The following is a 94,944-nucleotide window of genomic DNA, read 5'->3' as shown; positions in this document are numbered from 1 at the left end:
ATCTTTCTACTAGGGGTCACCTCATCGAGGTGGCCCCTAGTTGTATTTCCGGGACAGATATAGAGCCCCGGCCGAAGCCGGGGCGCATCAAACTCAGTCGCGGACCTGGACGGCGTCGCGTATCTGGCGCATCAGGCCGGCCGCCTCGTCCGCGGAGCGCGACGGGAACAGCGCCATTCCAGTGGCGCCGTGGTCGGCCCAGCCGCACACCGCCATGTTCCCGCCGCCGTCGACCGACGTGGTCCCGCACTTCATCACGCCACCGAGATCGCCCGCGGGCACCTCGTGCACACCGTCGACCGCGCCCGACTCGTCGCCGACCAGCCCGAAGAGCGTGTCCAGGTCCTTCGCCGGTGACCACAGCAGCGCCGTACCCCCGAAGAAGAGGACGCTGCGTTCGGCCGCCGCCGGGTCCGTGTAGACCGCGCCCACCGAATCCTTCAGGTCGATCCCGGCGGCGAACGCCGCCTTGAGGTCGTCGGCCGTCGCGGCCGCGTCGGCGCTGCTGTTGAGCTGGAGGCCGGCGACGGACGCCGGCGTCGACATCGTGGTGTCCTGCTGCGAGATAATCCGGCCGCCCCAGATGCCGACCGCGGCCAGGCCGGCCAGGCCGACCACGGCGACCGAGCCAAGCACGATCTTCCGCCGCCGCGACAGGGGCGGGCGCGGGCCCTCCTCCTCGTCGGGCGCATCCGGCGACGCCGCCCAGACCGGTGGGGTGACGTCGATCGGCTCGTCGTGCGGGGCGGCCTCGCTCTGGCCTTGGAAACGGTCGTACGACATGCACGCCACCGTAACGGAACACCCGGTGGTCGCATGCGGGGTCGCCCGGAACGCTCCGTAGACTTCACGGGTGACCGAGACTCCGGAGCCCAGCGTGCTCGCCAACCCGACCCTGCCGGCGCAATACACGCCGGCGGACGTAGAGAGTCGGCGTTACGAGGCGTGGGTAGCCGAGGGTGTCTTCGCCGCCGACGTGACGAGCGACAAGCCGCCGTTCACGATCGTGATCCCGCCGCCCAACGTGACCGGCTCCCTGCACATGGGGCACGCGTTCGAGCACACACTGATGGACGCGCTGGTCCGCCGCCGGCGGATGCAGGGCTACGAAGCGCTGTGGCTGCCCGGCATGGACCACGCCGGCATCGCCACCCAGAACCTCGTCGAGCGCCAGCTCGGCCTGGAGGGACTGTCCCGCCACGACCTGGGCCGCGAGCGGTTCGTCGAGCGTGTCTGGCAGTGGAAGGCGGAGTCCGGCGGCGCGATCCTCGGCCAGATGCGCCGGCTCGGCGACTCGGTCGACTGGAGCCGCGAGCGCTTCACCATGGACGAGGGCCTGTCCCGGGCCGTGCAGACCATGTTCAAGAAGCTGTACGACGACGGCCTGATCTACCGCGCCAACCGAATCATCAACTGGTGCCCGCGCTGCCTCACCGCGCTCAGTGACATCGAGGTCGTGCACACCGACGACGAGGGCGAGCTCGTCTCGATCCGCTACAGCGACGAGATCGTCGTCGCCACCACGCGGGCGGAGACCATGCTCGGCGACACCGCCGTGGCGGTGCACCCCGACGACGAGCGCTACAAGCACCTGATCGGCACCGAGGTCGAGCTGCCGTTGACCGGCCGGCGCATCCCGGTGGTCGGCGACGAGCACGTCGACCCGACATTCGGCACCGGAGCGGTCAAGGTGACCCCCGCGCACGACCCCAACGACTTCGAGATCGGCCAGCGGCACGGCCTGCCGAGCATCACGATGATGGACGAGCGCGGCGTGATCACCGTGCCCGGCCCGTTCGAGGGGCTCGACCGGTTCGAGGCACGGCCGGCGGTCGTGGCCGCGCTGCGCGAGCAGGGGCGGATCGTCGCCGAGAAGCGGCCCTACCTGCACGCGGTCGGGCACTGCTCCCGCTGCCGCACCACCGTCGAGCCGCGGCTGTCGCTGCAGTGGTTCGTCAACACCGGGCCGCTGGCCAAGGCGGCCGGCGACGCGGTGCGCGACGGCCGGGTGCGGATCGACCCCGAGGACATGTCGAAGCGGTACTTCGCCTGGGTCGACAACATGCACGACTGGTGCATCTCGCGCCAGCTCTGGTGGGGGCACCGGATCCCGGTCTGGTACGGCCCCGACGGCGAGGTGCGCTGCGTCGGCCCCGACGAGGAGCCGCCGGGCGACGGCTGGCAGCAGGACACCGACGTCCTCGACACCTGGTTCTCCAGCGGCCTGTGGCCGTTCTCCACTCTCGGCTGGCCCGAGCAGACCGCCGACCTCGCGCGCTTCTATCCGACCAGCGTGCTGGTCACCGGGTACGACATCCTGTTCTTCTGGGTCGCCCGGATGATGATGTTCGGCCTGTACGCGATGGACGGCAAGCAGCCGTTCGACGTGATCGCGCTGCACGGCATGGTCCGCGACGAGCACGGCAAGAAGATGTCGAAGTCGTTCGGCAACGTCGTCGACCCGCTCGACTGGATGGACCGCTTCGGCGCCGACGCGACCCGGTTCACGCTGGCCCGCGGCGCCAACCCCGGCCAGGATGTGCCGGTCAGCGAGGAGTGGTGCCAGGGCTCCCGCAACTTCTGCAACAAGCTCTGGAACGCCACCCGGTTCGCGCTGATGAACGGCGCCCACGTCGACGGCCCGCTGCCGACCGAGCTGTCCACCACCGACCGGTGGATCCTGTCGCGGCTGCAGCACGTGGTCGACGAGGTCGACGAGCAGTTCGAGCGCTTCGAGTTCGCCAAGATCTGTGACCTGCTCTACCACTTCGCCTGGGACGACGTCTGCGACTGGTACGTCGAGCTGAGCAAGCCGGCGCTGGCCGCCGGCGGCCCCGCCGCCGACGCCACGCGGCGGGTGCTCGGGCACGTGCTCGACCAGTTGCTGCGGCTGCTGCACCCGGTCATCCCGTTCGTCACCGACGAGCTGTGGATCGCGCTCAACGGCGCCGGCACCGTGTCCCGGGCCGCCTGGCCGCAGCTCGACAAGGCGCTGGTCGACGACGGCGCCGAGGCCGAGGTCGACGCGCTGCAGCGGGTGGTCACCGAAATCCGCCGGTTCCGCTCCGACCAGGGACTGCGCCCGGCGCAGCGGGTCGCCGCGCGGCTCGACGGGCTCGGCGTGGTCGCGCCGCACGAATGGCTGATCCGGTCGCTCGCTCGGCTCGACGAGGAGGGCACCGACTTCGCCGCGTCCGCGACGCTGTCCGTCGCCGGCGGGGTGCGGGTCGGGCTCGACACCCGCGGCGCGATCGACGTCGCGGCCGAGCGGGCCCGGCTCGAGAAGGACCGCGCCGCCGCCGAGAAGGAGGCCGCACAGTGCCGGGCCAAGCTCGGCAACGCGGCGTTCGTCGGCAAGGCACCCGAGCCCGTCGTCAACAAGATCAAGGAACGGCTGGCCACCGCCGAGGCCGACCTGGCCCGGATCGGCGCGGCCCTGGAGGCGCTTTCCGCATGACCGACTCCGCCGACTTCCGTGAGGTGGACGCCGCCCTGGAGGCGCGCGGCAACATCCGCATGGTGTTCGACCTCAGCAAGATCGAGGAGCTGCTCGACCTGCTGGGTTCGCCGCAGCGTGCGTACCCCTCGATCCATCTGACCGGGACCAACGGCAAGACCTCGACCGCCCGGATGATCGACTCCCTGCTGCGGGCTTTCGGCATCCACACCGGGCGCTACACGAGCCCGCACCTGGAGACGGTGCGCGAGCGGATCACCCTCGACGGCGAGCCGGTCTCCGAGGAGCGGTTCGTGTCGGTGTACCGCGAGGTCGAGCCGCTGGCCGCGCTCGTCGACGAGCGGCACGACGAGCCGCTGACCTACTTCGACCTGACCACGGCGCTGGCGTTCGCGACGTTCGCCGACGCGCCGGTCGAGGTGGCGGTCGTCGAGGTCGGGCTCGGCGGCGCCGACGACTCGACCAACGTGATCCAGGCCGGCGTCTGCGTGATCACGCCGATCGGCCTCGACCACACCGAGTGGCTCGGCGACACGATCGAGGAGATCGCCTGGGCCAAGGCCGGGATCATCCACAAGGGCGCGACGGTGATCACCGCGACGCAGCCGGAGGAGGCCGCCCGGCCGCTGCTCGAGCGCTGCGCCGAGGTCGGCGCCACGATCGCCCGGGAGGGCGGCGAGTTCGGCGTGCTGCGCCGCTCGCTCGCCGTCGGCGGCCAGGTGCTGACCCTGCAGGGGCTGGGCGGCGAGTACGACGAGGTGTTCCTGCCGCTGCACGGCGCGCACCAGGCGCAGAACGCGGCGCTGGCGCTGGCCGCGGTCGAGGCGTTCCTGGGCGCGGGCGCCGACCGGCAGCTCAACGTGGAGACGGTCCGCGAGGGCTTCGCCGCCACGTCCTCGCCGGGCCGGCTGGAGCGGGTCCGCAACGCGCCGACGATCCTGCTCGACGGTGCGCACAACCCGCACGGCATGGCCGCGACGGTGACCGCGCTGCAGGAGGAGTTCGCGTTCAGCAAGCTGGTCGCGGTCGTCGCGGTGCTGGCCGACAAGGACGTGACCGGCATCCTGGACCTGCTGGAACCGGTGGTCGACGCGGTGGTGGTCACCCGCAACAGTTCGCCGCGGGCCATGCCGGTGGACGAGTTGGCGGCGCTGGCGGCCGAGGTCTTCGGCCCGGAGCGGGTCGAGACGGCGGCCACGATGCCCGACGCGATCGAGGCGGCGGTGGTGCTGGCCGAGAGCGACGTCGAGGGGGAGCTGAGCGGGGTGGGTGTGCTGGTGACAGGTTCGGTCATCACGGTGGCCGAGGCACGGACGTTGTTGAAGCGATGACGGACAGCACAAGCCGGGAGCCCGGCACGCCGGCGCAGGGCGGCGCCGACGGTGATGAGTTGCCCCCCGGCTACAAGCGGTCAGGGTTGCGGAACCCGGCTGGCGCGGTCCGAGGCATGGGTGCGGCCGCGCTGGGTTTGCAGGGTGTCGTGCTGCTGCTGGCGATCCAGCCGATCCGCGTCCTCGGCGACGGCGCCGGCGCGGCGGCCATCTGGGTGCTGGTCGCGCTGACCGTGGTCTGCTTCGCGCTGTGCGGGATGATGCGCCGGCGGTGGGCGTGGACGGCGGGCACGGTCGTGCAGGGCGTCCTGGTGCTGAGCGGCTTCCTGCACTGGACGCTGTTCGCGCTCGGCGTGATCTTCACGCTGGTCTGGTTGTACGTGCTCTACGTCCGGCGGTCGATCCTCGGCTAGGGATGCGGCTCGCCGGGGCTGCGGAGCAGGCAGAACTCGTTGCCTTCCGGGTCGGCGAAGACCACCCAGCCACCGTCCTCGCCCGGCCGGGGAGTGCGGCGGTCGTCGACGATGGTCGCGCCGAGGTCGAGCAGGCGGGTGACCTCCTCGTCGCGCAGGACGTCGGGGCGCAGGCAGATGTGGACCCGGTTCTTCACGGTCTTCGGTTCTGGCACCACCTGGAAGTACAGCTGGAGGCCGGTGGGCAGGACGATGCTGGCCACGGGGTCGCCGGGGAAGTCGTCATCGGCCAGCGGCGCCTGCATGACCTTGCTCCAGAAGCTGGCCAGGGCGTACGGGTCGGCCGCGTCGAACGCGACGTTGAGGACCGTGGGCGGCATCCGGGCAGACTACCGGCTGCGCCACTGGGTGATCGCGATGCCGTGACCGTCGGGGTCACGGAAGGCGGCGGCCCAGAGCTCCAGCTTCGCGCCGCGGTTGACCACCCGGGGCGGGTAGGTGAAGCGGACTCCCTTGGCGCGCAGGTCCTCGTACACGGACATCACGTCGCCGACCTCGAGGTTGAGGTGGACGAGGCGCCGACTGACCGGCGAGGCGTCCTTGATCTCGCGAAGCACCATACGGGTGTCACCGGACGCCAGCACGGCGTTGTGCTCGCCGCTGTCGATCTCCTGGAAGCCGAGCATGTCGCGGTAGAAGGCGATTGAGGTCGCCAGGTCGCGCACCAGGAACGTGAGCCCGACGCCGTGGATGGTCGCGCCGGTGGCACCGGGGCGGGCGCTCGGGTAGGCGGTGAACAGGTCGGCGAACACGTCGTCGTCCTCGCTGTCACCCGTGGCGCCGTTGCGTGGTTTCCGCGCCGGGGTCTCGGCGGCTGCCGGAGCCGCCGCGGCCGCCGCGCGCTCGGCCTCGTCGGCAGCGGTTTCGCTATCAACCGTGCCGGAATCACCGGCATCCGCCGCCGGCGGTGCATCAGTGCCGGCAACCGATCCCCCGGCCACGGAGCCGGCGGCCCCGGCTTCGGACCTGAGCCCAGCCTCGGACCTGGCACCGGCCTCGGCCTCGGACCTGCGCTCGGGCTCGGAAGCGTCCCCGACGTCGGACTTGCGCCCAGCGTCGGCCGTGGCCCCGGATGCGGCCGCGGCCTCAGCGTCGGTCCTGGCTTCGGCCTCGGACCTGCGTCCGGCGTCGGGCGTGACTCCGGCCGCGGACCTGGCATCGGTCTCAGCGTCCTCACCCTCGACGTCGTCGGCTTCCGCAGCAGCCGCTGCGGCCTCTGCCGCGGCTTCCCGGGCCTCGGCCTCCGCGTCGGCCGAACCGCGGCTCGCCGAAGGTCGGCTCATGCGCCGCTCGGTGTACAGGGGCTCCGCCCACTCCGCGTCCTGGTCGAAGACGTCGTCCGGGCGGTCGGTGTTCGGGCCGGCGGCACCACGCTGCGCGGGCATCTCGGGCGCGGGCGGGGGTGCCGTAGCGGTCGCCGTACCCCCGGATGCTGCTCTTTCCGCCCTGCTCTTGCGCGGACTCGGCCGAGGCGCCCGGCGGGTCAGTGGCGGTTGGTCCGGTGGGTCCACCAGCGTGCCCTCGACGACGATCGGGCCGCCCGGGGTCTGGTGCACCACGACCGGCTCGGCCGGCTCGCGCAGGCCGCTCAGCTCGTCGGTGAGGTCGGCCGTGGTGGTCTCGATGGTCTCGACCGGCGGCGTGGCCGTGTAGCCGTTGGCCGGACGCGGCCGCACCTCCGTGTCGTCGTCGTACGGACCCAGGTCGGCGTCGTGGGCGGCGGCCGCCTCGGCGTGGGTGAGCACCTCGTCCCACCTGATGCGGATGTGGCGCGGGTCGTCGATCGCCACCGTGATCGGCAGGCTGGCGCCGATGTCGGGCCATTTGGCGACGGGTACGCGCGGGTCGCGCATCCGGACCAGCCGGCCCGGCACGCCCGGCGCGTCGATCAGGACCTGCAGCTCGCACCGCCCGAACACCGCCGACGCCGGCGGCTCGGAGACGCTGTGCACGTGCGCGGTGCCCGCGACCCAGGCCCGCTCGCCGCCGCGGATCGCGTTGACCAGCACGAGCCCGACGGACAGCACGAGCAGCGCGATGCCGAGCGCGACGATCGCCAGGCTCTGCATCCCGATCCCGAACAGAACCACGAACAGCGCGCAGGTGCCCAGCACCGCGGCGAACAGCTTCCGGACCGGTGCTAGCGGGCGGCGGTTGCCGTTCGCCACAGTGGACCTCCCCTGAGTCACCAAGAAGGCTAGGCCCCGCGCGCCCGCGTAGGGAAGAGCCGGCCGGAGGCGGGTGATCGTCCATCGGTAGGCTGAACCCTCCAGCGTCAGGAGGGTGTTCAACGTGTCCAGCAGCCCGGTCGAGCGCACGCTCGTGCTGATCAAGCCCGATGCGGTCCGCCGCGGCCTCGTCGGCGAGATCCTCAGCCGCTTCGAGCGCAAGGGCCTGACCATCGAAACGATGGTCAAGCGCGAGATGGACGCGGAGCTGGCCGACGCGCACTACGCGGAGCACGTCGAGAAGCCGTTCTACCCGCCGCTGAAGGAGTTCATGACCGGCGGCCCGCTGGTCGCCCTGATCATCAGCGGCGACACCGCGATCGACGTCGTCCGCACGCTGGTCGGCGCCACGGACGCCCGCAAGGCCGCCGCCGGCACCATCCGCGGCGACCTCGCCAACTCCAACCGCGAGAACCTCGTCCACGCCTCAGACTCGCCCGACAGCGCGAAGCGCGAGATCGCCCTCTGGTTCCCCGGGGCATAACCCGCGAGATCGGCTTCTGGTTGTTCAGGGCGTAAGCCCTTAGATCCTTGCCCGGGCCCGTCGGGGGCGCGACCGTCGCTCCCGCCGGGCGCCGCTCGCTGCCGCTTCGCTGCCAGGTCCGCGCCCGACCAGGGCTCGCGGCGGTCGCCGCCCGCGGCGGCACCGGCGATCTCCGCGCACAGCCGGTCAGGCCTGGGGTTGCCCTTGGCGGATGGCTCGGACCCGCCGGGGCGCAACCGTTGCTCCCGCCGGGTACTGCTCGCTGCTGCTTCGCTGCCAGGTCCGCGCCCGACGAGGGCTCGGGGTGGTCGCCGCCCGCGGCGGCCTGGCCCACGACGGTCGTCAGGCGTTGCGGCGATGTCGGGCTGGCTTTCATCGTCAGATGTGTCTTGCGTGGGAGCGGCGTCGCGGTAAGGTGAACGAAACCGTTTCGTTCATCTGGGAGAGGCGATGGCATCGGGGGAGGCGCGCGAGGAGGCCATCCTTGCGGCGACGTTGGAGTTGTTGGCCGAGGTTGGGTATGACCGGATCCGGATGGATGCGGTCGCTGTTCGGGCCAGGGCCAGTAAGGCGACCATCTACCGGCGGTGGCCGGGGAAGGCCGAGCTGGTGGTGACCGCGATCCAGCGGCGGGCCGGTCAGTCGGCGACCGAGGAGCCCGATCCGGGCAACCTGCGCGACGACCTGCTCGGCCGGATGCGGGCGATGCGCGCCTCGCTGACCGGCCAGGACGCGGGCCTGCTGCTCGGCCTGCTGACCGCGATGCACCACGACGACGAGCTGGCCGGCGTCGTGCGGGCTCGCATGATCGATGACAAACGGCGGGCCTTCGACCCCGCCATCGACCGCGCGGTGGCCCGGGGTGAGTTGCCCTCCGGCGTCGACCGTGCGCTGCTCGCCGAGGTCGGCTCCGCGATGCTGTTCTCCCGGGCCTTTGTTACCGGTGAGCCGCTCGACGACACGTTCCTCACCGACCTGGTCGACGGGGTGCTGCTCCCGCTGCTGCACGCGCGGGCGGTGACCGCATGATCGCGACCACCGCCCTGCTCGCGTTCCTGGCCGGCTTCTGGGGCGGCAACGGCCTGCCGTACTTCGTCGCCGGCAGCACCGGCGACGGCCGCAACCCGGGCCCCTTCGCCGACTCACCCGCCGGGAACGTCCTGGTCGGCTGGGTCATGCTGGTCGGCGCGGCTCTGTTGTGGCACTACGCCCACGTCCCGAGCGACCCGCTGGTCGGCTGGTCCGCCGCCGCCCTGGGCGTCCTCGCGGTCGGCCTGATCCACTCCCGCACCTGGCGCCACAACCCGTGGCCCTGGCGCAAGGCTCGGACCCGCTGACCGCCTACCTCGCCTTCGCCGCCACTGTCCTGGTCGGCGCGGTTCTGTTCTGGCAAGGCATTGCGAACTCGTCCCGAGCCACCCGCTGGTCCGCCGCCACTCCCGCACCTGGCGCCACAGCCCGTGGCCTTGGCGCAGGTCCCGAACCGACTGACCGGTACCAGGCCCCGCAGCGCCAATGTCCTGGTCGGCTTGGCCCTGTCTCGAGCCCTCCCCTCGGCGGGCTGGTCCTGGACTGGTTCTCGCGGTCGGCTGGTCGGGCGGCGTGGATCGGCGCTCTAAGGGGAGCTCGGCCGATGGACGGCCTCGCCGACTTTCGCTACCCGCACTCCACGCGGGCCGAGCTGCTGCGCCGGCTCGGCCCCACCGACAAGGCGCGCGGTGAATACCGGCGTGCGCGGGACCTCACCGACGACGGTGCCGAGCCGCGTTTCTCGGGCGCCGGCTGACCGAGCTCACTCGGCCTGAGGCGTGTTGACCCGCAGCATCGGGGCGTAGCGCGGGACGTACTCCTGGCCGGTCAGCTCCTGGATCGCCGACATCACCTCGTCGGTGATCGCGCGGAGGGACGAGCTGTCGCTGTCGCGGCCCGTGACCTCGATCGGTTTGCCGAACTTGACCGTGGCCGTGCCGCGCTCGAACCGCGGCACCCGGTGCCCGATCGGCTGCAGCTTCTCGGTGCCGATGAAACCCACCGGGATGATCGGCACCCCGGCCGCCAGGGCGAGCCGGGCGACCCCGGTGCGCCCCCGGTAGAGCCGGCCGTCCGGTGAGCGCGTGCCCTCCGGGTAGATCGCCACGATGTCGCCGGCCTTCAGCACCGGGATGCCCGCGTCGAAGGCGCTCAGTGCGGCCCGGCCGCCCGCGCGTTCCACCTTGATCGCGCCGATGCCCGTCATCACCGAGCGGCTGAACCAGCCCTTGAGTCCCGTACCCGTGAAGTATTCCGCTTTTGCCCAGAACGCGATGTGGCGCGGGATCACCGAGCCCAGCAGCAGTTCGTCGGCCACGGACAAGTGGTTGCCGGCGACGACCGCGCCGCCGGTCGGAGGCACGTTCTCGAGTCCCTCGACCTTCGGCGCCCAGCCCCGCCGCATGGCAGTGCCCACGGTGTAGTAGCCGATCGTGTAGAGCAGGGGCACGGGTCCTCCGGGTCCTCGCGGCGTGGGCGGTGTCACCGTAACCGACACCGCCCGCCGCCGCGAGTGGCAGAAAATCCCTAACTGCGCGTAACCGTCACCCGTACGGTTTCGCCGTCGCCGACCTCGCCCGCGAAGCCGCCGGCGGCCGAGCCGAAGGTGATCGCGTCCGCCAGGACCTCCCGGGCCACGAAGTCCCGGTGGGTCTCGACGGCGGCCGCGACGGCAGAGGACCCGTCCAGCGACACCCGGATCCGGTCGGAGACCGACAGGTCGGCGTCCCGGCGGGCCTGCTGCACCACCCGCACCACGTCCCGCGCGACGCCCTCCGCCGCCAGCGCCGGTGTGACCGTGCTGTCCAGCACGACCACGCCCTCGCCGCCCGGCAGTGTGGCCGAATTGTCCGGATCGGCCGCGACCAGCTTCAGGTCGTACTCACCCTCCTGCAGAGTGACCCCGGCGGCGACCGGCTGGCCCGAGACGAGCGACCACTCCCCGGCCTTGACCGCCTTGATCACCTGCTGGACGGCACCACCGACCCGCGGCCCGAGCGCCCGCGGCACCACCGTGAGCACCCGCTCGCAGTGCGCGGCCACGTCATCGGTGAACGACACCGACTTCACGTTGACCTCGTCGGTCACCAGGTCGGCGAACGGCCGCAGCACCTCGGCGTCCGGCGTCGCCACCGTCAGCGACGGCAGCGGCAGCCGCACCCGCAGCCCCTTGGCCTTGCGCACCGACAGGGCCGACGACACCAGCTCACGCACGGCGTCCATGGCCGCGACCAGCGAGTGGTCCGCCGGGAACTCGTCGGCCGACGGCCAGTCGGTCAGGTGCACCGACCGCTCGCCGGTCAGCCCGCGCCACACCTCCTCGGCCGTCAGCGGCGCCAGCGGCGCCATCACCCGGGTCAGCGTCTCCAGCACCGTGTAGAGCGTGTCGAACGCGTCCCGGTCGCCCGCCCAGAACCGGTCGCGCGACCGGCGCACGTACCAGTTGGTCAGCGCGTCCAGGAACGTCCGCACGGTCACGCACGCGCCGGAGATGTCGTAGGCGTCCATCTGCCGGGTGACCGTCTCGACCAGCTCCCGCGTCTTCGCCAGCGCGTAGCGGTCGAGCAGGTGCGTCGAGTCGGTCCGGCGCACCGCCGAGTAGCCGTCGGCGTTGGCGTACAGCGAGAAGAAGTACCAGACGTTCCACAGTGGAAGCAGCACCTGCCGCACCGTGTCCCGGATCGCCGGCTCCGTGACCGGCATGTCGCCGCCGCGCAGCACGGGCGACGACATCAGCATCCAGCGCATCGCGTCGGAGCCGTACTCGTCGAACACGTAGTAGACGTCCGGGTAGTTCTGCAGGCTCTTGCTCATCTTGCGCCCGTCGGACCCTTGCAGGATCCCGTGGCTCACACACGCGCGGAACGCCGGCCGGTCGAACAACGCGGTCGCCAGCACGTGCATGGTGTAGAACCAGCCGCGGGTCTGCGCGATGTATTCGACGATGAAGTCACCCGGATAGTGGTGCTCGAACCAGTCCGCGTTCTCGAACGGGTAGTGCACCTGGGCGAACGGCATCGACCCGGACTCGAACCAGCAGTCCAGCACCTCCGGAACCCGCCGCATCATGGAGCGACCCGTGGGATCGGAAGGGTTCGGCCGGGTCAGCTCGTCGACGAAAGGCCGGTGCAGGTCGGTGACCTGCACGCCGAAGTCCCGCTCCAACTCCTCCAGCGAGCCGTAGATGTCAACGCGGGGATACGAAGGGTCGTCCGACTTCCACACCGGGATCGGCGAGCCCCAGAACCGGTTGCGGCTGATCGACCAGTCGCGGGCGTTGGCCAGCCACTTGCCGAACGAGCCGTCCTTGACGTGCCCGGGCGTCCAGTCGATCTGCTGGTTGAGCTCGACCATCCGGTCCTTGAACTTGGTGACCTGGACGAACCACGACGACACGGCCTTGTAGACCAGCGGCGTGTCGCACCGCCAGCAGTGCGGGTAGGCGTGCGTGTAGGTCTCCTGCCGCACCACCACGCCGCGCTCCTTGAGGTCGCGGGTCACCGGCTTGTTGGCTTCGAAGACCTGCATTCCCTCGTACGGGGGAACGAGCGCCGTGAACCGGGTGTGGTCGTCGACCGTCACGACGGTCGGGATGCCGGCCGAGTTGCAGGCGTTCTGGTCCTCCTCACCGAACGCGGGCGCCATGTGCACGGCACCGGTGCCGTCCTCGGTCGTGACGAACTCACCGCCGAGCACCTGGTAGGCATTTGGGCCGGCCCGGTCGACCAGGAAGTCGAACAGCGGCGTGTAGCGCTTGCCGACCAGCTCGGTGCCCAACCGGGTGCCGGTGCGGGTGAGCCCCTCCAACTCCCGGGCGTAGTAGTCGGTGCGCGCGGCACCCACCAGGTAGACCTGGCCGGCGTCGTCGGTGAACTCCGCGTACTCGATGTCGGGCCCGACCGCCACCGCCAGGTTCGACGGCAGCGTCCACGGCGTGGTCGTCCAGACCGCGATCTTCTCGCCGCTGTCGAGCGTGAACCAGACGGTCAGCGACGGGTCGTGCCGATCGCGGTAGACGTCGTCCATCCGGGTCTCGGTGTTGGACAGCGGGGTCTCACAGCGCCAGCAGTAGGCCAGCACCTTGAAGCCCTCGTAGACCAGGCCCTTGTCGTGCAGGCTCTTGAACGCCCACATGACGCTCTCCATGTAGGACAGGTCGAGCGTCTTGTAGTCGTTGGTGAAGTCGACCCACCGGGCCTGGCGGGTGACATAGCGCTCCCAGTCCTGCGTGTATTGCAGGACCGACGTGCGGCAGACGTCGTTGAACCGCTCCACGCCCAGGTCGACGATCTCGGCCTTGGTGGTGATCCCGAGCTGCTTCTCGGCGACGACCTCGGCGGGCAGGCCGTGGGTGTCCCACCCGAACCGGCGCTCGACCCGTTTGCCGCGCATCGTCTGATAGCGGGGCACGACGTCCTTCACGTAACCGGTGAAGAGGTGCCCGTAGTGGGGGAGGCCGTTGGCGAAGGGGGGACCGTCGTAGAAGACGAACTCGTTGTCGCCGTTGACGCCCGCGTCACGCAGCTCGACCGACGCCTCGAAGGTCTTGTCGGCCGTCCAGTGGTCCAGCACACGCCGCTCGACCGCGGGCAGGTCGGGGCTCGCCGGGACGCCCGGCTTGCTCTCGTGCTTGGGATAGGCCATCGGTGGTCAATCTCCTCGAACAGCTCACACACGTCGTGGACTGCGAGGACGACCCAAAGGCCGCGGTACCACCCCGCTTGGTGGTCAAACAACGACCACCCGCTCGTTGGCCGGCTGTAACGGGCCGAACCCGTCCGGTTCTAATGAGATCCGAAGATCCGTTCTTCCGGAGGCTCACCGGTGATGGCCGGATCATCGCCTATTGCACACAAGGCTACCTGACCACCAACAACGACCGCGCGCGACTTATTCTCCACTCGTGATCCGGATCGAGCTCGACGCGCCCACGCTCGATCGCACCCGGATCGCGATCAGCCCGCTCTGGGAGACCGTGGTCGGGCTCTATCTGATCGAGCGCAACCCCCACGAGGTGCCCTGGCCGTACGCCGGGTGGGCCGCGCGGGCCCGGGACGTGCTGCGGGACCTGCCCGCCGCCGCCCCGATCCGGCTCTACCTGAGTGCCCTGCCCCGTTCGCCGGACTTCCTCACGCCGATCCCGCCCGGGGCCGCGCCCACCCTCGACGAGGAGTTGCACGGGCTCTGCAACACGCCACAAGCCGTGGTCGAGGAGCAGCTCGACAGCTACTACGGCGGCGACCCGCCCGACTGGATCCGGCCGTTCCGGGACGACCCGGAACGGGCGTTCGCCCAGGTCGCCGATGCTCTCGCCGCTTACTGGGAAGCCGCGATGGCACCTTATTGGCCGGTGATGCGGGCCGCCCTCGACGAGGAGGTGCTGCACCGGGCGCGGGCGCTGGCCGCCGACGGGCCCGACGCGCTGCTCACCGGCCTGCACCAGCGGGTGACCTGGGAGCGCCCGGTGTTGACCCTGGTCAAGCACCTGGACTATTCGTTCAACGCCGTCGACCGGCGCCTGCTGCTGATCCCGCTGATCTTCTCGGCCGGCGCGCTGATGTGCTCGACCGACCACCCCGAGGTCATCGCCGTCTCCTACCAGGCGCGCGGTGCTGCCGTCCTGGCCGAGGGCCGGCCGCAGCCCGCGCCGGACCGCCTGGCCATCCTGCTCGGGCGCGGGCGGGCCGCCGTACTCGACGCGCTCTCCCGGCCGTCGACCACCGTGGGCCTGGCGGCGACCCTCGGCCTCGCGCCCAGCACGGTCTCGGAGCACCTGGCCGCCCTCACCGCGGCCGGGGTCGTCAACCGGCGCCGGGCCGGCCGGCGGGTGCTCTACTCCCTGGAGCCGGCCGGGACCGCGCTGCTCAACCTGTTGGGAGACGGACGCCGCGAGCATTCGGCCTAGGCCGAATTCGTATCCGCGACGGCGGGCGCGACCTAGCGTCCCCGGCATGGCTCTCGCGATCGAGGCGCGCGACTTGCGCCGCACCTACCGCACCCGCACCGGGTGGCTCAACCCCCGCCGGGTGGCGATCGACGCCGTCCGCGGCGTGGACCTCGACGTCCGCCGGGGCGAGCTGTTCGGCCTGCTCGGGCCCAACGGCGCCGGCAAGACCACCACGATCAAGATGCTCAACACCCTGCTGATCCCGACCTCGGGCACCGCGCGGGTGTGCGGCTTCGACGTGGTGTCGCAGACCCGGGAGGTACGCAAGCGGATCGGGTACGTCTTCGGCGGCGACCGCGGGCTCTACGACCGACTGTCCGGACTGGACAACCTGCGCTACTTCGCGGAGCTCTACGGGGTGCCGGCGGCCCGGCAGAAGCGGCGGATCGCCGAACTGCTGGAGCTGGTCGGCCTCGCCGGGCGGGAGCGGGACCGGGTCGAGGGCTACTCGCGGGGCATGCGGCAGCGCCTGCACATCGCCCGCGGGCTGCTGCACGAGCCGGAGGTCCTGTTCCTCGACGAGCCGTCGATCGGTGTCGACCCGGTCGCCGCCCGGGAGTTGCGCAGCACGGTCGCCGGCTTGGCCGCGACGGGGACGACCGTGCTGCTCACCACCCACTACATGGCCGAGGCCGAGGAGCTGTGCGACCGGATCGCGGTGATCGCGGGCGGGGAGATCCAGGCGCTGGGCACCGCCGACGAGCTCAAGCACTACGCGCAGGGTCGCCGGGTGCTGGAGGTGCAGGCCTTCGGCGTCACCGACGCGCAGGTCAAAGGCATCGACCTGCTGCCAGGTGTACGCGAGGCGAGCGTCGAGGTGCTCGGCACCAGCCAGGTGCTGACCGTGCAGTCCGACGCCGCGGTCGACGTGCAGGCCGACGTGCTGCGGGCGCTCGACGGGGTGCGGCTCGGCCGGGTCACCGCCCGGCAGCCGACGCTCGAGGACGCGTACGTCACGATCGTCAACGGGGTCGACCGCACGCCCGCGACGGTGACCGCGTGAGGGTCGTGCGGCTGGTCGCCCTCGGCACGCTGCTGCACGTCAAGCAGTTCAGCCGGTCACAGTTCGAGATCGCCACCGCGCTGATCATCCCGCTGGTGCAGGCGACGCTGGCGGTCTACCTGTTCCGCGCCGGGACCGAGCCGCACCGGATGCTGGAGGCGGCGATCGGCGCCGGGATGATGGCGGTCTGGAGCTCGGTCCTGTTCGGCTCCGGCGGCGCGATCCAGACCCAGCGGTGGCAGGGCACGCTGGAGATGCTGATGCTCTCGCCGCGGCCGCCCGCGCTGCTGATCTTCCCGATCACGCTGGCGACCGCGGTCACCGGCACGTACGCGATGGTCGCCACCCTGCTCTGGGGCGGCCTGGTCTACCGGATCCCGCTGGACATCGCGCATCCGCTGGCGTTCGCCGTCGCCGTGCCCGCGGCGATCCTCGGGTTGGGCATGTTCGGCCTGCTGCTGGCGTCGACGTTCGTGCTGGTGCCCAACGCCAACGCGGTGAACAACGCCCTCGAGTATCCGGTCTGGCTGGTCTCCGGGATGCTCGTGCCGGTCACCGTGCTGCCCGGCTGGACCGGCCCGATCGGCGCGGCGCTGCCGACCACCTGGGCCGCCCGCGCGGTCCGCGAGTCGGTCACCGGCGCCGGCCCGGTCTGGCCGTCGCTCGGCACCTGCCTCGCGATCAGCGCGGTGTGCCTGGTCGCCGGCGCCGCCGTCATGTCCTACGTGGAGCGTCGCGCCCGCGCGAACGCGACCCTCGCCCTAGCCTGAGGAGTTCCGTGCGCCTGCTCACCGTCGGGGGCGTGATCGCCTACCGCGCCCTGTTCAACTGGGCGACGCCGTCGATGTTCGTCGGCACCCTGCTCGTCGCGCCGCTGTTCCAGTTGCTGTTCTTCGCCTATCTCGGCCGCCAGCTCGGCGTCGCCGACGACACCTTCTACATCGTCGGCAACGCGGTGCTCTCCGCCACGCTCGCCTGCGTGTTCGGCGGCACGATCGCGATCGCGAACGAGCGCCGCTGGGGCACGCTCGGCCACGTGCTGCTCTCGCCCCGGTCGCGCACGCTGATCTTCCTGGGCCGGGCCCTCCCGTACGCCGGTAACGGGTTGTTGATCGCCGTGTTCACGCTGACCGTCGGGTCGCTCCTGCTCGGCCTGCGGATTCCCGCCTCGGCCGTGCCGGGCCTGGCGGTGACGTTCGCGGTGGGTTCGTTGTCGTGCGCGTGCTTCGGGCTGACCCTGGGCGCACTCGGGCTGCGGTTCCGTGACGTGTGGCTGATCTCCAACGTGTCGCTGGCGCTGATGCTGCTGCTGACCGGGGTCAACGTGCCGGCCGAGCACCTGCCGGAGTGGATGCGGGTCGTGGGCGGCTGGCTGCCGATCACGCACGCGGCGTCGGCGGCCCGCCTGCTCGTCGCCGGGGAGGGCTTCGGCGCGGCGCTGCCGTCGCTGTGGCGCGAGGCCCTGGTCGGGCTCGTATACGCCGTGGTGGCAGCCGTCCTGCTCACCCTCTTCGAGGCGGAGTCCCGACGCCGGGCGTCGCTCGACACTTTGTAATCGGTGCCCACCGACTACGATTTGCGCGAGCGTCCATTGATGTTCTGGTGAATCGGGTGGTACGTGGGCGATCGGCGCAGGCGCAGAGGATTGACCGCTGCCGTGTCAGCACTGCTCGCTGTTGTGGTCTCGCTGCTCACCAACCTGGTGACATCGAGCGCTACGGGCCCGGTGGTGGTTGGCTTCGTCATCTTTGTTCTCGCCTTGCTGGTATGGGACGTCTTCCATGCCAGCAAAGGAAAATCCGATGAGGACGATACGACGTCACTGTCGAGCTATGTGGATCGCCTCATTCGTGACTATTCGCACTGGGCACGGAACTACGTCGCTTTGAATCTTGTCCGGGTGCCGACAGCCCGCGTCTCGGCGCCCGGCGAGAGCGCCGGGTCGACTCTTCCACCGGCTGAGGAGTTGATGAGGCATGCGTTGTTCACCGACGACACGCCGGGCGAACGGCGGCACGACGATACGCCCGTGGAGGCGCTTACCTGTCTGATTCGGCGTGGCTCCCGTCGGACGCTGCTTGTCGGCGGGCCCGGTGCGGGTAAGACCACCGTGTTGGAACGGGTCCTCTACGAGCAGGTGGGGTTGCACCAGGCGAAGCGGGGTCAACCGATCCCGGTGCTGCTGCGTCTGCGCCATCTGGAGACCTCTGCGTGGGATTTGTTACGGGACACCCTGCACAGTCAGGGACTTCCGTTGAGCTCCGAGGACCTACGCGAACGACTCGAGCGGGACAAGTTCCTACTGCTTCTCGACGGCCTGAACGAACTCCCGTCGGCATCGGCGCGCACCAGCCTCCAGAACTTCCTGCTCACGTTCGACGTCCCGGTGATCGCCACCACGCGCGACCTCACCGATCAGAACCTTCTCCCGGACGCGGACGTCTACGCCCTGCTCGACTTCGACCGGGCGGCGGCGACGACATTCACGCGGGCGCGGCTCGGGGCGGCTGAAAACGACGCGTTCTGGAATGCGGCGACGACCACGGTGGACGCCCTCTCGCGGATCCCGTTGTTCCTGTCGATGCTGTGCGTCATCTACCGTGACCGCAAGGAGGTGCCAGCCCAGCTGAGCACTACGTTGCGCTCGTTCGGCTCCGTCTACGAGCTGCAGATGAAAGCCGACCTGCACATCGCCGACCCCGTGCGGCAATGGTGGTCCCAGGCGTTGGCCGCGCTGGCCCATGCGATGACCTGGAACGGCGGGAGCCTCGACGGCCGACTGACCATTCAGCTCGATGACGCCGAGGAGGTGGTCCGCGGCTACCTATCGGGCCGCGCGCCCGCCCCAGACGCATTGGCGATCCAGTGCATCGGGGCGTTGCACAAACACCACCTGCTGACGAAGAACGGTTCCGAGCTGCAGTTTCCGCATCAGGTGATCCAGGACTACTACGCAGCGGAGCACTTGTTGCGGTCGCTGTCAGATCTGAACGACGACCTTCTGTGTGCGGACTATCTGAATCTCGTGAAATGGAGCGAGACACTGCTGTTCATGGCCGGGATCGCCGATGACGAAACCACTCTTCGGCTGGCGACGTTGGCCTTCGATCGGGTGGATCCGATGTTGGCGGCCAGGATCGCCGCCGTGAGCGGCGACGCGACCCGCCGCCGCGTCGTTGAGCTGATCTCCGCCATCCCGGTGGAGCCGGACACCCAAGAGTTCCTGAACGACGGCGACGGCGGCGTTCTGTGGCTGTCGGACGGTGCCTACAAAGGCAAGCTCACGCTCCTCGTCGCCACCCGTTCGTCGGACGCCATCCCGTTCATTCTCGAGGCGGCCGATGCCAGAAACCTCCGGAGCATGTTCTAGCCATGATCGGAAATCATGTCGTCCGGCTCATCGCCGAACTCGGTCCGGCCGGCGATCCAGGACTGGTGCTGTGTCTGACACATCCCAATCGGCACGTCCGCGAGCAAGGGGCGTGGACGCTCGTGGGGATCCTCCAGCATCGCAGGCTCGAGGCTGACGATGTGCTGCCGATCGCGCTGCGCATGCTGCGAACGGAAACAGGCAACGCCAGGCGCCAGGCGATCCGGTTGGTCGGCGAGTTGGCCGACCCAGGCGTGTTCCCTCAACTCGACGAGCTGGGGGCGAATACCGATGACGGACTCGCTGACGTCATCGAAGCGGCACGCCGGCGGATATCTGCGCGCGCCGGCGAACTCCCCTCTGCTCCCGCAGAACAGATCAGGCATGGCGCAGCCGACGTTGGAGACGGGCCGCAGACCACGCCGGCGGACGCCGCCGATTACGCGTGGTGGTCCACCGAGGCCCAGCAAGCGCATGACCGCGCGGGGGCGGTCGCCAAGGCCCAGGATCTGCCCGAACTGCTCTCGGCCCTGCGGTCCGGCGACGCGTACGCCCGCAGCGCGAGCGCCCGGGCGCTCGCAGGTTGGCCCACGACGGACGTGGTTGATGCGCTGATCGCCGTCGTCGACGACGACGCGGAGGCGCGTTGGTCGGCGGCCGCGACTCTCGTCGGCATCGGCACACAGCATGTGGTGAGACGGCTCGCGGCGCGATTGCGGTCGCTGGATCCGGCAGTTTTGGCCGTCAGCGCCTACAGCCTCGGCGAGATCGGCGGCCAAGCGGCACAAGACGCCTTATTGGAGCGTTTCCCCGATGCGGAGCAGGCCATCCGGCCCGGACGATGGGGTGTCGCGGGCGAGGCGGCCGTCATCGCACTCGCCCCGTTGTGTGCCAGCGACGACGACCGAACCCGGTACAACGTGGCATTCGCCCTGGGTGACGTCAGGAGCGTGAGCGGACTCGGTCTGTTGGTCACGCTCACCGAGGACGCGGACATCGCTGTCGCCTGGCGAGCTGATGATTCGATCGGCGAGATCATGACCGGCTACCAGGGCTCGCCGGATGTTGCCGACGCGGTTGACATCGCGGGGCTGCTCCAGAGGCGCGCCAACCTGCTGGAAACGAGCATCGGGTTTTCCTTTCACGAGTCGTCGGGTGTGCGGAGCTTGATCGCTGCCGCGGCTGCCGTCGACGCCAAGATCGTGGACGAGCTTCTCGGCTACCTGTCGTCATCGAAAGGGTCGGTCGCAGAGTTCGCCGCTGACACGTTGCGTCTCGTCGCCGGTCCGCAACTGCTTCCGCGGCTCGTTCCACTGCTGCGGCGGCATCCCGGCAACGTCGAGCCGGCGGCGAAAGTGATCGCCGCGATCGGCGGCGAACCGGCAACCGCGGCGCTGATCGCCGCGCTGGATGAGACAACGAAGCGGGGTGAGGCGAACGTGCTGTTGAAGGCGCTCGCCGAGGTCTCAACTCCCGACGCGTTGCGGGTGCTCAGATCGCGGCTGAGGGTGGACCTGTTGCCGGCCGTCCAAGCGCGCCTCAAGGTATACAACCCGGACCTCTTGGTCGAGCGAACACCAGGCGGCCCCGAGGCTTGACCTTGACGCTGCGTCAACCCTCCATGCTGGCGGGCATGAGCATTCCCCCGACGCCCGGGCCCGCGATCCACGTGCGGGGTCTGGAGAAGGCGTACAAGGAGCTGCGCGTGCTGCGCGGCGTGGATCTCGCGGTGGCGCCAGGCAGCATCTTCGCGTTGCTCGGCTCCAACGGGGCCGGCAAGACCACCCTGGTGAACATCCTGGCCACCCTGCTCAAGTCCGACGCCGGGACCGCGCGGGTCAACGGGTTCGACGTGGCGACGCAGGCGGGCGACGTGCGGGAGTCGATCAGTCTCACCGGGCAGTTCGCGGCGGTCGACGAGATCCTCAGCGGGCGGGAGAACCTCGTCCTGGTCGCCAGGTTGCGCCGCCTGAAGGATCCGGGCGGGATCGCGGACCGGCTGCTGAGCCGGTTCTCGTTGACCGACGCGGGTGCCCGGCGGGCGGCGACCTACTCCGGTGGCATGCGGCGCCGGCTGGACATCGCGATGAGCCTCGTCGGGGACCCGCCGGTGATCTTCCTCGACGAGCCGACGGCCGGGCTGGACCCGCAGGCGCGGGTCGAGGTGTGGCAGGCCGTCAAGGAGCTCGCGGAGGGCGGCACGACGGTCCTGCTCACCACCCAGTACCTGGAGGAGGCCGAACAGCTCGCCGACCGGATCGCGATCCTGCACGAGGGCCGGATCATCGTCGACGGCACCCTGGCCGAGCTCAAGGCGCTGCTGCCGCCGGCCAAGGTCGAGTACGTCGAGAAGCAGCCCTCGCTCGAGGACGTCTTCTTCGCCGTCGTCGGCGCGGGTAGGTGACGACCATGGCCAGCCATTTCTGGAGCAACACCACCGTCCTCACCGGACGGACGATGCGGCACGTCACGCGCAGCCTCGACACCATCATCACGACCGCGATCACGCCGATCGCGATGATGCTGCTGTTCGTGTACGTGTTCGGCGGCGCGATCGACACAGGGACGGTCACGTACGTGAACTACATGCTGCCCGGCATCCTGCTCATCACCATCGCGTCGGGCATCGCGTACACCGCGTTCCGGCTCTTCAGCGACATGCAGGGCGGGATCTTCGCGCGGTTCCAGTCGATGCCGATCGCCCGGTCGGGGCTGCTCTGGGCGCACGTGCTGACCTCGCTGGTCGCCAACGCGATCTCGCTCGTGGTCGTCGTCGGCGTCGCCCTCGTGATGGGCTTCCGGTCGGGCGCCGGTGTGCTCGCCTGGCTCGCCGTCGCCGGCATCCTGTTGCTGTTCACGTTGGCGTTGACCTGGATCGCGGTGATCCCCGGGCTCACCGCGAAGAGCGTCGACGGTGCGAGCGCGTTCTCGTACCCGCTGATCTTCCTGCCGTTCATCAGCTCGGCGTTCGTGCCCACGGAGACCATGCCCGGGCCGGTGCGGGCGTTCGCCGAGAACCAGCCGGTGACCTCGATCGTCAACGCGGTCCGGAACCTGTTCACCGAGCAGCCGGTCGGCACCGACCTGTGGGTCGCCCTCGCCTGGTGCGTGGGCATCCTCGTCGTCGCGTACGCGTTCGCCAACCTCACCTATCGTCGCCGGACCTCCTGAGCGGGCAGGATCGGCACATGCTGACGATCGGCCAACTGGCGTCGTACGCCGGAGTCACGGTCCGGGCGGTGCGGCACTACCACCACGTCGGGCTCCTGCCCGAGCCCGAGCGGGACGCCTCTGGTTACCGGCGGTACGGCGCCAAGGCCGTGATCGCCCTGATCAAGATCCGCACCCTGGCCAACGCCGGTGTGCCGCTGTCGCGGATCGGCCAGATGCTCGACGCCGACCCGCGCGGCTTCGCCGAGGAGGTCGAGCGGATCGACGGTGACCTGCGCGACGAGATCGACCGGCTGGAGACCAGCCGCAAGCAGATCGCGCAGCTCACCGCCGGTGACAGCCTGGCGCTCCCGCCGGAGGTGACCGCCTATCTCGATCGGCTCCGGGAGATCGGGGCGTCGGAACGGATGGTGGCCGCCGAGCGGGAAGGGTGGATCCTGGTCGCGGCCCGCTGGCCCGACTCGATCGGCGATGTGATCGCCTCGAAACTGGTGCAGATCGAGGACCCGCGACTGGTACGGCTGTACCGGATCCTGTCCGAGCTCCTGGAGGACGACGCGACCGAGGACGACCCACGGCTGGTGGAGGCCGCCGACATCATGGCGAGCCTGGCGCAGCAGGCGTACGCCGCCGGTGAGCTCAACCTCGACGAGATGGCCAACGACGACCTGGCCGTCGACCTGCTGGACGCGCTTCCCCTCGAGTCCGACCCACGGGCGCAGCGACTGCTGGACATGCTGCGCGAACGCGGCTGGGGCGGCTGGACGCGGCTGGAGCGTCTGCCGGAACCCTGACCCAGCCTCAGCGGTCGCAGCCGCCGTCCTTGTCGGGGCGTACGTATGCCCGGGTGATGTCGGCCGTCCCTTTGTAGGCGTACGGGTCCTCGCCCGCGACCAGGACCACGTCGCGGAAGTCCCAGCGGGCCGGCGGCTCGTCCGCCGGGACCCGCCACTGCAGCGGCGACTCCGCGCTCATGTAGTGGTTGGCGAGCGCCCGGCGGTAGCCGTGCCGGCCCGAGTTCGGCAGCGAGCGGTGCAGCAGGTAGCCGTTGAAGACGACCGCCGCGCCGGCCGGGACCTCCACCGGGACCGCGTCCTCGTCCCGGTACGGGAAGTCGTGCGCCTCGATCGAGCAGTCGAACCGCGGGTCGTCCTGGTCCCGGTCGGGGTAGAGCACGCCGCGGCGGTGCGAGCCGGGCAGCACCCACAGGCAGCCGTTCTCGATCGTGGCGTCGTCCAGCGCGATCCACACCGCGGTCAGCGACCGGTCGCGGGTCGGGATGAAGTACTCGTCCTGGTGCCACGGCTGGCCCGGCCGGCCCTCCGCCTTGATGAACAGCATCGACTGCATGGCCTTGACGTTGGGGCCGATCACCCGCGTGAGCACGTCGACCACCCGGTGGTGGGCGAGCGCCCTGGCGATCACCGAGGACAGCTTGTGGGGGTGGTGGACGCACAGGTACCGGCGCAGCACGTCGGCGTCGGACTCGCCGTCGCCGGCCACGCTGCCCCGCGTGATCTCGCCCAGTTCGCCCCGGCACAGCCGGACCGCCTCGGCGTTGATCGCCGCCACCTCGTCGGCGGTCAGCGCGTCGGGCAAAACCCCGTAGCCGTCGACCCGGACCTGCTCGATCAGTGCATCGGACGTCATGCCACCTACCTCGCTTCGTTTCGCCGATCTGCCTCATCAGTCTGATGGTGGACGGCCCGGCGGCCCATGCCCGCTAGGCGCGACTAACCTGTCTGTTCATGACATCCACGGGCATCGGGGTACGGGTCCGCAACGGTCCCGCCGTGGCCCACTACCCGCGCGGCGCCACGCTCGGCCCGCGCGTGCTCCCGTGCTTCGAGTTCGTCTGGATGCTCACCGGGCGGGCCACCTGGCGGCTCACCGGCGCGGAACCGCACGAGCTGCGGCCCGGCCAGCTACTGCTAACCCGGCCCGGGTTCAGCGAGCACTACGCCTGGGACACCGAGCAGCCCTGCACCCATGGCTACGTGACGTTCTACGTCGACGACCTCGGCCCGCTCGGGCCACCCGACACCTGGCCGCTGATCCGGCCCGCGACGGATCCGCTGCCCGCGCTGTGCCGGTATCTGCTCCGCGCCGGCGAGCCGCGGACCACCCAGGTGCTGGCATGGCTGCTCGACCTGTTCGTCGCCGGCCCGCTCGGTGCGGACGACGACGACCTGAGCGGGCACGTGAGCCGCGTCGTCGACCACGTCCGCGCCGCCTGGGCGGCCGGTGTCGCACGCCCGCTCGACCTCGACGAGCTCGCCACCGCCGCCCGCGTGTCACCCGGCCACCTCGCGAGGCTGTTTCGGGAACGCTACGGCCGGGGCCCGGTCGGCGCGGTCGAGCTGATCCGCCTGGCCCACGCCGCGGTGCTCCTGGAGCGCAGCAACCTCACCGTCGCCGCGGTGTCCGACGCCTGCGGCTTCGTCAACCCGTTCCACTTCTCGCGCCGCTTCCGCAACGCCTACGGCGCCGCTCCGCGCGACTACCGCACGGGCCGCCCGAGCGACCCGCTGGACCCGGTGCGCCGCGCCGGTCTACTCCCGCTGGCCCGGCGCCTGCTCGACTAGCTCCCGCAGCGCGGCGATCTCCGCCGCCGTGGCCGGCTCGAAGGGGGCGACGGCGTGCGGCGGGCAGAGCCCGAGCAGGTGCAGCGCCGACTTCATCATCACGATCCCGCTCGTGCCGGGCCGCACCGCGAAGATCCGGGTCAGCCGGTCGACCCGCTCCTGCAGCACCGCCGCGCCGTCGTGGTCGCCGTGCGCCGCCCGGGCGACCAGGTCGACACAGAGGGCCGGCGCGAGCATTCCGACGCCGGGCACCGTGCCGGCCGCTCCCGCCCGCAGCCCGCTCGCGAGCTGGCCCTCCGCGCCCTGCGCCACCCCGAACTCGGGGCTTGCGAGCGCGCAGAGCTCCGCGAACAATGCCGCGTCCCCAGAGCTGTCCTTGAGACCGACGATGCCGGGCACCGACCGCAGCCGCTCGACCAGCGCTGCCGTGAGCGGGTTGCCCGTGTAGCCGGGGCTGTTGTAGACGACGATCGGCCGGCCCCGCCCCGCAGCAGCCTGGAAATGGGCTTCCAGCTCCCGCGGCGTGTGCCGGAAGTAGAACGGCGCCAGCACGACCACTGCGTCCAGGTCGACGCCGTCGAGCAGGTCGATCCGCTCGAGGGTGTCCCGCCTCCCGGCCCCCGGTGCGGTGGCCAGCACCGTCGCCTCCGGCCCGACCAGCGACCGCCACATCGCGCCGACCTCGACTGCGTACGAGCGGACGGCCGCACCCGACAGCAGCGGACCCTCACCGTTGGTGCCGGCGAGCATCAGCGCGGTCACGCCGCCGGCCGCGAGGTGGGCGAGCAGCGGCCCCGCGGCGGCGGGGTCGGGCCGCCCGCGCTCGTCGAGCACGGTGACGAGCGGGATGGTGACGCCGGCGATCGGATGCCCCGCGGACATCGCACCTCCTAGGGGTCGGGCACCGGGACGCTACCCCGTCCAGCCAACGGCGCGCTAGCTGCTAATGGCCATTAGCTGATTTCATGCCCGCCGCCACGACAGTCCAACCAGGAGCAGCGAAAACTCGCCCTTGACATGGCTCGGAAACGCGAACGAAACTCTACGACCAACCCGTTAAGCGCATTAGCAAGGAGGTGGGCATGGCGCGCAGCGTCCCCAAACGGCCGACCCAGGCCGACATCGCGCGCCTCGCCGGCGTCAGCCAGGCCACGGTGTCGTTGGTGCTCAACGAGCGCGACTCCGGAGCGCGGATCAGCCCCGAGACCCGTGACCGGGTGCTGGCCGCGATGCGCGAGTGGGGATACGTGGCCAACGCGTCCGCCCGCTCGCTGGCCGGCGGCCGCAACCGCATCATCGGTGTCTACACCTTCGAGCCGGTCTTCCCGACGACCGGGGTCGACTTCTACTTCCCGTTCCTGCTCGGCATGGAGCAGGAGGCCGCCGAGCTCGGGCACGACCTGCTGCTGTTCACGAGCGCGGGCGGCGACCGGCAGATCTTCCGCGACGGCTCGACCAGGCTTGCCCTGGCCGACGGCGCGCTGCTGCTCGGCCGCAACCCCAACGTCGACGAGATCGAGCGGCTGCGCGACTCCGGCTACCCGTTCGTCTACGTGGGGCACCGCGAGGTCACCGGCGCGCCGGTCTCCTACGTCGCCGCCGACTACACCGCGGCCACCCAGGAGCTCACCCGGCAGCTCTTCGCCCGGGGACACGAGCGCGTCGCGTACGCCCGGATCGGTGAAGGCGAAGCGCAGCCGAGCCGCGACCGTGAGAAGGGCTTCCGGCAGGCGTTCCGCGCGGACGGCCGGCTGATCGGCCCGGTTTGGACCCTGGAGTCCGCGCAGGACGTCACCGGCCTGGTCGACGAGATCGTCGCCGCCGGCATCACCGGGTTGGTCGCGGAGCAGCAGCTGCTCGCCGAGGAGGTGCGCGCCGCCGCGGCCCGGCGCGGTCTGGACATCCCGGCCGACCTCAGCGTCGTCGTGCTCGGCGACCCGACCGGCGCCCGCCGGGACGACGTCGCCTGGACCGGCTTCGAGGTGCCGCGGCAGGAGATGGGCCGCGCCGCGACCCGCCTGCTGGTCCGTTCGCTCGACGCCGAAGAACGAGCTGCGGTACGGGAGAGCGTCGGCTGCCCCATCGTGGCCGGCACGACTCTGGCGCGCAGGCGATGACCGGCGTCGTCCTGCGCCGCCTGGCGATCGGCGTCTTCGTGCTCTGGGGCGCCGGCACGATGATGTTCGCGCTGCTGCGCCTGGCGCCCGGTGACCCGGCCACCCTCCTGCTCGGGCCCGACGCGAGCCCGGCCGACGTGGCCGCGCTCAGCGAGCGCCTCGGACTCGACCGGCCGATCGTCGTGCAGTACCTGACCTTCCTGAAGGACGCCGCCCGCCTCGACTTCGGCGACTCGTTCCGGTTCGGCCAACCGGCGATGGACGTGGTGCTCGGCCGCCTCCAGGCGACCGTCGAACTGACGCTGACGGCGACGGTCATCGCGGTCGTCGTCGGGCTCGCCCTGGGCATGCTGGCCGGCCGCCGCCCGGACGGTCCCGTCGACCGCGTGGTCTCCGGGCTGACGATCCTGCTGCAGGGCATGCCGACGTTCTGGGTCGGCATCATGCTCGTCCTGCTGTTCACCGCCACGCTCGGCCTGCTGCCCAGTTCCGGCACGGGCACACCGGCGCACATCGTGCTGCCCGCGGTCACGCTGTCGCTGCCGTTCACCGCGATCGTCGCCCGGATCACCCGCACGAGCGTCGTCGCGTCGATGCGCGAGCCGTACGTGCGGACCGCGCGCTCCAAGGGCCTGACGGAGTCGCAGATCCTCACCGGGCACGCGCTGCGCAACTCGCTCGTACCCGTGGTGACCATCGTGGGTCTCCAGATGGGCGCCCTGCTCGGCGGTGCGGTCGTCGTGGAGAACGTCTTCGCCTGGCCCGGCCTCGGTTCGCTGGTGGTGGAGTCGGTGAGCAACCGCGACTACGCGGTCGTGCAGGCCGCCGCGCTGCTGATCGCGGCGATCATCGTGGTGCTCAACCTCGTCGCCGACCTGTCGTACTCGCTGCTGGACCCGCGCGTCCGGACGGGAGCGCACCGATGACCGGGGCGATCACGGACCTGGCCGAGACGCCGCCGGTCGTCCGCCGCCGCTGGTGGGGGTTCCTGCGCTGGTGGCCCGCCGCCGTCGTCGGCCTCTACGTCCTGGTGGCGCTCGTCGGTCCGCTGCTGGTCGACTACGACCCGGTCGCGACCGGGCTCACCGACCGGCTGCTGCCACCCGGCGCCACCACCCACGACGGCGGCGTGGCCCTGCTCGGCACCGACCCGCTCGGTCGTGACATCTTCGGCCAGGTCGTCTACGGCGCCCGCACGTCGGTCACGATCGGCGCGCTGACCGTGGCCCTGTCGGCCCTGGTCGGGGTGACGGTCGGCGTCGTCGCGGGCTATTTCGGGCGGGCCGTCGACGCCACGCTGAGCCGGTCGGTCGACATCCTGCTCGCGTTCCCCGGCATCGTGCTGGCGATCATCGTCGCCGGCCTGTTCGACCGCAGCATCACGGTCGTGGTGATCGCGCTGGCGCTCACAGGGTGGATCCCGTTCGCCCGCATGACCCGGGCGATGGCGTTGACCGTACGCGACCGCGAATGGGTGGCCGCGGCCCGCGTGATGGGCGTGCCCCGGCGCACGATCGTCACCCGGCACGTCCTGCCGTTCGTCCTCGGCCCGGTGGTGGCGCTGGCGGCCACCGACTTCGGGCTCGTGGTGCTGGCCGAGGCGGGCCTCAGCTTCCTCGGCATCGGCCTGCCGCCGACGTCCGTCTCATGGGGACAGACGATCGCGACCGGCAAGGAGTACCTGTCCACCGCCTGGTGGATCTCCGCGTTCCCCGGACTCGTCCTCGCCCTGCTCGTGGTGCACGTCGGCCTGCTGGGCGACCAGTTCAACTCCTATTTCCACCGCACCGGGCGCCGCGGCGCCCGGAGCACATCTCGCCGTGGCAGCACCGGCCGCGGCGTCGAAGGGAGCCCCTGATGCGCGCCATCCCTGTAGCAAGAATGACCCTTGCCCTCGCCGTCGTGGCCGCCACCGCCGCGTGCTCGACCACCAGCGGCGGTGACGCCGCCGAGGGCGGCAAGGCCGGCGGCACGTTGACCGTCGCCAGCCCGTACCCGACGCAGAGCCTCGACCCGCACGGCGCGGCGGGAGCCGCCACCGGCACCCAGATCGCCGGCCAGGCCATCTTCAGCCGGCTGGTCCGGGCCAAGCCCGACGGCGAGATGATCGGCGACTTCGCGACCAAGTGGGACGTCGACCCGCAGGCAACCACCTGGACGTTCACGTTGCGCGACGGCGTGACGTTCTCCGACGGCTCGGCGGCCGACTCGGCCGACGTGGTCGCGTCGATCAAGCGGGTCGTCGACCTGAAGGGCCCGAACGCGGCGAACTTCACGGGCATCGACGCCAAGGCCGACGGTCCGGGGAAGGTCGTGCTGAGCACGGCGAAGCCCGACCCCGCGCTGCTCGGCAAGCTCACGCTGCTCTTCATCACGCCGAGCGACGTCACGGAGCAGTCGTTCACGAAGCCGGTCGGCTCGGGGCCGTTCCGGGTCGATTCGTTCACGCCGGGCCAGACCCTCGAACTGCTGCCGAACCCCGACTACTACGGTGGTGCGCCCAAGCTCGACAAGCTGGTCATGCGGGTGATCCCCGAGGTCTCGGCCCGGATGACCGCGCTGAAGACCGGCGAGATCCAGGCCACCTGGGGCATCCCGGACGACCAGGTCGCGCAGCTCCAGGGCGACGACGGGCTGACCGTCCAAAGTGTCCCGGCCACCTCGGTCTACACGATGTGGTTCAACTCGGGCGTGCCCGCGCTGGCCAAACCCGAGGTGCGGCGGGCGCTGTGGCAGGCGGTCGACTTCGACACGATCGTCACCTCGTTGTACCCGCAGACCGGCGAGGTGTCGAAGTCGGTGCTCGCGCCGGCCGTGCTGGGCTACAGCGCGCTCGAACCACCGAAGTACGACGCCGCGGCGGCCAAGGCGGCGCTGCAGGCGGCGGGCTTCGACTTCTCGACGAAGCTGCGCCTCCAGTTCAGCGGCGCCGACTACCGCCAGTTCATCCAGGCCGTCGTCGCCGACCTCAACAAGATCGGCGTGAAGGCCGAGGCGGCCGAGAAGGAGTCGGCGGTCTTCCTGGAGGACCTGCTGGCGATGCGCTGGGACATCAACTTCCAGTCGCTTTCGACGCCGACGTTCGACGCGGCCACGAACCTCGGGCGGCTCTACACCTGCGCGGCCAAGCGCAACGGCTACTGCAACCCGCAGCTCGACACGGTCCTCAACGAGGCCGGCTCGATCAGCGACGCCAACAAGCGCAAGGAGTTGTACGCGCAGGCGAGCCAGATCATCTGGTCCGACGCGGTCGGCATGTACCCGATGTCGCTGAAGATCGCCTACGCCTGGCGCTCCGAGGTGCACGGCCTCGAGCCCAACCCGAGCTACCTGCCGGACTTCTCGACGGTGACCCTGTCGTGACAGCGCCGCTGACGGACCCGCCGCTGCTGCGGGTGGAGCACCTGAGCGTGCGGCTGGCCGGGCCGGCGGGCACGACTCCCGTGCTCGACGACGTGAGCCTCGCCGTGCGCGCGGGCCGCACCACCGGCGTCATCGGCGAGTCCGGCAGCGGCAAGAGCATGCTGGCCATGGCGATCATCGGGCTGCTTCCCGAGGACGCCAGCACCACCGGCCGGATCCTGCTGCGCGAGGAGAACCTGCTCGGCGCCGACGCCAGGCGGCGCCGGCAGGTCCGCGGGCGGGAGATCTCGATGATCTTCCAGGACCCGCTGTCCGCGCTGAACCCGAGCCAGCGGATCGGCCGCCAGGTGGGCGAGATCCTGCGCCGCAACGGCAGCGGCCGGGCCGCCGCGGCGCGGGCGGCGGTCGACCTGATGACCCAGGTCGGCATCCCCGACCCGGCCGTGCGGGCGCACGACTATCCGCACCAGTTCTCCGGCGGCATGCGGCAGCGGGCGATGATCGCGCTGGCCGTGGCCGGCGACCCGGCGCTGGTGCTGGCCGACGAGCCGACCACGGCACTCGATGTCACCGTCCAGGCGCGGATCCTGCGGCTGCTGCGCTCGCTGCAGGAGGAGCGGCACATGTCGATGCTGATGGTGAGCCACGACCTGCGGGTCATGTCGCACGTCGCACACGACCTCGTGGTGCTCTACGCCGGCCGGGTCTGCGAGCGCGGCCCGACCCGGCAGGTGCTGCGAGCGCCGCGGCACCCGTACACGAAGGCGCTGGCGGCCAGCGTGCCCGCTGTCCGCACCAAGTCGGACCTGGTCGCACCGCTGCCCGGCGCGCCCGCGAGCCCGCTGGCCCGGCCGTCGGGCTGTCCGTTCCACCCGCGTTGTGCGCTGGCCCGGCCCCGCTGCGCCACCGAGGTGCCGGCCCTGCGGGAGGTCGCGCCCGACCGGTGGACCGCCTGCCACTTCGCCGAGGAGTTGGCATGAGCGGGCTGCTGCAGGTCAGCGATCTGCGGGTGACGTACGGCAAGCCGCGCCGGCCGTGGCGGCCACGCGGCGGCCGGGTCGAGGCGGTCGCCGGGGTCGACCTCGCGGTCGGGCAGCGCGAGACCGTGGCCCTGGTCGGCGAGTCCGGTTCCGGCAAGACCACCGTGGCCCGCTGCGTGGTCGGGCTGGCCCGGCCGACCGCCGGCGCCATCACGTTCGACGGGGTCCCGCTGGAGGCGCAGCGGCCGCCGACGCTGCGCCGGTCGATCCAGATGGTCTTCCAGGACCCGCGCACGTCACTGAACCCGCGGATGACGGTGCGCCGGATCGTCGCCGAAGGCTGGACCGTCCACACCGCGGTGGCGCCGTCCGGCGACCGCACGGCGGCCGTGCTTTCCCTGCTCGACCAGGTCGGCCTCGACGCCACCGTGCTCGACCGCCGGCCCGACGAGCTGTCCGGCGGCCAGTGCCAGCGAGTCAGCCTCGCGCGGGCGCTGGCGCTGCGGCCCCGGCTGCTCGTCTGCGACGAGGCGGTGTCCGCATTGGACGTCTCGGTGCAGGCGCAGGTGCTGCGGCTGCTGGCGGACCTGCGGGAGCGCCACGAACTGTCGATCCTGTTCATCACGCACGACCTCGGCGTGGTCCGGCAGATCGCCGACCGGGTCGCGGTGATGCGCCGCGGCGAGATCGTCGAGACCGCCGGTGTGGACCGGATCTTCGACGCGCCGGGGCACGCGTACACCCGTGAACTGCTCGACGCGGCGCTGGACATCGAGGTCGCCGACCCTGCCGAGGTGGAACGATGAGCACGCCCGCGCCGCGCGGCTGGAACACGTGGGACGTCCAGTTCCACACCGGATGGAACCACCTGCCCGGTGGGCTGCGCTTGCGGTTCGCCTTGCGCGACAACGACGGCACGCTGTTCGACGGGTTCACCTGGCGCCACGGTCTGGTACGGCTCGGCCACCACACGGTGGACGGGCGGTTCGCCTCGGTCGAGGTGGCCGCCTTCGACACCGGGCTGAAGCTGACGGCGAGCGGCGGTCCCGACGACCTCGTCGTGCGGGCTGAAACGGCCGGCCGCGCCGCGCCCGTGCTGCTCGTCGACGAGGCGACCGGCTTCGGGGGACTCCCGGTCGACGTCGCGCCGGACGGTGTGGTCACGCACGGCTCGGAGACGTGGCTGCTGGAATGCGAGCCGTCGCCGCTGGAGCAGGACGGCGCCATGCTGGTCCTCGCCCCGGACACGACGGTGCGGGTCCGGCCGGCGGGGGCGCCTCGGGTCGACGCCCGCCTCGAGCCCGGCCCACGGCTGCGCACCGGTGGGTGGCTCGGCGACAGCGGTGACGCGATGAGCCGGGCCCTGACCTGGAACACGATCTACGCGCCCGATCTGGGCCGGGTGCTCACGCCGACCTCGCGCGACTTCGTCTGCGCGGAGCGCGAGGGCTTCTACGGCCGGTGGGCGCTGCACACCTGGGACACCTTCTTCACCGGGCTGGTCGCCGGCTGGGTCGACCCGGCGTACGCGGAAGGCATCTTCGCCCAGATCCTCGACCAGGCGGACGCCCGCGGGATGCTGCCCAACCGGGTCAGCGACGACAAGGGCCGCACCGACGACCGCTCCCAGCCGCCGGTCGGCGCGTACACGGTGCTCAAGGCGTACCTGGGAAGCGGCCTGTCGGCGCGGACCCGGCGGGATTCCCTGCTGCGCCGCGCCTTCCCGACGCTGCGCGCGTGGCACGCGTGGTGGCTGGCCGCCCGGGTCGGCCCGCACGACCTGCTGGCCTGGGGCTCCGACCCGATGCCGGGTGACGCCGAGTCGGCGACCGTCGACCGCGCGCGGCGCGAGTCCGGCCTCGACGACTCACCGATGTACGACGACGTGGCGCTCGACCCGGCCACGCACACGATGAACCTGGCCGACGTCGGCCTCAACGCGCTGCAGGTCGTCGACGCGGAGGCCCTGGCGGTGATGGCCGCGCTGCTGGACGAACCCGCCGAATCCTATGTGGAGTACGCGACGGCCGCCGGAGCCCGGATCGACGCGCTCCTGTGGGACGGCGACCGCTACTGCAACCGCTGGGCCGGCGGGCAGTTCTCCGCGCACAGCTCGCCGACGCTGCTCTACCCGCTGCTCGCCGGCGTGCCGTCGCCCGAGCGCGCCCGGGCCGTGGCCGACGCGCTGCTCGCGCCCGAAGCGCTCGGCGGCTACCCGCCGCTACCCAGCACCGCCCGCGACGACCCCGGCTTCAGCACCCGCTACTGGCGCGGCCGGGTCTGGGCGCCCATGGCGTTCCTCGCCGTCGAGGGCGTCCGCCGGTACGGCCTCGACGCGCACAGCGGCCCGATCGTCGACGCGCTGCTGCGGCTGTTCCTAGGGGAGTGGACCGCGCACAGCCACGTCCGGGAGAACTACCCGGTCGTGCCGGGGGAGGACGTGCGGCCGCTGGCGGCCCGCTCGGACGGGCTGATGGGCTGGGGCGGCCTGCTCGGCTACCTGGCCATCCAGGAGCTCGCGGACCCGCGTCCCGACGGCTGGCGGTTCGCGCATCCCGGTCGCACCGCGTCCGTCGAAGGGCTGGCGCTGACCGAGGGACACCTGTCGGTGCGGGCCGCCGACCGGCTGGTCGTCGCGCTGGACGGGCGCCCGCTGCTCGACCTGCCGGCAGAGGTGCTGGTCACCGGTTACGAACGCGACGAGACCGTGGTCCGGCTGCGGGTCTCCGGCGGCGCCGGCGACATCGCGGTCGCCGTCCCGCCCGCGGCCGACGGCCGGTCCGAGGTGGCCGTGCGGATCGGCGACGAGGCCGGAACGCGCCCGGTCGAGGCCGGCGTCGTGCGGATCGCGGTGCCCGATGCCGCGGACGTCGTGGTGGAGATCCTATGAACCGAGAGAGTGGTACGGCGTGACAGGTGTCGACGTGTTGGTCGTCGGTGGTGGGCTGGGCGGAGTCGCGGCGGCGTTGGCCGCGTTGCGGCGCGGGCGCAGCGTGCTGCTGACCGAGGAGACCGACTGGCTGGGCGGCCAGCTGACCAGCCAGGGTGTGCCGCCGGACGAGCATCCGTGGATCGAGCAGTTCGGCGCCACGCGGTCCTACCGGGCGCTGCGCGAGGCGATCCGCGACCACTACCGCACCTGGTACCCGCTGACCCGGGCCGCCCGGCTGACCCCCGACCTCAACCCCGGCCAGGGCCGGGTCAGCCGGCTCTGCCACGAGCCGCGGGTGGCCGCGTCGGTGATCGCCGCGCTCGTGGGCCCGTACCAGGCCGCCGGCCGCCTGACCGTCTGGTACGGTCACCGGCCCGTCGCCGCTGACGTGGCCGGCGACCGGATCCGCTCGGTGCTGTTCGAGGGGCCGGACGGCCGGCGGGTCGAGGCGTCCGCCCCGTACGTGCTGGACGCGACCGAGCTGGGCGACCTGCTGCCGCTGGCTGGCGTCGAGCACGTCACCGGCGCGGAGGCCCGCTCCGAGACCGGCGAGCCGAGCGCGCCCGAGCAGGCGCAGCCGGGCAACCAGCAGGCGTTCTCCTGGGTCTTCGCCGTCGAGCACCGCGCCGGCGAGGACCACACGATCGACCGGCCGGACCAGTACGGGTTCTGGCGCGACTACCAGCCGCAGTTCTGGCCGGACCGCCTCCTCAGCCTCGTCGCGCCAGACCCGCGCACCCTCGAGCCGGTCGGCCGGAGCTTCGTGCCGAATGCGTCGAGCGGGCCGGTCGTCGCCGACCAGAGCCGCGACCCGGGCGACAAGGATCTGTGGGCGTTCCGCCGGATCGTGGCCCGGGACATGTTCGAACCGGGCTTCGCCGACAGCGACGTCACGATCGTCAACTGGCCGATGATCGACTATCTGCCGGGGCCGTTGATCGGGGTCTCCGACGACGAGCGCGACAAGCATCTCGACGGCGCACGGCAGCTCTCGCTCAGCATGCTCTACTGGCTGCAGACGCAGGCACCGCGGCCCGACGGCGGCACGGGATGGCCAGGGCTGCGGCTGCGGCCCGACGTGATGGGCAGCGCCGACGGCCTGGCCAAGGCGCCGTACATCCGGGAGTCGCGACGCATCCGGGCGCGCCGCACGGTGGTCGAGCAGGACCTGTCGTACGCGGTGCGCGGCGAGCTGGGCGCCGTGGCCTACCCGGACACCGTCGGCGTCGGCATGTACCGGATCGACCTGCACCCGTCGACCGGCGGCGACACCTACATCGATGTCGCAAGCTGCCCGTTCCAGTTGCCGCTGGGCGCGTTGCTGCCCGTCCGGGTCGGCAACCTGCTCGCGGCCGGCAAGAACATCGGCACGACGCACATCACCAACGGCTGCTACCGCCTGCACCCGGTCGAGTGGAACGCGGGCGAGGCCGCCGGCGCGCTCGCCGCGCACTGCCTGGCGAACGGCCTCGCGCCCGCTCAGGTGCACGACGACCCCACCCTGCTCGAACGGTTCCAGGCGGAGCTCGTGGCCGACGGCTTCGAGCTCGCCTGGCCACAGGTCCGCGGCTATTGACCCACCCCAACCGGTAAGGAGCAGCATGGCGCAATCACGGATCGGACGTCGACAGTTCACGATGGGTCTCGCGGCCGTCGCCGGCGGTCTGCCGGTGCTGGCCGGCGGCACCGCGGCCGCGGCCGCCGCCCAGCCGACCGGCCCGTTCTTCACCGAGACGACGCTCTGGGACTCCGAGGTCGACCCGCTGGAGAACTACCACGTGCACGGCCTGGCCGTGCTGCCCAACGACACGATCCTGGCCGCCACCGAGGGCCGCTACGAGGTCTGCGACGCCGGACCCCGGGACATCCTGCTGCGCCGCAGCACCGACGGCGGCGTGACGTGGAGCGCGACCCAGACCGTGGTGCCGTCCGTCGACGGCCAGTCCTGGGGCAACCCGGCGTTCCTCGTCGACCGTCGCACCGGTGAGGTGTTCCTCTTCTACATGCTCTCGCTGCGGCTGCCGGAGAACACGTCGTGCTCGGGCGACAGCGGCGACCTCTACGTCGTGTCGAGCCGCGACGACGGCGCCACCTGGAGTGCGCCGCGCAGCCTCTCCGGGCTGTTCGACCATTTCCCGTACGAGTGGGCGCTGCACGGACCGGGCCCGGGCCACGGCATCCAGCTCGACGACGGCCGGCTGCTGCTCAACGTGCTGCACCGCCGGGTGATCGTCGGCAACACCGTGGCACAGCGCTTCTACGGCGTGGCCGGGCTCTACAGCGACGACCACGGCCGCACCTGGCAGGCGACCGGCGAGGTGCCGGTCTCGGTGGACTACCCGATCAACGAGGCCCGGGTCGTGCAGCGGCGCGACGGCGCGGTCCTGGTCAACGGCCGGGCGGCGTCGGGCGGCAACCGGCAGCGGATCGTGTCGATCAGCCAGGACCGCGGCCTGACCTGGTCACCGGCCAAACTGGACGGTTCGACCGGGGTCTTCAACGCTGTCGACGCGGGGCTGGCCCGCTACACCGGCGGCCCGCACAGCCGCGAGGTGGACCGGGTCCTGTTCAGCCGGCCCGACTCGCCGATGCGGTGGAACATGACGGTGTCGGTGAGCTACGACGAGGGCTACTCGTTCCGCTACAGCCGGGTGGTGAACCCGAACCGGTCCTACTACTCCGACCTGGCGCGGCTCTCCGACGGCACGATCGTCCTGCTGTACGGCTGCGACGGCGACATTCCCAGCGCGCCGCGGCGGGTGGCGGTGTGCCGGTTCAACCTCGAGTGGCTGACGCGGGGCCGGGACAGTCTGGCCGCCGGGCCGGGGCTGCGCGAGCGCGCCTACGACCTCGGTGCGGCCGTCAAGGGCGCGCACCGCTCGGCCGGGACGGTCGCCGTGGTCCGGGAGCCGACCGCGCGCGGCGGGGCCCGGTCGGTCTGGACCCCGACGGCGGTCGGCGACTACATCGAGTTCCCGATCACCGTGGGGCGCGGCGGCGAGCAGGAGGCGGCGCTGCGCTACTACCGCCCGCTCGACGGCGGCGTCGTCACCGTGACCGTCGACGGCGTCGCGCCGCGCCGGTCGACGTTCGACGGCACGGCGGAGAGCTCCGAGGGGTACGACGTGCTGAACCTCGGCACCGTGCGGCTGCGGCCGGGGCGGGCCAAGGTGCGCTTCACGCTCGTCTCGCCGGGGCGCGGCGGCGGCACGTCGGTGAGCCTCGACGAACTGACCCTGACCGAGGGGCCGGAGTCGGACGTCCGGGAGGACGTGACGATCGACAACGGGGAGAAGGGCTTCGAGACGGTCGCCGGCAGTTGGTCGGCGGGCACGGGGGTCGCGGGCTACTACGGCTCGAACTACCTGTCGCGGGCGGCCGGCACGGGCGCCAACGTGGTGCGCTGGCGACCGTCGCTGCCGGGTGACGGCGCCTACGAGGTGCTGGTCTCGTTCGCGGCCGCGTCGAACCGAGCGACGGACGCGCCGTACACCGTGGTGCACGCGGGTGGCACCGATGTCGTGCGGGTGAACCAGACGGTCCGGGGCGTGCCAGAGCCCCGCGGCGGGGAGTGGGTCTCGCTCGGCGAGTTCCGCTTCACGGCGGGCATCGCCGGTTCGGTCTCGCTGAGCGACACCTCGAGCGGGTTCGTCATCGCCGACGCGGTGCGTTTCGTGCGCCGCTGACTCCGTCGATACAGTGGCGCCCGGTCGGTGATCCGTTTCGGCGAGGTGGGGAATCCATGACCAGGCGCCTTCGTACCGAGTTGGGTGACCGTCTCGGTCTCGACGCACCGATCGTCCAGGCGCCGGTCGGCTCGGCGGCGGGACCCGAACTGGCCGCGGCGGTCTCCGGAGCCGGCGGGCTGGGCATGCTCGCCCTGACCTGGTGCGGTCCCGACGCGGCCCGCGATCGGATCCGTGAGGTGCGCCGGCGCACCTCACGGCCGTTCGGTGTCAACCTCGTGCTGGACTTCCCTGTCGGCGAGACCCTCGCGGCCTGTCTGGACGAGGGCGTCCCGGTCGTGTCGACGTTCTGGGGCGACCCGGCGCCGGTCAGCGACGTGATCCGGCAGGCCGGCGCCTTGCACATGCACACCGTGGGCGGCGTCGCGGAGGCCCGGCACGCGGCCGACTCCGGTGTCGACGTCGTGGTGGCGCAGGGCTGGGAAGCCGGCGGCCACGTGCGCGGCACGACCACGACCATGGTGCTGGTGCCGGCCGTCGTCGACGCGGTCGGGCCGCTCCCGGTCATGGCGGCCGGCGGCATCAGCGACGGCCGCGGTGTCGCCGCCGCGCTCGCGCTGGGCGCGCAGGGTGCGTGGCTGGGCACCCGGTTCCTGGCCACCACGCAGGCGGACACCCATCAGCGCTATCGGGACCGGCTCGTCGAGGCGGGCGCCGAGGACACCGTCCACACCCGGTGTTTCGACGGAGGCTGGCCCGACGCGCCACACCGCGCCCTCCGCAACGAGACGGTGCGGCGGTGGGAGGCGGCCGGGTCGCCGCCCGCGCCGGACCGTCCGGGCGAGGGCGACGTCGTGGCGGTACACGGCGCCCGACCCCATCTCCGTTACGAGGACCTGATCCCGTTGCCCGGCATGACCGGCGACCTGGACGAGATGGCTCTCTACTCGGGCCAGTCGGTCGAGCTGGTCCGCGACGTCCAGCCGGCGGACGCGCTGGTTCGTGCCCTGACCGCGCAGACGATCGACGTCATCGACCGGATGTCGCGCGCTTCAGCGTGATTCGGGGTCCTGGCCCTGGGCGGCGCGGCCGCCGTCGACGGGGATGACCGTGCCCGTGATCAGGCTGGCGCCGGGGGAGAGCAGGAAGGCGACCGCTTCGGCCACCTCGTCGGCGCGGCCCACGCGGCCGATCGGGTGCAGGCGGGACATCTGCTCGGCCACCTGGGTCACCGCGACCGGTGACAGGCCCGCCAGGTAGTCCGCGTAGCGTTCCGTGTCGATCGAGCCCAGGGCCACCGCGTTGGCGCGGATGCCGGACGGGCCGTGGTCCACGGCGAGCGCCCGGGTCAGCCCCTCGACCGCGGCCTTCGCCGTCGCGTAGGGCAGGGCGCCGCGGACCGCGCGTTGGGCCTGGTGCGACGACACGTTGACGATCGCGCCGGGGGTGCCCGCGGCGAGGAAGCGGCGGACCGCGACGGCGCTGCCGACCACCGCCGGTGCCAGGTTGAGCGTGATCAGCGCGACCACCTCCGCCGCCGGTGTGGTGTCCAGCGGGAGGTCGCGGAAGACGGCCGCGTTGTTGACCCAACCGGCCAGCGGCGCGGCGGCCTCCGCCTGGTCGGCCGCGGTCGAGGCGGCGCCCTCGTCGGTCGCGTCGCCGGTCACCGCCAGCAGGCGCGGGTGTGACCAGGTCACCGGCGCCAGGTCCAGGACCACCACCGTCGTGCCGTCCACCGACAGGAGGCGTTCCGCGATCGCGCGACCCACACCGCCGGCGGCGCCGGTCACCACGTACGACGCGGTCACGGTGCCTCGTCTCCTCGGTCGCGTTCCTGAGCGCGGACCGCGGGCAGGTCGTCGATCCGGTCCAGTTGGCGCATCGCCTGGCCCAGGCGGGCATTGCCGCGCAGGCGGCCGCGGTTGCGATCGAGAAAGGCCCAATAGCCGGCCGTGTACGGGCACGCGTTGAGGCCCAGGCGCGATCTCGGGTCGTAGCGGCAGCCGCGGCAGTAGTCGCTCATCCGGTTGATGTAGGCACCGCCCGCCGCGTACGGCTTGGTAGTCATCGCGCCCAGGTCCGCGTACTGGCTCATGCCCACCACATTTGCCGTCATCACCCACTCGTAACCGTCGACGAACGACCGGTGGAACCAGTCGACCAGGTCGGCGGGCCGCCAGCCGCGCTGCAGCGCGTAGTTGCCCAGGACCATCAGGCGCGGGATGTGGTGCACCCAGCCGCGGTCGCGGACGCCGGCCAGCACGTCCGACAGGCAGCGGGCCTCGACGGCGTCCGCGTCCAACGCGCGGAACCACGACGGGACCGGGCGGGTCGCGCGCAGGCCGTCCGCCGCGCCGTAGTCCGCGCCGAAATACCAGTACAGGTGCCAGATGTAGTCGCGCCAGCCGATCAACTGGCGGACGAAGCCCTCCACCGAGGACAGCGGCGCCGCACCCGAGCGGTACGCCGCCTCGGCGCGGTGCACCGCGTCCAGCGGGTCGATCAGGCCCAGGTTGAGCGGGGCGGAGAGCAGGCTGTGTGCCATCCAGGGGTCACCGGCCAGCATCGCGTCCTCGTACGGGCCGAAGGCCGGTAATCGGTGTTCCACGAAGTGCCGCAGCCGGGCCAGGGCCTCGCGGCGCGTCGCCGGGAACAGGCGCGGGCCGTCGCGGCCGACGAACTCGATGCCCTCGGACTCCCAGCGGTCGAGGTCCGCGCGTACGCCCTCGTCGATCTCGTCCTCCACCGGCATCGGCGGCGCCGGCACCGGCATGCCGGACGACGGCGGCGGTTGGCGGTTCTCCGCGTCCAGGTTCCAGGTGCCGCCCGCCGGTGCGTCACCGTCCATCAGCACGTCGAGGCGGCGCCGGGCGTCGCGGTAGAAGTCCTCCATCCGCAGCCGTCCGTGCCGGCCGTCGGCCCACGCGACGAAGTCGCCGGGAGACGTGGTGAACCCGCGCGGCGGCAGCACGGTGACACCGTCGTGGCCGCGCACGAACTCGCGGGCCCGGCGAGAGGTCGGATGGCACACGTCCAGTGGCTCGCCGCTGACCTTGCGTAGCGCCTCGCCGTACGTGTCGGTGCGCAGGAAGATGGCTTGGTCGCCCAACTCGGCCGCGCGGTGCCGCAGCGCGGAGAGCACGAGGTGAGCCTTCTGCCGGTGGAACGCCCGGCGCCGGAACACGGACTTCGACTCGATCAGCAGCACGGGTTGCCGGGGCGCGTCGAGGAAGTGTGGCCCCAATTGGTCGGCGAACAACCAACGGCGGATCATCCGATCATTGTGCCCCTCCGAGGAGGGATTCAACCGTCCGATCGACGCGTCACGATCGTGTCGCGGAGTTGGCTGAGCCGTCCGTTGCTCTCGTCGACGTCGAGCCGGGTGAACACGCCCGTGCCGAGGCTGCCGTAGTCGACCCACGAACAGACCACGACGTCGGTGCCGTTGTCGGTGCCGATCCCGCACCGCCGGCTCTCGCCGCGCTCGGTGGCGGCCACCGTCGTGATGCTGCGCAGTTGGTAGGTCCCGGTCACCCGGTTGATCTCGGCGGTCACGTCGTCGTCGGGGGAGAGGTGCAGGCCCGTCGTGCCGAACACGGTGGCGCGCTTGCCGTCGCCGTCGACGAAGACGCCGGCGAACGGCGAGCTGATGACGTAGGTCCGGCGCAGGTCGGTCTTCAACTGCTCGGCCGTCCGCTTGCTCTGCTGGTCGTCCCGCAGTGTCAGGTTGCCGACCGTGGCCGGCACGACGGCGTCCGCGGGGAACTGGGCGTACAGCGGCTGGCCGAACCAGGCCGGGCAGCCGCAGCAGCAGAGCAGGGAGAGCAGCGCGAACCAGGGCCAGCGGCGGCGCCGGCGCACCGGGACCGCGACATAGCCGGGCGGGGGCCGCCAGCCCGGCGGCGGCCCGGCCGGCTCGGGCCGCTTGGCCTTCGACTTCTTGACGGGCAGGGGTGCCGGGGGCGGCGGGGTCGGAGGCGGCGGTGGTGGTCCGATTTGTTCCAGCCGCGTCGGGGGATAGGTCACGTCCATCGGGTACGCCGGCAGCGGGTCGGCGTCGGCCCACGGGTCGACCGGGGTGTCGGGCTCGAACGCCCGCCCGGTGGGCAGGTCCAGCGTCGGGTCGCGGGGCGGCGACGCGGGCGGCGGCGGTGGCGGCGGGAACATCGACTCGTCCTCGAGCCAGCGCCGGCGCTTGGGCGCGGGCGGCGGCACGGGCGCGGCACCGCTCCACTTAGGTTCGCGCGGCGCTTCGCCCGACCCCGCGTCGACCGGCGTGACCGGCTCGGTCACGCCGCCCTGGCGCTCCCGTTCCTCCTCCGCCATCAGCGGCGCTCCTCTCCCAGCCCGACGCCGAGGTTAGACGAGTCGAGCTAGTCTTCCGCACCATGCACATCGAACTAGCCGCGATCGTCGTCGACGACTACGACGAGGCCATCGGGTTCTTCGTCGACGCGCTCGGGTTCGACCTCGTCGAGGACAGCCCGTCGGTCACCAACGACGGCCGGCCCAAGCGCTGGGTCGTGGTCCGCCCGCCGGGCGCGGCAACCGGCCTGCTGCTCGCCCAGGCCGATGGTGACGATCAGGCCAAGGTTGTCGGCAACCAGCTCGCCGGGCGTGTCGGGTTCTTCCTGCGGGTCGACGACTTCGCGGCGGCGTACGACCGGATGCGCGAAGCCGGCGTCACCTTCCACGGCGAGCCGCGGCACGAGGTCTACGGCAGCGTCGTGGTCTTCGAGGACGTCGCGGGCAACAGGTGGGACCTGCTGGGCCCACGACCTTAAGGAACGGTCCGTTATTAACGCTATGCGTTAATAACGGACCGTTCCTTAACCGCTAGCGCACCGCGACCCAGACGGCCCAGGCGGCCAGGCCGATGATCAGCAGGCCGCCGGCGCGGCGCGTGTGGATGAAGGCCAGCGGTGCCCACCACAGTGGCCAGACCGGGTTGTTCGGCGGCGGGTCCACCGGCTTCGGCTCGCGGAAGCGCCGCCACACCCAGACCAGCGTCGGCACGCCACCGAGGGTGAGCAGCGCCGGCCAGGGCAGCTCGCCGACCGAGACGAGCACGACGACGCCCACGTAGTAGAGGACCATCATCCCGATCGTCGCCGCCTTGGCGGCCGGCTCGCCGAGCACCACCGGCAGGGTCCGGGTGCTGCTGCGGGCGTCGTACGGCAGCTTGTCGATGTGTTTGCCCATCAGCACCGTGGTCGGCAGCAGCGCGTAGACCAGCGCGGTGACCACGACCGCCCAGGGCAGCGTCCCCGTGCCGGCGTAGTAGACCCCGCCCACCATCAGTGGACCCCAGGTGACCAGCACGTCCGCCTCGCCGAGCCCGATCTTCTTCAGCCGCAGCGGCGGCGCGGTGTAGGCCCACGACAGGAACAGCCCGCCGAGCGCGAAGGCGGCGATCCACCAGTTCTGCCGGACGATCAGCGTGATCATGATGGCCAGGTCGACCACCTGGCAGAGCAGGATGCCGGCGACGAGCTGCCGGCGGGTGACCAGGCCGGCCAGGATCGGGTGCGGCGCGTAGAGCGCCCGCGGGTAGTCGGCGGTGTCGTTGCCGACGTCGGTGTCCGTGAGGTCGTTCATCAGGTTGTTGGCCAGGTGCGCGACCACGATGCCGAGCACGGCGAGGGTGACGTTGAGCCAGTCCACGTGCACGACCGCCACGGCCGCGAGCAGGACGGCGATCAGACCCGACGTGAACGTCATCGGCAGTACGCCGGCGCGGGTGACGACCAGCCAGCGGGTGACCGGATCGACGACGCCCTGTGCGGGCGGGTTGGTGGTGGCGAACGCGTATCGCCAGGCCGACAGCCGGTCGGCAACGCTCAGGCTGCTCACGACATCGATGCTACGCCCGTCTTGAACCTGTTCAAGACCTGTGTGGGCGCGCGGATGGGCGCCCTGACGCGCCGCGTACCCTGGTTGGTTGGGAATTAAGGAGGGGTCGATGACCGTCGCAACCGTGTGGCCGCGGCTCGAGGAGCTGCTGCCGCGGGTCAGCAAGCCGATCCAGTACGTCGGCGGCGAGCTGGGCGGGGTGCGCAAGGAGTGGGACGCCACCACCGTGCGCTGGGCCCTGATGTACCCGGACGCCTACGAGGTGGGCCTGCCCAACCAGGGCGTGCAGATCCTCTACGAGGTGCTCAACGAGCAGCCCGACGTGCTGGCCGAGCGCACGTACGCCGTCTGGCCCGACCTCGAGGCGCTGATGCGCGAGCACGGCGTGCCGCAGTTCACCGTCGACGCGCACCGCCCGGTCCGGGCCTTCGACCTGCTCGGCCTGTCGTTCGCCACCGAGCTCGGCTACACCAACATGCTCACGGCGCTCGACCTGGCCGGCATCCCGCTGCTGGCGAAGGACCGCACAGACGAGGACCCGATCGTGCTCGCCGGCGGGCACGCCGCGTTCAACCCCGAGCCGATCGCCGACTTCCTCGACGCGGCCGTGCTGGGCGACGGCGAGGAGGCCGTCCTCGAGGTCACCGCGCTCGTCCGCGCCTGGAAGGAAGAGGGCTCCCCGGGCGGTCGCGACGAGCTGCTGCTGCGCCTGGCCAAGACCGAGAGCGTCTACGTGCCGCGCTTCTACGACGTCGACTACCTGCCCGACGGGCGGATCCAGCGGGTCGTGCCCAACCGGGCCGGCGTGCCGTTCCGCGTGCACAAGCGCACGACGATGGACCTCGACCAGTGGCCGTACCCGAAGAAGCCTCTCGTGCCGCTGGCCGAGACCGTGCACGAGCGGTACGCCGTCGAGATCTTCCGGGGCTGCACGCGCGGCTGCCGGTTCTGCCAGGCGGGCATGATCACCCGGCCGGTGCGCGAGCGCTCGATCACCACGGTCGGCCAGATGGTCAAGGAGGGCCTGGAGTTCTCCGGCTTCTCCGAGGTCGGCCTGCTCTCGCTGTCGAGCGCCGACCACTCCGAGATCGGTGACATCTGCTCGGGCCTGGCCGACCAGTACGAGGGCACCAACGTCTCGCTTTCGCTGCCGTCCACCCGGGTCGACGCGTTCAACATCGACCTGGCACAGGAGCTGTCCCGCAACGGGCGGCGCACCGGCCTGACCTTCGCGCCCGAGGGCGGCTCCGAGCGGATCCGCCGGGTGATCAACAAGATGGTGTCGGAGGAAGACCTCATCCGCACCGTGGTCACCGCCTACACCAACGGCTGGCGCCAGGTGAAGCTCTACTTCATGTGCGGCCTGCCCACCGAGACCGACGAGGACGTGCTGCAGATCGCCCGCCTCGCGCACGAGGTGATCAAGGCCGGTCGCGCCGCCACGGGCTCCAAGGACATCCGCTGCACGGTCTCGATCGGTGGGTTCGTGCCCAAGCCGCACACGCCGTTCCAATGGGCCTCGATGCAGTCGCCCGAGGTGATCGACAACCGGCTCAAGCTGCTCAAGCAGGCGATCAACAGCGACCGCTCGCTGGGCCGGGCGATCGGCTACCGCTACCACGACGGCCAGCCGTCGCTGATCGAAGGCCTGCTGTCGCGCGGCGACCGCCGCGTCGGCGCGGTGATCCGGCGGGTCTGGGAGGACGGCGGGCGGTTCGACGGCTGGTCGGAGCACTTCTCCTACGAGCGCTGGGTTTCCGCGGCCGCGGCTGTTCTGCCCGGGTTCGGGGTCGATCTTGACTGGTTCACCACGCGCGAGCGCGACGAGCTAGAGGTGCTGCCCTGGGACCACCTCGACTCCGGGCTCGACAAGGACTGGCTCTGGCAGGACTGGCAGGACTCGACGAACGAGTACGAGCAGGACGACTGCCGGTGGACACCGTGCTTCGACTGCGGCGTCTGCCCGTCCATGGACACCGAGATCCAGATCGGCCCGACCGGCCGGAAGCTGCTGCCGCTGACCCCGGTCGGCGGCAATGGCTGACCTGCGGTTCGCCGCGCCGGTCGACGACACCACGCTCGACCTCTGGCGGTCGATCCACAACACGATCCTGCCGCCCTTCCCGCTCTCGCTCTCCGACGTGCGTGAGCGGGCCGGGCGTCACGTTCTGGAGATCGCCTACGACGGCGAGGTCGCGGTCGGCAACTCGACCGTGCGCCCGCCCGATGCCGACGGCGTGTCGGTGGTCATCGCCCGGGTGCTGCCGGAGCACCGGGGCCACGGCTTCGGCACGCTGATCCACGCGCGGGCGTTGGCCGCGGCCCGATCCCTGGGCCCGGCCGCGATCGAGACCGTGGTGCTGCTGACCAACGCCGACGGGCTGCGGTTCGCTTCGCGTCACGGGTACGACGAGGTCGAGCGCTACACCGTCCACGGCGCTCAGGAAGTCAGGCTGCGCCTGCGGTAGGCGGCGAGCGCGAGTGGGGCGAACACCGCGACGAACCCGGCCATCCAGAGCAGGGTGATCAGCACCGGCCGGGCCACCGGGCCGCCGAGCATCAGGCCGCGCAGCGCGTCCATCAGGTGTCGCACGGGGTTGACCTCGACGAACGCCGCCAGCCAGCCGGGCATCGTGTCCGTCGGCACGAAGATGTTGCTGGCGAACGAGAGCGGAAAGATGATCACCGCGCCGAGGCCCTGCACGGCCTGTGCGTTGGGCAGCGCGAGGCCGAGCAGCACCCAGACCCAGGACAGGGCGAGCGCGAAGCCGAGCGCGAGGGCGCAGGCCGCCAACACCGGCAGGGGACCGGTGGTGAACCGGAAGCCGAGCGCGAGGCCGAAGCCGAGCAGCGCGACGATGGCGACGACCTGGCGCACGACGTCGCCGCCGATCGCGCCGACCAGCGGTGCGATCCGCAGGGTGGGCAGGCTGCGGATGCGGTCGAAGACGCCCTTCTCGATGTCCTGGTTGAGCGCGACGCCGACGCCCATAGTGGCCAGCAGGGTCATCAGGCCGAGCATGCCGGGCAGCACGAACTGCAGGTAGTCCCGGGTGCTGCCGGAGATCGCGCCGCCGAACACGTAGACGAACAGCACCAGGAAGATGGCCGGGCCGAACACCACGTCGGCGAGCGCGGCGGGGTGCCGGCGCAGCTTCACGATGCCGCGCCAGGTCAGGGTCAGGCACTGGTTGACGCCATTCATGCTGGTGCCTCCTCCTTCGTCGTCGTCAGGGCCCGGAACACGTCGTCGAGGCTGGGCAGGTGCAGCGCCAACTCCGCGATCTCGACGCCCGCGTCGTCGAGCCGGCGCACGACGGCCGGCATCATGGCGCCGTCGGCGACGGGCGCGCTCAGCCGTTCGCCGAGCCGCGCCGGCAGCTGACCGACCACCGTGGCGACCAGGGCCGCCGCGTCGTCGAGCCGGGCCGGGTCGGCCAGCCGCAGGTCGAGCGTCTGGGTGCCGAGCCGGCGCTTGAGCTGGGTCGGCGTGCCGCGCGCGGCGACCCGGCCGTGGTCGAACAGCACGATGTCGTCGGCCAGGGCGTCGGCCTCCTCGAGGTACTGAGTGGTGAGCAGCACCGTGGTGCCCTCGGCGACCAGCGCCCGGATGCGGTCCCAGAGCGCGCCGCGGGCGACCGGGTCGAGCCCGGTCGTGGGTTCGTCGAGGAACACCACCCGGGGGCGGTTGACCAGGCTCGCGGCCAGGTCGAGCCGGCGCCGCATGCCGCCGGAGTACGTCTTCACCGGCCGGTCGGCGGCGACGGTGAGGCCGAACTCGGCGAGCAACTCGGCGGCCCGGGCCGCGGTGTCCCGGCGGGAGAGCCCGAGGAGGCGGCCGACCATGGTCAGGTTGTGCCGGCCCGTCAGGTCCTCGTCGACCGATGCGTGCTGCCCGGCGAGGCCGATGAGCTGCCGCACCTGGTGGCCGGCGTGGATCACGTCGTGCCCGAGCACCGCCGCCGAGCCCGCGTCGGGGCGCAGCAGCGTGGCCAGGATCCGCACTGCCGTCGTCTTGCCGGCGCCGTTGGGGCCGAGGACGCCGATCACCGTGCCGGCCTCGACCGCGAGGTCGACCCCGTCCAGCGCGGTGACCTCGCCATAGCGCTTGACCAGTCCGTACGCTTCGATCGCCAATTTTCGCATCACGACTGTAATGTAAAACGCGCCGACGACTCCGTCAATACGACCGCAATGTGAAACCATGGCCGTATGCCGAAGCGGGTCGACCCCACCGAGCGGCGCACGCTGATCGCCGACGCGCTGATGCGGGTCGCGGCGCAGCGCGGGCTCGAGGCGGTGAGCCTGCGCCACGTGGCCGCCGAGGCCGGCGCGACCACGGGCCTGGTGCAGCACTACTTCGGCACCAAGGACGAGATGATGCTGTTCGCGCTCGACGTGGTCAGCGGCCACATCGGGGAACGCATGTCGTCGGCGGTCAACGCTCTAGGCCCGGAGCCGGCGCCGCGCGACCTGCTCCGTGCGATGGCCACCCAGCTCCTGCCGCTCGACGAGGCACGGCGGGCCGACGGCCGGGTCGGGCTGGCCTTCTTCGCGTACGCGGCCACCCGGCCCGACGTCGCCGAGGTGCAGCGGCGCGGCTCGGTCGGGCTGCGCGACTTCTTCGCGACGCTGATGCCGCTGCCCGCGGCCACCACGCTGCTGGCCCTGGTCGAGGGACTGGCGCTCTACATGCTCACCGACACCTACCCGGCGCAGACCGCCCTGGCGGTGCTCGACGAGTTCCTGGACTCGGTGTTCAGCCCGGCCGCCGGGCGACCGTGAGGCGCATCGGCGTCTCGCTCAGGTAGCCGCCGCCGGGGTGGCGGAGGTGCTTGTCGAGCACCTCGGTGATCGCCGCGCGGGCCGCCGGCACCCGGTGCGGTGGCACGCGTTCGAGCTGGCGGCGGGCACCGACCGAGAGCCACCAGGCCCAGTAGGCGTCCGCGGACGGGTAGTGCGAGCGCACGGTCAGCTCCGTCATCGTCACGCCGGTCAGGTCGGCCCGGTCGAACCAGCCCCGCACCCGGTCCCGCTGCGCGTCGTGCTCTTCCCTGGCGTCGCCGGCCAGCGCCTGTTCGGGTCGCTGGAACGGCGCGAGCGCGGCGGCGCGGTCCGCGTAGAACGTCGTGCCCGCCGTCATCGACTCGGCGAACGTGCTGATCGCCAGCCGGCCGCCGGGGCGCAGCAGGCCGGCCCAGCGAGCCACGGCGGCCGCCGGGTCGGGCATGAAGAAGATCATGAAGCCGGCGGTGACCACGTCGAAGGAGCACGGCGGGAAGTCCGGGTACTCCGCGTCGCCGGCTGTCACGCGTACCCACGGAAGGTCCTTCGCGGCCTCCGTGGTGAGCCGGCGCATGACCGGCGCGAAGTCGACGCCGACCACCGTGCCGGTCGGGCCGACCGCGGCCGCGGCCGGGAAGAACACGTTGCCCCGGCCACAGCCGAGGTCGAGCACCCGTTCACCGGTGGTGATCCCGGCGTGGGCGACCAGCGCGCGTCCCGGCGGGCCATAGAACTCGACCCCGGTCTGCTCGTACGTGGGCGCGGCGCGATCGAAAACACCCGCGATGCGCGCCTTGGGGTCGACGTCCCTCATGACGTGAGGCTAGGTGGTGGGAGGATGGATGCGAACGGTCCGAACTTGCGAGGAGCACGCGATCAGCAGGAAGCCACAGCCGGAGGGCGGGCAGGCGCCCGTCGTCCAGCGCATCCGGATCCGGTACGCCAAACGCGGGCCGTTGCGGTTCACCTCACACCGTGACTTCGCCCGCGCCTTCGAGCGGGCGGTCAAGCGGGCCGGTGTGCCAATCGCGTTCTCGCAGGGCTTCACCCCGCACCCCAAGATTTCGTACGCGAGTGCGGCGCCGACCGGCACGGCGAGCGAGGCGGAATACCTGGAGATCGGCCTGCAGCGTGAGGTCGACCCGGCGTGGGTGCGCGGTGCGCTGGACGCGGCGCTCTCGCCGGGGTTGGACGTGCTCGACGCGGTGGTCGCGTCGGGGTCGGGCCTGGCCGATCGCATCGACGCGTCGCGGTGGCAGGTGGAGTTGCCGGGGCTGTCGACGGCCACTGTGTCGGCGGCGGTCGCCACGTTTCGGGAGTCGTCGGAGGTCCTGGTCGAGCGGCAGACCAAGCAGGGGCGCCGCACGTTCGACACGCGGGCGGCGGTCGCTTCCATCGAGGTGATCGATTCCGGTCCGGCGGCTTCCGGAGCCCCCGCGGCACCGTGTGCGATACTCGACGTAGTCGTGCGGCAGGTCACCCCGTCCGTACGACCCGATGACGTCCTTGCCGGCCTCCGCGTGGTGGCCGACCTGGAGCCGCCGGTCCCGCCACGGGCGACCCGGCTGGCGCAGGGCAGGCTGACCGCGCAGGGGGCGATCGCGGATCCGTTGGAGGCGGACCGCGACGGGGCTGTTGTCGGTGAACGCTGACCGCGGCGACGCGATCGGCGTTTAGCCCGCCAGACTTCGGTCTGTTCGCCGCTCCCTTGTGGCGCGCAGCACCGGAAACACTTTGCGGCGACCCTGCGTGGCAGCGCTCACCCGCGCCCGGGGTTGTCAGAACTGGAGAACGTCCATGCTCGAGAACGAGCCAACGGGCGGCGAGGTCCAGGGCAACGAGCCCGCCGCCGAGACCGACGCGCCTGCGACACCTGTCAAGCGCACCCGTGCCCGGAAGACGACCGCGGCTGCTGCCTCTGCTGCTTCTTCCGCTGCTCCCGAAGAGGCGCCGCCGGCGACGCGTCGCCGGCGCAAGGCGACAACTGCCGCCAAAGCCGACACCGAGGGCGATTCCCCGGCAGAGGGTGCGAATGACGCGCCGGTGAAGCGGACCCGGCGCCGCAAGGCCGCCACCGAGGACGCCGCCCCCGCGGGTCGCGCCGTCGACGCGGTGGTCGCGGCGGAGTCCGACGACCCCGCGGCCGACCCGGCCGCCGGAGTCGGTGACGTCGAGCCCGCTCCCGGGCGCGGGCGGTCCGCCCGCGCGGCCATCGCGGAAGAGTTCGCCGACCCCGCCGCCGAGCCGGTCGCCGGTGTCGGTGACGTCGAGCCTGGCGCCGCGGTCGCCGGGGCGCCCGACGCCGACCCGGAGTTGGCCGACAGCGAGGGGGCCGAGGAGCCCGGCGCCGAGGACGAAGCCGAAGAGGCGACCACCGAGCCGCTCGAGGTGATCGAGGAGCCGGCACCGAGCCGGCGCCGGCGCACCGCCGCGCCTCTGCTGTTCATGGCGCCCGAGCCCGACGAGGAGCAGGCGCCGACCCGGCGGGTGCGGCGCACCCGGGCTGGTGCCGCCTCGGCCGCCTCGCCCGCCTCGCCCGCTGAGCCCACCGAGACCGCTGAGCCGACCGAGCCGGCCGAGACCTCGGAGGCTTCGACCACCGAGACCGGCGAGACCACCGCCAGCCGTCGCCGTCGCCGTGGGCGGCGCACCGGCGAGGAGGCGGCACCCGTCGAGGCCGAGGAGGTCGCGGAGGTCACCGCGGCCGACGAGGCCGACGCCGAGGTCGACGAGGATGACGAGGACGAGAGCGGTCGCCGGCGGCGCCGCCGTGGCCGCCGTGGCCGAGGGCGCGGCAAGGGCCCGGCCGACGAGGCCGACGAGATCGAGGAGCCCGCGGCCGCGGCGGCCGACGAGGCCGACCAGGACGAGGACGGCGACGGGGTCACCCGCCGGCGCCGGCGGCGCCGCCGCAAGGGCGACGCCGACACGGGCGGCGACGACGGCGTGCACACCGTGGTCCGGATCCGCGAGCCCCGCAGCACCTCCGACGAGGTGCAGGGCGTCTCCGGCTCGACCCGGCTCGAGGCCAAGCGCCAGCGCCGGCGCGACGGCCGCGAGCAGCGCCGCACCCGGCCGCCGATCCTGAGCGAGTCGGAGTTCCTGGCCCGCCGCGAGGCCGTCGACCGGGTGATGGTGGTCCGGCAGCGCGCCGACCGCACCCAGATCGGTGTGCTCGAAGACGGCGTGCTGGTCGAGCACTACGTGACCCGCGCGTCGTCGGGCGCGATGGCCGGCAACGTCTACCTCGGCAAGGTGCAGAACGTGCTGCCCTCGATGGAGGCGGCGTTCGTCGACGTCGGCCGGGGCCGCAACGCGGTGCTCTACGCCGGCGAGGTCAACTGGGACGCCTCCGGCCTGGAGGGCCGGGCCCGCTCGATCGAGCAGGCGCTCAAGTCCGGCGACTCGGTGCTGGTGCAGGTCACCAAGGACCCGATCGGCCACAAGGGCGCCCGGCTGACCAGCCACATCGCGCTCTCCGGCCGGCACCTGGTCTACGTGCCGGGCGGCAACGCGTCCGGGATCAGCCGCAAGCTGCCCGACACCGAGCGCAAGCGGCTCCGCGACGTGCTCAAGAAGCTGGTGCCCGAGGGCGCCGGCGTGATCGTCCGGACCGCGGCCGAGGGCGCGTCCGAGGACGAATTGGCCCGCGACGTGAAGCGGCTGCAGGCGCAGTGGGAGGACATCCAGGAGAAGGCGGCGGCCGGCGGTGCGCCGACGCTCCTCTACGAGGAGCCCGACCTGCTGATCCGGGTCGTCCGCGACCTGTTCAACGAGGACTTCCGCGAGATCGTCGTGCAGGGCGACGAGGCGTACGAGATGGTCGACACCTACCTCGGCCACGTCTCGCCGGACCTGGTGCCGCGGCTGCACCGGCACACGTCGACCGTCGACGTGTTCGCCGAGAAGCGGATCGACGAGCAGATCCTCAAGGGTCTCGACCGCAAGGTCTTCCTGCCGTCGGGCGGCCACCTGGTGATCGACCGCACCGAGGCGATGACGGTGGTCGACGTCAACACGGGCAAGTACACCGGTGCCGGCGGCAACCTCGAGGAGACGGTCACCCGCAACAACCTCGAGGCGGCCGAGGAGATCGTCCGCCAGCTCCGCCTGCGCGACCTCGGCGGCATCGTGGTCATCGACTTCATCGACATGGTGCTGGAGAGCAACCGCGAGCTGGTGCTGCGGCGGCTGACCGAGTGCCTGGGCCGGGACCGCACCAAGCACCAGGTCACCGAGATCACCTCGCTTGGTCTGGTGCAGATGACGCGGAAGCGGATCGGCGCCGGTCTGCTGGAGGCGTTCTCGGAGACGTGCGAGGTCTGCAAGGGCCGCGGCCTGATCATCCACACGGAGCCGGTGCCGGTGAAGGGTGCCCCGTCGGGCTCGTCGGCCCACAGCCACGGCGCCAACGGTGCGGGCTCCGCCGACAAGGTCAAGGCCGTCGCGGCCGCGCCCGCTGCCACCGCCGCGTCCGCGTCGTCCTCTTCTTCGCGGCGTCGGGGTCGGAAGGCGGCGGCGCCGCAGTCGTCGGCGCCGGACACCGTCGAGCCCGCGGTGGTCAACGACGAGGACGACACGATGGGGTACGACCTGTCCCGCTACGACGACGTCGTCCTGGACCCGGTCGACGAGGTCGAGGCACCGGACGTCGCACCGGCGAGCAACGGCCGGTTGGCCGGCACGGACGACCCGGACGCGGCCGGCGACGACGAGGACGGCGAGCTGGCCGAGGCCAGCACAACCCGCCGCCGAGGCCGCCGCGGCGGCGCCCGCCGCCGCACCCGTCCCTAGCTAGATCGCTTTCGCTGGCCGGCCACCTCCCTGGGGGTGGCCGGCCAGCGGCATATCCGGGGTCAAGCCGCGGCGGGCCTGGGTGGCGGCGTTTCGCTGGCTGGCCGGTGGCGTGTCTGGGGGTTGGGTTGCGGCGGGCCTGGGTGGCGGTGATTTGTTGGCTGGCCGGTGGCGTGTCTGGGGGTTGGGTTGCGGCGGGCCTAGGTGGCGGCGATTTGCTGGCCGGCCGGCGGCGTGTGCGGGGTCGGACGAGCAGGGCTCATGAATGCGCGTTAGGGTCGCGGCATCGTTCCGCCGCCACCCCCGGAGGACACACCCCGATGCGCCTGCGTCGCTTGCTCGTCGTATCCGTCGCCCTGTTCCTTGTCGCCGGTTGCTCCGCGGACGTGGAGGGCCGCGGTGACGCGAGCGCCACCCCCGGCGGGAGCGCGGCGCCGTCTTCGTCCCCTGGTGCGACCCCGTCGGGCGCCGCCCCGTTGGGCACCGCGGCGCCGAAGATCTCGCTGGGCCCGGAGCCGACCGCGAAGGCGGGCGGCAACGCGACGCAGATCTGCGCCGACGTGCTCAAGGCGAGCGAGACCGGCACGACGGCATTCGTCCAGCAACTCACGGCGGTGCTGGAGGCGCAGGGCAAGAACGACAAGACCGCCGAGGCGGCCGCAGAGAAGAAGCTGGGCACCACGCTCGACACCTGGGCGGCCGACCTCCGCAAGGCCTCGACGACGGCGACGGACGCCCAGCTCAAGACCACGCTGTCGCAGCTGGCGGTCCAGGTCGACTCGATGACGTCCAATGTGGCAACCATCGACGACGCCACCCTGGGCGCGATCCAGGACCGCCTGGACACCCTCTGCCCTAACTGACCGCACCGCGCACGCTCCACCTTCTTCGGCAGGCGTCGCTTACGCGGCATCCGGCGGGAGTGTCCTGTCAAGCCCGGCTGCTGTTCTTCGCTGGCCCGGCACGCTTCGCGAGCCTCCGGGCGCGGCAGCTCCCATCGGTAGACCCGGGGGATGTGGCGCGCGCGGCGGACGTTGGTAATCCATTGCTGCGGTAGCAGCAACCGATTACCAAGATTTGCCAATGCGGGCCTGGCAGCGGAGCGAAGCGGAGCGGTGTCCGGCGGGAGCGGCGGTCGTGCCCACGGCGGGCCCGGGAGAAATGGTCCTAATTGGTGGTGCGGGGGGTGACCGCGCCGTCGACCGTGCGGACCAGGAGGTCCAGGACTTCGTGGCGGGAGGCGTTGTGTTGGGTGATGTAGCTCCAGCCCGCGTAGAGCTGCGACCACATCAGGCTGGACAGCCACGGCGCGGGTAGGCCTGTGTCGATCGTGCCGTCGCGGTGGCCGCGGTTGATCATCGTGGTGAAGCGGTCGTCGCAGCCGTCGTCGACGATCGGGGTCGCGTCGCTCATGCAGTCCGGGTCCGTGAAGATCAGGGAGAGCAGGCTGCCCAGGTCGAAGTACTCGCGGCACAGGCGGAGGAGGGCCTCGCAGCCGGTGCCTTCCTCCAGGCGTGCGCTGGCCGTGGCCCGGTCCAGGCGGGCGGAGCCTTCGGCGGCGACGGCCCGGAGCAGGTCCGAGCGCTCAGGGAAGTAGCGGTGCAGCGTCGTGCGGCCTACCTCCGCCGCCGCGGCGATGTCGCTCAGGGCCGCGTTCGGGTTTTGCCCAAGCACCTCGATCGCGGCAGACAGGATCGCCTGCCTTGTGCGGGCCCGCGCACCACGTTCGTTCTCTGGCACAGCGCTGACGTTAGCAGTCTCAGATCGGATACGCGCTTGACTCTTGTGGAACAGCTTTGTTCCACTAGAGCGCATGACTGTGCCGCCTCCTCGTTTTCAACGGCTCCGCACTCTCGTCTCGTTCGTCACACCGCACCGGCGGGTGTTGGTCGCCGGTTTTCTGCTGGGGCTGCTGGGCAGCGCCGTCGGGCTTGCCACTCCGATGGTCACCAAGTGGGTGATCGACACGTTGGGGCAGTCCGACACGTCGCTCTGGCGGCCCGTCGGCGTGTTGCTCGGGCTCGTGGTGGTCGGCGCCGCGATCTCGATGTGGCAGTGGGTGATCATGGGCACCGTCTCGGAGAAGGTGGTGTTGGACGCCCGGGTGTCGATGATCCGGCGCTACTTCGTCGCTCGCGTGCGCGAGATCACCGGGCGGCCCAGCGGCGAGTTGGTCACCCGGGTCACCTCCGACGCCGGGCTGCTGCACAACGCCTCCGCCAGCATCGTCGGGCTGCTCAACAGCTCGCTCGCGCTGGTGGCGACGCTGATCCTGATGGGCGTGCTGGACCGTGTGCTGCTGGGCCTGACCCTCGCCTCGGTGCTGGTGGTCGGCGCCGTCATGACCGCGCTGATGCCGGCGATCGCCAAGGCGCAGGAGGCGGCGCAGGAGTCGGTCGGCCGGCTCGGCGGCGCGCTCGAAGGCGCGCTGCGCGCGATTCGCACGGTCAAGGCCAGCCGGGCCGAGGAACGCCAGACCGAACGGATCGTGGCGGACGCGCGTGACTCCGCGGCGCACGCGATCCGCGCCGCGCGGCGCACGGCCACGGTCTGGACGATCTCGTGGACCGGCATCCAACTCGCGATCATCGTGATCCTCGGCATCGGTGCCTGGCGCGCGGACCGCGGGCTGCTGGAGGTGTCGAGTCTGATCGCATTCCTGTTGTACGCGTTCCAGCTCATGGGTCCGGTCACCGAGCTCACCCAGAACGTCACGAACCTGCAGGCGGGGATGGCGGCGGCCGCGCGGATCCGGCAGGTCGACGCGATGGAGGTCGAGCCGGGGTCGCCGATCGACGCCGGGGTGGCGCGGGTCGCGGCGGGCTCCGGCGAGGTGCCGATCCTCGAGTTCCGGTCCGTGACCGCCCGATATGCGCCAGGCACCGAGCCGGCGGTACGTGGCATCGACCTCGCCGTGCCGAGCCGGGGGCACACCGCGATCGTCGGGCCGTCGGGTGCGGGCAAGACCACCCTGTTCTCGCTGATCCTGCGGTTCCTCGAGCCGGAGAGCGGCGAGGTGCTGCTCGACGGGCGGCCTTACCGGTCCTACACGCACGACGAGGTGCGGGCGCGCCTGGCGTACGTCGAGCAGGAGACCCCTGTCGTGCCCGGCACCATTCGCGACAACCTGCTGTTCACCCACCCTGACGCCACGGAGGCGGAGGTGATGGCGGTGCTGCGGGCGGTACGGCTGGACGACAAGATCGACTCGCTGGCCGAGGGGCTCGACACGTCGTTGACCGAGAACGAGGTCAGCGGCGGGCAACGGCAGCGGATCGCGCTGGCCCGGGCGATCCTGCGCACACCGGACGTGCTGCTGCTCGACGAGGCCACCGCCCAGGTGGACGGGCTGACCGAGGCCGCCCTGCACGAGTGCATCCGCGAACGGGCCGCCGCCGGTGCCGTCGTCACGATCGCCCACCGACTGTCGACGGTGCTCGACGCCGACACGATCATCGTGCTGGAGGAGGGGCGCATCCGGGCCCGCGGGACGCACGCCGAGTTGCTGGCGGCCGACTCGCTCTATCGGAAGCTGGTCGAGGCCCTCCGGATCGCCGAGGCGCGCCCCGAGCCGGTGGGTGCGGCCTGACTCCCGGGGTGGTTTGCCCCGTTGGGTCGTTCAAGCTCCTGTCCGGTTGGGGTCGGTGGGAGCCGCGTGGCCTGCGGTGGGTCGCCCCGGCCGAGGATCCCCAGTTTGGGGAGCGGGGCGGGCATGCCGTACGCTTGCCTGTGGCGCACCCCCGTGCGCCGCGTTCACGTGTGCCCGCCGATCGTGCTTCTCGCACGCAGGCGCCGCGGCGAACGCCGAAAGACCACCGCCACGCTACGACAGGAGTCCGCGTCCCATGTACGCGATCGTCAAGACCGGCGGCAAGCAGTACAAGGTCGCCGAGGGTGACGTGATCGAGGTCGAGAAGCTCATCGGCGAGCCCGGTGACGCGGTCAAGCTCGCCGCGGTGCTCCTCGTTGACGGTGACGACCTGGTGACCGACGCGGCGCAGCTTGCCAAGGTCTCGGTGTCCGGCGAGATCGCCGCGCACACCAAGGGACCCAAGATCCGGATCCACAAGTTCAAGAACAAGACCGGCTACCACAAGCGCCAGGGTCACCGCCAGAAGCTGACCCAGGTCAAGGTCACCGGCATCTCCAGCGGGAAGTAGGCGTTTAGGCGATGGCTCACAAAAAGGGTGCGTCCAGCTCGCGCAACGGTCGCGACTCCGCGGCTCAGCGCCTGGGCGTCAAGCGTTTCGGTGGCCAGGTGGTCAGCGCCGGCGAGATCCTGATCCGCCAGCGCGGCACCAAGTTCCACCCGGGCGACCTGGTCGGCCGCGGCGGCGACGACACGCTGTTCGCGCTGGCCGCGGGCGCGGTCCAGTTCGGCACCAAGCGGGGCCGCAAGACCGTCAGCATCGTGCCGAGCGAGCACTGAGGCGGGGGCTTCCCCACACCAGCGTTTAGCCGAAGCGGGCCGTGGACCAGGTGTCCCGGCCCGCTTCGCGTTTGCCGGCGCGGGCTGACCAAGGTCACGACCGCGCCGTTCGTTGCGGGCCGACATCGCGGTCACAATGGAAACTGATCGGTGGCCCGAGCAGTGAGTTCGATGGAAATGAGGAACCGTGGCTACGTTCGTTGACCGGGTCGTCCTGCACCTGCGGGCCGGCGACGGTGGGCACGGCTGCGTGTCGATCCATCGTGAGAAGTTCAAGCCGCTCGGCGGGCCCGACGGCGGCAACGGCGGGCACGGCGGCAGCGTCTCGTTCACCGTCGACCCGCAGGTGCACACGCTGCTCGACTTCCACTTCCGGCCGCACGTGAAGGCGTCCAACGGCGCCGGCGGTGCCGGCTCCAACCGGGACGGCGCCACCGGCGACGACCTCGTGCTGCGCGTGCCCGACGGCACCGTCGTGCTCACCAGCGACGGCGAGGTGCTGGCCGACCTGGTCGGCGCCGGCACCACCGTCGAGGTGGCCCGGGGCGGCCGCGGCGGCCGGGGCAACGCCTCGCTGGCCAACTCGCGCCGCAAGGCGCCCGGGTTCGCCGAGCTGGGCGAGCCGGGGGAGCGGCTCGACGTGGTGCTCGAGCTGAAGAGCGTCGCGGACGTCGGGCTGGTCGGCTTCCCGTCGGCCGGCAAGTCGTCGCTGATCTCCGTGCTCTCGGCGGCCAAGCCCAAGATCGCCGACTACCCGTTCACAACCCTCGTGCCGAACCTGGGCGTCGTGCGGGTCGACGACCACACCTTCACGATCGCCGACGTGCCGGGTCTGATCCCCGGCGCCGCCGACGGCAAGGGGCTCGGGCTGGAGTTCCTCCGGCACATCGAGCGGACCGCGGTGCTGGTGCACGTGGTCGACGCGGCCACGTTGGAGCCCGGGCGCGACCCCGTCGCCGACATCGACGCGATCGAGGCTGAGCTGAGCGCGTACGGCGGTCTCGAGGACCGGCCCCGGCTCGTCGCGATCAACAAGATCGACGTGCCGGACGGGCGCGACCTCGCGGAGATCGTCCGGCCGGACCTCGAGGAGCGCGGCTATCGCGTCTTCGAGGTCAGCGCCGCCACCCGGGAGGGCCTGCGCGAGCTGACGTACGGCATCGCCGAACTGGTCGCCGAGAAGCGGGCCGCGGCGCCCGAGGGCGAGCCGACCCGGATCATCCTGCGCCCGCGCGCGGTCGACGACGCCGGCTTCACGGTGCACGAGGACCCGGACGGCGCCTTCGTGGTGCGCGGCCCGCAGCCCGAGCGCTGGGTCCGGCAGACCAACTTCGACAACGACGAGGCGGTCGGCTACCTCGCGGACCGGCTCAACCGGCTCGGTGTCGAGGACCAGTTGGCCAAGGCCGGCGCCGTGCAGGGCAGCCTGGTCCGGATCGGCGACCGCGAGTTCGACTGGGAGCCGACCCTGGGCGCGGGCATCGACCCGACCGCCGGCCTGCGCGGCACCGACCCGCGGATCACCGAGCGCCCGACCCGCACCCGGGCGTCCGAGCGGCTCGCGGCCCGCAAGGCCCGCCGCCAGCCGACGCCGGACCTGCCCGAGTACGGCACCGACTTCGATGACGACGCGTCGTAACAGCCCGGAAATCGCACGTCGCTAGGGTCGGCCGGTGAAGGTCGAATCCCGGCGGGGCGACGAACCGGACCTGGTCGCGCTGGTCACCGCCCAGCAGCAGGAGCTGCGGGCCGCGGAGCGGGCCAGCGACGCGATCGACGGCTCCTTCCCGTTGCACGACGACATCCGTTATCTCGTGGTCGTGGTCGACGACGAGGTCGTCGCCTGCGGCGCGCTGCAGGCGATCGACGACCGGGCCGTCGAGATCAAGCGGATGTACGTGCGCCCCGAACGGCGCGGCGACGGCCTGGGCCGGACCATGCTCGCGGTGCTCGAGGAACGCGCCGCCACCGACGGCTTCACGGTCGCCCGGCTGGAGACCGGCAGCTACCTGCCGGCCGCGCTCGGCCTCTACCGCAACGCCGGGTACCGCCCGATCCCGACCTACGGCGAGTACGTGAGCAACCCGTTCAGCCGCTGCTTCGAGAAGGCGCTCAAGGCACCGGCGCGGGCCTGAGCCGGTCTCGTCGGTCGCTTTGATCCGCACGAGTCTCCGGCCGCTGTCAGACCTCCGCCGGTGCCTCGGCTAGTCGGTCGGCCGGCGGCGTCGGATCGGCCCGTCGCGAGCGGACGAGCAGGCAGCTCACCGCGGCGACGGCCAGCACGATCAGCGGCAGCAGCAGCGTCGTCTTCATCGCGTTGGTGAAGCCCTCGTGGAACGTGCGGGCGGCGATGTCGGTCAGCGCCTGCCGGTACTGCTCCGGCACCCCGGCCGGCAGCGCCGCACCCGACTGCCCGGCCCCGATGTGCAGGCTGCCGCCCGTCGCACCGGCCACCGCGTCGACGAACGGCTGCCGCACGTCCGGCGGCAGGTCGGCCGCGTTGGCGCGGGCGGCCGCGGTCAGCTTGGTGGCGAGCTGCGCCTGCAGCAGCGCACCCACCGCGGCCGAGCCGATCACCCCGCCCAGCTGCCGGGTCGTGTTGATCAGACCCGATGCGGCGCCCGCCTGCCGCGGCGGCACGTCGCGCATCGCGATCGTCTGCAGTGGAGCGAACACGCACCCGAGGCCGGCGCCCGCGATCAGCAGGCCGGGCAGCAGCCCCCACTGCCCGGTGCCGACGTCCGCCAGCGCCACCACCGTCGCCATGCCCGCGCACCACAGGACCAGCCCGAACGTCAGCACCCACTTGCCGGCCGCGCGGTCAGCGAGCCGCCCGGCGAACGGCGCGATCACCATGGACACCAGCGACAGCGGCGCGACCGCGAGGCCGGCCTGCAGCGCCGTCAGCCCGAGCACCGACTGCAGGTAGATGACCAGCGGCAGGAACAGCCCGAGCATGCCGAACGCGATCGCCGCGCTGATCCAGCTCATCACCGCGAAGTTGCGGTCCTTGAAGATCGTGAACGGCACCAGCGGCTCACCCGACCGCGTCACGTACTGATGCACCATGAAGACCGCCAGCACGAGCACGCCCGCGCCGATCACCTCGACGATCGTGATCGGGCCCCACACCTCGCCCCAGTCGTGCGACTCGCCCTCGATCAGGCCGTAGACCAGCAGGAACAGGCCGATCGTGGCGAGCGCCGTGCCGGTCCAGTCGAGCCGGTGCCGGCGGTTGAGCCGCAGGTCCGGCATCGCGACCAGGGCCAGGACGACGGTCAGCACGCCGACCGGCACGTTGACGAAGAAGATCCACTCCCAGCCGAAGTCGGTGACCAGGTAGCCGCCCAGCGTCGGGCCCGCGATCGTGGCGACACCGGCCACCGAGCCCCACACGCCGAACGCGACGCCGCGCTTGTCGGGCGGGAAGATCACGGTGATCGTGGCCAGCGTCTGCGGTGTCAGCAACGCGCCGCCCACGCCCTGCACGACCCGGAACACGATCAGCTGCTCGGGCGAACCGGCCAGGCCGCACGCGGCCGACGCCGCCGTGAAGACCACCAGGCCGATCACGAACAGGCGCTTGGGGCCGAAGATGTCACCGAGCCGGCCGGCGGTGATCAGCAGGACCGCGTAGACCAGCACGTACGCGTTGATGATCCAGAGGATCTGGTCGAGGGACGCGTCGAGGCTCGTGCTCATGTCGGGGATCGCGATGTTCACGATCGTCGTGTCGAGAAGGATCATGAAGAAGCCCAGGCAGAGCGTCACCAGGACGAGCCACGGGTTGCCCGCGGGGCGCTCCTGCGTGGGTGCGACGGTCGGTGTGGTCATGATGGACCCCCTCGAACGTGAGCGTGCCTGGTAGGTCTAGCACGCGGCTCCGACAAAAGTCAGGGTCAGGTGAGCACCCCGATCGCGCGCTTCGCACGGAAGACCGTTTCGGCGGTACGCGCCCGCGCCTGCTCAGCACCCTCAGCCAGCAACCGGCGCACGTAACCGGGGTCCCGCGCCAGCGTCCCGTAGGCCGCCTGCAACGGCCTGAGCAGCCCGAGCACCGCCTCGGCCGTGGCGCGCCTGAGCTCGGCGTACCCCCGAAGCTCCGCACCGACCGCGACCGGCGACCCGCCGACGCACGCCGCGAGGATCTCCAACAGGTTGCTGACGCCGGGTCGCAACGCGCGGTCGTACCCGATGCTGCCGTCGGAGTCCGTGACCGCGCGCTCTATCTTGCGGATGACCAGCGCGGGCGGGTCGAGCAGGCCGATCGCGCCGGATGCCGACGAGGTCGTCTTGCCCATCTTGACCGTGGGGTTGGCCAGGTCCATCACCCGTGCGGCGACCGGCGGGACGACCGCCTCGGGCACGACGAACGTGGGCCCGTAGCGCCGGTTGAACCGCTTCGCGACCTCCCGCGTGAGCGCGACGTGCTGCCGCTGGTCGTCGCCGACCGGCACGTGCGTCGCGTCGTGGAGCAGGATGTCGGCCGCCTGCATCGCCTCGCCGTACCACGTCGTGCATTCCAGCAGGTAGTGCAGTTCGGCGTGATCGGGCACCTGGGACTGCACGTAGAACAGCGTCCGGTCGGGATCGAGCCCGGCGGCCAGCAGCACGGTCGCCTGGCGCAGCGTGGTCTCGCGCAGCGTGCGGGGCTCGTGCGCCATGGTCAGCGCGCGCAGGTCGGCGAGGAAGACGATCGAGTCGGTCGTGTACTGGTCGCGGACCATCGGCGCGATCGCGCCGAGCAGGTTGCCCAGATGCAGTTCGCCGGTGGGTTTGAGGCCGGTCAGGCGGCGGGTCGCGACGGTGGTGGTCATGGCTGCCTCCGTGGGACGAGAGGAGCCGCGCGAGCCGGGGGTCGCGAAAACGGCCACCCGGAGTCGGGCGGCCGTTGACGTGGGCACGCGGATGCGGGGCCGCCCTTAGGGCGACCACCAGCCGAGGAAACTCAGCGTCCGCATCCGGCTGACTCTAGCAGTCGGTGTGCGTCGCGCGCGCCGTCGATGGCCCCCTCCGCTGGCCCCTCCCGGGGAGCCGGCCGGCGGCCAAACTCAAGTCGCGAGCGGGTGCGCGGGGCGCCCGGCGGGGGAGGCGGCGATGCGGGTCCAACACTTCCTACTGGTCGTCGACCGGGCACCCGGTCTCATCGAGCGTCGCCGGCTGGCCGGTCTGCCCGCGCCGCCGCGGCTGTCGACCGGCGTCGACGGCACGCACCGGCTGGGGTTCGACCGTCCGGCGTCCGCGCTGGCCGACGGCATCGCGACCGCGATCGACCAGGTCGAGACCAGGACCGATCTGCATGTCGTACGCGTGGCCGACCGCGACTGGCTGACCCTGGCCGAGATCGCCGCGCGGATCGGCCGGTCGCGCGAGATCGTCCGACTGTGGGCGGTCGGCCGGCGCGGGCCGGGCGGTTTCCCGGCACCGCTCGAGCCCGACCGCGACACCAGCTACTACAGCTGGGCGCAGGTGTCACCCTGGCTGCGCGAGCGGATGGGCTACGACCTGCCCGACGACGAGCCGATCCTGGCGGCCACCAACCTGGCGTTGCAGTTGCGCGCGCTGGTGCCACGGATCCGGCACATGCAGCTCATCCGCGATCTGCTGGCCGCGGCATGACCGGCTCAGGCCAGGTCGAACTCGCCGTCGCGGGCGCCGGCCACGAACGCGTCCCACTCGGCCTGCGTGAAGACCAGCACCGGGCCCTGCGGTTCGGCGGAGTTGCGCAGGCCGATCAGGTCGTCGACGAACGCGACCTCGACCGCGCCCTGCTCCGTCGCCGCGTCGCCGACCCGTTGCCATTCGGCCCGCGTCAGGTCGAAGTCTCCCTTGGGATGGTGTGCCATCGCGCTGCTCCTCGGATGTCCTGGCCGCGGGGGCGGACAGTCAGGCTATACCGCATCGGCCTCGGGTCGCCGTGCCCGAACGAGTTCGTGCACGATAGGCGGATGCGCAGCCTGACCCAACAGGAGGCGGTCGACCGGGCCGCCGCGATCACCGTCGAGTCCTACACGATCGATCTCGACGTCACGACGGACGACCACTTCCGGTCGACCACGACCGTCCGGTTCCGCGCTGCCAGCCCCGGCTCCGCCACGTTCGTCGAGCTCAAGCCGGTCCGCCTCCACGCGGTCGCGCTCAACGGCGCCGCGCTCGACCCCGCCGCCCTCGACGGCAACCGGCTGACGCTCGCCGGCCTGCGCGCCGACAACGTGCTCACGGTCGAGGCCGACATGGCCTACTCCAACACGTCCGAGGGACTGCACCGGTTCGTCGACCCGGCCGACGGCGGCGTCTACCTGCACGCGACGTCCTTCCTCGACGAGGCGCAGCGCATCTTCGCCTGCTTCGACCAGCCCGACCTGAAGGCGCCCGTGCACATGCGGGTCACCGCGCCGACCGGGTGGCGGGTCGCCGCCAACGCCGCGGTCGCCTCGGCGGTGCCCGCGGGCGCGACGACCACCTGGGAGTTCGCGGCGACCAAGCCGCTGGCGACCTACTTCGTCACGGTGATCGCCGGGCCCTACCACGTGGTCGAGTCCACTCACGACGGCATCCCGATGGCCATCTACTGCAAGGCCTCGGTGGCGGAGCACCTCGACAAGGACGCCGACGAGATCTTCGAGATCACCCGGCAGTGCCTCGACAAGTTCCACGAGCTGTTCGGCTTCCGCTACCCGTTCGGCAAATACGATCAGGCGTTCGTGCCCGAGTTCAACGCGGGCGCGATGGAAAATCCGGGCCTCGTGGTGATCCGCGACGACTACGTCTACCGGTCGGCGGTCACCGACTCCGAGCGCGAGTTGCGCGCCACGACGATCGCACACGAGATGGCCCACATGTGGTTCGGCGACCTGGTCACCATGCGGTGGTGGGACGACCTGTGGCTCAACGAGTCGTTCGCGGAGTTCATGGGCACGCGGGTGACGGCCGAGGCGACCCGCTTCCGCAACGCGTGGACCACGTTCGGCATGCGGCGCAAGGCTTGGGGCTACGAGACCGACCAGCGGCCGTCCACCCATCCCGTCGCGCCGACGAGCGTGCCGGACTCCGCTGACGCGCTGGTCAACTTCGATGGCATCTCGTACGCGAAGGGGGCCTCCGCCCTGCGTCAGCTCGTGGCGTGGGTGGGCGACGAGGCGTTCCTGGCCGGCATCCGGGCGCATTTCCAGGCGCACGCGTTCGGCAACGCGACGCTCGCCGACCTGCTGGGCGCGCTGTCCGCGGCGAGCGGGCGCGACCTGTCGGCGTGGGCGGCGCTGTGGCTGCGCGAGGCCGGCGTCAACACGCTGCGGGTCGACAGCGCTGACGGGGTCGCGGTGCTCCAGTCGGGCTCGGTGCTGCGGCCGCACCGGGTCGCCTTCGGCCTTTACGACCGCGGCGCTTCCGGTGAAGCGGTGTTGCGGCGGCGGGTCGAGGTCGACGTCGACGGCGCGCGGACCGAGGTGCCCGCGCTGCGCGACGAGCCGGCGGCCGACCTGCTGCTGCTCAACGACGGCGACCTGACCTTCGCCAAGGTCCGGCTCGACGCGACCTCCGCCGCGGCCGTGCCCACCGTGCTGCCGACGTTGCGCGACCCGCTGAGCCGGGCCGTGGTCTGGACTTCCATGATCGATGCGGTACGCGACGCGGAGCGCCCCGTCGCGGACCTGGTCTCCCTGCTGGTCGCCGCCCTGCCGGCGGAGACCGAGGTGATCGTCGTCGCGGATGCGCTGGTCCAGGCCCGCGGGCTGATCGACCGTTATCTCGAGCCGGCTGCCCGGTTGGCCGCGCTGGCGCAGGTGGCCTTGGTCTGCGATCGCTTGGTCGAAGCGCCCGCCGGTGCCTCCCACCGGTTGGCCGCGATGCGGGCGCTGGTCGATGCCAGCGTCGACACGGCGCGGCTGCTCGGCTGGCTGTCCGGCGAGGGCGTGCCGGTCGGCATCGAGGTCGACGAGGAGCTGCGGTGGCGGGTCGTGCACCGGCTGGCCGTGCTCGGGGCGATCGACGGCGACCGGATCGCGGCCGAGTTGGCGGCGGACCGCAGCGCGGCGGGTGCCGAGTGGGCTGCCCGGGCCGACGCGGCGCGGCCCGACCCGGCGGCCAAGGCGGCCGCGTGGGCGGCGGTGATCAACGATGACTCGCTGTCCAACCGGCTCCTTGAGGCGAAGGGGCGGGCGCTGTTCCAGCCGGAGCAGATCGAGCTGACGGCCCCGTACGTCGAGCGCTTCTTCCTGGAGATGCCGGCTGCGGCGCGGCGGCGCACCCCGTTTGCCGCGGAACGCCTCGCTGACCTGGCGTTTCCCCGCTACCACGTCGCGCCGCGCACCCGGGAGCTGGCGGCTTCGATGCTCGCGTCGGGCGACCTGCCGCCCGTCCTGCGCCGGGTTGTGATCGACAACGATGATGACCTTCGTCTCGCACTGGCTGCCCGGGCGAGGTGACAGGCTTACGATCCGGTGATGAGCGGTGACGACGATCTCGGCGTGCGCCGGGTGGGGATCATGGGCGGCACGTTCGACCCGATCCACCACGGCCACCTCGTCGCGGCGAGCGAGGTCGCGGACAACTACGCGCTCGACGAGGTCGTGTTCGTGCCGACGGGGCAGCCGTGGCAGAAGGACGCTCGCGAGGTCTCCCCGGCGGAGGACCGCTACCTGATGACGGTGATCGCGACGGCGTCGAACCCGCGGTTCCACGTGAGCCGGGTCGACATCGACCGCGAGGGCCCCACCTACACCGTCGACACCCTGCGTGACATCCGTGCCATGTACGGCCCCAAGACGCAGCTGTTCTTCATCACCGGGGCGGACGCGCTGGCGCGGATCCTGTCGTGGAAAGACACCGACCAGATGTTCGAATTGGCGCATTTCGTCGCGGTCACCCGCCCGGGTTTCCACCTGAGCGACGAACACCTGCCGGCGGACGCGGTCTCGATGATCCAGGTCCCGGCGATGGCCATCTCCTCGACGGACTGCCGCACCCGGGTCGCCGCCGGCAAGCCGGTCTGGTATCTCGTGCCCGACGGCGTCGTCCAGTACATCGCGAAACGTCACCTGTACCGTGCGTGAACTCGCGTCCGCTGGTCAGCGGTTGTGTCGCGGCATGTGAGAGGCTTGGAGGGTAATGCCGTCAACCAGAGGAGCACGGTGACCGCTTCCGACCGCACGCGCGAGCTGGCGCTCGCCGCCGCGCAGGCCGCAGCCGACAAGAAGGCGCAAGACATCGTCATCATCGACGTCGCCGACCAGTTGGTGATCACAGATGCCTTCCTGATCGCGTCCGCGCCCAACGAGCGGCAGGTCACCGCCATCGTCGACGCGATCGAGGAGCGCCTGATCAACCTGCCGGAGAAGGCCAAGCCGGTGCGCCGCGAAGGCGAGCGGGCGGGCCGGTGGGTGCTGCTCGACTACGTCGACCTGGTGGTGCACGTCCAACACACGGAGGAGCGCGAGTTCTACGCGCTGGACCGGCTGTGGAAGGACTGCCCGACGATCCCGTTCGTCGACCGCGACCTGGTGCCGGCGGCTCCCGCCCCCGCGTCTGCCGCCTCGGCTTCCGGCAGTGAGGCGAGCCCGGCCGAATGACCAGGCTGCTGGTCTGGCGGCACGGCAACACCGACTACAACGCGGGGGGCCGTGTCCAGGGCCAGACGGACGCACCCCTGAACGCCCGGGGCCGCGACCAGGCAGCCGAAGCCGCCGCCGTGCTCGCGACTCTCCATCCTGACGCACTGGTCAGCAGCGACCTGTCGCGCGCCCACGACACAGCGTCGGCGCTCGCGTCCCTCACGGGCTTGACGGTGACGCCGGACCCACGCCTGCGCGAACGCCATTTCGGCGAGTGGCAGGGCGAGCTGCTCAAGGACATCGAAACCCGCCACCCGACCGAGTACGCCCGCTGGCGCGCCGGTGACCCGTCGCCCGGCTGCGGCCTCGAGAGCCTGGACGACCTCGCCAAGCGCATGCTCGACGCCCTGCAGGACGCGGCAGCCCTGGCACCGGGCGGCACGGTGGTGGTGACCACCCACGGCGGCGCGGCCCGGCAGGGTTGCGGCGCGCTGTTGGGCTGGCCCAACGAGGCGACGCGGACGTTGGGGTCGCTCTACAACTGCCACTGGACCGAGCTCCGCGACCGCTCGCGCCGGGTGGGCGGCACGGGCTGGCAATTGACGGCCCACAACGTAGGCGTCCTCACCCAACCCTGACCGCCCGCGCGCCCCGCGCTGCGCGTCGGGCTCGCGCTGTGTGCCGCGCCTCCCGTCGGGCTCGCGCTGCGCGCTGCGCCTCGCGTCGGGCCTCGCGCCGCCCCTGGCGTCGGGCCTCACGCCGCATCGAGCCTCGATACGCTTGCGTATCGGGTCGCGCCCCACGCGCCGCGCCGCGCCGGGCCTCGCGCCGCGCCGGGCCTCGCGCCGCGCCGGGCCTCGCGCCCCGCGCCGGGCCTCGCGCCCCGCGCCGGGCCTCGCGCCCCGCGCCGGGCCTCGCGCCGCGCAGGGCCTCGCGCCCCGCGCCGGGCCTCGCGCGGCGTCGAGCCTCGGGCCCCTCGGCGCGCGCCGCGCCTCGCGTCGGGCTGGCGCTGTGCGTCGAGCCTCGCGTCGGTGCTCGCGCCGCGTCGAGCCTCGCGCCTCGTGTGTCGGGCCGCGCGTCGGGGCTCGCACCTTGAACCGCGCCAGCGCTCTGGCCTTCGTGCTCGCGGCGGCCTGCGGCCCGCGCGTTGTGGCCGTGCTTCGCGGGCGGCGGTTGGGCGAAGGACGCCGTTGGTGGCTCGGTTTGCGTGGTCCGGGCCGTCCTGGGTGGTTGAGCTTTGTCGCATTCGTCATCGGCTCATGAGCGACCTTCTTCCTGGCATCGTCCGCGGCGGTGGCTGATCTCGGCTAACGTGCCGGCATGTCCGTAGCGGTCGTCACCGACTCCACCGCCTACCTGCCCCCCTCCGCGCCGGCGGCGCTGACGGTGGTGCCGTTGACCGTCGTGATCAATGGCGTCGAAGGCTCGGAGGGCGTCGACGTCACGCCCGCACAGGTGGCGCGCGCCCTCGGCGGCCGCCGTTTCTCGGTCACCACCTCCCGTCCGTCACCGGCCGCGTTCGCTGCCGTGTACCAGCGGCTGCTCGACCACGGCGCCTCCGCCGTGGTCTCGGTGCATCTGTCAGCCCACCTCTCCGGCACGGTCGAGGCCGCCAGGTTGGCCGCCGCGGAGGTCGGCCCGGCGGTCACGGTCGTCGACGCGAAGTCCACCGGCATGGGCCTCGGCTTTCCCGCCTTGGCCGCGAGCGCCGCGGCGGCCAAGGGCGGGGATGCCGACTCCGTCAGCCGCGCCGCCGTCGAGGCAGCGGAGCGCACCTCGACGCTCTTCTACGTCGACACCTTGGAGTTCCTCCGCCGCGGGGGGCGTATCAACGCGGCATCGGCCCTGCTCGGCACGGCCCTGTCGGTGAAGCCGATCCTCAACGTCGTCGACGGCGCCATCGTCGTCCGCGACAAGGTACGCACCGCTAGCCGCGGCCTCGCTCGACTGGTCGACCTGGCGGTGGAGGCAGCCGACGACACGGCCGTCGACGTGGCCGTGCACCACCTCGACGGCGCCGAACGCGCCGACCACCTGGCATCGACCCTCACGGAACGCCTCGGAGACCGCCTCCGCGACTGCTACGTGACCGAGATCGGTGCCGCCGTCGCCGCCCACGTCGGTCCCGGTCTGGCATCGGTCGTCGTACATCGTCGTCCGTAGTGGTCTGTCCCCGTCGACCGGCCGAGGTTGTCCAATCTGGAAATCATCTGGCTGCCCCCTTCGTCGCCGTCGCATTCGAGGACCCAGTGTCAGCGCGACTGGTCAAGATCGTTTGAGTTATCCACAGGCGAAAGTTATCCACAGGCCGCGACAGGTGGCACACGCCGAGTGACCCGTCAGGCCTAGCGTCGCCGGCGTGTCCGATGACGAGACCCTCGTACGCCAACGCCTGGCGCGGCTGAGCGCCGAGCCGAACCCGGGCGACCCCTACACGGCGCTGACCCGTCCGCTGCGGTCGCCATTCGAGGAGCTGGACCACCCGGCGACGTTCGCGACCACATTCCTGCCGGCCGAGCCGGCGCAGCCACCCGAGCCACTGCCCCCGGAGGGCTTCGGCCCGGAGCCAGTCACCGAGCGGCGACGCCTACTCGGCGGCGCCGGCCCGTTCGACCCCGGTCGTCGTGGCATCAAGGCCCTCGCGGCGGTGGCCGCCGTGGTGGTGCTGGTCGCGGCGTTCTTCGCCTACCGAGCTCGGCCGAAGGTCGAACCGGTCGCCGCCGTGTCGCCCCCGCCCGCGGCCGACGTCCCGGCCCAGGCGACCACCGGTCCCGCCGAGATCATGGTGTCGGTCGCGGGAAAGGTTAGGAAACCAGGTCTGGTACGCCTACCAGCCGGTGCCAGGGTGGCCGACGCGGTGGATGCGGCCGGCGGAACCCTGCCCGGCACGGACCTGACCACCATCAACCTCGCGCGCCACCTCGCCGACGGGGAAATGGTGCTGGTCGGCGTCACGCCACCGCCCGGCGCGCCAGCCCCCGATGCGGCTGGCGCGGACCCGGCGGCCGGGGGAGGCAAGGTCAACCTCAACACCGCCACCCTGGCCGAGCTCGACTCCTTGCCCGGCGTCGGCCCGGTCCTGGCCCAACGGATCCTCGACCACCGCACGGCCAAGGGCGGCTTTAAATCCGTCGGTGACCTCCGCAACGTCGACGGCATCGGCGCCAGCCGCTTCGAGGAGCTCAAAGACCTGGTGACGGTATGACCACCGACGCGCCGGGGGCGCCCGAGACGCCTGCCGGGCACGAGCGACCGCCACCGGACCTCCGCCTGGCCGGCATGGCCGTCGGCACCTGGCTGAGCGCCTTGGCGGCGCTGTACCTGAGCGCCCGAGTCAGCGCATTGGCGGCAGCAGTGGCAGCCGCGGTCACCATCCCGCTGCTCCTGTCGAACGGCGCCATCCGCACCGGGGCTTGGCGCCGCGCTGAGCCGAGGAGCGACCGGGCACAACTCGCTGGAAGGGACCGGGCGCTCCTGACCTCATGGCCACCCCTGGGCGGCACATCACGCCCGTCTGCCAGGCCGAGCTTTAGAGGCGTGAGCCTGGCCCCGCGGCTCATGCGGCGGTTGCGTGGCCTTGCGCAGGGCATGGTGGGGCGCCGGGTCGCCGTCGCGGTCCTGCTCGGCATCGTCTGCGGTGCCGGGGCGACCGCGGCGCGAGTGGCGGTGCGGGACGCGTCAGCGATCGCGGGTTTCACCGACCGGCGAACCTCTGTGGTGGCAGAGGTCGTCGTGCGCGACGACCCGCGGCTGGTCGGCGGTGGGACCAGACCGATGTACGTCGTGGCCGGCGACCTGAGGTGGCTGCGGCCCGTCGGCACGGACGAGCAGCGGATCGGCGTGCGAGCCCGAATCCTGGTTCTCGCCACACACCAGGCGTGGGGTGCGCCGCTTCCTGGCCAGCGCGTACGCGTGGAAGGCAGGCTCGCCCGCCCGCGCGGCGGCGACCTGACCGCCGCGGTCATCTCCTCCTCGGCCGCACCGGAGCTTGTCGGGCGACCGTCATGGGTGCAACGGGCCGCCGGATTCTTGCGCGCCGGCCTCCAGCGCGCGTGCGCCACGTTGCCGCCCGAGCCAGGCGGTCTCCTGCCCGGCCTCGTGCTCGGCGACACGAGCCGCCTCGACCCGGCGGTGGCCGACGACTTCAAAACCACTGGCCTCACGCATCTTACTGCCGTTTCGGGAGCAAATGTCGCAATTGTGATTGGCTTCGTCCTGCTCCTGGCCCGCTGGTGCCGGGCCGGCCGCTGGACTGCCGCCATCCTGTGTGGACTGGCTCTGGTCGGGTTCGTCATCCTCGTGCGTCCGTCGCCGAGCGTCGTGCGTGCGGCCACCATGGGCGCGATCGGGTTGTTGGCTCTGGCCAGCGGACGGTCGCGTGCCGCGGTGCCAGCGTTGGCCGCGGCGATCGTCGTGCTCGTGGTGGTCGACCCGGACCTGGCCGGCGACGCCGGCTTCGCGCTCTCGGTGCTGGCGACGGGAGGCCTGCTGCTGCTCGCGCCGAAGATGCGCGACTGGCTGCGCCGCAGACGCGTGCCGCCCGGTCTGGCGGAAGCGCTCGCGATCCCGGCGGCCGCTCAGGTGACGTGCGGCCCGGTCGTCGCCGGTCTGTCCGGCGCAGTCAGCCTCGTGTCGATACCGGCCAACCTGCTGGCCGCACCGGCTGTCGCGCCCGCGACCGTCCTCGGTGTCTTCGCGACCATCGTTTCGGCCGTGTGGCCCGCGGGAGCGGGGTTCTTGGCCTGGGTGGCGCACTGGCCGGCGCAGTGGCTGGTGCTGATCGCCCGCCAGGGCGCCGCGACGCCGATGGGCAGCGTGCCGTGGCCGGGCGGCGTCGGCGGCGGGCTCCTGATGGGTCTGCTTACCGTGTTCGTGTTGGTCGCCGTGCGACGCCGGTTGGCACGCCAGCTGATCGCCGTCGTGGCGGTGGCGGCGGTGGTGGGTGCCTTACCGGTACGGGTGCTCACCAGCACGTGGCCGCCGGCCGGCTGGCTGATCGTGGCGTGCGATGTCGGTCAGGGCGACATGACGGTGCTTCCGGCCGGCAACGCGGCCGCCATCGTGGTCGACGCGGGGCCCGATCCGGCCGCGGCCGACGGCTGCCTCGACCGCCTCGGCGTGCGCACCGTGCGCTTGTTCGTCGTGAGCCACTTCCACGCCGACCATGTGGGCGGTGTCGACGGGATCGGCCGCGGCCGCCGGATCGAGGCCGTCGCGACGCCGCGGCACGCGGAACCGGTCAGCGGTCGTGACCTGGTCGCCGGCGCGGCAGGGGAGGCGGGTGCGGTGCTCGCGCCCGTCGAAGCGGGATGGCGATCGGCGGTAGGGCCGGTCGACCTTGTCGTGCTGGGGCCGCCGGTGGAGATGTCCGGAACACGATCCGATCCGAACAACAACTCCCTCGTTCTCCGGGCGACCGTCGGCGGGGTGGGCGTCATGCTTCCCGGCGACGCCGAAGAGGAGGAGCAGCGGGCGACCATCGACCACTACGGCGCGGCGGCGCTGCGGGCGCAGGTGCTCAAAGTGGCGCACCACGGGAGCGCGTACCAAGAACCGGCGTTCCTCGACGCCGTCGACCCGGCGGTGGCCCTGGTGTCGGTCGGTGTCGATAACGACTACGGCCATCCGAACCCGGCGCTGATCGCCCGGCTGGCCCGCGACGGAGCGCGAGTTCTGCGTACGGACCTGGGCGGTGACCTGGCGGTCGTGCGGAGAGGAGGTGGTCTAGCGGTGGTCTCATCCGGCAGCCAAGGCGGTCGAGGCTAATCCCGTGTACGGGATGATCGGCGCATCACCGCACACCACGTGACGGACACCAATTTGTCGGGATTCGCGGTTGATGAGTGATCGACAACTCATATGGGTGAGGACGTTCGGTCGGTCAGGAGCGCGTGCGAGTATGGCCCGGTGACCGGCGGCCTTCCCTCAATTCAACTCGTGCTCGGCGACGAGGAGCTGCTGGTGACGCGCGCCGTGGACAGGGCCGCCGAGGCCGCGAAGGAGGCGGACGCGTCCACCGATGTGCGGCAGTACGACGCCAGCGCGCTCGCCGCCGGCGAGCTCGCCGAGATGGTCAGTCCGTCGCTGTTCGGCGGTCGCCGCCTGGTGGTCGTGCGCGGCGGCCAGGACGCCCGCAAGGACCTGGTGGCTGCGCTGCTCGACTACGCGAAGCACCCGGATCCCGACGTGACGCTGGTCGTCACGCACACAGGCGGCGGCCGGGCGAAGGCGTTGGCCGAGGGGCTTCGGCAGGCCGGCGCCGACGTGGTGACCGCCGCGAAGCTCAAGTCGCACCGCGACCGGGTGGCGTTCGTGCGGGAGGAGCTACGGCGGGGGAGCACCCGCGGTTCCGAGGAGGCCGCAGAGGCCTTGCTCGCCGCCGTGGGCAACGACCTGCGCGAGCTGGCGGCCGCCTGCTCGCAGCTTCTCGCCGACGTCGAGGGCCGCATCGACGCCGCGACGGTGGCCCGCTACTACCGCGGCCGGGCGGAGGTCAGCGGCTTCACGGTGGCCGACGCCGCGATGGTCGGCGACGTGCCCGGCGCGCTGGAGGCATTGCGCTGGGCGCTGCACGTCGGCGTCGACCCGGTCCCGATCGCCGACGCGATCGCCGACGGCGTGCGCACTGTGGCGCGGGTCGCGTCGGCGGGGCGCGGCAACGCCTACCAGATGGCGAGCACGCTCGGCATGCCCGCCTGGAAGATCGAGCGCGCGCAGCGCCAGGCGCGCGGTTGGACCCCGGAGGGCCTCGTCGTCGCGATGCGCGCCGCCGCCGACTGCAATGCCGAGGTCAAGGGCGGCGCTGACGACCGGGGGTACGCGCTGGAACGCGCCGTCTTCGCCGTCGCGGCCGCCCGCGCCGGGGACGCCGGTCGCAGCGGCCCAGGCGCCGACGCACCGGGCGGCTCCCCTCGCCGATCGGGCGGAGGCGCCTCGGACGCCGGCCGACCGATGGACGGCCGGGCCGCCGCACGCGCTGCGGCAGCCGGCAGGGGTTCGCCGTCGGGCAACCGACGCACCGGCGGCAGCCGATGACACCGACCCGACACCATGCGATTCAGCGGCACCCACTGCGAGTTGGCGGAACGCCGGCGACTGCGGCGCGACCGCAGGCGCCGCGACATCTAGCGATCCAGTCGCGCCCGCTGCAAGCCATCGGTCTGCCGTCGGTCGCGGCGGGCCAGCCGACAACAACGCGGCGGCATCTCCCGACCCAAGCGCCTCCGTCGCGAGCTGACGGTTTGCATCAGGCGTCGGCGCGACCGACGGCGACGGCGGTGTGGCGTTTCCCGATTCGGGTGCGTCCGTTGCGGGCTGACGGTTCGCCACGGGCTGTGGTGTGGCCGGCGGCGACGGCGGCGCGGCGTCTTGCGGTCCGGTCGCATCTGCCGCGAGATAGGGGTTTGCCGGTCGCGGTGCGCCGGCCGGCGACAGCGGCGCGGCGTCTTGCGATTCAGTTCAACCCATTGCGAGCTGAGGGTTTGCCAGCGACATTCGCATCGTCGCCAAATTTGGCGCGAACGGCCCCATCGAAGCGCATTTCCTTTCTCGTCGACCGGCGTAGGATCGCGGCAGTTGGCAGGCGGGGTGGTGGCCGATGACGGCGCGACGGCTCGCGGCACAGTTCGCATCCGTTGGTGATGTGAGTGGGCGTCCGTTCTATGCCCGCGCTCTGCGGCTCAAGCACATCAATCCGAGTTCGACGGTCTGTTTCGTCTTTCTGGAGGGTGCCACCGCGTTCGCGGTCATCCTGGCGCTCGCCGAGTTGATTCCATTTTGGGGCGTCGTCCTGTTGCCGATCTGCATCGCGGCGATGGTCAAGGTCAATGACGTGGTCGCCGGTGCGGCGGTGCGGGCCGCCGAGAGCCGCGGCGGTGGCGGCTTCGTTCGCCGGCCACTGCGGCCGTTCCGGACGGTCGGGCGGGCGACCGTCCCGGGTGGAGCGGGTTCTGACAAGATCGGCCGCGTCTACCGCTCCGCGCCGCCCGAGGCCAGCAGCCCGACGGCGGCGCCGGGACCCGACTCTCAGATCGACCTGGACGAGGACGGCGACGACACCACTGGCGTCCATCGTGGAGCCATTCCAGTGGCCCGACAAGGCAACCCGGCGGCGGTCGTCAACTCACCACCGGCCGACCTCAACCAGGGCCGGACAGCACGAACGCCGACCGCGCGGGCCAGCGATGTGTTCGACACCCCGGCTCAACGCGCCCGTCACTCCGCGACACGCCGCTACGAATAGCCGCCAGGAGCGCTCACGCCACCGAGCGACGGTCGCCCGGCGGTAGACCGCCTGTGCTATCGGCAGGCCCCTAGACGACAGAGCAGGCCCACCGAACACTGTGCGCGACGTTGGGCGGCTCGTCTTCGCACTCGTCGGCTCGGTGATGGTCGATGTTGGTCGGATGGGACCACAAGGTTTTGTTGCCGTGGTCGGTGACCGCCCCCACTCTGGCAGACCGAAGCGCTCATTGCGGCGCAGTCCTACCGACCAGTGCCGGTGGTCAACAAACCGCAACGCGGCCGCCGGCCACGTCCACCAACTCGTTGCGGCACGCGGGTTGGGAAGCCGCTCGCCGGTCGGGTGTGATCTCGTCCAGATAGAGAGCACCGCCACCTGCTGCGCGGGTGTGCGGCGCCACCGCTACGGGGTCGCCGTGTCGGGGACCGGCGCGATGCGGGGCCGGCTGGCCGCCTGGGCGGTCGCGGCAAACGCGGCCTGCTGCGCGGGTGTGCGGCACCACCGCTACGGCGTCGCTTGTGTCGGCGACCACCGCGATGCGCCGCCGCCTGGTCCCCGGGCGCAGCAAACGTGGCCTGCTTCGCGGGCGTAGCGGTGCCACCGCCACCTCGTCGCCCTGCCGGCGACCGCCGCGATGCACGGCCGTCCGGCCAAGGAGCGCGCGCCGGCAAGCGAGACGTCAAGGCTGATCGGACCGTTGGCTCGACCGACTGCTGGCACGACCCGCCGCATCGCGGGCGGCGAGTCAGATCAGCGGGCGACCCACTCACCCCTTCAGTGCGCCCGCCGCCAGCCCACCAACCATTCGGCGCTGCACGACCAGGAAAAAGACCAGCACCGGGATCGTCAGGATTGTCGACGCCGCCATTACCGGACCCCAAGCGGTGTCGTCCCGGCCGAAGAAGAAGGTCATGGCCACCGGAAGCGTGTAACGCGACTGATCGTTCAAGAACGTCAACGCGAAGATCAATTCATTCCACGCCACGATGAACGAGAAGATGCTCGTCGCCGCCAGACCCGGCGCGACCAACGGCAGCAGAATCCGCCGGAAGATCTGCGCCCGGCTTGCCCCGTCGATCGCCGCCGCTTCCTCCAGTTCCACCGGCACCGCAGCCACGAAGCCGCGGAGCATCCACACCGCGAACGGCAACGAGAAGCCCACATACGTCAAGACCAGGCTCGCCAGAGTGTCGTACAAGCCAAGCCGTTGGATCATCAGGAACAGCGGGATGACCAGCGCCTCCAGCGGGATCATCTGCACTACCAGCAGCATCACCAGGAAGCTGGTGCGCAGGCGGAAGCGGAAGCGCGCCACCGCCGTCGCCGCCAGCAGCGCGATCAGGCCACTGATCAACACCGTGGCTAACGCGACCAGGACGCTGTTGCGGAAGAAATCGACGAACGTCACCCCGGGAATCAGGTCCCCGGTCAGGATCGTCCGATAGTGCTCCAGCGTCGGCGACCGAGGGAACGGCAAAGGGCCACCTGAGAAGATCTCCGGCGTCGACTTCAACGACGTCGACACCATCCAGACGACCGGGAACACCGCGAACAGCGCCACCAGCAGGCCGACAACGTTCAGCGCGTGTCGTCGTCTCACAGCTCCTCCTGCTTCAGCAGGGACCGCACGTACACGCCGGTCACGACCAACAGGATCACCGTGAGTACGACCGCGATCGTCGCGCCCAGGCCGTATTTCGGTGGCGGCGAGAAGGCCGTCGCGTACGAGTAGATCGACAGCATGAACGTCGGCCGGTCCTGTGTGCCGCCGGCCAGTACGTACTGCTGGGTGAAGACCTTGAAGTCCCAGATCGTCGACAGCACGACCAGGATCCCGAACACCGGGCGCAGCAGCGGGAACGTCACCGACCAGAACGAGCGCCACGGGCCCGCTCCGTCGACCCGCGCCGCCTCCAGCAGCTCACCCGGCAGGCTCTTCAGGCCCGCGAGCACCGACACCGCGATGAACGGGAACGAGTGCCACACGACCACCAGAGTCAGGATCGAGAAGAACGACAACGGCGAGTTGAACCAGCCATACCCGGTCCACTCAGAACGGCCGAACAACGAGGAAGACAACCCGGAGGGCAGCGCGTTGAACAGCCACGTCACCAACCCGTTCGTGTCATCGAAGATCCACTTCCAGGTGATCGTGCCGGTCAGCGCCGGCGTCGCCCACGCCAGCAGCACACAACCGCCCACGAACGCCGCCATCCGCCGCCCGAGGCGGTGCAGCAGCAGCCCGACCAACGTGCCCAGCACCATCGTCAAAAACACGTTGGCCAGCGCGAACAGCACCGTATTACGCAGCACCGTGTGGAAGAACGGGTCCGACAGGATCTCCCGGTAGTTCGCCAGCCCGGCGAACGGCCACGGCCGCTGCCCGCGCACCTGACGCACGCTGTCGAGGTCGTACAGCGACATCACCGCCACCTGCCCGAGCGGCCACAGCAGCAGCGCCGCGATGACCACCAGGCAGGGGAGCAGCAGGAGGTACGGAAGCCGGCCCGGCCCCCGACGGTAAGCGGGGGCCGGCCGGGTAGGAGACGTCGTCACTTGGCGTTGAGGATGCTCTCGATCTCGGCGGCCGCGTCGGTCGTCGCCTGGTCGACCGTCTTCTGGCCCTTCATGACCGAGCTGTTCATCGCCTGCGTCACCGTCTTGGTGCGGCTGACCTCGACCCACTTCGGCGTCATCGGGGTGAGCTTGGTGCTCTTCATGCTCGCCGCGAACGCCGCCATGATCTTGTCGTCGTTGTAGCCGCTGGCGACCAGGTCCGAGTAGACCGGGAAGAACTTCAGGCTGTCGGCCCACTTCTTGTTGTTCTGCTTGTCGAGCAGCACCGTCATGTAGTCCCAGGCCACGTCCTTGGCCTTGCTGTCCTCCCAGATCGCGATGTCGGAGCCGCCGGCGAACGCGGGCGCCTCACCACCGGTCGGACCGGGGATCGGGAACGTGCCCCAGACCTGGTCGAGCTTGGGGTCGGCCTTCAGCATCGCGGCCTGCTGCCAGCTGCCGGCGAACGCCATCGCCGCCTTGCCGGTCGCGAACTGCGTGCGCGCGTCGATCTCGTTCCACGCCGCCGAGGCCGGCGGTGCCACCTTGTGCACCGTCACCAGGTCGGTCCAGAACTTGACCGCCTGGCGCGACTCCGCCGAGGTGAGGCCGGACTTCCAGGTGCCGCCCTGCTCGGTGGCGATCTCGCCGCCCGCGCCCCAGAGGAACGAGTAGAACGGCAGCTCCGAGTTGCCCGGCAGGGCGATCCCGTAGGTGCCGGGCTTCTTCGCCTGCACGGCCTTGGCCGCGGCTACGAGCTCGTCCCAGTTCTTCGGCGGCTGCACGCCCGCCTCCTGGAACCAGTCGGTGCGGTAGTAGATCGCGCGCACGCCGGCGTACCACGGAATGCCGTACTGCTTGCTGTCGAGCTGCGCGTTCTTCACCAGGTCGGGCAGGATGTCCTTGCCCGGCGCCCAGCCGCCCAGCCGCTCGGTCAGGTCGGCCAGCGCCTCCTGCTGCGCCCAGCCCTGGGTCTCGGTGTTGCCCAGCTCGGTGACGTCGGGGCCTTCGCCGCCGGCCAGCGCCGCCTGGAACTTCTTGGGCGCCTCGAGCCACGGGATGTACTGCACGACCACGTCGGTGTTGGGGTGCTTCTGCTTGAACTCGGCCTCGACATCGTCGAGGAAGGAGTTCTGCGCGTCCCCGCCCTCACCCATCATCCAGACGGTGAGCTTGGCCGGGTCCGGTGCCTGCTCGTTGCCGCTATCGTCATCGCTGCTGCCGCACGCAGTGGCGAGCATCGCTGCCGTGAGGATCACCGTGACAACCTGGAACGGTCTCCGCCTCGTCTTCACGACGCATTCCCTTCCGCGATGGGGGCTCGGGGTTTGTAGGTAACCTTCTTCGCGGCAGAGTAGTACGTAAATTTCTTTTACGACAGGCCTCCACATCACACATAGGAAACGGCCGCCCCGAGGGGCGGCCGTTTCCGGTGCTACGTCGTTACCGTGCGTCAGTACCGGCTGACTCGGCCCCGGCGGCGTCCGTACATGCTGACGGTCAGCAGCACGCCGACGGCGGCGAGGACGATCTGCAGCAGCAGCTCCCGCCAGTCGACGAAGCCGCCGGTGTCCGCGAAGCCGCCGGCACGCGCGATGGCGGAACCGAGCAGCGCGGCGACGACACCGATGACCAGCGTCAGCCAGATCGGGATGTTCTGGCGGCCGGGCACGACCAGCCGGCCCAGGGCACCAATGATCAGACCGATAATCAGTGCGGTGATGATTCCACCTGCGGTCATGGCCCTTCCTCCTCCTCGGGGGGTGTGTGACAGCCCGTAAGTTCCCGAGGCGGTGGAGCGCCAAACCGGATCTATCCCCCGGATGGCAGGTTTATTTCCCCGACGGCAACGATTCGCGGAGGCGGGCCGCGTCGACCAGGGCTTCGTCCATTGTCGAGAACGCCATCTTCGGCGGATCGGCCAGGTCGAACCAGGTCAGCTCCGTCGACTCGGCCGGGTCGAGCCGGATCGCCGCCGGGTCGACGGTCGCGAAGAAGAAGCAGTCCAGCACCGGCAGCAGCTCGTCCTGGAACTCGTACGCGCCGACGTACATGCCGATGAAGTCCCTGATCTGCACCTCGACGCCGAGTTCCTCGCGGCCCTCGCGCAGCGCGGCGTCCCGCGGGTGTTCGAAGCCGTCGCAGAACCCGCCCGGCGTCTCCCACAGCCCGGCCATCGGCTCGATCGCCCGCCGCAACGCCAGAAATCGACCAAGATCGTCAAGAACGACCAGGCTCGCGGTCGGCCGCGCGTTCACATAGAGCTGATAGCCGCAGGACGGACACGCCGTCGGCGGCCGCGAGACCAGAGCCCCACCGCAGCGGGCACAGAAACCGGCCGACGGTCCGGACGCCAGCGGCATCACTTCTTGGCAGCCTTGTCGGCAGCCGCGGTGTCCGAGGTGCTCAGCGCGGCGATGAAGGCCTCCTGCGGCACCTCCACGCGACCGACCATCTTCATCCGCTTCTTGCCTTCCTTCTGCTTCTCGAGCAGCTTGCGCTTGCGGGTGATGTCACCGCCGTAGCACTTGGCCAGCACGTCCTTGCGGATCGCGCGGATCGTCTCGCGGGCGATCACCCGGCTGCCGATCGCGGCCTGGATCGGCACCTCGAACTGCTGCCGGGGGATCAGCTTCTGCAGCTTGGAGGCGATGTTGACGCCGTAGTTGTAGGCCTTGTCCTTGTGCACGATCGCGCTGAACGCGTCGACCGGCTCGCCGTGCAGCAGGATGTCGACCTTGACCAGGTCGGCCTTCTGCTCGCCGGAGGGCTCGTAGTCGAGGCTCGCGTAGCCCTTGGTGCGGCTCTTGAGCTGGTCGAAGAAGTCGAAAATGATCTCGGCGAGCGGCAGGGTGTAGCGCAGCTCGACGCGGTCGGTCGACAGGTAGTCCATGCCGAGCAGCGAGCCCCGCCGGCCCTGGCACAGCTCCATCACGGCGCCGACGTAGTCGTTGGGAGTCAGGACGGTCGCGCGCACGACCGGCTCGTACACCTCGGCGATCTTCCCGGCCGGGAACTCGCTCGGGTTGGTGACCGTCAGCTCCTCGCCGTCGTCCATGAGCACCCGGTAGACCACGTTGGGCGCGGTCGAGATGAGGTCGAGCGAGAACTCGCGCTCCAGCCGCTCCCGGATGATCTCCAGGTGGAGCAGGCCGAGGAAGCCGACGCGGAAGCCGAACCCTAGCGCGGCACTTGTTTCCGGCTCGTAGACCAGCGCGGCGTCGTTGAGCTTGAGCTTGTCGAGCGCGTCGCGCAGCGCCGGGTAGTCGGAGCCGTCGATCGGGTAGAGGCCCGAGTAGACCATCGGCTTCGGGTCCTTGTAGCCGCCGAGCGCCTCGGTCGCCGGCCGGCTCTGGAGCGTGACCGTGTCACCGACCCGGGACTGGCGGACGTCCTTCACGCCGGTGATCAGGTAGCCCACCTCGCCGACGCCGAGCGCCGACGACTTGACCATCTCGGGCGAGATGACGCCGAGCTCGAGCAGCTCGTGCGCGGCGCCGGTGGACATCATCTTGATCCGGTCGCGCGCCTCGATCTTGCCGTCGATCACCCGGATGTACGTGACGACGCCGCGGTAGATGTCGTAGACGGAGTCGAAGATCATCGCCCGGGCGGGCGCGTCGGGCTCGCCGACCGGTGGCTGGAACTGCCGGACGATCTCGTCGAGCAGATGGGGTACGCCGTCGCCGGTCTTGCCGGACACCCGCAGGCAGTCCTCGGGCTGGCAGCCGATCAGGTGCGCGAGCTCCTCGGCGTACTTGTCGGGCTGCGCCGCCGGTAGGTCGATCTTGTTGAGCACCGGGATGACGTGGAGGTCGTTCTCGAGCGCCAGGTAGAGGTTGGCCAGCGTCTGCGCCTCGATGCCCTGCGCGGCGTCGACCAGCAGCACGGCGCCCTCGCAGGCGGCGAGGCTGCGGGACACCTCGTAGGTGAAGTCGACGTGGCCGGGCGTGTCGATCATGTTGAGCACGGCCTGCTCACCGGCCCGCTCGCCGGCGCGCACGGTCCACGGCATCCGGACCGCCTGCGACTTGATCGTGATGCCGCGTTCGCGCTCGATGTCCATCCGGTCCAGGTACTGCGCCCGCATCTGCCGTGGGTCGACCACCTCCGTCAGCTGCAGCATCCGGTCGGCCAGCGTCGACTTGCCGTGGTCGATGTGGGCGATGATGCAGAAGTTGCGGATGCGCACCGGGTCGGTAGCGCCGGGCAGGTTGGCGCCGCGGTCGAGCGTGGGTGGCACGGTGGTCCGTTCTGATCGGCGGTGGTCAAGGTCGCTCTCTATGTTCCCATGTCCAATTGGGTGGCCCCGGCGTGGAGCGGTCCGGCACGATTGCCGCCATGCTCGCGACCCCGCCCTTCGCCTACGACGCGACCGCCGTCCGGCCGCCGTGGGAGTCGTTGGCCGCCGGCATGCGGGCCGCGATCGAGGACCGGCTGGCCTCTCCGGTCGTCGGCGCGCGGACTGCCGGAGCGGGCTTCACCAGCGGCTTCGCCGCGGTGTTGACGACGGCCGCGGGGGAGCAGGTCTTCGTCAAGGCCGCGCGCTCCGCGGACCAGCGTCATCTTTGCGACTGGTACGCCCACGAGGCGCTGGTCACCGCCGCCCTCCCGGCGGCGGTCCGGGCGCCGCGCCCGCTCTGGACCCTGGCGACGCCGGACTGGTTCGTCCTGTGCGCGGAGGCGGTGGTCCCCGGCCGGACGCCGACGCTGCCGTGGCAGGAGGCGGAGTTGGCCGCCACCCTGGACGCCTGGGCCGAGGCTGCGGCGGCCCTCGCCCACCCGACGCGGGCCCTGCTCGACCTGAAGCTGCCGGCGCTCGCGCCGATGGTCGCCGACGAGTTCGGCGGGTGGCGCTGGATCGCCGAGGGCCGCGTGCCGATGCCCGAGTGGGCGGAGCCGGCGCGCCCCCGCCTGGCCGCGCTCGCCGCCCTGGAAGCGTCGGCGCCGTCCCTGGTCGCACCGACCGGCCCGAACCTCATGCACTGCGACCTGCGCCTCGACAACGTCATCATCGACGCGTCGGGCGAGGCCTGGCTCTGCGACTGGAACTGGCTCTGCCACGGCCCGGCCTGGTTCGACACGGCGGTCCTGCTGATCACGGCCCACGCGGGCGGCCTGGACGCGGACGCCCTCTGGTCGACCCACCCGACGGCGAGGGGCGTGCCGACGGGCGCCCTCGACGCGGCCCTGGCCGCGTTGTCCGGATATTTCCTGACCCGCTCCGCGGCCCCACCCAACGACGCGGCCCCAACGGTCCGCCAACACCAACGCTGGCACGGCGAGGCGGCCCTGTCCTGGCTGTCAGCCCGCCAGGGCTGGCGCTGATACCTCCCCGGAGGGCGGACTCAGCTGGCCGGCCGGCAACGCCGGGCGGCTGCACCGGCCACGTGGCGATCAATTGCCAAGCATGGAGCAGAAGCCGGTCCCGGGCCCGCGGTGGTCCGGACCGTCGCTCCCGCCGGTCACCGCTTCGCTGCCAGGTCCGCGGCTGGTTGGCATCAGACAGGATGCTGCCAAGGCAGCAACGCCACTCCGCCCGTTCGCTTCCGCGAACGAGGTCGGCCCGGGGGCGGTCGCCGTACTCGGCGGGCGGCGGCGATCGTGGTAATCGATTGCTGCTGGAGCAGCGATGTTTTACCAACGTCCGCCGTGCTGAGCGCGCGAGCCGTGACGGTCCGCTGCATCCAAGACCAACAGCGGGGGTTTGTTCAGGGCACTTCCGCCTGCCAACGCTCCGCTTCGCCATGCCGCCGGGTTCGCGTTGCCCGAACGTTAGGAACGGACCGTTCCTCTGCCGAAAGCGTTAGGAACGGACCGTTCCTTTCGCCAGGCTTGACCTTGACACGGTGACAAGCCCTTCGCTGTGGCCGAGGAGGTGGTCGCCATGGAGGACCCGGAAACGGCGCGGGCTTGCCGGGCGCTGGAGCACGGCAGCGCGTCGGTGCGGTTGCGGGCGGCGATGGCGGTGGGCACGGCACCCGATCCGCGGCTGGTCGACAAGCTCGTCGAGCGGTGTGCGGTCGAGAGCGAGTTCAGCGTGCGCGAGATGCTCACCTGGGCGCTCACCCGCCACGCGCCGGAGGCGACCATCCCCAAGCTCGTCGCCGAGCTCCGGCGTGCGCGGCCGCAGGCCCGGAGTCAGGCCTTGCACACCCTGTCCAAGATCGGGGATCGGCGGGCCTGGCCCGCGATCACGCCGGCGCTGCTCACCGATGCCGACGACGAGGTGGCGCGGAGTGCCTGGCGGGCGGCCGTCGCGCTGGTGCCTAACAGTGCCGAGCCCGCACTGGCAGGGACGCTGGCGACACAGCTAGGGCGCGGCGGCCGCGAAACCCGGTTGAGCCTCAGCCGGGCGCTGGTCGCGCTGGGCGAGGCGGCGATGCCGACCCTGCGCGCCGCGATGACCGACGCCGACCCGCGGGTGCGGCAGCACGCGATCGCGACGGAACGGCTCTCACGCGACCCGGACGCCGGATTCGAGTTGGCGATCGAGGAGGCGAATCGGATCGTGGCACTCGGCACCACCAGCCAGGAAGGGTCTTAGACGGTGTTGATCGGTGACGTGGCGCGGCGGTCCGGGGTCAGTGCGCGGATGCTCAGGCACTACGACTCGCTCGGGCTGGTGCGGCCGACCGGGCGCACGCACGGCGGCTACCGCGAGTACTCCAGCGCCGACATCCGCCGGATCTTTCACGTCGAGAGCCTGCGGTCGTTGGGGCTGTCGTTGCGGGACGTCGGGCGCGCGCTCGACGATCCCGGATTCACGCCCGCGGGGCTCGTGGCCGACCTCATCCGCCAGACGCGGGAGCGGATCGCGGCGCAGCAGGAACTGCTCACCCGGCTCGACCGGATCAACGACGCCGAACCGGGCGACTGGGCGGACGTCCTCCAGACCGTCGCCCTCCTCCACGCCCTGGGGTCCGACGACGCCGGGCGGCGCCAGCGAGCGGCGCTGACCTCGGACGTGCCCGTGGCGGCGCTGGTCGAGGCGGCCCTGGGCGAGACCGACCCGAACGTCGCCGGCGCCCTCCGCTGGGCGCTCGCGCGGTCCGGCGACGACGCGCTGGCCCTGCTCGCCGAGGGCCTGCGCGCGCCCACGCCCCAAAGGCGCAAACGGGCCGTCCACTGCATCGCCGAGATCCCCGGCGCGGCGGCGACCGACCTGCTGCGGGGCGCGCTCGCGCACGCCGACGCCGACGTGCGCACGACCGCCGCCCTGGCGCTCGGCACCCGTGGCGCACCGGAGGCGATCCCGCCGCTGATCCGGATGATCGTCGAGGAGAAGGCCGATGCCGACGCGGCCGACGCCTTGGGCGCACTGGCCGGCGATCCCGCGTCCGCGGACCGGATCGCCGCGAGCCTCGTGGCCGCCCTCGCCGACCAGGAGGCGCCGGCACGTCGCCGGCTGGCACAGGCGCTCGCGGACATCCCGGGGGACAGCGCGGCGCGCGCTCTCGACGATCTTTCCCACGACGCGGACCGGGTGGTCGCCGTCACCGCGGCCTACACACTCGAGCGCCGGCGAGGGGCGTTTTGGCCCGTCAATGGGTAACTGGTAGTCTGGTTTTTCGCGTGTGGCGACGTTCGCCTGCGCCCTTTACACACCAACCAGGAGCAGGACGAGGCTGTCGCGTGGCGAACATCAAGTCCCAGATCAAGCGCAACCGGCAGAACGAGAAGCGCCGGCTGCGTAACAAGTCGGTCAAGTCGTCGCTGAAGACCGCGATCCGCAAGTTCCACGAGGCGACCGCGGCCGGCGACGCCGAGAAGGCCACCGTGCTCATGCGCGAGGCTTCGCGCAAGCTCGACAAGGCCGTCAGCAAGGGTGTCATCCACAAGAACCAGGCGGCCAACCGCAAGTCGGCCATCGCCAAGAAGCTCAGCGCGCCCGCTGCCTGAGCTGGAGCGAACCCGCCAGTTCACGATTTCGCCGAGGGTCGCACCCGCGCAACGCGCGGTGCGGCCCTCGTTGCGTAGCCTGGGCCGCATGGCAACGGGGCGCGTCATCTCGGTCAACCTCGGCACTCGCAAGATCACCGACTACGCCGACGGGCCGGGCGGGCAGACCGGCATCGACAAGCTGCCGACCACCGACCGGGTCGGCGTGAGCCCGGCCGGCGTCGACGGCGACTACATCGGCAACCGCCGCGTGCACGGCAGCCCCGACCAGGCCGTCTACGCCTACGCCGTCGAGGACGCGCACTGGTGGGCCGGTGAGCTCGACCGCGAGCTGGGAGCCGGGTCGTTCGGCGAGAACCTCACCACCGAGGGCCTCGACGTCACCAACGCCCTGATCGGTGAGCGCTGGGCCGTCGGCTCGGCCGTCGTCCAGGTGACCAAGCCCCGCACGCCGTGCATGACGTTCACCGGCTTCTGGGGCGTACCCGATCTGATCAAGCGGTTCACCGAGCACGGCGCGCCCGGCGCCTACCTGAGCGTGGTCACCCCGGGGCAGGTCGGCGCCGACGACGGGATCGAGGTCGTGCACCGCCCCGACCACGACGTCACCGTGGGAGTGCTGTTCCGCGCCTTCAACGGCGAGCCCGACCTGCTGCCCAGGCTGCTGCCGGCGGTCGACGACCTGCCCGAGCCATTGCGTGGCAAGGTTCGTCGACGGTTGAAGAAGTGAACGGCCCGGCCCCAGTAAAGGGCCGGGCCGTCAACAAAGAAAAGATCAGCGCAGCCAGGGGACGCTGCGGTCGAGCAGGCCGCGCGTCTTGAGCTCCTTGCGCAGCGGGATCTCGTCGTCGATGTAGCCGTCCCAGTTGATGCCCCAGTAGTTCGCGGTGTGGGTGCCCTCGCCGATGAGCTGGCGCTGGACCGGCGTCCGGTTCTGGTACCACTCCGAGGCCGGGTCGACGTGCAGTTCGTCGAGCGGGCGGATCCACCGGTAGGTGTAGCCGACGAACAGCATCTTGCGCGTGATGTTCGACAGGTTCGTCGAGCGCGAGTGCCACTGGCGGCGGTCGAAGATGAACGCGTCACCGGGGTTCGCGGTGATCTCGACCGTGCCCTCCGGGTCCGGGTTGTGCACCGTCAGGTCTGCCGGGCGCGGCAGCGAGTTCCACAGGTGGCTGCCCGGGATGACCTTGGTGGCGCCGCGGCCGGTCTCCGAGAGGTCCGACAGGACGTACGCCACCTTCAGCGAGAACATCGGGCGCGGCAGGTTCGGGTCCATCGTCTCCGGGTCGGAGTTCTGGCGGTACCCGTCCTGGTGCCAGCCCCAGTAGGGCTTCTCCGGCTCGGCGGCCGGCGGCGTGACGTCGAGGTGGTTGTGGTGCGTGTAGATGTTCCAGCCCGCGAGGCCCCACATGTACGGGAACGCGATCGGGTGGGTCAGCAGCTCACCGAAGAGCTCGTCCCGGTCCAGAAAGCCGAGCAGGTGCAGGGTGCCGTCCTTGGTGGTCCGACCGGCCGCCTTCTCCTCCGCGTACACCCGGTCGACGGCCTCTTCGAGGGCGGCCCGGTGGTCCTCGGTGAGGACGTTACGCAGAAGCATGAAGCCCTGCTCGTGGAACTCCTTGCGGTCGACCTCGCTGATCGGCTCGTAGCCCGTACGGCCTTCGTAGTCGAACACGTGCATTTCCTCCCCATGACGTCGCTAGGCCGTCACTTCGACCGGCGGTTCGGGCCTGGGCGGCCCCGGGATAACGCGAAATCAGAAGCGTTCTTGCGTTATCCGGCGATGCTAGAGGCCATTGCCGGGAGGGAAGCACTCCGGCCCCTCGAAGATCGGCGGCGATGAGGTGATCCGTACGATATGGAGGGGGATCACTACCGCAAGCGACACCGGATGCCCGCAAATCCGGTCAAGCTGGGCGCAAGATCATACAGAAAGTGAGATTAAACTCAGTCGGGCGCGTCGCGGACGATCAGGTGTATAGACGGTCACGCGTCGCCGAAGACCTCGGCCTGCACCCTGTCGCTGCCGGCACCGTCGACGGACGACCAGCGGCCCCCGTCGGCCGACCACTCCATCCCGGCGAACCTGACCGTCTTGACGCCGTGATCGGTCGCGTGCGAGACCAGCCAGTGCGCATAGCGCCAGCCCGCCGTCTGGTCGGCCGCCGCCACCGCGAAGCCCGCGTTCGCCGGCACCAGCTCGACCGTGCCCCAGTCGAGGTTGAGGATCTTCGTCAGCGAGGTGGCCGCCAGCGCGCCGCGGATCACCGGCTCGCCGGGCACGGTGCAGGCGACCGCTCCGGTGGCGCGGCCGAGCAGGGCCGCCGCCAACACCGCGGACTCGTCGGCCCACTTCTCGTAGGCCTCCGGGAAGGCCGACCGCTGCACCGCCTGCGCGGCGTCGGTGACCCGCATGTCCTGCCAGCCGCGCACCTTCTTGAGGCCCGCGTAGAACTTGCCCGCCGCGTAGCGGGGATCCCGGATCTGCTCGGGCGTGCCCCAGCCCTGGCTCGGCCGTTGCTGGAACAGGCCGACCGAGTCCCGGTCGCCGCCGGCCAGGTTCTCCAGCTTCGACTCCTGCAGCGCCGTCGCCAGCGCCACCACCACGCCGCGTTCCGGCATCTTCCGGCGTACGCCGATGGCGGTGATCGTGGCCGCGTTGGCCATCTGCGCTGCGTCGAGGGTGACCGGCGGGCTGTCGTCGCCGGCCCGCACGGTGCAGTCGCGGCCCGGGACGGGCAGCGTGATGTTGGGTGCCTTGAAGTCCTGCGAACTCAGCCAGACGGCGAACGCCGCGATCAGGAAGATCGCGACGATACCGACAACCATGCCCCGACCTCGCACCGACACCTCCGCGCTCCGCTTGTGGCACAGGTTACGACGCGGGTACGAAACCGGGAAACGCAAACGCAGACGTGTGGCGTTAACCCGGGATCCAGGCGGGGTCCCGCTTCTCCCGGAAGGCGGTCACGCCCTCGCGACCCTCGTCCGAGAGGAAGTAGCCGACCGAGCGGGCGCCGAGCTCGGCGGCGTCGTCGCGGACCGAGGCCAACGGTGTGCGCGCCAACAGCTCCTTGGTGCCGGCCAGCGCACCGGGCGCGCCCCGCACCAGCGCCGCGCAGTAGGACCGCACGGTCGCGTCCAGCTCCTCGACCCCGACCGCGAGCGTGACCAGCCCGATCGCGGCGGCGCGGGTGCCGTCGAACAGCTCGCCGGTCAGGTAGAGCTCCTGTGCCGCCCGGGGCGCCAGCCGGCGCAGCACGGTCGACGAGATCACCGCCGGGATCACACCGAGGCGGACCTCGGTGAACGCGAACGTCGCCTCCGCCGCGCAGATCGCGATGTCGGCTGCGGCGATCAGGCCCAGGCCGCCCGCCCGGGCCGGGCCGGCGATCCGGGCCACCACCGGCTTCGGGCAGTCGACCACGGCCGCCAGCACGTCGCCGAGCATGCCGACCGGCACCTTCCCGGAGGCGTACGCCGCGGCGGTCTCCTTGAGGTCGGCGCCCGAGCAGAACACCGGCCCGGTGTGCGAGAGCACCACCGCCCGCACCGCCGGGTCGGCGACGGCGGCGGTCAGGGCGTCGAGCAGCTCGGTCATCAGCGGCGTCGAGAGCGCGTTGCGGTTGTGCGGGCTGTCCAGGGTGAGGGTGGCCACCCCGCGGTCGGTGTCGACCCGTACGAGAGTCATGGGGCGCACACTAGACGAATGCCCGGTCCTCTTCCCGACGGCGAACCGATGCCGCCGGACGGCGCGCTGCCGGACTCCGCCCTGCGCGCGGTCGGTGCCCGCGGCTTCGGTGTCTACGTCCACGTGCCGTTCTGCTCGTCGCGGTGCGGCTACTGCGACTTCAACACGTACGCGCCCAGCGACCTGCCGGGCTGGCGCACGGAGGGCTACGCCGACACGGTGCTGGCCGAGCTCGAGCTGGCCGCCCGCACGCTGGGCACCGCACCACCCGTTGACACGGTCTTCGTCGGAGGCGGCACGCCGACCCTGCTGCCGGCCGACGACCTGGCCCGGATCCTGGCGGCGGTCGACAAGACGTGGGGCCTGGCGCCCGGCGCCGAGGTGACCACGGAGGCCAACCCGGAGACGGTGACGCCGGAGAGCCTGCGCGCGCTGCGGTCCGCCGGCTATACGCGGGTCTCGCTCGGCATGCAGTCGGTGGCGCCGGGCGTGCTGCGGGTCCTGGACCGTCGGCACTCGCCCGGTCGGGCGGCGCAGGCCGCGACCGAGGCCCGGGCGGCCGGCTTCGACCACGTCAACCTGGACCTGATCTACGGGACGCCGGGTGAGAGCCCCGACGACTTCGCGGCCTCGCTGGCCGCGGCGATCGGTGCGGGTGTCGACCACGTCAGCGCGTACGCCCTGATCGTCGAGGACGGCACCCGGCTGGCGGCGAAGATGCGGCGGGGCGAGCTGCCCTACCCCGAGGACGACGTGGCCGCCGACCGCTACCTGGCCGCGGAGGCGGCGCTGACCGCGGCGGGTTTCGACTGGTACGAGGTGTCGAACTGGGCCACCACGCCGGCGGGGCGGTGCCGGCACAACCTGCTCTACTGGAGCGGCGGCGACTGGTGGGGCGTCGGCCCCGGCGCGCACAGCCACGTCGGCGGCGTGCGCTGGTGGAACGTCAAACATCCCGCGGCGTACGCCCAGCGCCTGGCGGAGGGTGTCTCTCCGGGCGCGGGCCGCGAGGTGCTGTCACCCGACGACCAGCACACCGAGGACGTCATGCTGCGGCTGCGGTTGGCCACCGGGCTGCCGCTGGACGTGCTGGACCCGGCGGGCCGCGCCGCCGCCGAACGGGCGGCGGGCGACGGCCTGCTGGAGATCGACGACGGCGCGGCGGTGCTGACCCTGCGGGGCAGACTGCTCGCCGACGCCGTCGTGCGCGACCTACTTACTTGATCATGGTGGGGCTCATCGGGTAGCGGTAGAGCTGACCCTCGTTGGCCCTGACGGTCGCGATGATGCCGAAGATCACCTGGATCGCCACCACGATGATGCTCGGCACGAACAGCAGGCACCAGCTGATGAACGTCAGCACGAACGCGATGATCGACCAGAGCACCTGGAAGTTCAGCGCGGCGACGGCCTGCGCCCGGACGGCCGGCGACTGCTGGCCGCGGACCAGGTAGGCGACCAGCGGGCCGACGAAGCCGAGGACACCGAGGCTGATCAGCGCGCCGAGGGCACCGCCGAGGTGCGCGACCAGGGTCCAGGTCTTGTCTTCGCTCGTGGCGGGCGCGCCGCCACCGTAGTAGCCACCCTGCTGGGGCGGGTAGCCGCCACCCTGGGGCGGGTAACCACCCTGCTGGGGCGGGTAGCCACCGCCCTGGGGCGGGTAACCACCGGCGGGCGGCGGGTATGCGCCGCCACCCGAGGTGGGCGGCGGGTATGCGCCGCCACCCGAGGTGGGGGGAGGCGCGTAATTGGGATCCGGGTTGCCCTCGCCGGGCGGCCGGGGTGGCTCAGTCATGGCCACACCGTAGGGGTATCGATCAACCCGCGCCAGATGCGAGTTGTGACTCTTTCTGGACAGCGTGGCCTCCGTGAACAGCGATCATCGCTAGGTAGACCGGTGCGTCGTAGACTGGCACTCGCTACAGTCGAGTGCCAAGAAGGCGGAAAGGGGTGACGGATGGCTCTCGATGACCGCAAGCTCGACGTGCTGCGGGCGATCGTCGAGGACTATGTCGCCACCCAGGAACCGGTCGGCAGCAAGTCCCTCGTCGAGCGCCACCAACTGGGCGTTTCCCCCGCCACCGTGCGCAACGACATGGCGGTGCTCGAGGAAGAGGGCTACATCCGGCAGCCGCACACCAGCGCCGGCCGGGTGCCCACCGACCGGGGCTACCGCCTGTTCGTCGACCGCTTGTCGACCGTCAAGCCGCTGAGCCCGGCCGAGCGCCGGGCGATCGAGCGGTTCCTGGTCGGCGCCGTCGACCTCGACGACGTCGTGCACCGGACAGTCCGCCTGCTGGCCCAGCTCACCCGCCAGGTGGCGGTCGTGCAATACCCGAGCCTGGCCAGGTCGACCGTCCGCCACCTGGAGCTGGTGCCCATCTCCACCACCCGGCTGATGGTCGTCATGATCGCCAACACCGGCCGGGTCGAGCAGCGGGTGGTCGACCTGCCCGCGCCGATCGACGAGTCCCAGGTCACCACGCTGCGCCGGCTGACCAACGAGAAGCTCTGCGGCAGCAAGCTCGCCGACACGCCTCCGCTGGTGCAGGCGCTGGTCGACGAGTCGGCGCCCGAGCTGACCCCGGCCACCATCGCGCTGTCGACGGTGCTGCTGGAGACGCTGGTCGAGCGGCACGAGGAGCGGGTGGCGCTGGCCGGCACGGCCAACCTGACCCGCGGCGGCCTGCTCGACTTCCAGGGTTCGCTGCGCCCGATCCTCGAGGCGCTGGAAGAAGAGGTCATCCTGCTCAAGCTGATCGGCGAGGTGGAGCCGATCACCCGGGTCCGGATCGGCGACGAGACCGAGATCGACAACTTGCGGTCCACCTCGATCGTGAGCACCGGCTACGGCCCGGGTGTCACCATCGTCGGTGGGCTCGGTGTGCTCGGACCCACGCGGATGGACTACCCCGCCACCATCGCGACCGTGCGCGCCGTGGCACGCTACGTAGGCGAGATGCTGGCGCAGAACTGACACACCCCTAGACCTGATCACCGGCGGCCGGCACAAGCGAGACGACATGAGGACTCAGAACACAGTGGCCAGGGATTACTACGGGATTCTGGGCGTCGCCCGGGACGCCAGTGACGACGAGATCAAGCGCGCGTACCGGAAGCTGGCGCGTCAGTACCATCCGGACGTCAACCCCGATCCCGAGGCGGCCGAGAAGTTCAAGGAGATCAACGCGGCCTACGAGGTCCTCTCCGACGACCAGAAGCGGCAGATCGTCGACCTCGGCGGCGACCCGCTCGCGCCGGGCGGCGGCGGGCCGGGCGGCGGCCCCGGCGGCGCGGGCCCGTTCGTCGGCTTCCAGGACATCATGGACGCGTTCTTCGGCGCGGCCGGCGGCGGCGCGCGTGGCCCGCGCCCGCGCACCCGGCCCGGCGCCGACGCGATCCTGCGGCTCGAGCTCGACCTGCTGGAGACCGCGTTCGGCGTCGAGGCGCCGATCACCGTCGACACCGCCGTGCTCTGCACCACCTGCTCCGGCGCCGGCACGGCCGCCGGCACCCACCTGGCCACCTGCGAGACCTGCGGCGGCCGCGGCGAGGTGCAGTCGGTGCAGCGCACGTTCCTCGGCCAGGTCGTCTCGTCCCGCCCGTGCACGGTCTGCCAGGGCTACGGCACGGTCATCCCGCACCCGTGCCCGACCTGCGCCGGCGACGGCCGGGTGCGCACCCGGCGGTCGCTGACCGTGAAGATCCCGGCCGGCGTCGAGGACGGCATGCGGATCCGGCTCGCCCAGCAGGGCGAGGTCGGCCCCGGCGGCGGCACCGCCGGCGACCTCTACGTCGAGATCCACGAGCGGCCGCACGACGTCTACTCCCGCAAGGGCGACGACCTGCACTGCCGGGTGACCGTGCCGATGACGGCGGCGGCGCTCGGCACCCGGCTGACCATCAAGACCCTCGACAGCGAGGAGACGGTCGACGTCAAGCCGGGCACCCAGCCCAACTCCACGCTGCGGCTGCGCGCTCGCGGCGTGCCGCACCTGCGCGGCGCCGGCCGCGGCGACCTCTACGTGCACCTCGACGTGCGCACGCCGACCAAGCTGACCGCCGACCAGGAGCGGGTGCTCCGCGAGTTCTCCCGCTCCCGTGGCGAAGAGGTGGCCGAGCTGACCAAGCAGGGCGGCTTCTTCTCCCGGATGCGCGACGCCTTCAACGGCCACTGACGCCATGTGTCGCAAGCTCCATTGAGCCGACCCCTCTTCCTCGTCGACGCGCTGCCGTCGGGCGAGGAGTTCGTGCTCGACGGCCCGGAAGGGCGCCACGCCGCGACCGTGCAGCGGATCGGCGCCGGCGAGGAGCTGCTGCTCGCTGACGGGCGCGGCGGCACGGCCGAGGCGGTGGTCACGGCCGTCGGCAAGGGCGCGCTCACCTTGGCGGTCACATCGCGGGGGTACGAGCCGCCGCCCGACCCCCGCCTCGTCGTGGTGCAGGGCATCGCGAAGGGCGACCGGGGCGAGTTGGCCGTCCAGGCCATGACCGAGGTCGGCGTCGACGAGATCGTGCCGTGGGCGGCGGCCCGCTCGGTGGCCCGCTGGCGGGCCGAACGCGGCGACAAGGCCCGCGACCGCTGGGTCACCACCGCCCGCGAGGCGGCCAAGCAGTCCCGGCGGGCCTGGTGCCCGACCATCGCCGGGGATCCCGACGAGTCGACGCGTGCGGTGTCCGCCCGGCTGGGCGCCGCGGCGGCCGCTTTCGTGCTGCACGAGGAGGCGTCCACCGCGCTCGCCACGGCGTCACTGCCGGCGCGCGGCGAGGTGCTTTTGGTGGTCGGCCCGGAAGGCGGCATCACGCCCGAGGAACTGGCGGCGTTCGAGAATGCCGGCGCCGTCGCGGTGCGGTTGGGCCCGTCGGTGCTGCGCACGTCGACCGCCGGAGTGGCGGCGTTGGCTGTCCTCAGTGCCCGGTTGGGTCGCTGGAACACATAGCCGACGCACAGGAAAGCCATTGAACATGGTCGACGGCCGGCACCC

The 94,944-nt window shown here is 71.5% G+C and carries 85 protein-coding genes and 1 pseudogene; 58 read left to right on the top strand and 28 right to left on the bottom strand.

The genetic code is table 11. The features are described 5' to 3' along the window. Nucleotides 1–93: 93 nt before the first annotated feature. Nucleotides 94–783, bottom strand: a complete 690-nt coding sequence (locus tag Air01nite_RS10835; RefSeq protein ID WP_203701863.1) for a hypothetical protein — start codon at nt 781–783, stop codon at nt 94–96. 70 nt (nt 784–853) lie between these two features. Here Air01nite_RS10835 and Air01nite_RS10830 point away from each other — a divergent pair, with 70 nt between their 5' ends. The 3 genes from Air01nite_RS10830 to Air01nite_RS10820 are packed head-to-tail and all read left to right on the top strand — an operon-like array spanning nt 854 to nt 5,201. Next, nucleotides 854–3,457 (top strand): valine--tRNA ligase, encoded by a 2,604-nt coding sequence (locus tag Air01nite_RS10830; RefSeq protein ID WP_203701862.1) that lies wholly within the window; start codon nt 854–856, stop codon nt 3,455–3,457. Continuing rightward, nucleotides 3,454–4,788 carry a bifunctional folylpolyglutamate synthase/dihydrofolate synthase gene (locus Air01nite_RS10825; protein WP_203701861.1) on the top strand — a complete coding sequence of 445 codons (1,335 nt, stop codon included), beginning with the start codon at nt 3,454–3,456 and terminating at the stop codon, nt 4,786–4,788. Before Air01nite_RS10830 ends, Air01nite_RS10825 begins: the two co-directional genes overlap by 4 nt. Then, the gene (locus Air01nite_RS10820; protein WP_203701860.1) at nt 4,785–5,201 is read left to right on the top strand and encodes a DUF4233 domain-containing protein; all 417 of its coding nucleotides are present in this window, start codon (nt 4,785–4,787) and stop codon (nt 5,199–5,201) included. Before Air01nite_RS10825 ends, Air01nite_RS10820 begins: the two co-directional genes overlap by 4 nt. Here the strand turns inward: Air01nite_RS10820 and Air01nite_RS10815 are convergent. Together Air01nite_RS10815 and Air01nite_RS41070 are read right to left on the bottom strand one after the other, a co-directional pair. Then, nucleotides 5,198–5,581 carry a VOC family protein gene (locus tag Air01nite_RS10815; RefSeq protein WP_203701859.1) on the bottom strand — a complete coding sequence of 128 codons (384 nt, stop codon included), beginning with the start codon at nt 5,579–5,581 and terminating at the stop codon, nt 5,198–5,200. The genes Air01nite_RS10820 and Air01nite_RS10815 overlap by 4 nt on opposite strands. Nucleotides 5,582–5,590: 9 nt before the next feature. Beyond that, complete coding sequence (locus Air01nite_RS41070) at nt 5,591–7,429, bottom strand: VOC family protein (protein WP_239090643.1); 1,839 nt, start codon at nt 7,427–7,429, stop codon at nt 5,591–5,593. Between the two features lie 124 nt (nt 7,430–7,553). On the opposite strand from Air01nite_RS41070, the gene ndk reads away from it, so the two are divergent. From ndk to Air01nite_RS10790, 4 genes are all read left to right on the top strand, one after another. Then, nucleotides 7,554–7,973: a nucleoside-diphosphate kinase gene (gene ndk, locus Air01nite_RS10805; RefSeq protein WP_203701858.1), complete on the top strand. Its 420-nt coding sequence runs from the start codon at nt 7,554–7,556 to the stop codon at nt 7,971–7,973. A gap of 450 nt (nt 7,974–8,423) precedes the next feature. After that, on the top strand, nt 8,424–9,002 hold the full coding sequence (locus Air01nite_RS10800) for a TetR/AcrR family transcriptional regulator (protein ID WP_203701857.1): 579 nt from the start codon (nt 8,424–8,426) through the stop codon (nt 9,000–9,002). Then, nucleotides 8,999–9,310, top strand: coding sequence for a hypothetical protein (locus tag Air01nite_RS10795; protein WP_203701856.1), 312 nt, complete (start codon nt 8,999–9,001; stop codon nt 9,308–9,310). The genes Air01nite_RS10800 and Air01nite_RS10795 overlap by 4 nt, the downstream gene beginning before the upstream one ends. A 296-nt stretch (nt 9,311–9,606) precedes the next feature. Further along, on the top strand, nt 9,607–9,759 hold the full coding sequence (locus Air01nite_RS10790) for a hypothetical protein (protein WP_203701855.1): 153 nt from the start codon (nt 9,607–9,609) through the stop codon (nt 9,757–9,759). 6 nt (nt 9,760–9,765) lie between these two features. Here Air01nite_RS10790 and Air01nite_RS10785 read toward each other — a convergent pair whose 3' ends face one another. After that, nucleotides 9,766–10,452, bottom strand: coding sequence for a lysophospholipid acyltransferase family protein (locus Air01nite_RS10785; RefSeq protein ID WP_203701854.1), 687 nt, complete (start codon nt 10,450–10,452; stop codon nt 9,766–9,768). Between the two features lie 77 nt (nt 10,453–10,529). Beyond that, the gene (gene ileS / locus Air01nite_RS10780; RefSeq protein WP_203701853.1) at nt 10,530–13,646 is read right to left on the bottom strand and encodes an isoleucine--tRNA ligase; all 3,117 of its coding nucleotides are present in this window, start codon (nt 13,644–13,646) and stop codon (nt 10,530–10,532) included. Between the two features lie 259 nt (nt 13,647–13,905). Between ileS and Air01nite_RS10775 the strand changes: the two genes are divergently transcribed. From Air01nite_RS10775 to Air01nite_RS10735, 9 genes are all read left to right on the top strand, one after another. Further along, entirely contained in the window at nt 13,906–14,907 is a 1,002-nt protein-coding gene (locus Air01nite_RS10775; RefSeq protein WP_203701852.1) for an ArsR/SmtB family transcription factor, read from the top strand. A gap of 46 nt (nt 14,908–14,953) precedes the next feature. Then, a complete protein-coding gene (locus tag Air01nite_RS10770) occupies nt 14,954–15,952 on the top strand; it encodes an ABC transporter ATP-binding protein (RefSeq protein ID WP_203701851.1) in 999 nt (332 codons plus the stop codon). Further along, a complete protein-coding gene (locus tag Air01nite_RS10765; protein ID WP_239090642.1) occupies nt 15,949–16,722 on the top strand; it encodes an ABC transporter permease in 774 nt (257 codons plus the stop codon). Before Air01nite_RS10770 ends, Air01nite_RS10765 begins: the two co-directional genes overlap by 4 nt. Before the next feature lie 8 nt (nt 16,723–16,730). Then, the gene (locus Air01nite_RS10760; protein WP_239090641.1) at nt 16,731–17,507 is read left to right on the top strand and encodes an ABC transporter permease; all 777 of its coding nucleotides are present in this window, start codon (nt 16,731–16,733) and stop codon (nt 17,505–17,507) included. Between the two features lie 102 nt (nt 17,508–17,609). Then, a complete protein-coding gene (locus Air01nite_RS10755) occupies nt 17,610–19,322 on the top strand; it encodes an NACHT domain-containing protein (protein WP_203701850.1) in 1,713 nt (570 codons plus the stop codon). A gap of 2 nt (nt 19,323–19,324) precedes the next feature. Continuing rightward, complete coding sequence (locus Air01nite_RS10750) at nt 19,325–20,920, top strand: HEAT repeat domain-containing protein (protein ID WP_203701849.1); 1,596 nt, start codon at nt 19,325–19,327, stop codon at nt 20,918–20,920. Between the two features lie 23 nt (nt 20,921–20,943). Further along, entirely contained in the window at nt 20,944–21,726 is a 783-nt protein-coding gene (locus Air01nite_RS10745; RefSeq protein WP_203701876.1) for an ABC transporter ATP-binding protein, read from the top strand. A gap of 5 nt (nt 21,727–21,731) precedes the next feature. Beyond that, entirely contained in the window at nt 21,732–22,493 is a 762-nt protein-coding gene (locus tag Air01nite_RS10740; protein WP_203701848.1) for an ABC transporter permease, read from the top strand. 17 nt (nt 22,494–22,510) lie between these two features. Further along, the gene (locus Air01nite_RS10735) at nt 22,511–23,287 is read left to right on the top strand and encodes a MerR family transcriptional regulator (protein ID WP_203701847.1); all 777 of its coding nucleotides are present in this window, start codon (nt 22,511–22,513) and stop codon (nt 23,285–23,287) included. A gap of 7 nt (nt 23,288–23,294) precedes the next feature. Here the strand turns inward: Air01nite_RS10735 and Air01nite_RS10730 are convergent, their stop codons facing one another. Beyond that, a complete protein-coding gene (locus Air01nite_RS10730) occupies nt 23,295–24,143 on the bottom strand; it encodes a phytanoyl-CoA dioxygenase family protein (protein ID WP_203701846.1) in 849 nt (282 codons plus the stop codon). A 98-nt stretch (nt 24,144–24,241) separates the two neighbouring features. Between Air01nite_RS10730 and Air01nite_RS10725 the strand changes: the two genes are divergently transcribed. Then, nucleotides 24,242–25,078 carry a helix-turn-helix transcriptional regulator gene (locus Air01nite_RS10725; RefSeq protein ID WP_203701845.1) on the top strand — a complete coding sequence of 279 codons (837 nt, stop codon included), beginning with the start codon at nt 24,242–24,244 and terminating at the stop codon, nt 25,076–25,078. Here the strand turns inward: Air01nite_RS10725 and Air01nite_RS10720 are convergent. Next, a complete protein-coding gene (locus Air01nite_RS10720; protein WP_203701844.1) occupies nt 25,046–25,960 on the bottom strand; it encodes a dihydrodipicolinate synthase family protein in 915 nt (304 codons plus the stop codon). The two genes, Air01nite_RS10725 and Air01nite_RS10720, sit on opposite strands and share 33 nt — an antisense overlap. A 200-nt stretch (nt 25,961–26,160) precedes the next feature. On the opposite strand from Air01nite_RS10720, the gene Air01nite_RS10715 reads away from it, so the two are divergent. From Air01nite_RS10715 to Air01nite_RS10670, 10 genes are read left to right on the top strand one after another with little or no spacing between them, the layout of a single operon-like run. Continuing rightward, complete coding sequence (locus tag Air01nite_RS10715) at nt 26,161–27,195, top strand: LacI family DNA-binding transcriptional regulator (protein ID WP_203701843.1); 1,035 nt, start codon at nt 26,161–26,163, stop codon at nt 27,193–27,195. Beyond that, nucleotides 27,192–28,121 (top strand): ABC transporter permease, encoded by a 930-nt coding sequence (locus tag Air01nite_RS10710; protein ID WP_203701842.1) that lies wholly within the window; start codon nt 27,192–27,194, stop codon nt 28,119–28,121. Before Air01nite_RS10715 ends, Air01nite_RS10710 begins: the two co-directional genes overlap by 4 nt. Beyond that, nucleotides 28,118–29,053, top strand: coding sequence for an ABC transporter permease (locus Air01nite_RS10705; protein ID WP_203701841.1), 936 nt, complete (start codon nt 28,118–28,120; stop codon nt 29,051–29,053). The genes Air01nite_RS10710 and Air01nite_RS10705 overlap by 4 nt, the downstream gene beginning before the upstream one ends. Then, nucleotides 29,053–30,558, top strand: coding sequence for an ABC transporter substrate-binding protein (locus Air01nite_RS10700; RefSeq protein WP_203701840.1), 1,506 nt, complete (start codon nt 29,053–29,055; stop codon nt 30,556–30,558). The genes Air01nite_RS10705 and Air01nite_RS10700 overlap by 1 nt, the downstream gene beginning before the upstream one ends. Continuing rightward, complete coding sequence (locus Air01nite_RS10695) at nt 30,555–31,538, top strand: ABC transporter ATP-binding protein (protein WP_203701839.1); 984 nt, start codon at nt 30,555–30,557, stop codon at nt 31,536–31,538. Before Air01nite_RS10700 ends, Air01nite_RS10695 begins: the two co-directional genes overlap by 4 nt. Continuing rightward, nucleotides 31,535–32,344, top strand: coding sequence for an ATP-binding cassette domain-containing protein (locus tag Air01nite_RS10690; protein ID WP_203701838.1), 810 nt, complete (start codon nt 31,535–31,537; stop codon nt 32,342–32,344). Before Air01nite_RS10695 ends, Air01nite_RS10690 begins: the two co-directional genes overlap by 4 nt. Then, nucleotides 32,341–34,428 (top strand): MGH1-like glycoside hydrolase domain-containing protein, encoded by a 2,088-nt coding sequence (locus Air01nite_RS10685; RefSeq protein ID WP_203701837.1) that lies wholly within the window; start codon nt 32,341–32,343, stop codon nt 34,426–34,428. Before Air01nite_RS10690 ends, Air01nite_RS10685 begins: the two co-directional genes overlap by 4 nt. 19 nt (nt 34,429–34,447) lie before the next feature. Then, the gene (locus Air01nite_RS10680) at nt 34,448–36,046 is read left to right on the top strand and encodes an FAD-dependent oxidoreductase (protein WP_239090639.1); all 1,599 of its coding nucleotides are present in this window, start codon (nt 34,448–34,450) and stop codon (nt 36,044–36,046) included. A 25-nt stretch (nt 36,047–36,071) separates the two neighbouring features. Next, on the top strand, nt 36,072–38,156 hold the full coding sequence (locus Air01nite_RS10675) for a golvesin C-terminal-like domain-containing protein (protein WP_203701835.1): 2,085 nt from the start codon (nt 36,072–36,074) through the stop codon (nt 38,154–38,156). Between the two features lie 56 nt (nt 38,157–38,212). Continuing rightward, the gene (locus Air01nite_RS10670; RefSeq protein WP_203701834.1) at nt 38,213–39,217 is read left to right on the top strand and encodes an NAD(P)H-dependent flavin oxidoreductase; all 1,005 of its coding nucleotides are present in this window, start codon (nt 38,213–38,215) and stop codon (nt 39,215–39,217) included. On the opposite strand, the gene Air01nite_RS10665 is transcribed toward Air01nite_RS10670, so the two are convergent. Genes Air01nite_RS10665 through Air01nite_RS10655 form a run of 3 tightly spaced genes read right to left on the bottom strand, consistent with a single transcriptional unit; the run spans nt 39,209 to nt 42,482 of the window. Next, complete coding sequence (locus Air01nite_RS10665) at nt 39,209–39,964, bottom strand: SDR family NAD(P)-dependent oxidoreductase (RefSeq protein ID WP_203701833.1); 756 nt, start codon at nt 39,962–39,964, stop codon at nt 39,209–39,211. The genes Air01nite_RS10670 and Air01nite_RS10665 overlap by 9 nt on opposite strands. Beyond that, nucleotides 39,961–41,430 carry a cryptochrome/photolyase family protein gene (locus Air01nite_RS10660; RefSeq protein WP_203701832.1) on the bottom strand — a complete coding sequence of 490 codons (1,470 nt, stop codon included), beginning with the start codon at nt 41,428–41,430 and terminating at the stop codon, nt 39,961–39,963. Before Air01nite_RS10660 ends, Air01nite_RS10665 begins: the two co-directional genes overlap by 4 nt. A gap of 29 nt (nt 41,431–41,459) precedes the next feature. Further along, nucleotides 41,460–42,482, bottom strand: a complete 1,023-nt coding sequence (locus tag Air01nite_RS10655; RefSeq protein WP_203701831.1) for a hypothetical protein — start codon at nt 42,480–42,482, stop codon at nt 41,460–41,462. Nucleotides 42,483–42,544: 62 nt separating this feature from the next. Here Air01nite_RS10655 and Air01nite_RS10650 point away from each other — a divergent pair, with 62 nt between their 5' ends. Further along, nucleotides 42,545–42,940, top strand: a complete 396-nt coding sequence (locus Air01nite_RS10650) for a VOC family protein (protein ID WP_203701830.1) — start codon at nt 42,545–42,547, stop codon at nt 42,938–42,940. Between the two features lie 52 nt (nt 42,941–42,992). On the opposite strand, the gene Air01nite_RS10645 is transcribed toward Air01nite_RS10650, so the two are convergent. Next, nucleotides 42,993–44,009: a prenyltransferase gene (locus Air01nite_RS10645; RefSeq protein ID WP_203701829.1), complete on the bottom strand. Its 1,017-nt coding sequence runs from the start codon at nt 44,007–44,009 to the stop codon at nt 42,993–42,995. A gap of 109 nt (nt 44,010–44,118) precedes the next feature. Here Air01nite_RS10645 and Air01nite_RS10640 point away from each other — a divergent pair, with 109 nt between their 5' ends. Then, on the top strand, nt 44,119–46,053 hold the full coding sequence (locus Air01nite_RS10640; RefSeq protein WP_203701828.1) for a TIGR03960 family B12-binding radical SAM protein: 1,935 nt from the start codon (nt 44,119–44,121) through the stop codon (nt 46,051–46,053). Then, nucleotides 46,046–46,477: a GNAT family N-acetyltransferase gene (locus Air01nite_RS10635; protein ID WP_203701827.1), complete on the top strand. Its 432-nt coding sequence runs from the start codon at nt 46,046–46,048 to the stop codon at nt 46,475–46,477. The genes Air01nite_RS10640 and Air01nite_RS10635 overlap by 8 nt, the downstream gene beginning before the upstream one ends. Here Air01nite_RS10635 and Air01nite_RS10630 read toward each other — a convergent pair. Together Air01nite_RS10630 and Air01nite_RS10625 are read right to left on the bottom strand one after the other, a co-directional pair. Continuing rightward, complete coding sequence (locus Air01nite_RS10630) at nt 46,450–47,214, bottom strand: ABC transporter permease (RefSeq protein WP_203701826.1); 765 nt, start codon at nt 47,212–47,214, stop codon at nt 46,450–46,452. The genes Air01nite_RS10635 and Air01nite_RS10630 overlap by 28 nt on opposite strands. Then, nucleotides 47,211–48,155 carry an ATP-binding cassette domain-containing protein gene (locus Air01nite_RS10625; protein ID WP_203701875.1) on the bottom strand — a complete coding sequence of 315 codons (945 nt, stop codon included), beginning with the start codon at nt 48,153–48,155 and terminating at the stop codon, nt 47,211–47,213. The genes Air01nite_RS10630 and Air01nite_RS10625 overlap by 4 nt, the downstream gene beginning before the upstream one ends. A gap of 66 nt (nt 48,156–48,221) precedes the next feature. Between Air01nite_RS10625 and Air01nite_RS10620 the strand changes: the two genes are divergently transcribed. Further along, a complete protein-coding gene (locus Air01nite_RS10620) occupies nt 48,222–48,794 on the top strand; it encodes a TetR/AcrR family transcriptional regulator (protein ID WP_203701825.1) in 573 nt (190 codons plus the stop codon). On the opposite strand, the gene Air01nite_RS10615 is transcribed toward Air01nite_RS10620, so the two are convergent. After that, nucleotides 48,769–49,608, bottom strand: coding sequence for a class I SAM-dependent methyltransferase (locus tag Air01nite_RS10615; protein WP_203701824.1), 840 nt, complete (start codon nt 49,606–49,608; stop codon nt 48,769–48,771). The genes Air01nite_RS10620 and Air01nite_RS10615 overlap by 26 nt on opposite strands. A 28-nt stretch (nt 49,609–49,636) precedes the next feature. Between Air01nite_RS10615 and Air01nite_RS10610 the strand changes: the two genes are divergently transcribed. The 3 genes from Air01nite_RS10610 to Air01nite_RS10600 all read left to right on the top strand — a co-directional run bounded on the left by Air01nite_RS10610 (nt 49,637) and on the right by Air01nite_RS10600 (nt 54,451). Beyond that, the gene (locus tag Air01nite_RS10610; protein WP_203701823.1) at nt 49,637–50,446 is read left to right on the top strand and encodes a TIGR03936 family radical SAM-associated protein; all 810 of its coding nucleotides are present in this window, start codon (nt 49,637–49,639) and stop codon (nt 50,444–50,446) included. 145 nt (nt 50,447–50,591) lie between these two features. Then, a complete protein-coding gene (locus Air01nite_RS10605) occupies nt 50,592–53,588 on the top strand; it encodes an Rne/Rng family ribonuclease (protein ID WP_203701822.1) in 2,997 nt (998 codons plus the stop codon). Nucleotides 53,589–53,908: 320 nt separating this feature from the next. Beyond that, the gene (locus Air01nite_RS10600) at nt 53,909–54,451 is read left to right on the top strand and encodes a hypothetical protein (protein ID WP_203701821.1); all 543 of its coding nucleotides are present in this window, start codon (nt 53,909–53,911) and stop codon (nt 54,449–54,451) included. Nucleotides 54,452–54,755: 304 nt separating this feature from the next. On the opposite strand, the gene Air01nite_RS10595 is transcribed toward Air01nite_RS10600, so the two are convergent. Continuing rightward, entirely contained in the window at nt 54,756–55,328 is a 573-nt protein-coding gene (locus tag Air01nite_RS10595) for a TetR/AcrR family transcriptional regulator (protein WP_239090638.1), read from the bottom strand. A gap of 73 nt (nt 55,329–55,401) precedes the next feature. Here Air01nite_RS10595 and Air01nite_RS10590 point away from each other — a divergent pair, with 73 nt between their 5' ends. The 5 genes from Air01nite_RS10590 to Air01nite_RS10570 all read left to right on the top strand — a co-directional run bounded on the left by Air01nite_RS10590 (nt 55,402) and on the right by Air01nite_RS10570 (nt 60,152). Beyond that, entirely contained in the window at nt 55,402–57,177 is a 1,776-nt protein-coding gene (locus tag Air01nite_RS10590) for an ABC transporter ATP-binding protein (RefSeq protein WP_203701819.1), read from the top strand. Between the two features lie 256 nt (nt 57,178–57,433). Beyond that, the gene (gene rplU / locus Air01nite_RS10585; protein WP_203701818.1) at nt 57,434–57,748 is read left to right on the top strand and encodes a 50S ribosomal protein L21; all 315 of its coding nucleotides are present in this window, start codon (nt 57,434–57,436) and stop codon (nt 57,746–57,748) included. An 11-nt stretch (nt 57,749–57,759) separates the two neighbouring features. Then, nucleotides 57,760–58,017 carry a 50S ribosomal protein L27 gene (gene rpmA / locus Air01nite_RS10580; RefSeq protein ID WP_203701817.1) on the top strand — a complete coding sequence of 86 codons (258 nt, stop codon included), beginning with the start codon at nt 57,760–57,762 and terminating at the stop codon, nt 58,015–58,017. 187 nt (nt 58,018–58,204) lie between these two features. Then, nucleotides 58,205–59,656, top strand: a complete 1,452-nt coding sequence (gene obgE / locus Air01nite_RS10575) for a GTPase ObgE (RefSeq protein WP_203701816.1) — start codon at nt 58,205–58,207, stop codon at nt 59,654–59,656. A 34-nt stretch (nt 59,657–59,690) separates the two neighbouring features. After that, nucleotides 59,691–60,152 carry a GNAT family N-acetyltransferase gene (locus Air01nite_RS10570; protein ID WP_203701815.1) on the top strand — a complete coding sequence of 154 codons (462 nt, stop codon included), beginning with the start codon at nt 59,691–59,693 and terminating at the stop codon, nt 60,150–60,152. Between the two features lie 46 nt (nt 60,153–60,198). On the opposite strand, the gene Air01nite_RS10565 is transcribed toward Air01nite_RS10570, so the two are convergent. Then, on the bottom strand, nt 60,199–61,851 hold the full coding sequence (locus Air01nite_RS10565; protein ID WP_203701814.1) for a DHA2 family efflux MFS transporter permease subunit: 1,653 nt from the start codon (nt 61,849–61,851) through the stop codon (nt 60,199–60,201). 65 nt (nt 61,852–61,916) lie between these two features. Further along, a complete protein-coding gene (locus Air01nite_RS10560) occupies nt 61,917–62,834 on the bottom strand; it encodes a tryptophan--tRNA ligase (RefSeq protein ID WP_203701813.1) in 918 nt (305 codons plus the stop codon). 280 nt (nt 62,835–63,114) lie between these two features. On the opposite strand from Air01nite_RS10560, the gene Air01nite_RS10555 reads away from it, so the two are divergent. Further along, complete coding sequence (locus Air01nite_RS10555; RefSeq protein ID WP_203701812.1) at nt 63,115–63,636, top strand: hypothetical protein; 522 nt, start codon at nt 63,115–63,117, stop codon at nt 63,634–63,636. Between the two features lie 5 nt (nt 63,637–63,641). On the opposite strand, the gene Air01nite_RS10550 is transcribed toward Air01nite_RS10555, so the two are convergent. After that, complete coding sequence (locus tag Air01nite_RS10550) at nt 63,642–63,863, bottom strand: DUF397 domain-containing protein (protein WP_203701811.1); 222 nt, start codon at nt 63,861–63,863, stop codon at nt 63,642–63,644. Nucleotides 63,864–63,965: 102 nt separating this feature from the next. On the opposite strand from Air01nite_RS10550, the gene pepN reads away from it, so the two are divergent. From pepN to Air01nite_RS10505, 9 genes and pseudogenes are all read left to right on the top strand, one after another. Next, nucleotides 63,966–66,440, top strand: coding sequence for an aminopeptidase N (gene pepN, locus Air01nite_RS10545; RefSeq protein ID WP_203701810.1), 2,475 nt, complete (start codon nt 63,966–63,968; stop codon nt 66,438–66,440). Between the two features lie 18 nt (nt 66,441–66,458). After that, on the top strand, nt 66,459–67,067 hold the full coding sequence (gene nadD, locus Air01nite_RS10540; protein WP_275408192.1) for a nicotinate-nucleotide adenylyltransferase: 609 nt from the start codon (nt 66,459–66,461) through the stop codon (nt 67,065–67,067). A 78-nt stretch (nt 67,068–67,145) separates the two neighbouring features. Further along, nucleotides 67,146–67,583, top strand: a complete 438-nt coding sequence (gene rsfS, locus Air01nite_RS10535) for a ribosome silencing factor (RefSeq protein ID WP_203701809.1) — start codon at nt 67,146–67,148, stop codon at nt 67,581–67,583. Beyond that, nucleotides 67,580–68,203: a histidine phosphatase family protein gene (locus Air01nite_RS10530; protein ID WP_203701808.1), complete on the top strand. Its 624-nt coding sequence runs from the start codon at nt 67,580–67,582 to the stop codon at nt 68,201–68,203. Before rsfS ends, Air01nite_RS10530 begins: the two co-directional genes overlap by 4 nt. A 682-nt stretch (nt 68,204–68,885) precedes the next feature. Further along, nucleotides 68,886–69,728 (top strand): DegV family protein, encoded by an 843-nt coding sequence (locus Air01nite_RS10525; protein ID WP_203701807.1) that lies wholly within the window; start codon nt 68,886–68,888, stop codon nt 69,726–69,728. Nucleotides 69,729–69,924: 196 nt separating this feature from the next. Then, entirely contained in the window at nt 69,925–70,770 is an 846-nt protein-coding gene (locus Air01nite_RS10520) for a ComEA family DNA-binding protein (protein WP_203701806.1), read from the top strand. After that, nucleotides 70,767–73,331 (top strand): ComEC/Rec2 family competence protein, encoded by a 2,565-nt coding sequence (locus Air01nite_RS10515; protein WP_239090637.1) that lies wholly within the window; start codon nt 70,767–70,769, stop codon nt 73,329–73,331. Before Air01nite_RS10520 ends, Air01nite_RS10515 begins: the two co-directional genes overlap by 4 nt. A 93-nt stretch (nt 73,332–73,424) precedes the next feature. Further along, a pseudogene (holA, locus tag Air01nite_RS10510) lies at nt 73,425–74,435 on the top strand (DNA polymerase III subunit delta); the annotation flags it as partial. Between the two features lie 772 nt (nt 74,436–75,207). Next, nucleotides 75,208–75,807 (top strand): hypothetical protein, encoded by a 600-nt coding sequence (locus Air01nite_RS10505; RefSeq protein ID WP_203701804.1) that lies wholly within the window; start codon nt 75,208–75,210, stop codon nt 75,805–75,807. A gap of 766 nt (nt 75,808–76,573) precedes the next feature. Here Air01nite_RS10505 and Air01nite_RS10500 read toward each other — a convergent pair. The 6 genes from Air01nite_RS10500 to lepA all read right to left on the bottom strand — a co-directional run bounded on the left by Air01nite_RS10500 (nt 76,574) and on the right by lepA (nt 82,606). Continuing rightward, nucleotides 76,574–77,407 (bottom strand): carbohydrate ABC transporter permease, encoded by an 834-nt coding sequence (locus Air01nite_RS10500; protein ID WP_203701803.1) that lies wholly within the window; start codon nt 77,405–77,407, stop codon nt 76,574–76,576. Next, on the bottom strand, nt 77,404–78,363 hold the full coding sequence (locus Air01nite_RS10495) for a carbohydrate ABC transporter permease (protein ID WP_203701802.1): 960 nt from the start codon (nt 78,361–78,363) through the stop codon (nt 77,404–77,406). Before Air01nite_RS10495 ends, Air01nite_RS10500 begins: the two co-directional genes overlap by 4 nt. Beyond that, entirely contained in the window at nt 78,360–79,622 is a 1,263-nt protein-coding gene (locus Air01nite_RS10490; RefSeq protein WP_239090636.1) for a sugar ABC transporter substrate-binding protein, read from the bottom strand. Before Air01nite_RS10490 ends, Air01nite_RS10495 begins: the two co-directional genes overlap by 4 nt. 194 nt (nt 79,623–79,816) lie before the next feature. Next, nucleotides 79,817–80,104, bottom strand: a complete 288-nt coding sequence (locus tag Air01nite_RS10485) for a GlsB/YeaQ/YmgE family stress response membrane protein (RefSeq protein ID WP_203701800.1) — start codon at nt 80,102–80,104, stop codon at nt 79,817–79,819. A 91-nt stretch (nt 80,105–80,195) separates the two neighbouring features. Then, a complete protein-coding gene (locus Air01nite_RS10480) occupies nt 80,196–80,621 on the bottom strand; it encodes an NUDIX hydrolase (RefSeq protein ID WP_203701799.1) in 426 nt (141 codons plus the stop codon). 104 nt (nt 80,622–80,725) lie between these two features. Further along, the gene (gene lepA, locus Air01nite_RS10475) at nt 80,726–82,606 is read right to left on the bottom strand and encodes a translation elongation factor 4 (protein WP_203701798.1); all 1,881 of its coding nucleotides are present in this window, start codon (nt 82,604–82,606) and stop codon (nt 80,726–80,728) included. 98 nt (nt 82,607–82,704) lie between these two features. Between lepA and Air01nite_RS10470 the strand changes: the two genes are divergently transcribed. The 5 genes from Air01nite_RS10470 to Air01nite_RS10450 all read left to right on the top strand — a co-directional run bounded on the left by Air01nite_RS10470 (nt 82,705) and on the right by Air01nite_RS10450 (nt 86,995). Then, nucleotides 82,705–83,691, top strand: a complete 987-nt coding sequence (locus Air01nite_RS10470; RefSeq protein WP_203701797.1) for a phosphotransferase — start codon at nt 82,705–82,707, stop codon at nt 83,689–83,691. A 559-nt stretch (nt 83,692–84,250) separates the two neighbouring features. Continuing rightward, nucleotides 84,251–84,910 carry a HEAT repeat domain-containing protein gene (locus Air01nite_RS10465; protein WP_203701796.1) on the top strand — a complete coding sequence of 220 codons (660 nt, stop codon included), beginning with the start codon at nt 84,251–84,253 and terminating at the stop codon, nt 84,908–84,910. Between the two features lie 3 nt (nt 84,911–84,913). Further along, nucleotides 84,914–85,918, top strand: coding sequence for a MerR family transcriptional regulator (locus tag Air01nite_RS10460; RefSeq protein ID WP_203701795.1), 1,005 nt, complete (start codon nt 84,914–84,916; stop codon nt 85,916–85,918). Between the two features lie 80 nt (nt 85,919–85,998). After that, nucleotides 85,999–86,265, top strand: coding sequence for a 30S ribosomal protein S20 (gene rpsT, locus Air01nite_RS10455; protein WP_203701794.1), 267 nt, complete (start codon nt 85,999–86,001; stop codon nt 86,263–86,265). An 88-nt stretch (nt 86,266–86,353) separates the two neighbouring features. Beyond that, nucleotides 86,354–86,995 carry an MOSC domain-containing protein gene (locus Air01nite_RS10450; protein WP_203701793.1) on the top strand — a complete coding sequence of 214 codons (642 nt, stop codon included), beginning with the start codon at nt 86,354–86,356 and terminating at the stop codon, nt 86,993–86,995. Between the two features lie 45 nt (nt 86,996–87,040). Here the strand turns inward: Air01nite_RS10450 and Air01nite_RS10445 are convergent, their stop codons facing one another. The 3 genes from Air01nite_RS10445 to Air01nite_RS10435 all read right to left on the bottom strand — a co-directional run bounded on the left by Air01nite_RS10445 (nt 87,041) and on the right by Air01nite_RS10435 (nt 89,959). Continuing rightward, complete coding sequence (locus Air01nite_RS10445; RefSeq protein WP_203701792.1) at nt 87,041–87,949, bottom strand: phytanoyl-CoA dioxygenase family protein; 909 nt, start codon at nt 87,947–87,949, stop codon at nt 87,041–87,043. 305 nt (nt 87,950–88,254) lie between these two features. After that, the gene (locus tag Air01nite_RS10440; RefSeq protein ID WP_373310368.1) at nt 88,255–89,118 is read right to left on the bottom strand and encodes a hypothetical protein; all 864 of its coding nucleotides are present in this window, start codon (nt 89,116–89,118) and stop codon (nt 88,255–88,257) included. Between the two features lie 73 nt (nt 89,119–89,191). Beyond that, nucleotides 89,192–89,959: an enoyl-CoA hydratase family protein gene (locus tag Air01nite_RS10435; RefSeq protein WP_203701790.1), complete on the bottom strand. Its 768-nt coding sequence runs from the start codon at nt 89,957–89,959 to the stop codon at nt 89,192–89,194. Nucleotides 89,960–89,977: 18 nt separating this feature from the next. On the opposite strand from Air01nite_RS10435, the gene hemW reads away from it, so the two are divergent. Beyond that, on the top strand, nt 89,978–91,183 hold the full coding sequence (hemW, locus tag Air01nite_RS10430; protein WP_203701789.1) for a radical SAM family heme chaperone HemW: 1,206 nt from the start codon (nt 89,978–89,980) through the stop codon (nt 91,181–91,183). On the opposite strand, the gene Air01nite_RS10425 is transcribed toward hemW, so the two are convergent. Then, nucleotides 91,176–91,754, bottom strand: a complete 579-nt coding sequence (locus tag Air01nite_RS10425) for a DUF4870 domain-containing protein (protein WP_203701788.1) — start codon at nt 91,752–91,754, stop codon at nt 91,176–91,178. The two genes, hemW and Air01nite_RS10425, sit on opposite strands and share 8 nt — an antisense overlap. 162 nt (nt 91,755–91,916) lie before the next feature. Here Air01nite_RS10425 and hrcA point away from each other — a divergent pair, with 162 nt between their 5' ends. From hrcA to Air01nite_RS10410, 3 genes are all read left to right on the top strand, one after another. Next, nucleotides 91,917–92,936 (top strand): heat-inducible transcriptional repressor HrcA, encoded by a 1,020-nt coding sequence (gene hrcA / locus Air01nite_RS10420; RefSeq protein ID WP_203701787.1) that lies wholly within the window; start codon nt 91,917–91,919, stop codon nt 92,934–92,936. A 64-nt stretch (nt 92,937–93,000) separates the two neighbouring features. Continuing rightward, nucleotides 93,001–94,137 (top strand): molecular chaperone DnaJ, encoded by a 1,137-nt coding sequence (gene dnaJ / locus Air01nite_RS10415; protein WP_203701872.1) that lies wholly within the window; start codon nt 93,001–93,003, stop codon nt 94,135–94,137. Nucleotides 94,138–94,158: 21 nt separating this feature from the next. Beyond that, a complete protein-coding gene (locus tag Air01nite_RS10410; RefSeq protein ID WP_203701786.1) occupies nt 94,159–94,899 on the top strand; it encodes a 16S rRNA (uracil(1498)-N(3))-methyltransferase in 741 nt (246 codons plus the stop codon). Nucleotides 94,900–94,944: the final 45 nt, after the last annotated feature.

It is taken from the genome of Asanoa iriomotensis, from assembly GCF_016862515.1.
Lineage (GTDB): Bacteria > Actinomycetota > Actinomycetes > Mycobacteriales > Micromonosporaceae > Asanoa > Asanoa iriomotensis.
The sequence above is the reverse complement of the archived record's forward strand: the minus strand, read 5'-3'. Positions and strand labels throughout refer to the sequence as shown.

Bases quoted from the DNA above. Each gene is read 5' to 3' on its own strand.
- Air01nite_RS10725 (WP_203701845.1), top strand. From the start codon at position 24,242: ATGACATCCACGGGCATCGGGGTACGGGTCCGCAACGGTCCCGCCGTG.
- Air01nite_RS10630 (WP_203701826.1), bottom strand. From the start codon at position 47,214: ATGAATGGCGTCAACCAGTGCCTGACCCTGACCTGGCGCGGCATCGTG.
- ileS (WP_203701853.1), bottom strand. From the start codon at position 13,646: ATGGCCTATCCCAAGCACGAGAGCAAGCCGGGCGTCCCGGCGAGCCCC.
- Air01nite_RS10485 (WP_203701800.1), bottom strand. From the start codon at position 80,104: ATGACCGCAGGTGGAATCATCACCGCACTGATTATCGGTCTGATCATT.
- Air01nite_RS10615 (WP_203701824.1), bottom strand. From the start codon at position 49,608: ATGAGGGACGTCGACCCCAAGGCGCGCATCGCGGGTGTTTTCGATCGC.
- Air01nite_RS10670 (WP_203701834.1), top strand. From the start codon at position 38,213: ATGACCAGGCGCCTTCGTACCGAGTTGGGTGACCGTCTCGGTCTCGAC.
- Air01nite_RS10800 (WP_203701857.1), top strand. From the start codon at position 8,424: ATGGCATCGGGGGAGGCGCGCGAGGAGGCCATCCTTGCGGCGACGTTG.
- rpmA (WP_203701817.1), top strand. From the start codon at position 57,760: ATGGCTCACAAAAAGGGTGCGTCCAGCTCGCGCAACGGTCGCGACTCC.
- Air01nite_RS10770 (WP_203701851.1), top strand. From the start codon at position 14,954: ATGGCTCTCGCGATCGAGGCGCGCGACTTGCGCCGCACCTACCGCACC.
- Air01nite_RS10820 (WP_203701860.1), top strand. From the start codon at position 4,785: ATGACGGACAGCACAAGCCGGGAGCCCGGCACGCCGGCGCAGGGCGGC.
- Air01nite_RS10705 (WP_203701841.1), top strand. From the start codon at position 28,118: ATGACCGGGGCGATCACGGACCTGGCCGAGACGCCGCCGGTCGTCCGC.
- Air01nite_RS10565 (WP_203701814.1), bottom strand. From the start codon at position 61,851: ATGACCACACCGACCGTCGCACCCACGCAGGAGCGCCCCGCGGGCAAC.
- rplU (WP_203701818.1), top strand. From the start codon at position 57,434: ATGTACGCGATCGTCAAGACCGGCGGCAAGCAGTACAAGGTCGCCGAG.
- Air01nite_RS10425 (WP_203701788.1), bottom strand. From the start codon at position 91,754: ATGACTGAGCCACCCCGGCCGCCCGGCGAGGGCAACCCGGATCCCAAT.
- Air01nite_RS10735 (WP_203701847.1), top strand. From the start codon at position 22,511: ATGCTGACGATCGGCCAACTGGCGTCGTACGCCGGAGTCACGGTCCGG.
- Air01nite_RS10515 (WP_239090637.1), top strand. From the start codon at position 70,767: ATGACCACCGACGCGCCGGGGGCGCCCGAGACGCCTGCCGGGCACGAG.
- Air01nite_RS10675 (WP_203701835.1), top strand. From the start codon at position 36,072: ATGGCGCAATCACGGATCGGACGTCGACAGTTCACGATGGGTCTCGCG.
- Air01nite_RS10435 (WP_203701790.1), bottom strand. From the start codon at position 89,959: ATGACTCTCGTACGGGTCGACACCGACCGCGGGGTGGCCACCCTCACC.
- Air01nite_RS10660 (WP_203701832.1), bottom strand. From the start codon at position 41,430: ATGATCCGCCGTTGGTTGTTCGCCGACCAATTGGGGCCACACTTCCTC.
- Air01nite_RS10685 (WP_203701837.1), top strand. From the start codon at position 32,341: ATGAGCACGCCCGCGCCGCGCGGCTGGAACACGTGGGACGTCCAGTTC.
- Air01nite_RS10530 (WP_203701808.1), top strand. From the start codon at position 67,580: ATGACCAGGCTGCTGGTCTGGCGGCACGGCAACACCGACTACAACGCG.
- Air01nite_RS10550 (WP_203701811.1), bottom strand. From the start codon at position 63,863: ATGGCACACCATCCCAAGGGAGACTTCGACCTGACGCGGGCCGAATGG.
- Air01nite_RS10445 (WP_203701792.1), bottom strand. From the start codon at position 87,949: ATGCACGTGTTCGACTACGAAGGCCGTACGGGCTACGAGCCGATCAGC.
- Air01nite_RS10610 (WP_203701823.1), top strand. From the start codon at position 49,637: ATGCGAACGGTCCGAACTTGCGAGGAGCACGCGATCAGCAGGAAGCCA.
- Air01nite_RS10720 (WP_203701844.1), bottom strand. From the start codon at position 25,960: ATGTCCGCGGGGCATCCGATCGCCGGCGTCACCATCCCGCTCGTCACC.
- Air01nite_RS10620 (WP_203701825.1), top strand. From the start codon at position 48,222: ATGCCGAAGCGGGTCGACCCCACCGAGCGGCGCACGCTGATCGCCGAC.
- Air01nite_RS10790 (WP_203701855.1), top strand. From the start codon at position 9,607: ATGGACGGCCTCGCCGACTTTCGCTACCCGCACTCCACGCGGGCCGAG.
- Air01nite_RS10470 (WP_203701797.1), top strand. From the start codon at position 82,705: ATGCTCGCGACCCCGCCCTTCGCCTACGACGCGACCGCCGTCCGGCCG.
- Air01nite_RS10525 (WP_203701807.1), top strand. From the start codon at position 68,886: ATGTCCGTAGCGGTCGTCACCGACTCCACCGCCTACCTGCCCCCCTCC.
- hemW (WP_203701789.1), top strand. From the start codon at position 89,978: ATGCCCGGTCCTCTTCCCGACGGCGAACCGATGCCGCCGGACGGCGCG.
- Air01nite_RS10745 (WP_203701876.1), top strand. From the start codon at position 20,944: ATGCTGGCGGGCATGAGCATTCCCCCGACGCCCGGGCCCGCGATCCAC.
- Air01nite_RS10730 (WP_203701846.1), bottom strand. From the start codon at position 24,143: ATGACGTCCGATGCACTGATCGAGCAGGTCCGGGTCGACGGCTACGGG.
- Air01nite_RS10590 (WP_203701819.1), top strand. From the start codon at position 55,402: ATGACTGTGCCGCCTCCTCGTTTTCAACGGCTCCGCACTCTCGTCTCG.
- hrcA (WP_203701787.1), top strand. From the start codon at position 91,917: ATGGCTCTCGATGACCGCAAGCTCGACGTGCTGCGGGCGATCGTCGAG.
- Air01nite_RS10450 (WP_203701793.1), top strand. From the start codon at position 86,354: ATGGCAACGGGGCGCGTCATCTCGGTCAACCTCGGCACTCGCAAGATC.
- Air01nite_RS10625 (WP_203701875.1), bottom strand. From the start codon at position 48,155: ATGCGAAAATTGGCGATCGAAGCGTACGGACTGGTCAAGCGCTATGGC.
- Air01nite_RS10715 (WP_203701843.1), top strand. From the start codon at position 26,161: ATGGCGCGCAGCGTCCCCAAACGGCCGACCCAGGCCGACATCGCGCGC.
- Air01nite_RS10605 (WP_203701822.1), top strand. From the start codon at position 50,592: ATGCTCGAGAACGAGCCAACGGGCGGCGAGGTCCAGGGCAACGAGCCC.
- Air01nite_RS10815 (WP_203701859.1), bottom strand. From the start codon at position 5,581: ATGCCGCCCACGGTCCTCAACGTCGCGTTCGACGCGGCCGACCCGTAC.
- Air01nite_RS10835 (WP_203701863.1), bottom strand. From the start codon at position 783: ATGTCGTACGACCGTTTCCAAGGCCAGAGCGAGGCCGCCCCGCACGAC.
- Air01nite_RS10650 (WP_203701830.1), top strand. From the start codon at position 42,545: ATGCACATCGAACTAGCCGCGATCGTCGTCGACGACTACGACGAGGCC.
- Air01nite_RS10710 (WP_203701842.1), top strand. From the start codon at position 27,192: ATGACCGGCGTCGTCCTGCGCCGCCTGGCGATCGGCGTCTTCGTGCTC.
- nadD (WP_275408192.1), top strand. From the start codon at position 66,459: ATGAGCGGTGACGACGATCTCGGCGTGCGCCGGGTGGGGATCATGGGC.
- Air01nite_RS10640 (WP_203701828.1), top strand. From the start codon at position 44,119: ATGACCGTCGCAACCGTGTGGCCGCGGCTCGAGGAGCTGCTGCCGCGG.
- pepN (WP_203701810.1), top strand. From the start codon at position 63,966: ATGCGCAGCCTGACCCAACAGGAGGCGGTCGACCGGGCCGCCGCGATC.
- Air01nite_RS10690 (WP_203701838.1), top strand. From the start codon at position 31,535: ATGAGCGGGCTGCTGCAGGTCAGCGATCTGCGGGTGACGTACGGCAAG.
- Air01nite_RS10635 (WP_203701827.1), top strand. From the start codon at position 46,046: ATGGCTGACCTGCGGTTCGCCGCGCCGGTCGACGACACCACGCTCGAC.
- Air01nite_RS10825 (WP_203701861.1), top strand. From the start codon at position 3,454: ATGACCGACTCCGCCGACTTCCGTGAGGTGGACGCCGCCCTGGAGGCG.
- Air01nite_RS10795 (WP_203701856.1), top strand. From the start codon at position 8,999: ATGATCGCGACCACCGCCCTGCTCGCGTTCCTGGCCGGCTTCTGGGGC.
- Air01nite_RS10465 (WP_203701796.1), top strand. From the start codon at position 84,251: ATGGAGGACCCGGAAACGGCGCGGGCTTGCCGGGCGCTGGAGCACGGC.
- Air01nite_RS10740 (WP_203701848.1), top strand. From the start codon at position 21,732: ATGGCCAGCCATTTCTGGAGCAACACCACCGTCCTCACCGGACGGACG.
- Air01nite_RS10600 (WP_203701821.1), top strand. From the start codon at position 53,909: ATGCGCCTGCGTCGCTTGCTCGTCGTATCCGTCGCCCTGTTCCTTGTC.
- Air01nite_RS10655 (WP_203701831.1), bottom strand. From the start codon at position 42,482: ATGGCGGAGGAGGAACGGGAGCGCCAGGGCGGCGTGACCGAGCCGGTC.
- Air01nite_RS10560 (WP_203701813.1), bottom strand. From the start codon at position 62,834: ATGACCACCACCGTCGCGACCCGCCGCCTGACCGGCCTCAAACCCACC.
- Air01nite_RS10750 (WP_203701849.1), top strand. From the start codon at position 19,325: ATGATCGGAAATCATGTCGTCCGGCTCATCGCCGAACTCGGTCCGGCC.
- Air01nite_RS10700 (WP_203701840.1), top strand. From the start codon at position 29,053: ATGCGCGCCATCCCTGTAGCAAGAATGACCCTTGCCCTCGCCGTCGTG.
- Air01nite_RS10555 (WP_203701812.1), top strand. From the start codon at position 63,115: ATGCGGGTCCAACACTTCCTACTGGTCGTCGACCGGGCACCCGGTCTC.